At 52.4% G+C, this 97,295-nt stretch carries 98 protein-coding genes, 3 tRNA genes and 2 pseudogenes (1 of these 103 only partly in view); 40 read left to right on the top strand and 63 right to left on the bottom strand.

Annotated elements, in window-relative coordinates:
- From OGY67_RS21180 to OGY67_RS21165, 4 genes are all read right to left on the bottom strand, one after another.
- Window positions 1–208 (bottom strand): DUF2514 family protein (locus tag OGY67_RS21180; protein ID WP_286497487.1); only part of this gene is annotated, 208 nt, incomplete at its 3' end.
- Window positions 205–753, bottom strand: coding sequence for a lysozyme (locus tag OGY67_RS21175; protein ID WP_046670524.1), 549 nt, complete (start codon window positions 751–753; stop codon window positions 205–207). The genes OGY67_RS21175 and OGY67_RS21180, both read right to left, overlap by 4 nt.
- Window positions 725–1,003, bottom strand: coding sequence for a phage holin (locus OGY67_RS21170; protein ID WP_003832349.1), 279 nt, complete (start codon window positions 1,001–1,003; stop codon window positions 725–727). The genes OGY67_RS21175 and OGY67_RS21170 overlap by 29 nt, the downstream gene beginning before the upstream one ends.
- A gap of 153 nt (window positions 1,004–1,156) precedes the next feature.
- Window positions 1,157–1,345, bottom strand: coding sequence for a hypothetical protein (locus OGY67_RS21165; RefSeq protein WP_044700587.1), 189 nt, complete (start codon window positions 1,343–1,345; stop codon window positions 1,157–1,159).
- Window positions 1,346–1,489: 144 nt separating this feature from the next.
- On the opposite strand from OGY67_RS21165, the gene OGY67_RS21160 reads away from it, so the two are divergent.
- Window positions 1,490–1,864 carry a FlxA-like family protein gene (locus OGY67_RS21160; protein ID WP_044700589.1) on the top strand — a complete coding sequence of 125 codons (375 nt, stop codon included), beginning with the start codon at window positions 1,490–1,492 and terminating at the stop codon, window positions 1,862–1,864.
- 752 nt (window positions 1,865–2,616) lie between these two features.
- Here OGY67_RS21160 and OGY67_RS21155 read toward each other — a convergent pair.
- The 7 genes from OGY67_RS21155 to OGY67_RS21125 all read right to left on the bottom strand — a co-directional run bounded on the left by OGY67_RS21155 (window position 2,617) and on the right by OGY67_RS21125 (window position 6,876).
- Window positions 2,617–3,231, bottom strand: a complete 615-nt coding sequence (locus OGY67_RS21155; RefSeq protein WP_044700635.1) for a hypothetical protein — start codon at window positions 3,229–3,231, stop codon at window positions 2,617–2,619.
- A 13-nt stretch (window positions 3,232–3,244) separates the two neighbouring features.
- Window positions 3,245–4,285 carry a DUF968 domain-containing protein gene (locus OGY67_RS21150; protein WP_046670521.1) on the bottom strand — a complete coding sequence of 347 codons (1,041 nt, stop codon included), beginning with the start codon at window positions 4,283–4,285 and terminating at the stop codon, window positions 3,245–3,247.
- Entirely contained in the window at window positions 4,282–4,641 is a 360-nt protein-coding gene (locus OGY67_RS21145; protein ID WP_044700591.1) for a RusA family crossover junction endodeoxyribonuclease, read from the bottom strand. Before OGY67_RS21145 ends, OGY67_RS21150 begins: the two co-directional genes overlap by 4 nt.
- Window positions 4,642–4,643: 2 nt before the next feature.
- On the bottom strand, window positions 4,644–4,844 hold the full coding sequence (locus OGY67_RS21140; RefSeq protein ID WP_044700593.1) for a hypothetical protein: 201 nt from the start codon (window positions 4,842–4,844) through the stop codon (window positions 4,644–4,646).
- A gap of 129 nt (window positions 4,845–4,973) precedes the next feature.
- Window positions 4,974–5,219, bottom strand: coding sequence for a hypothetical protein (locus OGY67_RS21135; RefSeq protein ID WP_071681812.1), 246 nt, complete (start codon window positions 5,217–5,219; stop codon window positions 4,974–4,976).
- Between the two features lie 45 nt (window positions 5,220–5,264).
- Entirely contained in the window at window positions 5,265–5,498 is a 234-nt protein-coding gene (locus tag OGY67_RS21130) for a DinI family protein (RefSeq protein ID WP_044700595.1), read from the bottom strand.
- Between the two features lie 286 nt (window positions 5,499–5,784).
- On the bottom strand, window positions 5,785–6,876 hold the full coding sequence (locus tag OGY67_RS21125) for a permease (RefSeq protein WP_044700597.1): 1,092 nt from the start codon (window positions 6,874–6,876) through the stop codon (window positions 5,785–5,787).
- A gap of 100 nt (window positions 6,877–6,976) precedes the next feature.
- Here OGY67_RS21125 and OGY67_RS21120 point away from each other — a divergent pair, with 100 nt between their 5' ends.
- Window positions 6,977–7,273 (top strand): ArsR/SmtB family transcription factor, encoded by a 297-nt coding sequence (locus OGY67_RS21120; RefSeq protein WP_038641364.1) that lies wholly within the window; start codon window positions 6,977–6,979, stop codon window positions 7,271–7,273.
- Window positions 7,274–7,340: 67 nt separating this feature from the next.
- Here the strand turns inward: OGY67_RS21120 and arsC are convergent, their stop codons facing one another.
- The 9 genes from arsC to OGY67_RS21075 form a co-directional block, all read right to left on the bottom strand.
- Window positions 7,341–7,766, bottom strand: coding sequence for a glutaredoxin-dependent arsenate reductase (arsC, locus tag OGY67_RS21115; protein ID WP_038641366.1), 426 nt, complete (start codon window positions 7,764–7,766; stop codon window positions 7,341–7,343).
- Window positions 7,767–7,778: 12 nt separating this feature from the next.
- The gene (arsB, locus tag OGY67_RS21110; protein WP_038641369.1) at window positions 7,779–9,068 is read right to left on the bottom strand and encodes an arsenite efflux transporter membrane subunit ArsB; all 1,290 of its coding nucleotides are present in this window, start codon (window positions 9,066–9,068) and stop codon (window positions 7,779–7,781) included.
- 46 nt (window positions 9,069–9,114) lie between these two features.
- Window positions 9,115–10,866, bottom strand: coding sequence for an arsenite efflux transporter ATPase subunit ArsA (arsA, locus tag OGY67_RS21105; protein ID WP_044700601.1), 1,752 nt, complete (start codon window positions 10,864–10,866; stop codon window positions 9,115–9,117).
- Window positions 10,867–10,883: 17 nt separating this feature from the next.
- Window positions 10,884–11,246 (bottom strand): arsenite efflux transporter metallochaperone ArsD, encoded by a 363-nt coding sequence (arsD, locus tag OGY67_RS21100; protein ID WP_038641374.1) that lies wholly within the window; start codon window positions 11,244–11,246, stop codon window positions 10,884–10,886.
- Between the two features lie 47 nt (window positions 11,247–11,293).
- A complete protein-coding gene (gene arsR, locus OGY67_RS21095) occupies window positions 11,294–11,647 on the bottom strand; it encodes an As(III)-sensing metalloregulatory transcriptional repressor ArsR (protein ID WP_044700602.1) in 354 nt (117 codons plus the stop codon).
- A gap of 123 nt (window positions 11,648–11,770) precedes the next feature.
- Entirely contained in the window at window positions 11,771–12,316 is a 546-nt protein-coding gene (locus OGY67_RS21090) for a replication protein P (RefSeq protein WP_122984015.1), read from the bottom strand.
- A complete protein-coding gene (locus OGY67_RS21085) occupies window positions 12,228–13,139 on the bottom strand; it encodes a DnaT-like ssDNA-binding domain-containing protein (protein WP_044700638.1) in 912 nt (303 codons plus the stop codon). The genes OGY67_RS21090 and OGY67_RS21085 overlap by 89 nt, the downstream gene beginning before the upstream one ends.
- Window positions 13,140–13,391: 252 nt before the next feature.
- On the bottom strand, window positions 13,392–13,946 hold the full coding sequence (locus OGY67_RS21080) for a toxin YdaT family protein (protein ID WP_044700607.1): 555 nt from the start codon (window positions 13,944–13,946) through the stop codon (window positions 13,392–13,394).
- 3 nt (window positions 13,947–13,949) lie between these two features.
- Window positions 13,950–14,162, bottom strand: a complete 213-nt coding sequence (locus OGY67_RS21075) for a helix-turn-helix domain-containing protein (RefSeq protein WP_003832309.1) — start codon at window positions 14,160–14,162, stop codon at window positions 13,950–13,952.
- A gap of 105 nt (window positions 14,163–14,267) precedes the next feature.
- On the opposite strand from OGY67_RS21075, the gene OGY67_RS21070 reads away from it, so the two are divergent.
- The 10 genes and pseudogenes from OGY67_RS21070 (at window position 14,268) to roxA (ending at window position 23,552) form a co-directional block, all read left to right on the top strand.
- Window positions 14,268–14,648: a helix-turn-helix domain-containing protein gene (locus OGY67_RS21070; RefSeq protein WP_003832307.1), complete on the top strand. Its 381-nt coding sequence runs from the start codon at window positions 14,268–14,270 to the stop codon at window positions 14,646–14,648.
- A gap of 336 nt (window positions 14,649–14,984) precedes the next feature.
- Entirely contained in the window at window positions 14,985–15,251 is a 267-nt protein-coding gene (locus OGY67_RS21065; protein ID WP_044700608.1) for a hypothetical protein, read from the top strand.
- Window positions 15,252–15,422: 171 nt separating this feature from the next.
- Window positions 15,423–15,566 (top strand): annotated as a pseudogene (locus OGY67_RS21060) (hypothetical protein); the annotation flags it as partial.
- 45 nt (window positions 15,567–15,611) lie between these two features.
- Window positions 15,612–15,950, top strand: coding sequence for an RrF2 family transcriptional regulator (locus OGY67_RS21055; RefSeq protein ID WP_224776500.1), 339 nt, complete (start codon window positions 15,612–15,614; stop codon window positions 15,948–15,950).
- A gap of 141 nt (window positions 15,951–16,091) precedes the next feature.
- A complete protein-coding gene (locus OGY67_RS21050; protein WP_052946585.1) occupies window positions 16,092–18,563 on the top strand; it encodes a 3'-5' exonuclease in 2,472 nt (823 codons plus the stop codon).
- Between the two features lie 66 nt (window positions 18,564–18,629).
- Window positions 18,630–18,845, top strand: a complete 216-nt coding sequence (xisR, locus tag OGY67_RS21045) for an excisionase family protein (RefSeq protein ID WP_032943036.1) — start codon at window positions 18,630–18,632, stop codon at window positions 18,843–18,845.
- A pseudogene (locus OGY67_RS21040) lies at window positions 18,845–20,130 on the top strand (site-specific integrase). The gene xisR and the pseudogene OGY67_RS21040 overlap by 1 nt, the downstream one beginning before the upstream one ends.
- A 73-nt stretch (window positions 20,131–20,203) precedes the next feature.
- Complete coding sequence (gene phoP / locus OGY67_RS21035) at window positions 20,204–20,875, top strand: two-component system response regulator PhoP (RefSeq protein WP_003846709.1); 672 nt, start codon at window positions 20,204–20,206, stop codon at window positions 20,873–20,875.
- Entirely contained in the window at window positions 20,875–22,338 is a 1,464-nt protein-coding gene (gene phoQ / locus OGY67_RS21030) for a two-component system sensor histidine kinase PhoQ (protein ID WP_008784442.1), read from the top strand. The genes phoP and phoQ overlap by 1 nt, the downstream gene beginning before the upstream one ends.
- A 92-nt stretch (window positions 22,339–22,430) precedes the next feature.
- Window positions 22,431–23,552 carry a [50S ribosomal protein L16]-arginine 3-hydroxylase gene (gene roxA / locus OGY67_RS21025; protein ID WP_003030786.1) on the top strand — a complete coding sequence of 374 codons (1,122 nt, stop codon included), beginning with the start codon at window positions 22,431–22,433 and terminating at the stop codon, window positions 23,550–23,552.
- Window positions 23,553–23,654: 102 nt separating this feature from the next.
- Here roxA and pepT read toward each other — a convergent pair whose 3' ends face one another.
- Window positions 23,655–24,881 carry a peptidase T gene (gene pepT / locus OGY67_RS21020; protein WP_103014562.1) on the bottom strand — a complete coding sequence of 409 codons (1,227 nt, stop codon included), beginning with the start codon at window positions 24,879–24,881 and terminating at the stop codon, window positions 23,655–23,657.
- Between the two features lie 250 nt (window positions 24,882–25,131).
- Here pepT and potA point away from each other — a divergent pair, with 250 nt between their 5' ends.
- From potA to OGY67_RS20995, 5 genes are all read left to right on the top strand, one after another.
- Window positions 25,132–26,268 (top strand): spermidine/putrescine ABC transporter ATP-binding protein PotA, encoded by a 1,137-nt coding sequence (potA, locus tag OGY67_RS21015; protein ID WP_286574466.1) that lies wholly within the window; start codon window positions 25,132–25,134, stop codon window positions 26,266–26,268.
- A complete protein-coding gene (gene potB / locus OGY67_RS21010; RefSeq protein ID WP_008784439.1) occupies window positions 26,252–27,109 on the top strand; it encodes a spermidine/putrescine ABC transporter permease PotB in 858 nt (285 codons plus the stop codon). Before potA ends, potB begins: the two co-directional genes overlap by 17 nt.
- A complete protein-coding gene (gene potC / locus OGY67_RS21005) occupies window positions 27,106–27,885 on the top strand; it encodes a spermidine/putrescine ABC transporter permease PotC (protein WP_006684943.1) in 780 nt (259 codons plus the stop codon). The genes potB and potC overlap by 4 nt, the downstream gene beginning before the upstream one ends.
- Window positions 27,886–27,912: 27 nt before the next feature.
- Window positions 27,913–28,959 (top strand): spermidine/putrescine ABC transporter substrate-binding protein PotD, encoded by a 1,047-nt coding sequence (gene potD / locus OGY67_RS21000; protein ID WP_003030797.1) that lies wholly within the window; start codon window positions 27,913–27,915, stop codon window positions 28,957–28,959.
- A 137-nt stretch (window positions 28,960–29,096) separates the two neighbouring features.
- Window positions 29,097–29,603, top strand: a complete 507-nt coding sequence (locus OGY67_RS20995; RefSeq protein ID WP_008784438.1) for a methyltransferase family protein — start codon at window positions 29,097–29,099, stop codon at window positions 29,601–29,603.
- A 21-nt stretch (window positions 29,604–29,624) separates the two neighbouring features.
- Here OGY67_RS20995 and cobB read toward each other — a convergent pair whose 3' ends face one another.
- From cobB to lolC, 5 genes are all read right to left on the bottom strand, one after another.
- Window positions 29,625–30,446: a Sir2 family NAD+-dependent deacetylase gene (cobB, locus tag OGY67_RS20990; protein WP_003832281.1), complete on the bottom strand. Its 822-nt coding sequence runs from the start codon at window positions 30,444–30,446 to the stop codon at window positions 29,625–29,627.
- Window positions 30,447–30,461: 15 nt separating this feature from the next.
- Entirely contained in the window at window positions 30,462–31,373 is a 912-nt protein-coding gene (gene nagK, locus OGY67_RS20985) for an N-acetylglucosamine kinase (protein WP_020996481.1), read from the bottom strand.
- Between the two features lie 89 nt (window positions 31,374–31,462).
- The gene (lolE, locus tag OGY67_RS20980; RefSeq protein WP_003030804.1) at window positions 31,463–32,707 is read right to left on the bottom strand and encodes a lipoprotein-releasing ABC transporter permease subunit LolE; all 1,245 of its coding nucleotides are present in this window, start codon (window positions 32,705–32,707) and stop codon (window positions 31,463–31,465) included.
- Window positions 32,707–33,408 (bottom strand): lipoprotein-releasing ABC transporter ATP-binding protein LolD, encoded by a 702-nt coding sequence (gene lolD / locus OGY67_RS20975; RefSeq protein ID WP_003832278.1) that lies wholly within the window; start codon window positions 33,406–33,408, stop codon window positions 32,707–32,709. Before lolD ends, lolE begins: the two co-directional genes overlap by 1 nt.
- The gene (gene lolC / locus OGY67_RS20970) at window positions 33,401–34,600 is read right to left on the bottom strand and encodes a lipoprotein-releasing ABC transporter permease subunit LolC (protein ID WP_032934420.1); all 1,200 of its coding nucleotides are present in this window, start codon (window positions 34,598–34,600) and stop codon (window positions 33,401–33,403) included. The genes lolD and lolC overlap by 8 nt, the downstream gene beginning before the upstream one ends.
- A gap of 261 nt (window positions 34,601–34,861) precedes the next feature.
- On the opposite strand from lolC, the gene OGY67_RS20965 reads away from it, so the two are divergent.
- The 3 genes from OGY67_RS20965 (at window position 34,862) to ldtC (ending at window position 40,606) form a co-directional block, all read left to right on the top strand.
- Window positions 34,862–35,926: an acyltransferase family protein gene (locus OGY67_RS20965; protein ID WP_219987849.1), complete on the top strand. Its 1,065-nt coding sequence runs from the start codon at window positions 34,862–34,864 to the stop codon at window positions 35,924–35,926.
- A 118-nt stretch (window positions 35,927–36,044) separates the two neighbouring features.
- Complete coding sequence (mfd, locus tag OGY67_RS20960; RefSeq protein ID WP_008784434.1) at window positions 36,045–39,491, top strand: transcription-repair coupling factor; 3,447 nt, start codon at window positions 36,045–36,047, stop codon at window positions 39,489–39,491.
- 149 nt (window positions 39,492–39,640) lie between these two features.
- On the top strand, window positions 39,641–40,606 hold the full coding sequence (gene ldtC, locus OGY67_RS20955; RefSeq protein WP_032944376.1) for a L,D-transpeptidase LdtC: 966 nt from the start codon (window positions 39,641–39,643) through the stop codon (window positions 40,604–40,606).
- An 86-nt stretch (window positions 40,607–40,692) separates the two neighbouring features.
- On the opposite strand, the gene bhsA is transcribed toward ldtC, so the two are convergent.
- Window positions 40,693–40,950 carry a multiple stress resistance protein BhsA gene (bhsA, locus tag OGY67_RS20950; protein WP_286574465.1) on the bottom strand — a complete coding sequence of 86 codons (258 nt, stop codon included), beginning with the start codon at window positions 40,948–40,950 and terminating at the stop codon, window positions 40,693–40,695.
- A 243-nt stretch (window positions 40,951–41,193) separates the two neighbouring features.
- On the opposite strand from bhsA, the gene comR reads away from it, so the two are divergent.
- The gene (gene comR, locus OGY67_RS20945; protein ID WP_008784432.1) at window positions 41,194–41,829 is read left to right on the top strand and encodes a TetR family copper-responsive transcriptional repressor ComR; all 636 of its coding nucleotides are present in this window, start codon (window positions 41,194–41,196) and stop codon (window positions 41,827–41,829) included.
- A gap of 254 nt (window positions 41,830–42,083) precedes the next feature.
- A complete protein-coding gene (locus OGY67_RS20940) occupies window positions 42,084–44,264 on the top strand; it encodes a TonB-dependent siderophore receptor (RefSeq protein WP_008784431.1) in 2,181 nt (726 codons plus the stop codon).
- A 57-nt stretch (window positions 44,265–44,321) separates the two neighbouring features.
- Here the strand turns inward: OGY67_RS20940 and OGY67_RS20935 are convergent, their stop codons facing one another.
- From OGY67_RS20935 to hinT, 8 genes are all read right to left on the bottom strand, one after another.
- Window positions 44,322–44,861 carry a glycine zipper 2TM domain-containing protein gene (locus OGY67_RS20935; protein WP_003030814.1) on the bottom strand — a complete coding sequence of 180 codons (540 nt, stop codon included), beginning with the start codon at window positions 44,859–44,861 and terminating at the stop codon, window positions 44,322–44,324.
- Between the two features lie 168 nt (window positions 44,862–45,029).
- Window positions 45,030–46,334 carry an NADH-quinone dehydrogenase gene (gene ndh / locus OGY67_RS20930; protein WP_003832263.1) on the bottom strand — a complete coding sequence of 435 codons (1,305 nt, stop codon included), beginning with the start codon at window positions 46,332–46,334 and terminating at the stop codon, window positions 45,030–45,032.
- 236 nt (window positions 46,335–46,570) lie between these two features.
- On the bottom strand, window positions 46,571–47,113 hold the full coding sequence (ycfP, locus tag OGY67_RS20925) for an alpha/beta hydrolase YcfP (protein WP_003030817.1): 543 nt from the start codon (window positions 47,111–47,113) through the stop codon (window positions 46,571–46,573).
- Between the two features lie 21 nt (window positions 47,114–47,134).
- Window positions 47,135–48,160 (bottom strand): beta-N-acetylhexosaminidase, encoded by a 1,026-nt coding sequence (gene nagZ / locus OGY67_RS20920; RefSeq protein WP_032943019.1) that lies wholly within the window; start codon window positions 48,158–48,160, stop codon window positions 47,135–47,137.
- 10 nt (window positions 48,161–48,170) lie between these two features.
- Window positions 48,171–48,995 carry a thiamine kinase gene (thiK, locus tag OGY67_RS20915; protein ID WP_048235622.1) on the bottom strand — a complete coding sequence of 275 codons (825 nt, stop codon included), beginning with the start codon at window positions 48,993–48,995 and terminating at the stop codon, window positions 48,171–48,173.
- On the bottom strand, window positions 48,976–49,617 hold the full coding sequence (lpoB, locus tag OGY67_RS20910; RefSeq protein ID WP_008784426.1) for a penicillin-binding protein activator LpoB: 642 nt from the start codon (window positions 49,615–49,617) through the stop codon (window positions 48,976–48,978). Before lpoB ends, thiK begins: the two co-directional genes overlap by 20 nt.
- Before the next feature lie 13 nt (window positions 49,618–49,630).
- Window positions 49,631–50,005 (bottom strand): YcfL family putative periplasmic lipoprotein, encoded by a 375-nt coding sequence (locus OGY67_RS20905; protein ID WP_008784425.1) that lies wholly within the window; start codon window positions 50,003–50,005, stop codon window positions 49,631–49,633.
- 2 nt (window positions 50,006–50,007) lie between these two features.
- Window positions 50,008–50,367, bottom strand: a complete 360-nt coding sequence (gene hinT / locus OGY67_RS20900) for a purine nucleoside phosphoramidase (protein WP_003030826.1) — start codon at window positions 50,365–50,367, stop codon at window positions 50,008–50,010.
- A gap of 349 nt (window positions 50,368–50,716) precedes the next feature.
- Between hinT and fhuE the strand changes: the two genes are divergently transcribed.
- The gene (gene fhuE, locus OGY67_RS20895; protein WP_186413501.1) at window positions 50,717–52,903 is read left to right on the top strand and encodes a ferric-rhodotorulic acid/ferric-coprogen receptor FhuE; all 2,187 of its coding nucleotides are present in this window, start codon (window positions 50,717–50,719) and stop codon (window positions 52,901–52,903) included.
- A 22-nt stretch (window positions 52,904–52,925) separates the two neighbouring features.
- Here fhuE and paaY read toward each other — a convergent pair whose 3' ends face one another.
- From paaY to paaA, 13 genes are all read right to left on the bottom strand, one after another.
- Window positions 52,926–53,522 carry a phenylacetic acid degradation protein PaaY gene (gene paaY, locus OGY67_RS20890; protein ID WP_286574464.1) on the bottom strand — a complete coding sequence of 199 codons (597 nt, stop codon included), beginning with the start codon at window positions 53,520–53,522 and terminating at the stop codon, window positions 52,926–52,928.
- An 11-nt stretch (window positions 53,523–53,533) separates the two neighbouring features.
- The gene (paaX, locus tag OGY67_RS20885; RefSeq protein WP_020996484.1) at window positions 53,534–54,460 is read right to left on the bottom strand and encodes a phenylacetic acid degradation operon negative regulatory protein PaaX; all 927 of its coding nucleotides are present in this window, start codon (window positions 54,458–54,460) and stop codon (window positions 53,534–53,536) included.
- Window positions 54,461–54,616: 156 nt separating this feature from the next.
- Window positions 54,617–55,936, bottom strand: a complete 1,320-nt coding sequence (gene paaK, locus OGY67_RS20880) for a phenylacetate--CoA ligase PaaK (protein ID WP_286574463.1) — start codon at window positions 55,934–55,936, stop codon at window positions 54,617–54,619.
- Between the two features lie 28 nt (window positions 55,937–55,964).
- On the bottom strand, window positions 55,965–57,170 hold the full coding sequence (pcaF, locus tag OGY67_RS20875; protein ID WP_079934868.1) for a 3-oxoadipyl-CoA thiolase: 1,206 nt from the start codon (window positions 57,168–57,170) through the stop codon (window positions 55,965–55,967).
- Complete coding sequence (gene paaI, locus OGY67_RS20870) at window positions 57,170–57,592, bottom strand: hydroxyphenylacetyl-CoA thioesterase PaaI (RefSeq protein WP_174770449.1); 423 nt, start codon at window positions 57,590–57,592, stop codon at window positions 57,170–57,172. The genes pcaF and paaI overlap by 1 nt, the downstream gene beginning before the upstream one ends.
- Window positions 57,585–59,003, bottom strand: a complete 1,419-nt coding sequence (gene paaH / locus OGY67_RS20865) for a 3-hydroxyacyl-CoA dehydrogenase PaaH (RefSeq protein WP_174770450.1) — start codon at window positions 59,001–59,003, stop codon at window positions 57,585–57,587. Before paaH ends, paaI begins: the two co-directional genes overlap by 8 nt.
- Before the next feature lie 3 nt (window positions 59,004–59,006).
- Window positions 59,007–59,795: a 2-(1,2-epoxy-1,2-dihydrophenyl)acetyl-CoA isomerase PaaG gene (gene paaG, locus OGY67_RS20860; protein WP_174770451.1), complete on the bottom strand. Its 789-nt coding sequence runs from the start codon at window positions 59,793–59,795 to the stop codon at window positions 59,007–59,009.
- Window positions 59,796–59,797: 2 nt separating this feature from the next.
- Window positions 59,798–60,565: a 2,3-dehydroadipyl-CoA hydratase PaaF gene (gene paaF / locus OGY67_RS20855; protein ID WP_174770452.1), complete on the bottom strand. Its 768-nt coding sequence runs from the start codon at window positions 60,563–60,565 to the stop codon at window positions 59,798–59,800.
- On the bottom strand, window positions 60,562–61,632 hold the full coding sequence (paaE, locus tag OGY67_RS20850) for a 1,2-phenylacetyl-CoA epoxidase subunit PaaE (RefSeq protein ID WP_174770453.1): 1,071 nt from the start codon (window positions 61,630–61,632) through the stop codon (window positions 60,562–60,564). Before paaE ends, paaF begins: the two co-directional genes overlap by 4 nt.
- A gap of 7 nt (window positions 61,633–61,639) precedes the next feature.
- Window positions 61,640–62,137 carry a 1,2-phenylacetyl-CoA epoxidase subunit PaaD gene (gene paaD / locus OGY67_RS20845; RefSeq protein ID WP_079934873.1) on the bottom strand — a complete coding sequence of 166 codons (498 nt, stop codon included), beginning with the start codon at window positions 62,135–62,137 and terminating at the stop codon, window positions 61,640–61,642.
- Between the two features lie 12 nt (window positions 62,138–62,149).
- Window positions 62,150–62,905 carry a 1,2-phenylacetyl-CoA epoxidase subunit PaaC gene (gene paaC, locus OGY67_RS20840; protein WP_174770454.1) on the bottom strand — a complete coding sequence of 252 codons (756 nt, stop codon included), beginning with the start codon at window positions 62,903–62,905 and terminating at the stop codon, window positions 62,150–62,152.
- 7 nt (window positions 62,906–62,912) lie between these two features.
- Window positions 62,913–63,200, bottom strand: a complete 288-nt coding sequence (gene paaB, locus OGY67_RS20835; protein ID WP_032943000.1) for a 1,2-phenylacetyl-CoA epoxidase subunit PaaB — start codon at window positions 63,198–63,200, stop codon at window positions 62,913–62,915.
- A gap of 10 nt (window positions 63,201–63,210) precedes the next feature.
- Window positions 63,211–64,140 (bottom strand): 1,2-phenylacetyl-CoA epoxidase subunit PaaA, encoded by a 930-nt coding sequence (gene paaA, locus OGY67_RS20830; protein WP_137378207.1) that lies wholly within the window; start codon window positions 64,138–64,140, stop codon window positions 63,211–63,213.
- Window positions 64,141–64,425: 285 nt separating this feature from the next.
- Here paaA and paaZ point away from each other — a divergent pair, with 285 nt between their 5' ends.
- Window positions 64,426–66,471: a phenylacetic acid degradation bifunctional protein PaaZ gene (gene paaZ, locus OGY67_RS20825; protein WP_286574462.1), complete on the top strand. Its 2,046-nt coding sequence runs from the start codon at window positions 64,426–64,428 to the stop codon at window positions 66,469–66,471.
- An 82-nt stretch (window positions 66,472–66,553) separates the two neighbouring features.
- Here the strand turns inward: paaZ and OGY67_RS20820 are convergent.
- Window positions 66,554–66,629, bottom strand: a tRNA-Asn gene (locus tag OGY67_RS20820).
- Window positions 66,630–66,789: 160 nt separating this feature from the next.
- Here OGY67_RS20820 and OGY67_RS20815 point away from each other — a divergent pair.
- The gene (locus OGY67_RS20815; protein WP_121567563.1) at window positions 66,790–68,277 is read left to right on the top strand and encodes an EmmdR/YeeO family multidrug/toxin efflux MATE transporter; all 1,488 of its coding nucleotides are present in this window, start codon (window positions 66,790–66,792) and stop codon (window positions 68,275–68,277) included.
- A gap of 99 nt (window positions 68,278–68,376) precedes the next feature.
- A tRNA-Asn gene (locus OGY67_RS20810) sits at window positions 68,377–68,452 on the top strand.
- 16 nt (window positions 68,453–68,468) lie between these two features.
- Here the strand turns inward: OGY67_RS20810 and OGY67_RS20805 are convergent.
- From OGY67_RS20805 to nac, 3 genes are all read right to left on the bottom strand, one after another.
- The gene (locus OGY67_RS20805; protein WP_137378175.1) at window positions 68,469–68,660 is read right to left on the bottom strand and encodes a hypothetical protein; all 192 of its coding nucleotides are present in this window, start codon (window positions 68,658–68,660) and stop codon (window positions 68,469–68,471) included.
- 410 nt (window positions 68,661–69,070) lie between these two features.
- Window positions 69,071–70,021 (bottom strand): HTH-type transcriptional regulator Cbl, encoded by a 951-nt coding sequence (cbl, locus tag OGY67_RS20800; protein WP_020996493.1) that lies wholly within the window; start codon window positions 70,019–70,021, stop codon window positions 69,071–69,073.
- Window positions 70,022–70,122: 101 nt separating this feature from the next.
- Complete coding sequence (gene nac, locus OGY67_RS20795; RefSeq protein WP_103285036.1) at window positions 70,123–71,040, bottom strand: nitrogen assimilation transcriptional regulator NAC; 918 nt, start codon at window positions 71,038–71,040, stop codon at window positions 70,123–70,125.
- Between the two features lie 326 nt (window positions 71,041–71,366).
- Between nac and OGY67_RS20790 the strand changes: the two genes are divergently transcribed.
- From OGY67_RS20790 to OGY67_RS20735, 11 genes are all read left to right on the top strand, one after another.
- A tRNA-Asn gene (locus OGY67_RS20790) sits at window positions 71,367–71,442 on the top strand.
- A gap of 346 nt (window positions 71,443–71,788) precedes the next feature.
- Complete coding sequence (locus tag OGY67_RS20780) at window positions 71,789–72,772, top strand: alpha/beta hydrolase (protein ID WP_286574461.1); 984 nt, start codon at window positions 71,789–71,791, stop codon at window positions 72,770–72,772.
- Window positions 72,773–73,061: 289 nt separating this feature from the next.
- Complete coding sequence (gene fecI / locus OGY67_RS20775) at window positions 73,062–73,583, top strand: ferric citrate uptake sigma factor FecI (RefSeq protein ID WP_008784388.1); 522 nt, start codon at window positions 73,062–73,064, stop codon at window positions 73,581–73,583.
- Window positions 73,580–74,533, top strand: a complete 954-nt coding sequence (gene fecR, locus OGY67_RS20770) for a ferric citrate uptake sigma factor regulator FecR (protein ID WP_153753331.1) — start codon at window positions 73,580–73,582, stop codon at window positions 74,531–74,533. Before fecI ends, fecR begins: the two co-directional genes overlap by 4 nt.
- Window positions 74,534–74,619: 86 nt before the next feature.
- A complete protein-coding gene (gene fecA / locus OGY67_RS20765; protein ID WP_286574460.1) occupies window positions 74,620–76,944 on the top strand; it encodes a TonB-dependent Fe(3+) dicitrate receptor FecA in 2,325 nt (774 codons plus the stop codon).
- A 74-nt stretch (window positions 76,945–77,018) separates the two neighbouring features.
- Window positions 77,019–77,918: a Fe(3+) dicitrate ABC transporter substrate-binding protein FecB gene (locus tag OGY67_RS20760; RefSeq protein WP_286574459.1), complete on the top strand. Its 900-nt coding sequence runs from the start codon at window positions 77,019–77,021 to the stop codon at window positions 77,916–77,918.
- Window positions 77,915–78,913 (top strand): iron-dicitrate ABC transporter permease FecC, encoded by a 999-nt coding sequence (fecC, locus tag OGY67_RS20755; protein WP_286574458.1) that lies wholly within the window; start codon window positions 77,915–77,917, stop codon window positions 78,911–78,913. The genes OGY67_RS20760 and fecC overlap by 4 nt, the downstream gene beginning before the upstream one ends.
- Entirely contained in the window at window positions 78,910–79,866 is a 957-nt protein-coding gene (fecD, locus tag OGY67_RS20750) for a Fe(3+) dicitrate ABC transporter permease subunit FecD (protein WP_286574457.1), read from the top strand. The genes fecC and fecD overlap by 4 nt, the downstream gene beginning before the upstream one ends.
- The gene (fecE, locus tag OGY67_RS20745; RefSeq protein ID WP_286574456.1) at window positions 79,867–80,634 is read left to right on the top strand and encodes a Fe(3+) dicitrate ABC transporter ATP-binding protein FecE; all 768 of its coding nucleotides are present in this window, start codon (window positions 79,867–79,869) and stop codon (window positions 80,632–80,634) included.
- A 378-nt stretch (window positions 80,635–81,012) separates the two neighbouring features.
- Window positions 81,013–81,615: a TetR/AcrR family transcriptional regulator gene (locus OGY67_RS20740; protein ID WP_100272629.1), complete on the top strand. Its 603-nt coding sequence runs from the start codon at window positions 81,013–81,015 to the stop codon at window positions 81,613–81,615.
- A 78-nt stretch (window positions 81,616–81,693) separates the two neighbouring features.
- Window positions 81,694–82,848, top strand: a complete 1,155-nt coding sequence (locus OGY67_RS20735; protein WP_048235640.1) for an MFS transporter — start codon at window positions 81,694–81,696, stop codon at window positions 82,846–82,848.
- A 194-nt stretch (window positions 82,849–83,042) separates the two neighbouring features.
- Here OGY67_RS20735 and OGY67_RS20730 read toward each other — a convergent pair whose 3' ends face one another.
- Window positions 83,043–83,264 carry a hypothetical protein gene (locus OGY67_RS20730; RefSeq protein WP_003036289.1) on the bottom strand — a complete coding sequence of 74 codons (222 nt, stop codon included), beginning with the start codon at window positions 83,262–83,264 and terminating at the stop codon, window positions 83,043–83,045.
- A gap of 404 nt (window positions 83,265–83,668) precedes the next feature.
- On the opposite strand from OGY67_RS20730, the gene shiA reads away from it, so the two are divergent.
- The 3 genes from shiA to OGY67_RS20715 all read left to right on the top strand — a co-directional run bounded on the left by shiA (window position 83,669) and on the right by OGY67_RS20715 (window position 88,352).
- Window positions 83,669–84,985, top strand: a complete 1,317-nt coding sequence (shiA, locus tag OGY67_RS20725) for a shikimate transporter (RefSeq protein ID WP_003832199.1) — start codon at window positions 83,669–83,671, stop codon at window positions 84,983–84,985.
- Between the two features lie 118 nt (window positions 84,986–85,103).
- The gene (locus OGY67_RS20720; protein ID WP_032942969.1) at window positions 85,104–86,558 is read left to right on the top strand and encodes an AMP nucleosidase; all 1,455 of its coding nucleotides are present in this window, start codon (window positions 85,104–85,106) and stop codon (window positions 86,556–86,558) included.
- Between the two features lie 15 nt (window positions 86,559–86,573).
- Window positions 86,574–88,352, top strand: a complete 1,779-nt coding sequence (locus tag OGY67_RS20715; RefSeq protein WP_128611805.1) for an aminopeptidase P family protein — start codon at window positions 86,574–86,576, stop codon at window positions 88,350–88,352.
- A 55-nt stretch (window positions 88,353–88,407) separates the two neighbouring features.
- Here OGY67_RS20715 and ptsG read toward each other — a convergent pair whose 3' ends face one another.
- The 10 genes from ptsG to fabD all read right to left on the bottom strand — a co-directional run.
- Window positions 88,408–89,841 carry a PTS glucose transporter subunit IIBC gene (gene ptsG / locus OGY67_RS20710; protein ID WP_003836725.1) on the bottom strand — a complete coding sequence of 478 codons (1,434 nt, stop codon included), beginning with the start codon at window positions 89,839–89,841 and terminating at the stop codon, window positions 88,408–88,410.
- A gap of 416 nt (window positions 89,842–90,257) precedes the next feature.
- Window positions 90,258–91,055, bottom strand: a complete 798-nt coding sequence (locus tag OGY67_RS20705; RefSeq protein ID WP_020996495.1) for a metal-dependent hydrolase — start codon at window positions 91,053–91,055, stop codon at window positions 90,258–90,260.
- Between the two features lie 10 nt (window positions 91,056–91,065).
- Complete coding sequence (holB, locus tag OGY67_RS20700; RefSeq protein ID WP_103285018.1) at window positions 91,066–92,070, bottom strand: DNA polymerase III subunit delta'; 1,005 nt, start codon at window positions 92,068–92,070, stop codon at window positions 91,066–91,068.
- Entirely contained in the window at window positions 92,067–92,708 is a 642-nt protein-coding gene (gene tmk, locus OGY67_RS20695) for a dTMP kinase (protein ID WP_008784374.1), read from the bottom strand. Before tmk ends, holB begins: the two co-directional genes overlap by 4 nt.
- Window positions 92,698–93,720 carry a cell division protein YceG gene (gene yceG, locus OGY67_RS20690; protein ID WP_008784373.1) on the bottom strand — a complete coding sequence of 341 codons (1,023 nt, stop codon included), beginning with the start codon at window positions 93,718–93,720 and terminating at the stop codon, window positions 92,698–92,700. Before yceG ends, tmk begins: the two co-directional genes overlap by 11 nt.
- 2 nt (window positions 93,721–93,722) lie before the next feature.
- Window positions 93,723–94,532: an aminodeoxychorismate lyase gene (pabC, locus tag OGY67_RS20685; protein WP_032942963.1), complete on the bottom strand. Its 810-nt coding sequence runs from the start codon at window positions 94,530–94,532 to the stop codon at window positions 93,723–93,725.
- 135 nt (window positions 94,533–94,667) lie between these two features.
- Entirely contained in the window at window positions 94,668–95,909 is a 1,242-nt protein-coding gene (gene fabF, locus OGY67_RS20680; protein ID WP_003036260.1) for a beta-ketoacyl-ACP synthase II, read from the bottom strand.
- An 85-nt stretch (window positions 95,910–95,994) separates the two neighbouring features.
- Window positions 95,995–96,231: an acyl carrier protein gene (gene acpP / locus OGY67_RS20675; protein WP_000103754.1), complete on the bottom strand. Its 237-nt coding sequence runs from the start codon at window positions 96,229–96,231 to the stop codon at window positions 95,995–95,997.
- A 154-nt stretch (window positions 96,232–96,385) separates the two neighbouring features.
- Window positions 96,386–97,120, bottom strand: coding sequence for a 3-oxoacyl-ACP reductase FabG (gene fabG / locus OGY67_RS20670; protein WP_286574455.1), 735 nt, complete (start codon window positions 97,118–97,120; stop codon window positions 96,386–96,388).
- A gap of 12 nt (window positions 97,121–97,132) precedes the next feature.
- Window positions 97,133–97,295 carry the end of an ACP S-malonyltransferase gene (gene fabD, locus OGY67_RS20665; RefSeq protein WP_003832182.1) on the bottom strand. The gene runs 767 nt beyond the window's last position, so only the last 163 of its 930 coding nucleotides appear in the window; its start codon lies beyond the right edge, outside the window; its stop codon occupies window positions 97,133–97,135.

Below are 97,295 nucleotides of genomic sequence, written 5' to 3'. Positions count from 1 at the left end.
GTGCATCTTTTACAGCCTCATCACGGGCAATTATGCGCCCTTGCTCAATCATGCGGGCGGCGGTCTGCGCGTTCGCTGTTCGCGATGATTCCGCGCTGTCACGTTCCGCCCACTTTTTTTCCCAGCCGCGGCTGCTCCATACACTACCCGCGATGAATGCGATGGCCACCAGCAGAGAAATGGCAATAAACTGATAGCGCAGGCTCACTGGTCTATCCCCCAGCACGCCAGTGCACTTTCCTGGTCTCGTCGTTCAACCTGTCCATAGCAACCATTCTTCTGGCCTTTGGTCAGACGACAATCGCGGCCACCGTCTTTAATCCACCAGCGGATCGCCTCACATGCCCCTTTTGTATCTCCGGCGTTGATACGCTGGTAGAACGTTGACGGGAAGCATTTGCCTGGACCAATGTTGTAAGGACAGAAAGAAGCGATACCTGCCTTCTGCTGCTCACTCAACGGAACTTTTATATTTCGTTCAACCCATGCCAGCGCCTTGTCGCGTTCTATGGCGTTTACCTGGGCACATTTCTCAGCAGAAAGCCTCATGTCCTGAACTACTGGCTTACCATCAACCATCGTGGCGCCACGGCAAATCGTCCAGAGCCCTCCGCCGTCGCGATACGCCGTCAGACTATTACCCTCTTTCTCATCCAGAAACTGATCGAGAATAACTGGCGCGGAGGCTCCCGCAAGAATCAGACCAACGACCGCTGCGCTCAGTTTATTCTTCAGCTTTGGTGACATTGCCATTAAGCCGGTCCTCCCTTTCCTTTTTCCTGTAATACCAGTTCACTGCACAGGTGATAACAGTGCATGCGATACCGACAATAATTGCCCAGTCGCTCAGGCTTAACCCTGCAATTCTGTCGGCCAACATCCAGGACACCTCTTTTGCTGTTTTAGCTGTTTCGGCATATGCCTTCGCTGATACACCGCAACCGGTCAGCGTGGTTCCTGTTCCATATGAAAGTCTGCTGTAAATGGTGCTCATTCTGGTCATAGCCTCACCTCCGATTCTTCGGATGGCGCTGTGTGTGATTAAAGGGTCAGGCTTCACGGGCTGGATTTATCAACAAAGCACGTAGCGGATGATTCCCGTGAGCCTGAAATGAAAAAGGCCGCCATGCGGCAGCCTCGAAGTAAGTACAGTTGTTTACAATGGTGGAGAGAGAGGACCTTCTAACACCTCTGCTTCACCGTTATGGCAAATGTCATCGCCTCTGGTCAGATGCCAGACACCTGTGATTGTTTTACCCGTCTCCAGATCATCAACAGTGTCATTCGTGTAGTACGCCACCTGTACAATGCCAACATGCTGAATCCAGTAATAGCCCTCTTTCATAAGCTCCTCCGCGATACTCAGCAGATAGTATAGAGCGGCACAAATAATGCTGTGGTGCAGGAAACCACAACTTAACCTTTGCTAATAAAGTAATTTCGAAAGATGACGATAATGGGTAATAAATGTAAGGCCGGAGGAACCACCATGAGCATGACCGTTAGCACTTTGGGTCAGGACATACTGCAAAGCACAGTAAAACAAACATCTTCAAGTACTGGCAACTCTGTTTCACAACAAATTCAAAACCTGAAAAAACAAATTGGAGAGTTGACAAAAGAACTCAGCGCCATGGGTTCAAAAATAAATGAAGTAACCTCCGAAGATGAGGCAAAACTGCTTAAACAGCAGATGGAGATGATTCAAAGGCAAATCGAGTCTATATACGCAAAAATTGCTCAATTACAAAAACAAGAAGCAGAAAAAAACCAAATGGTATCGGAAGCATTACCTACGGTAAGTGACAAATCAAGTTCGAACGTTGCAGGGAATAATACTAAAAATATTGATGTCTACGTTTAGCAGTTGCCCCCTCTCATTTTTCCTCTGAGCTAGAAACGACAAAGCATTGAGCATTGTGAGAACTTGTTTTCAAGTTAACGATTTCAGCTCGGCGATATGACAGGGGTACTGGTGTAATACACCTCGCGAATACCCCTGTCGTATCGCCGGAAAGCAAAAACCCCGCGCTGGCGGGGTTTTCGTTATATTCAAATTGTTCGCTTTTCGTCGCTGCCATCGTGGCGCAGCTCTGCCAAGCATGAATTAATTATTCACTTTGTTGGCCCGTTTTCAAACGTTTTTACGTCATAAAGCACTTATAGCTAATTCCCGCTGCCATTTTGTACAAATATCGTTCAATCAATGAGCTACTTGTTGCAAAACGATCGTTTTGAACGATCGATAAATGAAAATTGATCTGTAATACCAATTTTAATTGTGTGGTTATCGCACGTAGACTCAGGGCAAAACCTAATAAATGGAATTATCATGAGCCTTTATCACTACTTGGCCATATATATCGCGGGTTTCATCGCAATGTTTGCTTTGTTAGTTCGTGGGGATAGAGTACACGGCCTCGAATTTGACCTGGCTGATACGGTGATAACCTCCATTCTGTGGCCCTTCTACGCCGTTGCTATTATCTGTATTAAGATTTATGAGCGGTTTAAACAGAATCGTCAGTAATAGCCAGTTCCCCCGGCTACTGACCGGGGTTTTTGTTTCGAATTACAGACTCATTAGTCTCCCGGTCAGCTCCTCTTTTGGTATGACTAACCATCCTCTAACCCAGCTCTCATCTGGTTACGAACCGCAAGGAATGTTTTTGCTCTGAATATTTCCAGGCACCATCGCACACGCTTTCTCGCCTCCCCGTCGGTTAACCATGGCGCAATCGCCTGCAGCTCCCGGGTTATGTCTGATATTTTTTTTCGGGTGGTGTAATACTGAAGACCAACAACATAAACCGGATCGTTTATATCCAGCGCCTGCAATACGCATTGTTCAACAAAATCGACATCATCATTATGCAGAGCTTCATCAATCACACTGGCAGTTGACTGTGGCCAGAGAATGCTATGTGCCCTGTTCATCGCCTGCTGTCCACGGAATCCCTCTTCACGAGCCTGGTTCAACGCTGCGGTGAAGCGTTCTAACGCCTTATCTGACCAGTTCCGTCCCTTAAGCACATTCCAGCACGCGTGTCCTCGCGGCATACGTGGTGCTGTTTTTCCTCCCACCCCTTCCCCCCAGGTAGTGAGCAAGGATTTAATCCATCCGGACTGGATCCCCGTAAGAAGGATACATTTACCCAGCCAGCTTTTACGCGGCGCTGATGCGGCTTTACCAAGTGCTTCAAAATGATTGCGGCGTTGACGTGGTGTCATCCTGTTCATCTCCTTACGCCAGAACGCCGAGCCCATAAGCCCGATCCAGCACTCTGATTATCATTACCGGCTGAGGAACATTTTTTTGCTCAAACTTCACCGGGTCGTTATGTAGTTCTGTATGGCACTGGCGGCACAGGGGGATCGCAAAAATATCATGCGCCTTTGTTGCCATTCCTCCCTGCCCCCAGCCAATTAAATGGTGTGGGTCATCTGATGGTTTACCGCAGCATTCGCAGGGTTGTGTTTTAATCCATTCCAGATACCTGGGGGCCGTCCAGCGGACCCGCTTTGGACGTTTCATATAGGTTTGCGGGGACTCAGGATCGACCAGAACACCAACTATGGGCTTAACCGCAGGTACCTGCGCTGGTGGCAAGTTCACGGGTATTGTGCTGGCTTTAGCTGTAATGATGCTGGTGGCGGTTACACCCGGTTTGATATCGCATTCACGCATGACTGACTGATGTTCTTCCGAAGGAATACGGAGCGCCCGGCTGGCTACTGATTCGGGAATTACGTCGGTAATCCCCATACGAACAGCCCACCAGCAAAGCTCCGCTAGCGACAACTCTCTGGAAGAATCCATATTCAGCGCCACCATGATGCTGTTAATAATCCAGTTAACAACATTACGTCTCGCCAGCTCTGAAAGTTGTTCGCTGTAGTGGTCACGCAAATGGTTATCACAATGTCCACACAGGAGAACCGATCCAGGTTCATGACGCAGAGTGGTTAGCTCGTGATAATGGTAATCGCTGTGTGGCCACTGGCAGCAGCTACCGCCATAACGCAGAAGCCAGTAATCAAGGCCACTCAAATCACCAGCAGCCTTAATAACTTTTTCATCCAGGAAGAACGGCTTCAGGGAGTCGTCACTGGCAAGTGGCTGGCGAACGTCAGGAACACGGCCAGCAGGCAACCTTTCCATGCTTGCCGGCTGGCTTTCCACCAGCACACGTTCACAACTGAATAATGACATCAGCTCACTGCCCGGTTTGAGCAGCACAATTCCAAGCTCACGCGCAACCACCGGCTTCAGCAGCGCCCTCATTCTGCTATCTCCCCGATAATTATTTGTCCCTTCTCTCCCCATAATTTAGTGACGCGTGAATCCCAGATGTGAGCGTCATCTTCGTAAATGGCATCCATCAGCGCTTTCATCATGTTGTCGAAATCGGGTTTAGCCTGGTGTGGTTTACCGTTTAACTCAGCCCGTTTCTTTTTGCTCCAGCTCGCTGGCATCGGAAGCATGAAGGTGACATGCGAACCGCTTTCCGGCAGCTCAACACCCTGCAGACGAACTTCATCACAGAAAGCCCGGTAACGCAGAACCTCAGGACGCTTTTTCCATTTGTCAGCGCGCGTCATTCGGGGCTTGCCCATTGGGGTGATATCGTAGACTTTCACATTCACCTCCAGATCCGCTGTTGCCAGGTTCTGTCCTGGCGAGGAGGCTTAGATGCTTCCGGCAAGAACGCGCTGATCGTCCAGTGAATAAAGTCATTATCCAGACTACGCTCGGTCTTAATCTGCTTTGCTTTATAGCTGGCTTCCAGTTCGTCAGCCTGCTCAGTGGTGAGTTGTGTATGTTGAAACCAGCTTTTCTTCATAACGCACCTCTGGATGCGGCAAAAAGAAAATCGCTGGCGTTGGTTAACGTCAGTATGAGGGATTGCTTGAATTGATCTTGCGCCATGGGGCTTTTCTCCTGTGGCGCAGCAGGTATAGGTTGTTCAGGCCTATGACGGGAGTGTAACAGATTTTTGGGTAACGCGATAACCAGCCCTTTCCAGCATCTGGGTAAACAACGTAGGTGTACCAATAATTTCATTATCCTGAAGAGGCATGAAAGACACCATGCTACCGCGACGGTACATCAGGGCGCGCTCACACTCAGGAAATGATTGCAGCCTGGCAACGATGACTCCATCGTGACATCTGATGACTGCGTAGCCTTTTTTGGGCAATCCTAATTTTTCTTTCACTTAAACTCCCCCATGCAAACGGGATAAAAGTAACACCCAAAATAATTAATAAAACCAGTCGTCAGCACTTTCCCAGGTTTCCTGGAGGATAGTCTCTATTTTCTTTTTATCTTCCTTGTCACCACCAAGAACACTTAAGCCATCAGAGCCTGTACGACGTATGCTCAGGCTGCAGTTCTCATACTGATTACCCAACCTTTTAAGTAACTCTTTCTCCAGCGCCGGCACTGCTCCCTTTGGAAGTTCTTTAGTACGATCAATGGTGAGTTCAACTTTCATATTAGCCTCCACTGCATATACTGTATATTTGTACAGTACACCGATACATTGAAATGATCAATGACTTAAGAGCACAAATTGTTAACCTTAGCCTATAAATGAGATGCAAAAAAAACCCGCCGAAGCGGGTTCAATCCAATGAGGACTTGTTGTTTTGACACCATTGTAAGTATTGAGATATCAACGTCCTTAAATTTGGATAACTGCTTTGATTGGGATTGATTGCGCAACTTTCATATGCTCGTCTCCCCCTGCAACTTTTTCAGGTTCTGTCTAACATACCCAATCAAAATAACAACTGTGTCAGGTATCCCATAATAATCGCCATGCCCAAAATAACGGTCAGAAATGCAGCAATCAAGGGTGTTTTGAACATTGATTTAAGCAGTATTACTTCCGTCAGACTAGCTCCTGCGCTACCAATAATCAGAGCCATTACTGCTCCCGTTCCCATGCCTTTATCCATCAAGACTGATGCCAACGGAATTACTGCCTCAGCACGTATATACAACGGTATTCCAATAATTGCACTTAGTGGAATCGCAAACGGATTATCATTCCCAGCATGAGCAGCAATCCACTCTGCAGGTATAAAACCGTAGATAAACGACCCTATAACAATACCTAACATCAGATAAGGTAATACATCTTTAAATTGAGTCCAGGCATCCTGAAATGCCAGTCGTATCGCACCAGGCTCTCTTACTACACTTTTCGGGAAGAATTGTTTATTTGTTTGGCCCGTCTCGCAGCTCAATTCACAATTTGTGCCCCGAAATGCTGAGAAACTCTTAAACGTTTCTTGTGGTTTAGAACAACTATTAGCCCCTATGTCCTGTTGATTTGATACAGAACAGCAAGCTGAAACACTCTGTAGTTTAGTTTCAGGAGTTTTTCCACTGCTAACACCACAACAGCTAGCCAGCGGTTTTGATGTTTCGACAATATGTCGGTCAAAACCAAGCACATCTAACAAAATACTTGCCAGTACGGAAACTGTTGCAGCTATAACAGCGTATAGCAGGGTAACTTTCCAACCAAAAGTAACCCACATCAGACCAATGATTATCGGGTTAAGCAGAGGTGAAACAAACAAGAATGTAAGTGTTGGACCGAAGCCTGCTTTTGCTGATAACAGTCCGCGTAACATGGGAATTGTAGAGCAGCTGCAAAACGGTGTTACAGCTCCTAACAGCGATGCAAGTATGTAACCTCTCCCCTTTCTCGCCCCTAACATTCTTTGAATCTTTTGGTCCGGAATTTTTTGCCTGATAAGGCTAACACCCGCACTAATCAGAAAAAAAAGCGCAGACAACTCGACAGCAAGAAACAAGAACATCTCTGCCGCGTTAGTAAACATAGAAATCCAGCTATTCATGAACCCCCCTATAAACCATATTTCTAGAATAATCGAATTATTGAGGTTAGATCAACATATTTCTGGTATTATCGAAATATCAATAGATGAGGAAGGTACCATGCAACTAGAAGAAGTAGCTAAAGCTATGAAAGAATTAGGACATCCAACACGTTTGTTTATTTTCAAACACCTTGTTAAAGCCGGTGAACAAGGTTTACCTGTAGGTGATCTACAAAAACAACTTGCGATTCCATCTTCAACACTGAGTCATCATATATCCGCTCTTGTTTCCGTAGGTCTGGTCAAACAAAATCGCGAAAGCCGCTCCTTAATCTGCGTTTCTCAATATGACAAGTTAGAGTCGATTATTGATTTTCTACGCGAAGAATGTTGCATCAACAGTCCAAAGATTTAAATCGAGGCAATCCATTGTTTTTATTTGATAAAGGAGCCGCCTAAATAACAGGCGGCTCTCCTGTCGCTTATTTCAATTTTTTGCCTGCATCATCAACGACTTTCTCGCCATCTTCCTTGGCGAAAGCCCCTTTCTGAGCATCAGGAAGGATATCCAGAACAACTTCAGAAGGACGGCACAGTTTGGTTCCCAGCGGTGTTACAACGATGGGGCGATTAATCAGGATCGGATGCTGCAACATAAAGTTAATTAACTGGTCGTCAGTAAATTTATCTTCGGCAAGACCCAGTTCCTCATATGGCTCGACGTTCTTACGTAGTAACGCCCGGACGGAAATGCCCATATCAGCAATGAGTTTGACCAGCTCATCGCGTGAAGGTGGAGTCTCAAGGTAAAGAATAACGGTCGGCTCATTACCGCTGTTGCGGATCATCTCAAGCGTGTTACGCGACGTGCCGCAGGCAGGATTGTGATAAATGGTGATGTTGCTCATATCAGTATCTCATTACAAAGTGAAAGAGAGACGTAGCGCCAGCGCTGCCAGCGTTACAAACAGCACAGGCAGAGTCATGATAATCCCGGTGCGGAAATAGTATCCCCACGTGATGGTCATATTCTTCTGTGAAAGTACATGTAGCCAGAGCAGCGTTGCCAGGCTACCAATAGGTGTGATTTTCGGCCCCAGATCGCAGCCAATCACGTTGGCATAAATCATCGCCTCTTTGATGACGCCGGTTGCGGTACTGCCATCAATAGAAAGAGCGCCAACCAGCACGGTAGGCATGTTGTTCATGATGGAAGACAGGAAAGCCGTCAGGAAGCCAGTACCCAGCGTCGCGGCCCAGAGTCCTTTATCAGCCAGCACGTTCAGAACACCTGAAAGATATTCGGTTAGCCCTGCGTTGCGCAGACCGTAAACTACCAGGTACATCCCCAATGAGAAGATGACGATCTGCCAGGGTGCACCATGTAGCACTTTACCAGTGTTAATGGCATGGCCTCGTTTCGCCACTGCAAACAGAATTATCGCCCCAACCGCTGCAATCGCACTAACGGGAATACCGAGCGGCTCGAGGACGAAGAAACCAACAAGCAGGAGAATCAGAACTATCCAGCCAGTGCGGAATGTAGCCGTATCTTTTATTGCCTCTGTTGGTTTCTTTAGGAGGGCCAGATCGTAAGTTGGCGGGATGTCCTTGCGGAAAAACAGATGCAGCATAATTAGTGTGGCAATAATGGCGGCGATATCGACCGGTACCATCACCGATGCATATTCGGTGAATCCCAGACCAAAGAAGTCCGCCGAAACAATATTCACCAGGTTCGACACGATAAGCGGCAGGCTGGCAGTATCGGCAATAAACCCGGCTGCCATGACGAATGCCAGCGTGGTACCTTTGCTGAATCCTAATGCCAGCAGCATAGCAATAACGATTGGTGTCAAAATAAGTGCCGCACCATCGTTGGCAAACAGTGCCGCCACCGCTGCGCCGAGCAGGACGATATAGGTAAAGAGCAAACGGCCACGACCGTTACCCCAGCGTGAAACATGCAATGCCGCCCATTCGAAAAAGCCTGATTCATCGAGCAGCAGGCTGATGATAATCACCGCAATAAAGGTCGCTGTCGCGTTCCAGACGATATTCCACACCACCGGAATATCGCCTATATGCACAACGCCAGAAATCAAAGCCAGGCCCGCGCCCAGCGTTGCACTCCAGCCGATCCCTAATCCTTTCGGTTGACAGATAACCAAGACAATGGTCAGGACAAAAATAGCGCCTGCCAGTAACATACACCCTCCTGACAGGGCGGATCTGCCGCCCTGTATAAACAAAAAATTAACTCGCCAACTCTCTGAGTTTTTCAATACCTGTTGGCTCAGAAGCCAGTACCGGAACGAGCGCTATATGGTCAGCGTGCTGATTCTTAACAGCCTCAATCTGAGGCTGTTCCTGCTGAGCGCGCTGGCAAAGCAACGGAGAACGCGTATCCGCGATGGAAAGGCTGTTATTGATAATCCAGCCCCATGGATGAATCCCCGCTCTTTCAAGGTCAGCCTGTAGGCTTGCCGCTTCCAGTACCGGTGTGGTTTCAGGCAGAGTGACCAGCAGAACTTTGGTTCGTTCCGGGTCCTGAAGCTGCATCATTGGGGTAGTAAAATGACCTTTCTCCCCCATTTTTTTGGCAATCTCTCGGTGGTAAGCCCCGGTAGCATCCAGCAACAACAGCGTGTGCCCAGTGGGAGCTGTATCCATGACAACAAACCGCTTACCTGCTTCACGAATCACTCGGGAAAAAGCCTGGAACACGGCAATTTCTTCAGTACAGGGAGAACGTAAATCTTCTTCCAATAGCCGTTTCCCTGCTTCGTCCAGATCTTTTCCCTTCGTCTCAAGAACATGCTGGCGATAGCGTTCGGTTTCATCGTGAGGGTTGATGCGGCTGACCTGCAGGTTTTTGAGGCTGCCGTTCAGCGTTGTACTCAGGTGCGCAGCGGGATCAGAGGTGGTGAGATGCACGTCATATCCCATGTCTGCCAGCCTTACGGCGATAGCAGCAGCCATCGTGGTTTTCCCTACACCACCTTTGCCCATCAACATAATCAGGCCATGTTCACTGCGGGCGATATCATCGACCAGGTCAGAGAGCGATAAGTTTTCAGGCGTGTACAGGACGTTCGGTACCGGGAGCGGTAATGCATCAAAACGGGTATCCAGCAGCCCCTTCAACGCAGACACACCAACCATATTTACTGGCTGGAGTAATAAGGTATCTCTCGGTAGCTCAGATAAACCAGCAGGAAGATTTGCCAGTGCTTCCTGCTCCCGTTGCCATATCGCAGCAGCCAGCGCGTCATGTTCAGCTTCGGCTTTAGGCAGCACACCATTAATAACCAGGTACTGGTTTTTCAGGCCAATTGCGGCCAGTTCTTCATGGGTGCGGGCTACTTCCTGCAGCGTAGATTTTTGCAGTCGTGCAACCAGAACCAGGCGGGTACGTTCAGGATCGGACAACGCCTCTACCGCATGAGCATACTGCTCACGCTGCTTTTCCAGCCCGGCCATTGGGCCAAGACAGGAAGCACCATCCGGATTACTTTCAATGAAACTACTCCAGGCACCGGGAAGCTGGAGAAGGCGAATCGTGTGGCCCGTCGGCGCTGTATCAAAAATGATGTGATCGAAGCGGGTCAGCAGGGAAGCGTCTGTCAATAAGCCGGTGAACTCATCAAACGCCGCAATCTCAGTCGTACAGGCTCCTGAAAGCTGCTCGCTGATACTGTTAACAACGTCTTCAGGCAGAAGACCTTTGATAGGATCAACGATTCTGGAGCGGTATTGTTGGGCGGCTTCCTGAGGGTCAATCTCCAGAGCGGAAAGTTCAGTAACTGCTGTCACAGAGCGAATGGTGTTACCGATAGCCTGGTCGAATACCTGACCGACATTGGAGGCTGGATCTGTACTGACCAGCAAAACCCGCTTACCTTGTTCGGCAAGGCGGATAGCCGTCGCGCAGGAAATGGACGTTTTTCCTACGCCACCCTTGCCAGTAAAAAACAGGTAAGGCGGGATATTCTCTAAGAATTTCATATGTCCTCCTGACATATTCAGCAACAGGAAGTATTACCACCACAGCAGCTGGTGGGAGCTAACCCTACCTTCTCCAGCGGAATACCGAACCAGCGAGCCAGCTCAGCGCGTTTTGGGTATCGCCCAGCCATCACCGTTTCACCGTCCAACAGCAGTAGCGGAAGCCCTTCTGCTCCAGATGCTTCGAGGAATACTTTCGCTTTCTCATTATGAACAAAGCTCATGGGCTGCTGCGCCAGGTTATAACGTTCAACCTGTACGCCACGTCCTTTCAGCCACTGCACATCAGCAGAGAAATCAACCAGAACCTGATCGACATCTGAGCCACATACGCCGGTACTGCAGCACATTGCCGGGTCAAACACCGTTAACGTCTTCATTCTGAATACCTCACATTCGAAAAATCATATATGTTCAGGCAAATTTTTTAGATGCAAACAGCCTTACCGCTACCAGAGCAGTTTGCCGATGCCAGCTTACGGGCGATGGCCTGTACGTCGTCCTGTTGGCTTAACCAAGCCTGCTCAATTACCTGAGCAGCCCATGACGGAATATGCGGAGATAAGCGGTAGTGAACCCACTTGCCCTGCTTGCGATCCAGTAATAATCCACTTTCCCGGAGCATTGCCAGATGACGGGAGATCTTGGGCTGCGACTGATCCAGCGCCGTACAGAGATCGCACACGCATAGCTCTCCCATTTCTCTAAGCAGCAATACGATGCCCAGCCGAGTTTCATCGGAAAGGTTTTTGAAGAGTTGTAGAGAAGTTAGTTCAGCCATTTTAGTCTCCTGAATTCTCTCCGTAGTTTCCTGTAATAGTTGAGTGTCGTCAACCATCACATTCGAAAATTCGAATATGATGGCTATGTGGTTTTAATATCAGATTTACTGATTGTTCATTATTCAATTTGTTAATCCTGCCGCTTTTCGACGCCTGTATTCATCTATCAGTAATTGTGCTGGCGTTGGTCCTGCCGGATGGCGCGGCGCTTCCAGTTGACGTCGAATTGGTGGGACACTTAGTCCATTACCAACATGCTTCGACCACTTCGTGAGTAACTTTTCTGCCAGTCGTTTCAGCTCCCCCTCTGTCATTTGTCGTTCTACGCCCGTTCTCCGCATTTCAATGCAGATGTGATACAGCACGGGCTGAGGCCATGGATATTTATCGCTTCCTGAATACCGATATGACTCATTGCGCCAGCGCCGGTATTCCGTCATAACCTGCTCCGATTTCAGTCCGAATGGATTCGCACCACTCTCTGAAACCAGAGAAACAAACTCAGCCAGGTCAGGCGGCCATGTATTTCCCATCGCGCAGCGCTCCATGCATTGCTGACAGACCAGCCGAATTTGCTGTTCAGTCATCGAACCTATCTGGGCTATCCAGATAGGCGAAGGCTCCGCCCCGTTCTTCTGGGTCCATCGGTTCGAATACACCTCCCCCATGACCTGCCACAGTCGCCAGGCTGTTTCCGTCGCCATCAAGTCCATTCCTGCGGCGCCACTCTGCGTGTGCTGACTGAATTTGCTGAACTGCCCGGGATGCTGTTGGTTCTGATCCTGCTCCCACATGACTGTTACCTCCGGTTTCTGGTTTTACCTGCGTTCTCACCCGGGCTACATGTCGGGCAAATTTTTGTTCCCACTGGATTTGAGTAAAAACTTTCCCTTCCGACTCCCAATACGCGGTGAATTCTGCGAGTTCAGTCAGAAGGTAATCTGGTTCAGGCAGGGAGATACCCCACGATGCGGCGCGCTGTCGGAAGTCTCTGGAGGGAAGCCAGCTATCTGCCATGCTGAATTTCCCGATCGGTTCATCAACACCGTCCAGGTACCGGGGCATGGACGGGGATGGCAGTTCCTCCCCATTCGGATTTTTCATCGCGCCCGCGTTAAGAGAGGGGTTTAAGATCTGTTTACTGCTAACTGCTTTCTGGATACCTGATGGCAAAGGTTTAGCCAAAGACTTAGCCTTATCCTTAGGCAAGGCGAAAGCCTTATCAAAAGCCATCCCCATAGCGTCAGAAACCCCGTAGCAGGCGACTTTGAGAGCTTCATAAGCTTTATCTTTCAGTGAACATTCGGGCAGTAATTCAAACGATCTTGCCCAGGATTTGATCACGTTTACTGATGCTGGCGGATTATGTTTCACCGCATTAGGCAACCAAAAAACTCTGGCTTTAAGATCGGCTTCCACCATACCTAACGCTATGGCTTCACCTAAGGCTAAGTCGAAGGCTTCGACATCCCAGTTTAATTCTTCGGCCATAGCCGCCCTTCCCGCCTTATAAAGCCCGGGAATAATCCCTGTGAATGGACCTGTAAGCAGGTAAATAAACAGACTCTGCCCACTTGGCGGGAGTGGTGATAAGGCTCGAAACTTAGGATCATCCCACATGGTGATCTTCACCTTACGGTAAGGCTCGTTACTAGCCTTACTCTTAGGCATGGCCTTAGCCAAAGGATTAGGCATACTTCACCCCGCGAGTTGCAGTAATAATGGTCATAGGTCAAAACTCGATTAAAACAATTGCGGCGCTACGGCGCTTATACTCGCCAGTAGTGGTCCCGCCGCGTCAGCAGGTAGCATGTTGAACAATGCGATTGCCGCCTCACGAATTTCCTTCTCGAGCTTTTGTAATGGAGCGCCAATTAATTTCGCATGGTGTGCCTCACTGCACTCTTTGATAGCGTTCGCCACCAGCTCCGCTTCTGTGCTCGCATTACTTAACCCGTGCTTCCTGGCAATCTGAACTGGCATAGCAGCAATGATTGAGTCTGACAGCTGCATAACGTAAGCCGTGTACTTTTCTGACCCCCCTTCATTTTTCAGATATCGGAATAAATTCTGTTTATTAACAGCGATTCCGCGGCCATCTGCTTTGGCCCACTCTTCAGCCACCAGCTGAGCGATCCGTTCCTGTGCCTGTCCTGGTAATGTCGATTCCCATTCACGAACGGCGGCCAATATGGCACGGTGCTGGATACTGTCACGTCGCTGGGGTTTAAATTGATTTTGCGATTTCACCGCAGCGGCTACTCGTGGTTTATTATGGGAATAAGCTACTGATTGCATCTTTCAGACCTCGCTTTGTGGCGGAAATACACTATCAAGAGAGCAGGTGCGCCCTAACTCGTTAAGCTTCTCCACAATCAATCTGCATTCCGGTAGGCCAGGCTGACGTGTTCCGTTCTCATAATTTGAGAGCCTTGACTGACGCCACCCGAATAATTTGGCTAATTGCTCTTGAGTTAAACCGAGCGCTTGCCGTTCTTTGGCGATGTTGTTCATCTTGTCCTCACATTTAGTGTTTAGCTGAATTAAACACACAATGTGTTAGATAGTCAAGACGAAACGTTCTTTGAGCGTTAACACGTAACGTGGTAAAAATCAGTAATGAATATAAACACTGCAATTGCCGCCAGACTGAAGCAGCTACGCGAACAGAAAAATATGTCGCAATCTAAACTCGCAGAGTTATGTGGGTGGGCTCAGTCACGCATCGGGAACTATGAAGCGGGTCGCCGCAATGTGGGCGTTGACGACGCTATAACGATATCTAAAGCTCTCGGAATTAGCCCGGCTGAACTAATGTTTGGTGATGATCACGCCGAATCATGGTTAACGCCAAAACATCGTAAGTTGATTACTCTTTTTGACCAGTTGCCGGAGTCTGAACAAGACAGAATGATCGATACCTTTCAATTGCGGCTGAAAGAAATTGATGAGTATGTCGAGAAGTACCTTCGGGGACGATTAAAGCCAACTGACGATTAAACTACAATTTTTAACAATCTAACCAGCCTACTTGGCTGGTTTTTTTATGCCTTTCACCTTCCCTTTTCCCATATCGTTATCATCCACGCCACCTTAAACACATGCTGTGTTGACTTTCAAACACATTTAGAGTTTAAATATAAACACAGTTTGAAAAACGTCATCTAGGCAGGACGCCCACGAAGTAGCTGCCGGCAGCATACGAATCACCGGATGAGATGGCGAACATTAATGCGCAGCAGTCAGTACCGTTCCGCTTGCCAGCGATAAGGCTAAATGAAGAACCCCCTGTATCACTGTTACTGGACACAGGGACAGAATGTTGAGGGAAACATTATGAGGATCGAAATAACTAAAGTTGGAGGCAAGGTTTGCTTAGTCATATCCCCTATCAAGCTCTCTGTCGCGGATCGCATAGCTACTGCCATGGAAAACAGCGAAATCGTTGCAGCTCTTGGTGCTTATTTCACAGCCATTGGAGAGGCACCAAACGGAGAACTCGTTGGGCTCTATCTCTATTTTAATAACTTGGATACCGCTACGTTCGTAACGCTCAATCATTTGATTGAAACGGATGAGCCAGTCCCGATAGTCATCAGGTAATACCCACGAATCGGTCAGAACTTCTTTACAGGAATCATACTGTGCGCGGTTCTTGAACCAAAAAACACTTATTGGTCGAGCGGCCAGTTTTATGTCCTTGCTGGCTAGATGGGAAATACCAGCTTATCACCGAGCCTGAAATGGAGAAATGACCGGTAAAACAAGGAAACCAAAATGATTGATTTTGCGCGTAAACCAGTGCGGTGTCAGGCCGTACATCTAAATCGCATTGAAGTAATCATTCGACTGATTTGCTACATGCTCGCCCAGAAGGGCGACCCGTCTGCCGACCAACAGACTGCAGTTCGTTCATAACGAGTTTGACCAATGGCTGTTGCCAGCATCAGTAAGGAAGTGACTATGGAATTTGGAATGAAACGTGTGGTGGCATCTGTTCAGGTGGTTGCCATCCTCAACAGGATTTACAACGGCAGCCCTGTTTCCGTCGCATCTATCAGTAAAGAATCAAAGCTGTCTGTGTCTTACCTCGAGCAGATTTTCTCGAAGCTGCGCAGAAGTGAAATCGTCACCAGCCAGCGTGGCGCTGGTGGCGGGTACCACCTTAGCAAAGCAAACCCCAGCGTGGCTGACGTCGTTCGCGCCGTTACTCACACGCCTGATTCATTTGAGCCCGTGCTGAATGCTCTGGAGTGGGTCCCCGTCGCACAGTTGGTGCAGGGAAAATCCCCTACCCCATAAAGCACAAAACCCGCGCAAGGCGGGTTAAGTACCCGGTCAGCCGACCAAAGCTTTCCGGAACGAGTTTTGACCAATAACCACTACCTTAGGCGGCGATCATCAGTTGCCGGGTATCTTACAATCCAATGGAGCCCGAACGCAATGTTAACGTATGCGTATCTTATTAAAGCCAAAGCGAAAGCAACTGAGGCAAAAAACCTGTTTTGCTGGTTCTCTGCGAAATCAGATTCCCGTGCAGAACGCGAAATCCTCAATATTCTCGAAGACAACGATATTGCCGTCGGTCGTGGCGCCGACTATCAATTACCTGTCCGCACCAACTGGTTTGTTGTTGACGATCTTCCTGAGGAAAGCACACTTGATGACACATGGTGCGATCGTTACGAACTGGCAGAAGATCAGCAAACGTGGCAACTGAAACAGAAGCCTGATCATGAGAATCAGGAGACTTCCTGCCAGCAAAAACCTGAAACTACCAGTGCCAATGTACCCACCAGCGATGCACCAACGTTGCTCCGCCCCATATCTCGCCTGCGCCTGTCTCAGCGACTGATTGCGCACCTGGTCAATGACACTGAAGAGAAGGAAATCAGTGAAGCGCAGCACATCCAGATCGGACAAATGGTACTGGACGAAAATGATCTCTATGTACAAAACCTGTTACTGGCCGTTGCGAATGTGCCGGCGGTGAAAGAGCTTTCTGCTCATGTTGAGTGGAAGCTGGCAAATGCAATAAAAGAAGTTTTTGACCGTGAGCAGGTCTATACCGTTGCTTCATTTGAGCAATTTATTACCGAATGGATTGAAGAACCAGAAAAGCGGGATCTTATCGTTCAGGAGTGGGTTAATAATAAGAAAGCACGAGTTGCGGGTGATGAACATGACACTCCACCTGTAACGCCAGAGCTTATTACCGTTGCGACTCTGCCGCTACGCCAGCGCCTCTTAGCTCAGTTTATTTCTGAAGAATATGCTTACCATATTGATACTGAGCAGAAGAAAACTATTCAGGAACTCGAACTGGATGTGGATAACAGCTATGTGCAGAACCTGCTGCTTGCCGCCGAGAATGTAGAACCATTCAGGAAAGCGCCAGAGATCGATATCTGGAAGATTGTCAGCGCGCTGAAAACCGTTTTTCCGGTTGATGGAAAACGAGTTGAACTGGTCACCGTCATTCAGTTCTTTAAGGCCTGGTTCAACACTGAACACATTGACCGTGGGCTGCTGGTTAAAGAGTGGTGTAAGGGCAATCGTGTGTCGCAGATTCAGCGCACTGACTCCGGAACCAACGCTGGTGGAGGCAATAAGACCGATCGCAACCCGCAACTTGTCCACACGCTGGATACTCTGGACATTGATATTGCGCTGGCCACACTTCCAATGGATTTCAACATCTACGATATTCCTGGTGGCGTTTTCCGTCGTGCAAAAGAGATCATTTCTAAAAACGAAAGTCCGTTCAAAGAGTGGTCCGCCGCCCTGCGCAAACGCGCTGGCATCCTGGATTATTCCCGCGCAGCTATTTTCGCGCTTATTCGTAGTGCAGAAGAAAACACTCACCATTTCCCGGAACTGCTGAGCCGTTACATCAACAAAAACCTGACTGAAACCGACCACCAGCACCCAACTGAAGAAACCCTGGCGGCAGCCGGTCACGTACCAGAAAAAAGCTGGGAAAACGAGATTAAAGAGAAGTCCACAGCTGAACAGAAGGCAATAGCCGAGCAACCAGAAATCGCCAACATGGGCAACGGTGTTTTCTCCATTGATGGCCTGATGGGTAACCAGCCGGCGCCAGCGCTTTCTGTCGTAGACCAGGTACGCCAGCGCGCCGTCGAAGAAAAATTACATCAAGCCAATACCGAGGAAACCACCAACGATGTGCAGATGGAAAAAACTGACAACAGCGAAATCAAAGCCAATCCTGATGTGCCTCAGGGCGAAGCAGCAGCTTTGCCAGTTGAAAGCACTGATGCAACTGGTGAGCCTCAAGCGTCCCTGAATAATGAACCCGTTCACCATATAGATACGGATCACCTGAACGCTTTTTATACTCACCTGATGGTTGATTTGGAAACTATGGGCAGCGGTCCTGATGCACCAATAGTCTCTATCGGCGCCGTATATTTTGATCCTTCAACTGGTAACACTGGTGCCGAATTTTACCAGGTTGTCAGTCTTGAATCATCGATGTCGTTTGGCATGAAACCGGATGCGTCAACAATTCAGTGGTGGTTGAAACAATCATCTGAAGCCCGCTCTGCAATTCTGGTTGATGAGGCCATGGGGCTGCGTGAAACCCTTGAACTACTGGCTGACTTCATTGCTGAAAATGCTGCTAACGGTAGTCACACTGTTCAGCTGTGGGGTAATGGATGCTCGTTTGATAACGTCATTCTCCGCCGCGCATATGCATTAACAGAGACTCCCTTCGCTGTTCCGTTCTGGAATGACAGGGACGTAAGGACCATGGTTGAACTGGGTAAATCTGTCGGTATCAACCCGCGCTTCGACATCCCATTTGAAGGCGGCATGCACAATGCGCTTTCTGACGCCCGGCATCAGGTCAAATACGTATCTGCAATCTGGCAGCGCCTGACAAAAAACTGATTTTAGGTTTTCACTTACAGCCAGCTACAGCATGTACTGTTGTAGCTGGCGGCATCGGAGTTATGTATGTCGCAACTCATTTTCAGCGAAGAGTGGATGGTTGAAGCGCGACTAACAGAAAAGACCGGCTTGTCGGAAAGACAAATTAAAAGTTATCGGTTGAATTTGTGGATCGAAGGCGTGCATTTCAAACATCTGACAGCTCTCGGGGAAACTGACAATTCTAAAGGTCTGCTTTGGTACAACTATCCAAAGATTAACCAATTAGTACAGGATGCATGATGGACTTTCCAACCGGCGTTGAGCTGCATAATGGAAAAATACGGATCACATTTACCTATCGCGGCAAACGTTGCCGCGAAGTCCTTCGCGGCTGGACGGTGAACAGCAGCAACATCAAAAAAGCTGGAAATCTTCGTGCGCTCATAACAAGTGAAATACAGCTCGGTAAGTTCGACTATGCGGAACGTTTCCCGGAATCCAAAGCGCTTAAGAAGTTCATCACAACCAAAAAAATTACCACGTTTAAAGAACTAAGTGATTTTTTTACAGACACCAAAGCCTTAGAGGTATCTGGTGCAACACTGCTATCGCTTACTTCGGTCGTAAATACGTTACTGCGTGTAGTCGGAGAAAATACCCGTCTGGTAGATATTGAGCATGCCGATATTTTGCATTACCGAAAGGAGTTATTGACCGGGACAATTATTAACCCGGCAATGCCGAATCTGACCAGGCAGGGCCGCGCGCCCTCAACAGTCAATAAACAGATGGCAGTTTTATCAGAAATGCTTAAGCTCGCAAACCGAAGCCAGTTTATATTGCATGCTCCTTATGAAGGAGTGTCGCGACTCAAGTTATCTAAAAATGATCCCGACCCACTTTTACTTCATGAGTACCAGGCACTGATAGCCGCCCTTCCCCGTAGCCAGGCATTAATCATTATTGTTGCCGTACATACGGGGATGAGGCCGGGCGAGATATGCGCCCTGGCATGGGAAGACATTGATTTGGTAAAAGGTGAAATCCACGTATCCAGAAGTTTGACGAATAAGCGAGTATTTGTACCCCTATGACAGATGCCGGAATAAGGACGATAACGTTGCTTAAACCTGCTCTGGATGCACTGAAGGAACAATACGAAGTCACCGGCGCTAATCCGAAGCAAGAAATTCGATTTCACCATCGGGAGATCGGAAAAACTGAGCAGCAATCTCTTCGCTTCGTTTTTTCACCAACAGCATATTCGTCAAAAAAAGGCAGTTACTTCTCCAAGAACTCGATTGCCTATGGCTGGAAGCGAGGCACTAAACTTGCAAATATCCGCGAAAGGAATCCTTATCAGTCACGGCATACCTACGCATGCTGGACGTTGATGGCCGGAGCGAACCCGTCATTCATAGCGAGTCAGATGGGACATGAAGATGCGCGCATGGTGTACGAGGTTTACTCCAAGTGGATTGGCGACATGAACCAGGATCAGGTCAACATGCTGAACAATCAGATGCCAACGGCACTGCCCCCAGGGCGCCCCCACGGGCAGGGGAGCATGAGAAAAGTTATTTAATTTCATAGCGCTGCTTTCAATCCACATAATCAGCGTTAAACTATTCATACCATTATTTTAGGGAGAAACGATGATGCGCGTACTGGTTGTCGAGGATAATGCTTTATTACGCCACCACCTCAAGGTTCAGTTGCAGGATTTAGGGCATCAGGTGGATGATGCAGAAGATGCGAAGGAAGCGGACTATTATCTGAATGAACATCTGCCGGATATCGCGATCGTTGATTTAGGACTCCCCGATGAAGATGGTTTGTCGCTGATCCGCCGCTGGCGCAGTAATGAGGTTTCGCTGCCGATTCTGGTATTAACCGCACGCGAAGGCTGGCAGGATAAAGTGGAAGTCCTCAGCGCCGGTGCTGACGATTACGTCACCAAACCGTTTCACATCGAAGAAGTGGCTGCGCGCATGCAGGCACTGATGCGCCGCAACAGCGGTCTGGCATCGCAAATTATCTCCCTTCCGCCTTTTCAGGTGGACCTCTCTCGACGCGAGTTATCCGTCAATGATGAAGTTATCAAGCTCACTGCGTTTGAATACACCATTATGGAAACGCTCATCCGTAATAATGGCAAAGTGGTCAGTAAAGATTCGCTCATGCTGCAGCTTTACCCGGATGCCGAGCTGCGCGAAAGTCACACCATTGATGTTCTAATGGGACGTCTGCGTAAGAAAATTCAGGCGCAATATCCGGACGACGTCATCACCACCGTGCGTGGTCAGGGATATCTTTTTGAACTGCGCTAATGAATAAACTATTGCGTCATTTTTTCCCGCTATCGCTGCGGTTGCGCTTTTTACTGGCAACTGCGGGCGTGGTGTTGGTGCTCTCGCTGGCCTACGGCATGGTTGCTCTGGTGGGCTACAGCGTCAGCTTTGATAAGACAACGTTTCGCCTGCTGCGGGGTGAAAGTAATCTGTTCTATACCCTGGCAAAGTGGGAAAACGGCAAGATAAACGTCGAGTTGCCTGAAAATCTCGATATGCAAAGCCCAACAATGTCGCTGATCTATAACGAAAGCGGTGAGTTGTTGTGGGCTCAGCGCAATGTTCCCTGGCTGACGAAAAGTATCCAACCGGACTGGCTAAAAACGAACGGTTTTCATGAAATTGAAGCCAATGTAGACGCCACCAGCACTTTACTGGGCGAAGATCACTCCGCTCAGCAGCAGTTAAAAGAAGTCAGAGAAGATGATGACGACGCCGAAATGACCCACTCCGTGGCGGTGAACGTCTACCCCGCCACAGCCAGAATGCCGCAACTGACCATTGTGGTTGTCGACACTATTCCTATAGAACTAAAGCGCTCGTATATGGTCTGGAGCTGGTTTATTTATGTGCTGGTCGCCAATCTGTTGCTGGTCATTCCGTTGTTATGGGTAGCAGCCTGGTGGAGCCTGCGGCCAATTGAGTCGCTAGCGCGTGAAGTCCGTGAGCTTGAGGAACATCATCGTGAGATGCTAAACCCCGCCACCACACGCGAATTGACCAGCCTGGTTCGTAATCTCAATCGACTTTTAAAAAGTGAACGTGAGCGCTACGATAAATACCGCACCACGTTAACCGATCTCACTCATAGCCTGAAAACGCCACTGGCGGTACTGCAAAGTACGTTGCGCTCAATGCGTAATGAAAAGATGAACGTCAGTGACGCAGAGCCTATCATGCTGGAACAAATCAGCCGTATTTCCCAACAGATAGGCTATTACCTGCATCGCGCCAGTATGCGTGGCAGCAGTGCCCTACTCAGCCGCGAGCTGCACCCGGTCGCGCCGTTGCTGGATAAGCTCACCTCGGCGCTGAATAAAGTGTATCAGCGTAAAGGGGTCAACATTAATCTCGATATCTCACCTGAGATAAGCTTTGTGGGCGAACAGAATGACTTTGTCGAGGTGTTGGGCAACGTCTTGGATAACGCCTGTAAATATTGTCTGGAGTTTGTCGAGATTTCGGCGCAACTGTCTGAGGATCAGCTGCATATTCTGGTCGAAGACGATGGTCCTGGTATTCCGCAAAGCAAACGGGAAGTGGTGTTTGACCGCGGACAGCGCGTAGATACGCTACGTCCCGGACAAGGCGTCGGTCTGGCGGTGGCTCGAGAAATCACCGAACAGTATGACGGGCAGATTATTGCTGGTGATAGCCTGCTGGGTGGTGCGCGCATGGAAGTTATTTTTGGTCGCCAGCAGCCGGGCCAGAAAGACGAGTAATCGTCGCATGTAATAAATATGTACTGACTTCACGCTTGAGGTTAAGTATCCGTTATAATCGGTTGCAGATACCAGCCTGCGGGATGCTCACTATGGAATACCAACTCACACTTAATTGGCCCGATTTTCTTGAACGCCACTGGCAGAAACGCCCGGTGGTCTTAAAACGCGGGTTTAATAACTTTATTGATCCTCTTTCTCCTGACGAACTGGCTGGACTGGCAATGGAAAGCGAAGTCGACAGCCGACTCGTCAGCCATCAGGATGGTAAATGGCAGGTTAGCCACGGTCCCTTCGAAAGCTACGACCATCTTGGCGAGAACAACTGGTCTCTGCTGGTGCAGGCGGTCAACCACTGGCACGAACCTACCGCCGCGCTGATGCGCCCGTTCCGTGAATTACCGGACTGGCGTATCGACGATCTAATGATTTCTTTCTCTGTACCCGGCGGCGGCGTTGGCCCGCACCTGGATCAGTACGATGTATTTATCATTCAGGGAACCGGTCGTCGTCGCTGGCGCGTAGGCGAAAAGCTGCAGTTGAAGCAGCACTGCCCTCACCCGGATCTTCTTCAGGTCGACCCGTTCGAAGCCATCATTGATGAAGAGCTGGAACCCGGCGATATCCTGTACATTCCACCGGGATTCCCGCACGAAGGCTATGCGTTAGAAAACGCGATGAACTATTCGGTTGGTTTCCGCGCGCCAAACACTCGCGAGCTGATCAGCGGGTTCGCCGATTACGTTTTACAACGCGAACTGGGCAGCACCTATTACAGCGATCCGGACCTGCCACCGCGCGATCATCCGGCAGATGTTCTGCCGCAGGAGATGGATAAGCTGCGCGAAATGATGCTGGGCCTGATTAATCAGCCAGAACATTTCCAGCAGTGGTTTGGCGAATTTATCTCTCAGTCTCGTCATGAGCTGGATATTGCCCCGCCGGAGCCACCGTATCAGCCAGACGAAATTTATGATGCCCTGAAACAAGGTGATGTGTTAGTGCGTCTGGGCGGGTTGCGCGTATTGCGCATTGGCGATGACGTCTACGCTAACGGTGAGAAAATTGACTCGCCGCATCGTCCTGCGCTGGAAGCGCTGGCCAGTCATATTGTGCTGACGGCTGAGAACTTTGAGGATGCGCTGGAAGATCCTTCTTTCCTTGCCATGCTTGCCGCGCTGGTCAACAGCGGGTACTGGTTCTTCGAAGGGTAATGCGGACTGTGCCTGATACGACGCTATGCGTCTTATCAGGCCTACTGGAGTGAAATATTGTAGGCCGGATAAGCAAAGCGCCATCCGGCAACTACACATGCTTTATTTTTGTTTCGTGGCCAATTCAGCAATACGCACAATCACCTGCACCGCTTTTTCCATTCCTTCCAGGGTTACAAACTCATGCTTGCCATGATAGTTGTAGCCGCCGGTGAACAGATTCGGACACGGTAATCCCATAAATGACAGCTGTGCGCCGTCAGTGCCGCCACGGATCGGTTTCAGCACCGGCTCAATATCACAATCGCGCATCGCCTGCTGGGCGATATCCAGCACGTGCGGATGCTCAATCACTTTTTCGCGCATATTGTAGTAACTGTCTTCAATCACCAATTCGATATAACAGTCCGGGTGTAACCCTTTGCCGACCTTCTTGGCGATATCCATGATCTTACGTTTACGCGCTTCAAACTGCTTACGGTCAAAATCACGAATAATGTAGTGCATATCCGCCCGATCGACCGTCCCTTTCATGCTCGCCAGATGATAAAAGCCTTCGTAGCCTTCCGTCTTTTCCGGGCTTTCATCTGCCGGAACCTCTGCATGAATACGCGCTGCCAGCGACAGCGCATTCACCATCACCCCTTTTGCGGTGCCGGGATGCACATTGTTGCCAACAATTTTGATATTAACCGACGCGGCGTTGAAGTTCTCAAACTCCAACTCACCTACGCCACCACCGTCAACGGTATAGGCCCACTGCGCATCGAATGCCGCAACATCAAAATGCTTCGCCCCTTTACCCACTTCTTCGTCCGGCGTAAAGGCCACGCGGATATCACCGTGCGGAATATTTTTTTGGATAAGCACAGCCAGTGCGGTCATGATTTCCGCCACGCCTGCTTTATCATCCGCGCCCAGCAACGTTTTACCGTCTGTGGTGATCAGCGTCTGACCCAGAAGTTGATGCAGCACCGGGAACATCACCGGCGATAAAACTTCATCACCAATGCCTAACGCAATATCGCCACCGCGATAGTTTTCAACGATTTGCGGATTGACATTTTTACCGCTGAAATCCGGTGAGGTATCCACATGGGAAATAAAGCCGATCGCAGGAATATTGCCAGCAACGTTCGCGGGTAACGTTGCCATCAGCGTGCCTTTTTCGCTCAGTGAAATATTAACCAGCCCCATCTCTTCGAGCTGTTGTTTGAGCAGTTGTAATAATTTCCACTGTCCTTCGGTGCTGGGAACCTGCCGCACGCCCGATTTTGATTGGGTGTCCAGCGACACGTAATGTAAAAAACGCTCAAGTAGTTTATCCATGCAGTCACCCTCACTTTTTGTGACAACATTATCAATAAGCAACAAAAGACAAATATTGCGTCAGGTCACTTTTATCCCCGCAAGTGAGAATATTTCGCCCTGACATTCCCTCTGACTATAGGGCTAAGTCAGTAATTCGCAACAAGGATTGGCGATTACAATGGTTTGCCGTAGAATAACGGCCCTCATTAAGAGTCATCAAGGTGGTTAACCACAAACCCCGCATCGGTCAGCCATCCGTTGCGTTTACATGGGACAGAGTAAAAAATTGAATAAACAACCGCGTTCGCTTTCTCCACTGGTGCAATTAGCGGGAATTCGCAAAAGTTTCGATGGCAAAGAGGTGATTTCCAACCTGGATTTGACCATCAATAATGGCGAGTTTCTTACGCTGCTTGGCCCCTCTGGCTGCGGTAAAACAACCGTTCTTCGCCTGATTGCCGGTCTGGAAACGGTTGATTCCGGTCATATTTTGTTGGACAACGAGGACATTACTCACGTTCCAGCGGAAAACCGCTACGTGAATACCGTCTTCCAAAGCTATGCGCTATTCCCCCACATGACTGTGTTTGAGAATGTGGCCTTTGGTTTGCGCATGCAAAAAACGCCCGCAGCCGACATTTCTCCCCGCGTTACCGAAGCCCTGCGCATGGTGCAACTGGAAGAGTTCGCCCAGCGAAAACCGCATCAACTTTCCGGCGGACAGCAGCAGCGCGTAGCGATTGCCCGAGCAGTGGTCAACAAACCCCGCTTACTCTTGTTAGATGAATCCCTCTCTGCGCTGGACTACAAACTGCGTAAGCAGATGCAGAATGAACTGAAAGCGCTGCAGCGTAAGCTTGGTATCACTTTTGTCTTTGTCACACACGATCAGGAAGAAGCGCTAACCATGTCCGACCGCATCGTGGTGATGCGCGATGGTAAGATTGAGCAGGACGGTACGCCGCGCGAAATCTACGAAGAGCCAAAGAATCTGTTTGTCGCCGGGTTTATCGGCGAGATCAATATGTTTAACGCCACGGTGATTGAACGTCTGGATGAACAGCGTGTTCGTGCTAACGTTGAAGGCCGCGAGTGCAATATATATGTCAACTTCGCGGTAGTTCCCGGACAAAAGCTGCACGTCCTGTTACGCCCTGAAGATTTGCGCGTTGATGAAATCAATGATGATAATCATATCGAAGGCCTGATCGGCTACGTGCGCGAACGCAACTACAAAGGCATGACGCTGGAGTCGGTTGTAGAACTGGAAAATGGCAAGATGGTGATGGTCAGTGAATTCTTCAACGAAGACGATCCTGACTTTGACCACTCGCTCGACCAGAAAATGGCAATTAACTGGGTAGAAAGCTGGGAGGTCGTACTGGCTGATGAAGAGCACAAGTAAATTCCAGAGTGTGGTGATCTTCACCATTGTCGGTTGGCTTGTGTTATTTGTCTTTCTGCCCAACCTGATGATCATCGGCACCAGCTTTTTGACCCGTGACGACGCCAATTTCGTCAAAATGGTCTTTACGCTGGAGAACTATACGCGCCTGCTCGATCCGCTCTATTTTGAGGTACTAGTTCACTCCCTCAATATGGCGCTGATTGCCACGCTCGCCTGTCTGGTACTCGGCTACCCGTTTGCCTGGTTTTTGGTGAAACTGCCGGAAAAAGTACGCCCGCTGCTGCTGTTCCTGCTGATTGTTCCCTTCTGGACCAATTCTCTGATTCGCATCTACGGACTCAAAATTTTCCTCAGTACCAAAGGCTATCTCAACGAGTTTCTGTTATGGCTCGGCGTTATCGATACACCCATTCGCATTATGTTTACCCCCAGCGCGGTGATTATCGGGCTGGTATACATCCTGCTGCCGTTTATGGTGATGCCGCTCTATTCCAGCATTGAAAAGCTCGATAAACCGCTGCTGGAAGCCGCACGCGATTTAGGCGCCAGTAAGCTTCAGACCTTCACCCGCATCATTATTCCGTTGACGATGCCGGGAATTATCGCCGGATGCCTGCTGGTCATGCTGCCCGCAATGGGGCTGTTTTACGTTTCCGACTTAATGGGCGGCGCGAAAAACCTGCTGATTGGTAACGTAATTAAAGTTCAGTTCCTGAACATTCGCGACTGGCCGTTTGGCGCCGCCACCAGCATAACGCTGACTATCGTGATGGGGCTGATGCTACTGGTCTACTGGCGCGCCTCCCGCCTGCTGAATAAGAGGGTAGAACTCGAATGATCGGTCGACTGCTTCGCGGCGGTTTTATGACCGCTATCTACGCGTATCTGTACATTCCAATCATTATTTTGATTGTGAACTCCTTTAACAGCTCGCGCTTTGGCATCAACTGGCAAGGTTTTACGACCAAGTGGTACGGTCTGCTGGTGAACAACGACAGCCTGCTGCAAGCGGCGCAGCACTCGCTGACCATGGCGGTGCTCTCCGCCACGTTTGCCACCTTGATCGGCTCACTTACTGCGGTCGCGCTTTATCGTTACCGTTTTCGCGGTAAGCCGTTCGTCAGTGGCATGCTGTTCGTGGTGATGATGTCGCCGGATATTGTGATGGCAATATCTCTGCTGGTGCTGTTTATGCTGATCGGCATTCAACTGGGCTTCTGGTCGCTGCTGTTCTCGCATATCACTTTTTGTCTGCCTTTTGTGGTGGTGACGGTTTACTCTCGCCTGAAAGGTTTTGATGTCCGCATGCTTGAGGCGGCTAAAGATTTGGGTGCCAGCGAAGTAACTATTCTGCGCAAGATAATACTGCCACTGGCTATGCCTGCGGTGGCTGCGGGTTGGTTGCTGAGCTTTACGCTGTCGATGGATGATGTTGTTGTTTCATCTTTCGTCACCGGACCGGGTTATGAAATTTTGCCATTAAAAATCTACTCAATGGTTAAAGTCGGCGTATCACCAGAGGTGAACGCGCTGGCGACCATTTTGTTGGTTCTGTCGCTGGTTATGGTGATTGCCAGCCAGCTTATTGCACGTGATAAAACCAAGGGCCGCTAAGGCCCTTAATTCAGGGGACGTTAAATGATGAAAAAATGGTCACGCCACCTGCTCGCGGCGGGTGCTCTGGCACTGGGCATGAGCGCCGCTCACGCGAATGACAACAACACGCTCTATTTCTATAACTGGACTGAATACGTCCCACCGGGTCTGCTGGAACAGTTCACCAAAGAAACCGGCATTAAGGTTATCTATTCGACCTACGAGTCGAATGAAACCATGTACGCCAAGCTCAAAACCTATAAAGACGGCGCATACGATTTGGTGGTTCCGTCCACCTATTACGTCGATAAAATGCGTAAAGAAGGCATGATCCAGAAGATCGACAAGTCGACGTTGACCAACTTCCACAACCTCGATCCGGAAATGCTCAACAAGCCGTTTGACCCAAACAATGACTACTCCATCCCGTATATCTGGGGTGCAACGGCCATTGGCGTCAACAGCGATGCTATCGATCCGAAAACCGTCACCAGTTGGGCCGATCTGTGGAAGCCGGAGTACAAAGGCAGTCTGCTGCTAACGGATGATGCGCGAGAAGTGTTCCAGATGGCGCTGCGCAAGCTGGGATATTCCGGCAATACCACCGATCCTAAAGAGATTGAAGCCGCCTATAACGAGTTGAAGAAGCTGATGCCTAACGTTGCGGCATTTAACTCTGACAACCCGGCCAATCCGTATATGGAAGGCGAAGTCAATCTGGGAATGGTGTGGAACGGCTCCGCGTATGTTGCGCGTCAGGCGGGCACACCGTTGGAAGTGGTATGGCCGAAAGAAGGTGGCATTTTCTGGATGGACAGCCTGTCTATTCCGGCTAACGCGAAAAACAAAGAAGGTGCGCTGAAGCTGATTAACTTCCTGCTGCGCCCGGACGTCGCGAAAGAAGTCGCAGAAACTATCGGTTACCCGACGCCAAACCTGGCAGCACGCAAGCTGTTAAGTCCTGAGGTCGCGAACGACAAAACGCTCTACCCTGACGCGGAAACCATCAACAAAGGGGAATGGCAAAACGATGTCGGTTCCGCCAGCGCTATCTATGAAGAGTATTATCAGAAGCTAAAAGCAGGACGCTAATACTCGTGCAACCCGGCAGGCGTCGATGCGCCGGGTTGCTACCTGCCAATCCCTACTTTTTACGTCTTTCGACTGATTCCCGCTCCCCAGTTTCTGGCTATGCTTACAGTATTCCAGGCCGGCTTCTGAGGCTTCCAATGACAACGCTCTGGCTGCTACTTGAGTTGGCTAATCTGATCGTATTTACGCTGGTGATTCTCCCTCGTAAGCAGCCGGTAAACGCTCGTCCTTTGCTGCCTGTCACCGCAACCCGCCTGCTACGGCTCACCTTTTTAATACCGATCCTGGTTTTTGGTTATAGCCTGTTTTTCAGTCATCAGATTGGTCCGGTGGAGTGGGGATGTCTGATTTTGGCGATCGTAGGTAACGCGCTGGTCATCAAAGGAAAATGGGATTTGGGGGAGAGCCACACATGGACAGGCTACTATTTACCTCGTGCAAAAAGGGTTACGCGCGGCATTTTTGCCTGGATTGCGCACCCCATGTATACCGGAATTATTCTGGTGATTATCTCGTGCAGCCTGGTTTACATTACCCGACTACCCATATGGCTGAGCGCACTGGGGCTGATCTGTTGTTTTTACATCGTTGGATTTTTGATTATGGCGGCCCTGCGTGAGGACCGCCAGCTTGTACAGGCTTAAACAGTATTATCCGGATAGCCGTTACAGCCCTTTTAATAACTTCTCAACGAACTCAGGCACCACCTGGCTTGCCGGACCGTAATACTTCTCTTCAAACTCGCTGCCTACCTGGCTCGGTTCGAGATTGAGTTCTACCGTATGTGCCCCATGCAGCCGCGCCTCATGCACAAAACCCGCTGCCGGATAAACATGTCCCGATGTGCCAATCGCAATGAACACATCTGCCATTGCCAGTGCCATATAAATTTCATCCATTCCCAGCGGCATTTCACCAAACCACACGACGTGTGGTCGCAGCGGTGCCGGAAACTGGCAGCAATGACATTTATCTTCCGGGGTCACATCGCCCGTCCATTCCAGAATCTGCCCGCTTTGCGAACAGCGAACTTTGAGCAACTCGCCGTGCATATGGATAACGTTCTGGCTGCCCGCACGCTCATGCAGATTATCAATGTTCTGCGTCACCAGTAAAAAACGATCGCCCAGCTCGGCTTCGAGTTTTGCCAGTGCGATATGCGCCGCGTTGGGTTGGATTTCAGGCTGCTGCAACTGATGGCGACGGGCGTTATAAAACGACTGAACCAGTTCCGGGTTTCGACTAAATCCTTCCGGAGTCGCAACGTCCTCTACCCGATGTTCTTCCCAGAGACCATCCGCCGCGCGGAATGTTCGAATTCCTGACTCAGCGGAGATTCCCGCTCCAGTCAGTACCAGCACTCTTGGTTTTTCCATCAATTCAGGCACCACTCTGTCTCTGAAAAAGATTCGTTGACGCAGGCGATCGCGCAAATGGCGTTTATTTTTACGAAAGCGGCTTAACCGATGACCCCGACGCGACAGCATAACAACCTCTTTGTATTAATCGGTAAGATGTAGGAAAGCAGCCCCGCGCATCCCGCCGGCATCACCGTGCCGTGCCTGCTCAATACGCGGTACCCGGGCAACCGGCAGCAGATGACGTGGCAGTCGATCCGCCAGTTGCGTCGTAATAGCGGTAAAATTCGACAAGCCTCCGCCAATCACCACCAAATCAGGATCGACGATAGTCAGGATATTCCCAAGACACACCGCCAGCAAATCCAGATAGCGTTCAACGTGGGCACGCGCGTGTTCATCACCCTGCTCCCACAGCGCGATAATTTCGCGGGCATCCAGCGGTTGATGGTAGTAATGCTGATACAACCACGCAAATCCACCGCCGGAAAGATAGCTTTCGATGCATCCCAGTTGACCGCATCCGCAGCGGCGCAGCGGGAAATCAAAGCCCATCAGCGTCAGCGCATCGACCGGCAAACGAATATGACCAAACTCACCGGTGATATAGCTGCGCCCGGTGATGGATTTCCCGTTAAGCACCAGGCCGCCGCCGACGCCCGTACCGAGGATCAACCCCATCACCAGCGGATATTGGGTGAACTCGTCATCCCAGGCTTCGGAGAGAGCAAAACAGTTCGCATCGTTATCCAGACGCACATCGCGGTCAAGGCGAGCGCTGAGATCGGCGCGGAGCGGTTTGCCACTGGCGGCAGGAACATTGGCCGCGTACAGCGTGCCGTCTTCGGTTTCCGGCATGCCCGGAATGCCGATGCCTACCGAACCTTTGATGCCGAACCGCTGATCCGCTTCCGTCACCAGATTGCAGACCGCATCAAGGAAAGCGTCGTAGCTGTCGCGAGGCGTAGGAACGCGAGTTTCCCATTGCAGACGACGTTGCTTATCAAACACGCCCAGCGCAATTTTGGTCCCGCCGATGTCAAATCCGTAATACATCACCGCTCCTTGATACACGTCATCCTTCAAGATGCCTCTGCGTTGGCTACGCCTTGATGCAGCATGAATGCTGTCGTGTACTATTGTTGTTATTGGCCGCTAAGTACTCTCGCAGGATCAATATTGCTGGCGCGACGCGCCGGATACCAACTTGCCAAAAGACTCAGCACGAGTGCTGTCACCAGCACGTAAATCACATCCAGCCAGTGTAATTCCGATGGCAGGAAGTCAATGAAATAGATATCGCCGGACAGGAACTGATGGCCGATAAGCGCCTCAATCCCGTTTATGATCGGCGTCAGTTGCAACGACACAACCACCCCGATGACGACGCCTATCAGGCTACCGAACAGACCCGCCAGCAGGCCGTACCAGACAAAAATGGCACGGATCAACCCATCTTTCGCCCCGAGGGTTCTTAATACCGCAATATCGCCGCTTTTGTCTTTTACCGCCATCACTAACGTGGAAACGATATTAAAACAGGCCACGCCAATAACCAGCACCATAGCCAGATACATAATGGCGCGGATCATCTGAATATCGCGGTACATATAGCCGTAGGTGCCGATCCAGCTCTTGATGTAAACATAGTTATTGGTGACTTCACCCGCGTCTCGCACCAGCTTATTGGCGTTAAACACGTCGTTAACCTTCAGCGCGATCCCGGAAACGCTGGTTCCCATATCAAGATATTGCTGCGCATCTTCCATTGGGATCATGGCAAAGCTGTGATCGAGCTGACCGCTCAGTTGCAGGATCCCCGTCACGTGCAAACGCACGCGTTTAGGCTGCTGTAGCTTATGATCCGCACTGGCGTTAGGGATCATAATCGACACCCAGTCACCCTGCTTCACCTTCAGCGCATCGGCAATACCCTTACCAATGATGATTTGTTGTTCACCGGCTTTAAAATTATCCCAGGCGTGGTTTTGCACAAAGGATGGCAACGCGCTTAAACGCTGTTCCTGTTTCGGGTCTACGCCCTTCACCTGCACCGCGCGTAAGTTCGCCCCGCTCTCCACCAGTCCGGTAAAGTTGATATAAGGCGCCGCGGCGACAATACCCGGCACTTTTTGTACCTTGTCGAGCGCTTCCTGCCAGTTATTCCACGGCTGATTTACGGCTTCAATCTCTCCGTGTGGGACTACGGCCAGAATACGGTTGTTCAGCTCACGCTCAAATCCGTTCATGGCACTTAAACCGACGATCAACACCGCCACACCCAACGCGATGCCAACGGTAGATATCACCGAAATTAACGAAACCATACCGCCGCGCCGCCGACCACGGCTAAAGCGCAGACCAATCAATAACGATAAAGGCGAAGCCATTACTCAGCTCCCATCAGGCTCAGTTCAGCCGTCAGGCGACCATCGCGCATTTCAAGCTGGCGACTCATTCGCTTCGCCAGTTGCAGATCGTGCGTCACCACCAGAAATGCCGTGCCCTGAGAGCGGTTCAGCTCACCCAGAAGCTCGAAAATGCTGTCCGCGTTACGCGCATCCAGGTTACCCGTTGGCTCATCTGCCAGGACCAGGCGCGGGTTATTCACCAGCGCACGCGCGATGGCCACCCGCTGACGTTCGCCGCCAGACAGTTCAGACGGGCGATGACTGGCACGATGATCCAACCCTACCGCTTTCAGCATATCCCGTGCGCGCTCGGTGATTTCAGCCGGTTTTTTCTTGCCGATCAGCAGCGGCATCGCTACGTTTTCCAGCGCCGTAAAATCCGGCAGCAAATGGTGGAACTGGTAAATAAAGCCCAGCTTCTGATTACGCAGTTCCGCTTTCGCCGCCGACGAGAGCTTACTCATTGGCTGACCGCTAAAAATGACGTCTCCGGAAGTCGGGGTATCCAACCCACCTAACAGATGCAGCAACGTACTCTTGCCGGAGCCTGAGCTGCCGACAATCGCCATCATCTCACCTTCGCCGACGCAAAAACTGACATCGTGCAGTACATCGGTCTGCACAGTGCCTTCCTGATAGCGTTTGCACAGGTTGTCGCATTGCAACAGGATCTTATTCATAACGTAAAGCCTCAGCGGGTTGAGTGGCGGCAGCGCGCCAGGAAGGATAAAGCGTAGACAGCAGCGCGATGGCCATCGCCACCAGCGCAATGACGATAACCTGCAGCGGCTCAATGGCGACCGGCAGCGCAGCGCCATCCAGCAGCACACCAATAATTGGCATCAGATTGTTCAGTTGGCTGGCGAGCAAGGCACCCAGTACAGCGCCCAGCAGCGCGCCAATCACCCCGGCACTGGCCCCCTGAACCATAAACACCATCATTATCTGCCGCGGCGTTAGCCCCTGCGTTTGTAAAATCGCCACTTCCCCTTGCTTCTCCATTACCATCAGACCCAGCGAGGTAATAATATTAAAAGCCGCCACCGCCACGATCAGGCTAAGCAGCAGCCCCATCATGTTCTTTTCCATGCGCACGGCCTGGAACAGTTCCCCTTTGCGCTCGCGCCAGTCCTGCCATTTGGTGCCTTGCGGCAGCGTTTGCTGGCTCAGCGTGTCAACTTTTAACGGTTCGTTCAGCCACAGACGCCAGCCAGTGATATTACCCACCGGATAGCGCATCAGACGCGAGGCATCCTGAATGTTGGTCAGCATCTGGTAGCCATCGACTTCGCTGTTGGCGGCGAAAGTGCCAATCACCGTAAACAAACGCTGGCTCGGCAAACGCCCCATCGGCGTAAACTGGCTGGCCGAGGGCACCATCACACGGATTTGATCGCCACGGTTCACGCCCAACTGCCCGGCAAGCTGCTCGCCGAGGATGACATTATACTTACCCGGTTGCAGATCTGTTTGCTTCACATTGACCAGATACGGCGTTAACGGATCTTTTTGCGCCGGATCGATACCGAGCATCACGCCGACCGCCACGCTACGCGCACTTTGCAGCACCACATCTCCCGTAGTTATGGGTGCAACGCGGTTGACGCCGTTCAACACCACCGCTTTTTCCGGCAGTTGTTGCGGGTTGAGGGAACCCTGTTCAGACGAGAGTACGGCCTGAGGCATCAGGCCAAGAATATTGTTTTGCAGCTCGCGCTCGAAACCGTTCATCACCGACAACACCGTGACCAGCGCCATTACCCCGAGAGTAATGCCTATGGTGGAGAGCCAGGAAACGAAGCGACCGAAGCGATCTGCTGCACGCCCACGCATATAACGCAGGCCGATGAATAGAGCGACAGGTTGGTACATGAAATCCGTCTGGTTGCTGTTAGCAAAGTCACGAGTATATAAGCGAAAGCGGAATGGGTAAATGACTGAACCGTAAGTGTTCGTCAGCACTATTCCTAAAAGTATAAATAAATCAATTCGCTAAAGTTGTCCCTCTTTCCTTCAGCCCGGGTCCCTGATCTTTATCTTAAAAAAACAAAATGCAGACAGTTACGCATTACAGCGCACAGCGGGTTGCGCAGGATGGCAGGCTATAGCCAACAATATGGATACGCCGTCTCGATGAAGAAAAAAGAACTATGGATTAATCAAATCAAAGGGTTATGTATTTGTCTGGTGGTAATTTACCACTCGGTAATCACGTTTTACCCGCACCTCACTACTTTTCAGCATCCGCTTTCAGAGCTGCTGAGCAAATGCTGGATTTACCTCAATTTGTACCTGGCGCCGTTTCGCATGCCGGTCTTTTTCTTTATTTCGGGGTATCTGATCCGTCGCTACATTGATAGCGTCCCGTGGACAACCTGCGTGGATAAGCGGATCTGGAGCATTGCCTGGGTGCTGGTGCTTTGGGGAGTGGTGCAATGGCTGGCGTTAGTCGCGCTCAATAACTGGCTGGCCCCACAGCGCGATCTGAGCCATGCCGCCAACGCTGCGTATGCCGATTCGATCACAGGTTTTACCCACGGAATGCTGACCGCCAGCACCAGCTTGTGGTATCTGTACGCGCTGATTGTCTATTTTGTTCTGTGTAAGATTTTCAGCCGCTGGGCGGTGCCGCTGTTGGCGCTATTTGTGGTGCTGAGCGTGGCGATCAATTTTGTCCCGACGCCGTGGTGGGGAATGAACAGCGTGATTCGCAATCTGCCCTGGTACAGCCTCGGCGCATGGTTTGGTGCAACGCTGATGGTATGGATCAAGGAGGTGCCCCTGCGCCGCCATGCGGTCATTGTTCTGGTTAGCGCAATCGCCGCCGCCGTCGCGTGGCTGGCAAATGTCTCACTATTACTTTCTCTGCTTTCCATTGTGCTGATCATGAAGCTGTTTTATCAATTTGAGTTGCGCTTTGGTATGCGTGAGTCCGGCCCGTTAAGCGTGATTGGTGCCAATACCATCGCCATCTACACCACCCACCGTATTCTGGTTGAGCTGTTCAGCTTAACGCTAATCCCCAAAATCAATCATACCGCCTGGCCTGCATATGCGGAGCTGGCCCTGCTGCTGGTGTATCCGTTCGCCTGCCTGCTACTGTGCACCTTGTTTGGCCTGTTGGTACGTAAAATTTCACAAAAAACAGTGGCCGACCTGCTCTTTTCCCCGCCTTCTTTATCAGCTGTCTCGCGCTAACCCCTACGCGCTTTTTGCCCCCATCAGGGGGCGAATCAATTTGCTTATGAGAAACGATCACGGATAATAAAGAACATTGCTTATCAGATGTATATCTAAACGAGATCCTGACAACCGAATGCCTGAACAACATCGTTACACGCTCCCGGCGAAAGCTGGCGATCAGCGCCAGTTAGGTGAGCTTACCGGTGCCGCCTGCGCAACGCTGGTCGCCGAAATCGCCGAACATCACGCGGGTCCAGTGGTCCTGATCGCGCCGGACATGCAAAATGCGCTGCGTTTGCATGATGAAATTCGTCAGTTTACTGACCAGATGGTGATGAACCTGGCCGACTGGGAAACGCTACCCTACGACAGCTTTTCTCCCCATCAGGAGATTATCTCCTCGCGGCTCTCCACGCTGTATCAACTGCCTGCCATGCAGCGCGGCGTGCTGATCGTTCCGGTAAATACACTGATGCAGCGCGTTTGTCCGCACAGCTATCTGCACGGTCATGCGCTGGTCATGAAAAAGGGCCAGCGACTTTCACGTGACGCTCTGCGTGAACAGCTGGACAGTGCGGGCTATCGCCATGTTGATCAGGTCATGGAACACGGCGAATACGCCACACGCGGCGCGTTGTTGGATTTGTTCCCGATGGGCAGCGAGTTGCCTTATCGTCTGGATTTCTTTGATGACGAAATCGACAGCCTGCGTCTGTTTGATACCGACACCCAGCGCACGCTGGAAGAAGTCGATGCCATTAATTTGCTTCCCGCACACGAATTCCCGACTGACAAAACGGCCATCGAGCTATTCCGCAGCCAGTGGCGTGATACCTTTGAGGTGAAACGCGACGCCGAACATATTTACCAGCAGGTCAGCAAAGGCACGTTACCTGCGGGTATTGAATACTGGCAACCGCTGTTTTTCAGCGAGCCGCTGCCGCCGCTGTTCAGCTACTTCCCCGCCAATACGTTATTGGTGAATACCGGTGATATCGAGACCAGCGCAGAACGCTTCCAGGCCGATACCCTGTCACGCTTTGAAAATCGCGGTGTTGATCCGATGCGCCCGCTTCTGCCGCCGGAATCGCTGTGGCTGCGGGTTGATGAGCTGTTTTCTGAACTTAAACGCTGGCCGCGCGTTCAACTGAAAACCGAGAGTCTGGCGAACAAAGCAGCGAATACTAACCTCGGGTTCCAGAAGCTGCCGGATATCGCCGTTCAGGCACAGCAAAAAGCGCCGTTAGATGCGTTACGTAAATTCCTTGAAGGCTTCACCGGTCCGGTGATTTTCTCGGTGGAAAGTGAAGGCCGCCGTGAAGCACTTGGCGAACTGCTCGCCCGTATCAAAGTGGCGCCGAAGCGGATATTGCGACTCGATGAAGCCGTAGATAACGGTCGTTATCTGATGATTGGCGCAGCTGAGCACGGCTTCATCGATAGCAAACGCAATCTGGCGCTGATTTGTGAAAGCGATCTGCTTGGGGAACGCGTGGCGCGCCGCCGCCAGGATTCTCGTCGCACCATCAACCCGGATACGTTAATTCGTAACCTCGCAGAGCTGCATCCCGGTCAGCCGGTGGTGCATCTGGAGCATGGCGTGGGTCGTTATGCCGGTATGACCACGCTGGAAGCGGGCGGCATCACCGGTGAATATCTGATGCTCACCTATGCCAACGATGCCAAACTGTACGTGCCGGTGTCGTCACTGCATCTGATCAGCCGCTATGCAGGTGGCGCAGAAGAGAATGCGCCGCTGCATAAACTTGGCGGCGATGCCTGGTCACGTGCCCGACAGAAAGCCGCTGAGAAGGTGCGCGATGTTGCGGCAGAGCTGCTGGATATTTATGCCCAGCGCGCGGCGAAAGAAGGCTTTGCCTTTAAGCATGACCGTGAACAGTATCAGCTGTTTTGCGACAGCTTCCCGTTTGAAACCACGCCTGACCAGGCGCAGGCGATTAACGCGGTACTCAGCGATATGTGTCAACCGCTGGCCATGGACCGCCTGGTGTGCGGCGACGTCGGCTTTGGTAAAACCGAAGTCGCGATGCGCGCGGCCTTTCTCGCCGTAGAGAACCACAAGCAGGTTGCCGTGCTGGTGCCGACCACCCTGCTCGCACAGCAGCACTTCGACAACTTCCGCGACCGCTTTGCCAACTGGCCGGTACGCATTGAGATGTTGTCCCGTTTCCGTAGCGCCAAAGAGCAAGCGCAGATTCTGGAGCAAGTTGCCGAGGGAAAAATTGATATTCTCATCGGCACGCACAAACTGCTGCAAGCGGATGTGAAGTTAAAAGATCTGGGTCTGCTGATTGTCGATGAAGAGCACCGTTTCGGCGTGCGCCACAAAGAACGCATCAAGGCGATGCGCGCAGATGTCGATATTCTGACCCTGACGGCAACGCCTATTCCACGTACGCTCAATATGGCAATGAGCGGCATGCGCGATCTGTCGATTATCGCCACGCCGCCCGCTCGTCGTCTGGCGGTCAAAACCTTCGTGCGCGAATACGACAACCTGGTGGTACGCGAGGCGATCCTGCGTGAAGTTCTGCGCGGGGGACAAGTTTATTATCTGTTTAACGACGTCGAAAACATTCAGAAAACCGCTGACAGATTAGCAGAACTGGTGCCGGAAGCGCGTATTGGTATCGGTCACGGACAAATGCGCGAGCGCGAACTGGAACGCGTGATGAATGATTTCCACCATCAGCGTTTTAACGTGCTGGTGTGTACCACCATTATCGAAACCGGGATCGACATCCCCACCGCTAACACCATCATCATCGAACGAGCGGATCACTTCGGTTTAGCGCAATTACACCAGTTGCGCGGTCGTGTGGGACGTTCTCACCACCAGGCTTACGCCTGGCTGCTGACGCCGCATCCGAAAGCAATGACCACCGACGCGCAAAAACGTCTGGAAGCCATCGCCTCGCTGGAAGATTTGGGTGCAGGTTTTGCGCTGGCGACCCACGACCTCGAAATTCGCGGCGCCGGGGAATTACTGGGTGAAGATCAGAGTGGTTCCATGGAAAGCATCGGCTTCTCACTGTATATGGAACTGCTGGAAAACGCGGTCGATGCGCTCAAAGAAGGGCGTGAGCCGTCACTGGAAGATCTCACCAGCCAGCAAACCGAAGTTGAACTGCGCATGCCGTCTCTGCTGCCGGATGACTATATCCCGGATGTAAACACCCGACTGTCGTTCTACAAGCGTATTGCCAGTGCGAAAGGCGAAAACGAGCTGGAAGAAATTAAGGTTGAGCTGATAGACCGTTTTGGCTTGCTGCCCGACCCGGCTCGTACGCTGCTGGATATCGCCCGTTTACGCCAGCAGGCGCAGAAACTGGGGATCAGAAAGCTCGAAGGCAATGAAAAAGGCGGTACCATTGAATTTGCCGAGAAAAACCACGTCAACCCGGTCTGGCTGATTGGTTTACTGCAAAAGCAGCCGCAGCACTTCCGTCTGGACGGTCCAACCCGGCTGAAATTCATGCAGGAGTTGAGCGAGCGTAAAACGCGGATCGACTGGGTCCGCCAGTTTATGCGTCAGCTTGAAGAAAACGCCGTAGCATAGTGAACAGGCCGGGTGAGCACACCACTCACCCGGCCTGATGAATTTACAAACTCTTTGCACTTCCCTGCACTTCCCGACACAGCAAACAGCCATAATTCTCGTTTACTTTTACATAATAAAAACCACGTAAAAACAATGGATTTATGGTGATGTTAAACAATAAACGACTCTCTCGCTGGCTCGCGTTTTTTACGCTTGCAGCGACATTCGCATTAGCACTTCCGGCTCAGGCAAACACCTGGCCGCTGCCGCCACCGGGAAGCCGTCTGGTGGGTCAGAATGCTGTTCACGTTGTTGAAGACAATGGCGGTTCTCTGGAAGCGATTGCGAAAAAGTACAATGTCGGCTTTCTCGCGCTGCTGCAGGCCAACCCTGGCGTTGACCCTTACGTACCACGTCCGGGCAGCGTTTTGACGATCCCGTTACAAACTCTGCTACCTGATGCCCCGCGCGAAGGTATTGTTATCAACCTCGCCGAACTGCGTCTTTATTATTACCAGCCGGGGACCAATTCGGTGACCGTGTATCCTATTGGTATTGGCCAGCTAGGTGGTGACACGCTGACGCCTACGATGGTAACCACCATCTCTGATAAACGCGCCAACCCTACCTGGACGCCGACGGCAAATATCCGCGCGCGATACAAAGCAAACGGGATTGACCTGCCTGCCGTTGTGCCTGCCGGTCCGGATAACCCGATGGGCCATCATGCGATTCGCTTAGCGGCATACGGCGGCGTGTACCTGTTGCACGGTACAAATGCTGATTTTGGCATCGGAATGCGCGTCAGTTCCGGCTGTATTCGTCTGCGCGACGGTGATATCGAAACCCTGTTCCGTCAGGTAACGCCCGGAACTAAGGTCAATATTATCAATACGCCGATCAAAGCATCCGTTGAGCCTAACGGCGTGCGCCTGGTGGAAGTACACCAACCGCTGTCCGAAAAAATCAATGACGACCCGCAACTGCTGCCGATCGTGCTGAACGCGTCCATGCAGACATTTAAAAATGCGGCGCAAACAGATACCGCCGTCATGGATCATGCGATGGAGATTCGCTCAGGCATGCCGGTCGATGTGACCCGTCATCATGATGTTGCTCAACAACCGCTGTAAACGTAGTGTATAAAAAAACCCCCGCTGGATTTTATTCCGCGGGGGTTTTTTATTTAACTCGCAGTGGCATTGCGATGGGTTAAATCTTATTTGTAGATAACAGCAGTTCCGTGAAGAGTGTTAGGACCGGTAACGGAAGTAATACGGAAAGACTTCGCACCCATCTCATCGGCTTTCTGCGCCAGTTGATCTTCCAGAGAACCTAAGTTAGTCCCCGCATTCGCAGAAATAGTACCGACTTTCTCTTGGCCCGCAGGAGTGGATTGAACTTCAACAGCGGCAAAGCTTGCAGATGACAGTGAGCTAAGAACAGCAGCAACAAACAGTGTTTTTACGTTTTTCATGATAGTGACCTTTAGCAGATGAATGGGTGTCGAAAAGATTAACTTAACGATCGATAGGTAAATCATAGATGTGATCCAGGTCACACGTCAACATTTTTTTATAATGATCGTTATATAAAATATAAAGGTCTTATTTTTCATACTAATAGCTATAAATTATTTTTATCGTGAATCCGCTGGAGTGTGCAGTCGAATATTTTTATAATGGTTATTCAATAAACCCAACAAAGGTACATCGGCGCCATGACAACTGAAACGACAGGTTGTGCAAAAAAAAGCCGTGGCCGACCAAAAGTGTTCGACAGGGAAGCCGCGCTTGATAAGGCCATGACACTCTTCTGGCAGCACGGATATGAAGCGACCTCGCTCGCCGATCTCGTGGAAGCCACCGGCGCAAAAGCGCCCACGCTGTATGCGGAGTTCACCAATAAAGAAGGGTTGTTCCGTGCCGTACTGGACCGCTACATCACCCGCTTTGCGGCGAAACACGAAGCCCAGCTGTTTTGTGAAGAAAAAAGCCTTGAGTCCGCACTGGAAGACTATTTCACCGCTATAGCGACCTGCTTTACCAGCAAGGACACCCCGGCGGGATGTTTCATGATTAATACTTCTGCGACGCTGGCAGCCTCTTCCCGCGATATTGCACACACGGTGAAATCCCGCCATGCAATGCAGGAACAGACGCTTACCCAGTTCCTTCACCAGCGCCAGCAACGAGGCGAAATTCCGGCCCATTGCGACGTGCAAAAACTGGCCGAATACCTGAACTGTATTTTACAAGGTATGTCGATCAGCGCCCGTGAAGGCGCAACGTTTGAAAAACTGATGCAGATCGCACACACAACCCTGCGACTGTGGCCCGAACTCGTCAAAGCTTAAGCCTTTGCCGCAATTCCCCCGCTGTACTCACACCACCGGGAGCTGATAAAGCCCCCGGTTAGATTCCCGTTCTATTGTCCCTACATTTCTCATTGTTTTCATCGTGTTACCCGATCATTTTTTGTAAAAAGTATTGATAACGACAATTATTATCAGCAATATTCGCATTTGTTTTAATGCCTGTTTCACAATGTAACCATCGGTTTCTCTACCGCTATAACAAAAACAGACCGACTTTTTTAAAAGGAATACAAATGCATAAGCGTCTCTGGGTGCTCAATCCTCTTCTGTTATCTTTAACTTTACCCGCTGTTGCGGCTGAGGAAGAGAACCTCATCGTCAGCGCCAACCGTAGCCAGCGCACCGTGGCAGAAATGGCGCAAACGACCTGGGTTATTGAAGGAAGCGAGATTGAACAACAGGTTCAGGGAGGAAAAGAGTTCAAGGATGTTCTTGCTCAGCTAATCCCAGGAATCGATGTTAGTAGCCAGGGACGCACAAACTATGGCATGAACATGCGCGGTCGCGCCATTGTCGTGCTAATTGACGGCGTCCGTCTGAACTCCTCGCGAACCGACAGCCGTCAGCTTGACTCCATTGACCCATTTAACATTGCGCACATTGAAGTCATTTCAGGCGCAACCTCTCTTTATGGCGGTGGCAGTACCGGCGGATTAATCAACATTGTCACCAAAAAAGGTCAGCCGGAGCGTGAAGTAGAACTCGAACTGGGGAGCAAAAGCGGCTTCAACAATAGCAACGATCATGATGAACGCGTTGCCGCGGCGGTGAGTGGCGGAACCGATCGCGCTTCCGGGCGTATGTCCGTCGCGTATCAACGATTTGGCGGCTGGTATGACGGTAATCACGATGCCCTGCTGCTCGATAACACCCAAACCGGGCTACAGCACTCCGATCGTCTGGACGTCATGGGCACCGGGACAATTGAACTTGACGACAACCGTCAGTTGCAACTGGTTACGCAGTACTATAAAAGTCAGGGGGATGACGATTACGGGCTGGATCTCGGCGAGAACATGTCCGCCGTGACCGGAAACGGCAAAGCATATACCAGCAGCGGACTGAATTCCGATCGTATTCCCGGCACCGAACGTCATCTTATTAGCCTGCAATATTCAGATGCGGATTTTTTTGGCCAAAACCTGGTCAGCCAAATCTATTACCGTGACGAATCGCTGAAATTCTACCCCTTCCCTACGCTCAGCAAAGGCAAAGTCACCAGTTTCTCCGCATCACAGCAGGACACAGACCAGTTTGGTGCCAAAATTACCCTCAACAGCCAGTTGATGGATAACTGGGAGCTGACGTGGGGTGTCGATGCCGATCACGAAACCTTCGACTCCAATCAGAAATTCTTCGATCTGGCCTGGTCCCTGCCCTCCGGCGGCATGGACAACCGTACCGCTTATACCACCGGACGTTACCCCGGTTACAGCATCACCAACTTCGCGCCTTTCCTGCAAAACAGCTATGACATTAACGATATCTTTACCCTCAGCGCCGGCGTGCGCTATCAGTGGACCGAAAACAGGGTTGATGATTTCGTTGGCTATGCTCAACAGCAGGGAATCGCGACCGGGCTTGCGAACTCTGCCGATACTATTCCGGGCGGCAAAACCGATTACGATAATTTCCTGTTCAACGCCGGTATCCTTGCCCACCTGACCGACCGTCAGCAAACGTGGTTTAACTTTTCTCAGGGCGTGGAGCTTCCGGACCCAGGGAAATATTACGGTAACGGTACCTATTCGCTGGTTGGCGATCATTACCAGCTCCAGCGCAGCGTCAACGTGGCGGATTCACGTCTGGAAGGGATTAAAGTTAACTCGTACGAACTGGGGTGGCGCTACACCGGCGATAGTCTGCGCACGCAACTGGCCGCTTACTACTCGACTTCAGATAAATCGATCGTTATCAACCGTAGCGATATGACCATTAACGTTCAGCCCGACGATCGCCGCATTTATGGCGTTGAAGGTGCGGTGGATTATTTCATTGCGGACACGGACTGGAGCCTGGGTGGCAACTTCAACGTCATTAAATCGGAAGTGAAACAGAACGGTAAATGGCAAAAATGGGATGTCACGCTGGCCTCACCGTCCAAAGCAACCGCGTGGGTCGGCTGGGCACCAGAACCGTGGACCTTGCGCGTACAGAGCCAGCAAACATTTGATCTGACCGACGCCAGCGGTAACAAGTTGGATGGCTATAACACGATGGACTTTATCGGCAGCTATCAGCTCCCGTTGGGTAAGCTGACCTTCAGCGTGGAAAACCTGCTGAATGAAGAGTACACCACACTGTGGGGACAACGTGCGCCACTACTGTATAGCCCAACCTACGGCAGCCCGTCACTGTATGAATACAAGGGCCGGGGTCGTACTTTTGGTCTGAACTACGCCTTAACCTTCTGATAAAAAAAGCCCCCCAGCCTGAGCGAATGGGGGGCTAATGTTCAGGATAATGCTATTTTACGCTTTGTTATTCAGTACCAACTGTCCGTTGTTATCCAACGGAATTTGCGCGCCGGGGTCCTTATCCATACGGATTTTCCCCTGCTGATCGCCAATTTTGTACGTCACGTCGTAGCCCAGCATCTTTTCAGATTTGTCATACACCGTTTTACAACGCTGCTGCGTGGTGGTGTAAGTATCGTTTTCCTGCATCGAACCCTGAATCTGGTTACCTGCATAGCCGCCGCCTAAAGCACCGGCCACGGTAGCAATATCTTTACCACGTCCACCGCCAAACTGATGCCCAATAACACCACCCGCAACCGCGCCCAGTACGGAACCCGCGATACGGTTTTCATCTTGTACCGGCTTGCGGTGGGTGACCGTTACGTTCCGGCACTCCTGACGCGGTGTTTTTACCGACTCTTTAATCGGTGTTGCAGAGACAACTTGCGCATACTGTGGGCCACGCTCGAAAACGTTCAGACTGGCCACCGCTGCAACACCCAGCGCAGCAGCTACGCCAATCCCTATACCCGCCAACATTGATTTATTCACGGGACTACCTCCTTTTTTGCTATTAGCAACAACTTTGCAACAGAAGGTAAGGAATGCCAATCAGATTACGGATGAAAATAGCGGGAGGTGAAGCGAAAGCGGAATGATTCAGACAACTCTGAAGGAAGGCGTCGGATGCGTAAAATCATCCGACGCCACAGGTCGATATTAATGCAGTTTCAGACGCGGGCGAATCACCCGGTTGATACTGCCGACCAGCATCATCAGCCCGGTTTTGAAGTAGCCGTGCAAAGCAATCTGGTGCATGCGGTACAGTGAGATGTACACAAAGCGCGCAATACGTCCTTCCACCATCATCGAACCACGGGTCAGGTTGCCCATCAGGCTACCCACGGTAGAGAAGTTAGAGAGCGAGACCAGAGAGCCGTGATCTTTGTACTGATACGCTTTCAGCGGCTTACCGTTCATCTGTGCCAGAATATTGTTCATCGCGCAGGTCGCCATCTGGTGTGCTGCCTGAGCGCGCGGAGGCACAAAACCGCCTTCCGGGCGAGCGCAGGAAGCGCAGTCGCCAATCGCGTACACGTCAGGATCGCGCGTGCTCTGCAGAGTTGGCTCAACCACCAGTTGGTTAATACGGTTCGTTTCCAGACCGCCAATGTCTTTCATAAAGTCTGGCGCTTTGATACCCGCCGCCCACACCATCAGATCGGCTTTAATGTATTCGCCATCTTTGGTGTGCAGTCCCCCTTCGTCAGCGCTGGTTACCATCGTCTGGGTCAGTACGCGTACGCCCAGTTTGGTTAACTCATTATGCGCAGCACCGGAAATACGCGGCGGCAACGCAGGCAGAATACGCTCACCGGCTTCGACCAGCGTAACGTTCAGCGCGTCATTGGTCAGCCCTTTGTAACCATAGCTGTGCAGTTGTTTTACCGCATTGTGCAGCTCAGCGGAGAGTTCAACACCCGTCGCACCGCCGCCCACAATGGCGATATTCACTTTTCCGTTAGCGCCCAGATTCGCGGAATACTTCAGGAACAGATTCAGCATCTCCTGGTGGAATCGACGCGCCTGATGCGGGTTATCGAGGAAAATGCAGTTTTCTTTCACGCCAGGGGTGTTGAAATCGTTAGACGTACTGCCCAACGCCATCACCAGCGTGTCATACGGCACTTTACGCTCAGGAACCAGTAGCTCACCCTTCTCATCGCGCAGCTCAGCGAGAGTAATGGTCTTCGCTTCACGATCGATATCCACCACCGAGCCTAACTGGAACTGGAAGCCATGGTTACGGGCATGAGCCAAATAACTCAGCGCATCCACACCTTCGTCCAGTGAACCCGTCGCCACTTCATGCAGTAACGGTTTCCACAAGTGACTGTGGTTTCTGTCTACCAGTGTGATTTTGGCCTTTTTCTTACGCCCGAGTTTTTTACCCAGCTGCGTCGCCATTTCCAGTCCGCCAGCACCGCCGCCGACAATCACGATCCTTTTCAATGGTGTAGTCAACGTGACCCCCTCAAATTTATTAACCAATTGTTAATTAAAAGTTATGAGCATAGCCTTTAATTAACAACAAGTTACGGCAATGAAAATGTTCTTCGAGAGTGAGAATAACACGAACGGTGCATTGGTCATACCAAAATTGATATGTATCAAGTTTTGATGCTGAAAAGATAGACAACCGGAACTTTAAGAACAAAAAAACCAGCCCGATGGCTGGTTTTTTACACACTCAATAAGAATTAACCTAACGTCTTGAACGCTTTGATGCGCTGCAAATGCGGAGAGATATTCTTAAACTTATGCGTCTGCTCTTCGTCCCAGACTATCTCGTAAAAATGATGCAGCTCTTCCGACGAACGCTGACTGTTAAGCGCTTCATCATGACGTGACAGGATCACCAGGCAGCGATCGCGATTCTTCTCACGGAAATTGGTCACGCATTTTGTTGCGATGTCTGCATACTCCTCAGGTCTGTCGATTTTGCCTTCCATGTTCTCATACGGGAACAGGTTGGGATTAAACACTACCTGACGAATATCACACAGGAAACCAATCCGTTCAGCCCAATATCCCCCGAGCCCCACACCACAAATCAGCGGACGGTCATCCACATTCAGCTGCAGCATTTTGTCCACTTCTTTCAGCAGATGCTGCATATCATGTTTAGGATGCCGCGTACTGTAGCTAATCAGCCTGACATCCGGGTCGATGAATTGCAGCTGCAACACCTTCTCATGGTTGCCCGGGCTGTTAGAGTCAAAACCGTGTAAATAGATAATCATCGCATCCTCGCCAAACTTGCGTTAATGACCTGCTTTCTCTTCCTGCCAGCGCTCATGAAGTTGGTTAAGCTGAGCGCTTACCGTCTTCCAGCGTGCCGAGTCCATCAGTTCCTGACGTGAAAATGAACCTTTATGATACAAACGTGTAACACGTTCTGCATTGATCGGCGACAGATTATCTAACACACTGACCGCTCCCTTACGATTATTGCAGACCAGGATCATATCGCAACCTGCATCCAGCGACGCCTGTCCACGCTCCGCATAGCTTCCCATAATCGCCGCCCCTTCCATCGACAAATCGTCGGAGAAAATGACACCATCGAAGCCAAGTTCCTGACGTAGCACCGTTTTCAACCAGTGAGGTGAGCCACTCGCCGGACGCGGATCGACATCACTGTAGATGACATGCGCAGGCATAATGGCATCCAGTTTGTTTTCCGTAATCAACGTCTGGAACACGGACATATCTTTCGCACGAATCTCGGCTTCTGGGCGTGGATCGGTTGGGGTTTCTTTGTGTGAATCCGCCGTCACCGCCCCATGTCCTGGGAAATGTTTACCGGTCGTTTTCATGCCAGCAGCATGCATCCCGTCAATGAAGCGGGTCGCCATCGCCAGCGCTTTTAGCGGATCGGCATGGTAAGAACGCTCGCCGATTGCCGCGCTGATATGGCCCACATCCAGCACGGGTGCAAAGCTGATATCAATGTCCATCGCGATCATTTCGCTGGCCATCAACCACCCGGCGTCCTGAGCCAGTTTGCCGCCCTCTTCCAGACCATGCAACGCAGCAAAGGATTGAGCCGCAGGCAGGCGGGTAAAGCCCTCACGAAAACGCTGTACGCGTCCGCCTTCCTGATCTACCGCCACCACCAGATGGTTACGTGACGCAGCCCGGATCTGACGCACTAATTCACGCAGCTGTTCCGGATCATGATAATTTCGGGTAAAGAGGATCAACCCACCTACCAGCGGATGTGCCAGAATCTCACGCTCTTCAGCGTCCAGCTCATACCCTTCGACATCCAACATTACTGGGCCCACACTGCTCTCCTTATCCTTTCATTGTTAGCTGCCGCCAGGTTTCATCGGCCAGCCTGATAAATTGTCGATCGCCGGTTTGCCGCCAGCGATACTCAAACCACCCCGCCTTCAGCATCATTATCCAGGGTTGCCATTGTCTGACCTGTCGCCACAAAACGTCTGGCTCAATGTGCGCTCGTTGGGCGTAGGTGCTAACCAACTGTTGGTGCTGGGATTCATCGCTAACCCATACTGCCGCCAGCTCCAGGGCAATATCACCGTCTCCGGCGTATTCCCAGTCAATCAGCCGCAGCCCTGATGCCGTACGTACGATGTTGTCACCGTGAACATCCATATGCAGCGGCCCCAGGCGCAAAGGTCGAGGCTCACCTCGTTTCCTTAGCCGCTTCAGCGCGCGCAGCCAGCATGGTGTACGACGCGCCGGATCGCCACACTGCCAGTACTGTTCAAGTAGCGGAAGCAGGTTGATTCGCCAGCCCAATCGGGGTTGCTGGTGCAGATGATACAGTAAGCCTGCGAGTTCGTCGGCGTCCGGTAATCTGGATTCTACCTTACCGTGAAAAAACTCGACTGCCATCCACCCACGCGTATAAAAGTGAGGACGTGGCGCAAGGCTTTCTGGCAGGTGTTTTAGCGCATGATATTGGCGTAAGAAATGAGATTCCGGCGCGTCAGGGTCGTGATGGCAGCGCAGTACCAGCCGGTGGGAACGGTGTTCAATGATGCAACTCCCGCCGCTCAGGCCGGTTTGGCTGGTTGCGACGGGATGATACTGCGGGAAATAGCGCGACAACACTTCGCCGCGCGTGAGTCTGTTATTGTTGCTGAACGGCACCTTTACCTGACCAGATTATCTCGCCAGTTTGTACCAGCATTAATTGCATTTGCAGCGCAGGCGAATTGACGTTGCCGGATGCGCTGGAATAAAGCACATACTGCGCGCCAACGTTACGGGCGATACCAATCGCTTTACTGCGCGTTCCCAGACTGTCATTCGGCGACAGACCTAACTGCTGTTTGGCGACAGCCAGCTGTTGGGCAGAAATCAGCGTAAACTTACCGTTATTCGCCAGCGCGTTACGTAAGGTTTCGGTGGCTTCACCCGCGTTCAACGAGCCGTTGGTGCGGTTATTCACGCTATCAACCAGCAGAACGCCGCCCGCTTTGACGCCGTCTGCCTGCAGCATTTTGCCGACCATCGGCTGCATAGCCCCGTTCCAGTCATAGTGACGTTGACGTGGCGTAGGCTGCGCCGTTTGGTCTTCATGCTCAATTGGGCCCGGCTGCTGCGGTATACTTGGCACCGTTGGCACAACCGGCACCGGCTGTTGCGGCTGCGCAGGCTGTTCCGGTACCGGCTTCACTTCCTCTACCGGCGCGGGCTCACGTTGCGCCACACAGCCAGAGAGAAACATCGCCAGCGCGGCAATCAGTGCGTAGCGATTCATTTTGTTCATCAAGATTCACCCCTTACAAATAAAGATAAAGTCTAACCTTGTGCGCCCCCAGAAAATTGGCGCTGCCGTACAGCGTCACCGACGAATGAGCCGGAATAGTCACACTGCGTGGCGCTTCCAGAGGGTGCATTTCCAGCCCTCTGGCGTCATACCAGTAAAACCGATAATGAACGGTAACGGGTTCTTGTCTTTCGTTATAGAGTCGAGAGGATGCCGAAGCCTGAATATCAGACGTTGTTAACGTGGGCTGCTCTGCTGTAATACCCGCCGCCAGAATTGTTGATTCCATCACCAGCGACTGTTCATCACTTACCGGGATTTCAGGATGTGTTCGACAACCCGCCAGCAACAACAAGCCCAGTGAAAGCGCAATGCATCCTCTGGTCATGCTTACAGACCTTTATGCGCAAGCATTGGGCCAAGCGCACGTCCACCCAGCAGGTGCATATGAATGTGATACACCTCCTGCCCCCCGTGGCGGTTGGTGTTCATGATTAAGCGGTACCCATCTGCAGCAATGCCTTCCTGCTCAGCAATTTTCGCCGCAACGGTGATCATGCGGCCCAATGCCTGTTCATGTTCCGCCGTCACATCGTTGACAGTTGGGATCAGAATGTTAGGAATGATCAGGATATGCGTTGGTGCCTGAGGGGAAATATCACGAAACGCAGTGACCAGTTCATCCTGGTATACGATATCCGACGGAATCTCACGACGAATAATTTTGCTGAATATAGTTTCTTCTGCCACGACGTTTTCCTTTTTCATTAACAGCCCAAGCGTTTTGCCATGCTACGCCGGGTAACTCTGCGAGTATAGAGTATGAGCGAGTTACTCACGCTCTTTCAACTTTAACCCTCGATTTTTTAAGCGAAAACCCCAGTCAGTGCTGCTCTTATAACCATTTCCCTGCGCTATTGCTCAAGCATAGTACTGAAACAATATTTCATTTATGCCGTAGCATCTGTTTACACATTGAGTGCTAATGCGTATATTTCGCATTTGTATTTACATGCGCATTTAATAATTTACAACCAAAGGGTTCATCACAACTACCGGTGATTTGAACTTAATATTAATAATTATCAAGGACTTTTCGATGTCTTTCACAACACTCAACGGGAATGTTCAACGCCAACCGGGCCTTGCCCCTTCTTTGCTGGCAGCATGCATCACGCTAGCGCTTTTACCTTCCACCAGCCTCGCAGCCCCTGCTGAAGAGACAGTAATCGTGGAAGGTTCTGCTCCAGCCGCATCCAGTGAGGAGCAGGATTACAGCGTTAAATCGACGACCGCTGGCACAAAAATGCAGATGACACAGCGCGATATCCCGCAATCAGTCAGCATTGTCAGCCAGCAGCGCATGGAAGATCAGCAGTTGCAAACGCTGGGCGATGTGATGGATAACACGTTGGGGATAAGCAAAAGCCAGGCGGATTCAGATCGCAGCAGCTATTACTCGCGCGGATTTCAGATTGATAACTATATGGTCGATGGGATCCCGACCTATTTTGAATCCCGCTGGAATCTCGGTGACGCCCTTTCTGACACCGCCCTTTTTGAGCGTGTCGAAGTGGTCCGTGGCGCAAACGGGCTAATGACCGGGACGGGTAACCCTTCAGCCTCCATTAACATGATCCGTAAGCATGCCACCAGCCGCGAGTTCACCGGTAATGTTTCAGCGGAATATGGCAGTTGGAACAAACAACGCTATGTGACCGATCTGCAAAGCCCGCTTACAGCAGACGGCAACGTGCGCGGCCGCATCGTGGCGGGTTACCAGAATAACGACTCCTGGCTTGATCACTACAATAGCGAAAAAATGTTCTTCTCCGGGATTGTCGATGCCGATTTGGGTGACACCACCAGCCTGTCTGCGGGCTATGAATATCAGCGCATTGATATCAACAGCCCAACCTGGGGTGGATTGCCGCGCTGGAATACCGATGGCAGTAAAAACAGCTACGACCGCTCGCGTAGCACTGCGCCGGACTGGGCTTACAACGATAAAGACTTCAACAAAGTGTTTGTCACCATCAAACAACGTTTTGCCGATACCTGGCAGGCGACCATGAACGCCACCCACTCCGAGGTCAAGTTCGACAGTAAAATGATGTACGTCGATGCCTATGTTAATAAGGCCGACGGCACGCTGATTGGCCCATATGGTAACTATGGTCCAGGATATGACTACGTCGGAGGAACCGGCTGGAACAGCGGCAAACGTAAAGTGGATGCTGTCGATCTATTCGCCGACGGCGGTTATGATCTGTTTGGTCGCCAGCATAATCTGATGTTGGGCGGCAGCTACAGTAAACAGAATAACCGTTATGAAAGCTCGTGGGCGAACGTTTTCCCCAACGAAATCGGCAGCTTCTATACCTACGATGGTAACTTCCCGGAAACCAACTGGAACCCGCAGTCATTAGCTCAGGACGATACCACGCACATGAAATCGCTGTACGCCGCAACGCGTATTTCGCTGGCCGACCCACTGCATTTGATTGTTGGCGCACGTTACACCAACTGGCGTATCGACACCCTGACCTACAGCATGGAGCAAAACCACACCACGCCGTATGCGGGTCTGGTCTATGACATTGACGATAACTGGTCTACCTACGCCAGCTATACCTCAATCTTCCAGCCGCAGAACAAGCGCGACAGTTCCGGTAAATATCTCTCTCCGATCACCGGCAACAACTATGAGCTTGGCCTGAAGTCCGACTGGATGAACAGCCGTTTAACCACCACGCTCGCGGTGTTCCGCATTGAACAGGATAACGTAGCGCAATCAACCGGCGTGCCAATCGCCGGTAGCAATGGCGACACGGCCTTTAAAGCGATGGATGGTACGGTCAGCAAAGGGGTCGAATTCGAGATTAACGGTGCGATCACCGATAACTGGCAGATGACGTTTGGTGCGACACGCTATGTTGCAGAAGACAACGAAGGCAATGCAGTAAACCCAAACCTGCCGCGGACCACGGTAAAACTGTTTACCCGTTATCGCCTGCCAGCCATGCCGGAACTGACCGTCGGCGGTGGAGTTAACTGGCAGAATCGTGTTTACAGCGATACGGTCACGCCTTATGGCACATTCCGCGCGGAACAAGGAAGCTACGCCCTGGTAGATTTGTTCACCCGCTACCAGGTAACAAAAAACTTCTCAGTGCAGGGTAACCTTAATAACCTGTTCGATAAAACCTACGACACGAATATCGACGGTTCTATCGTTTATGGTGAGCCGCGTAACGTCAGCGTTACCGCCAGCTATCAGTTCTGACACCGGGTATTGCGTAGAATCGCTAACTCGCTGACTTAGGTTCCAAATTCTCATCAAACTCCAGCCGCTTTCTGTCGGGTTCTACCGCAGTCAGCGGCTCCACTTCTGCAAGCGTCTGCTGACAGCGCCCCACCAGCACCTGATACTCGCGAGTGCCCTGTTTTTTCCACACCAGTTCCTGCTCAGTTAACATGCGAATCGCTTTCGCCGGGCTGCCGACAATCAGATGGTTGGCAGGCATCTCAGCGCGCGCTTTCACAAACGCCGAAGCACCAACGATACTGTTTTCACCGATGGTCGCGCCATCGATAATCACCGCGCTCATGCCGACCAGCGCGTTACGCCCAATCACACAGCCATGCAGAATCGCGCCGTGGCCGATATGTCCGTCCTCTTCTACCACCGTATCCAGGCCGGGAAATCCGTGCATTACGCAGTTATCCTGGATATTCGCCCCATCTTTAACCACGATACGCCCAAAATCTCCGCGCAGGCTGGCGTTGGGACCAACATAAACACCTTTGCCGAGAATGACATCGCCAATCAGCACTGCGGTTGGGTGAACATAGCTTTCTGCAGGAACTACCGGGATCATCCCGTCAATCTGGTAAATCGGCATGGCTTCTCCTGTTACACCTCGGCTAATCCGCCGAAGCGTTGATAATAGAGCGGACCCGGCGCGGGCAGTTCCCCCACCGAGCTCTCGCCTTTTTCGCTGACGAAAACCTGGGCGCCGGGCGCAACACGTTGATAAATATTAATGCACAGCTGACGCGCCGTCTGACCCAGCCAGTGAGCAGGCAACAATTCTTCCGGCAGCAGCGGATCTTTGAGCACAACCCGACGATAGAAGTGAATGAGCAACAGGCGGATCTGGAAGCAGCGCTCTGGCGTAAGTTCGTCCGGCCCGGCGTCACGCAGTAGCGGTAACAACGGACGGAACAGCGTGATAAACGCCTCGTACATGGCATTTTGTTCGGTTAAGTGCCAGCACCCTTCTACCCGCTCACGCAGCGCAGCGCGGGAGAGTGCCAACGGCGAATGCGCCTCAAAAACGATGACGTTTTCCGCCACCCCAGCTTCATGGAGCAGCGACTGTACGTCAGCCAGCTTTTGCGATGGCGACGCCAGCAGACTCGGCGCCAGTACGCCAAAACCTTGCCATAACAGCTGCTTTTTAACTTCGGCCAGGGTATTTTTCTCCAGCCCCTCCGACAGCAGCAGCAGCCAGGTACCGTCCCACTCAGGGGCGCTGGCACGGTAGATTTTGCTCTCGGCGCGGCGCGTCAAGCGTAGCCCTTTATCACTCAGGCGGTAGAAACTGCGACGGCCGATACGTACTACGTCCAGCCATTCTTCTTTATTAAGGCGAAACAGCGCGGTACGTACAAAACGTTCACCGAAGCCAAGCCCTTCCAGCAGCGCGGCAACGCTACCGAGCCAGACTTCTCCACCGCGTTGCGATAAACAGTCCCCGTAAAGCGAGGCGATAAGCGAGGTGCCGCTGACCGGCATTGCGGTTACCGCCTGCTGAATAAAACTATCGAGTTTTTCCATATGATTCATACTGTTGTCTTTTTTGTCCTTTTTGAATCATAGCACAGGAAAATTTCCGCGATATGGCAGGAATTTGTAGGCCGGATAAGGCAACGCGCCATCCGGCAACTTGTGCGCTCTCGCCTGATGGCGCTGCGCTTATCAGGCCTACGAGGCTTAGCCGTTGGCGGCAACTTTGCGCAGGTCGAACACCCGACACGCCTTTCCTTCTGAGCGCGGGATGCTGCCGCAGTTAACAATGCTTACGTCCGTTGAAATACCGACCATCGACTTAATACGATGACGCAAATGATGGCAAATCTGGCAGCGCTGCTCATGGCTTAGCACCAGGCTACTCTCTTTAAGCTCCACGCGTACCGAAAGCGAATCAAGATGTCCTCGGCGATCCACTTCCAACTGGTAATGCGGAGCCAGATGTTCAATCTTGAGGATCTCTTCTTCCACCTGCGATGGGAAGACGTTGACGCCGCGAATAATCAGCATATCGTCGCTGCGCCCGCTAATGCGATCCATACGACGCATCGTGCGTGCGGTACCCGGCAGCAGGCGCGTCAGGTCGCGGGTACGATAACGAATGACCGGTAGCGCTTCTTTCGTCAGCGTGGTGAACAGCAGTTCGCCGTGCTCTCCGTCGGCCAGTGGCGTACCGTCATCCGGATTGACCACTTCCGGGAAGAAATGATCCTCCCATATTGTCGGACCATCACCCGTTTCGATGCACTCCATCGCCACGCCCGGCCCCATCACTTCCGAGAGGCCATAAATATCCAGCGCCGTAATACCCAGGCGACGTTCGATCTCCGCGCGCATCCCCGTTGTCCACGGCTCTGCGCCAAAGACACCGGTACGCAGCGAACAACCCCGCGCGTCACCGCCCATCTGGCGCTCCAGCTCTTCAATCAGGTTCAGACAGTAGGATGGCGTGACCATAATCATGTCAGGTTTGAAATCGCGAATCAGCTGCGCCTGTTTCTCGGTTTGACCGCCGGACATCGGGATAACCGTTGCCCCCAGGCGTTCCGCGCCGTAGTGCGCGCCCAGTCCGCCGGTGAAAAGGCCATAGCCATAAGCGACGTGGATTTTATCTTTCGCGGTACCGCCTGCGGCACGCAGCGAGCGGGCGACGATGTTAGCCCAGGTATCGATATCATTTTGCGTATAGCCCACCACTGTCGGTTTACCCGTGGTGCCGGATGATGCATGGATACGCACCACCTGCTCCATCGGTACCGCGAAGGTGTCGAAGGGATAGTTGTCACGCAGATCCTGCTTGGTGGTGTAGGGAAACTTGCTCAGATCGCTCAGCTCACGGAAATCATCCGGGTGAACCCCCGCCGCGTCGAACTTACGGCGGTACATCGGGACATTTTCATAGGCGTGTTTTAACGTCCATTTCAAACGCTCGGTTTGCAAAGCCTGTAATTCGTCACGCGATGCGGTTTCAATCGGATCTAATTTTGTTGTTGTCGTTGTCATTTTGTAGGGCACTCGCAGGTCAATTAGCTCACACTCGCTCAAGGATCATGGCAATGCCCTGACCCACGCCAATACACATCGTACACAGCGCATAACGTCCATTGCGTCGTTCCAGCTCCAGCGTTGCGGCCAGCGCTAACCGCACACCGCTCATCCCCAGCGGGTGACCTAAAGCGATAGCCCCCCCATTGGGATTCACGTGTTCTGCGTCATCTGCCAGTCCAAGCTGTCTCATCACACCCAACGCCTGGGCGGCAAAGGCTTCATTCAGCTCAATCACATCCATATCGTTGATATTCAGCCCGGCGCGCTCCAGCACTTTTCGTACCGCAGGAACTGGCCCAAGCCCCATAAACTTCGGCTCCACGCCCGCCGTCGCCATCGCGACAATGCGTGCACGCGGCGTTAGTCCCTGGGCCTTTATGTGTTGCTCGCTGGCTACGATCATTGCTGCCGCGCCGTCGTTCACCCCAGAGGCATTGCCTGCGGTGACCACGCCGTTCTTACGAAACGGTGTTTTCAGTTGTGCGAGTTGCTCCAGCGTGGTTTCTGCACGCGGATGTTCATCTTCACGTACTGCGCTAACTGCCCCTTTCTTGCCAATGATTTGTACCGGCACAATTTCCTGCGCCAGAATGCCGTCACGCTGGGCTTTCGCCGTGCGCTGCTGGCTGCGATACGCAAAGGCGTCCTGGTCTTCTCGGCTTACATTTAACAATTCAGCTACATTCTCCGCCGTTTCCGGCATGCTGTCAGTTCCGAATTGTTGCTGCATGAGCGGGTTCACAAAACGCCAGCCAATGGTGGTATCAAACATTTCTGCCTGACGCTGGTATGGCGTCGTTGCCTTACCCATCACGAACGGCGCGCGGGACATTGACTCAACACCACCAGCGATCAGCAGGTCGGCATCACCGGCTTTGATCGTGCGAGCAGCGAAGCCGATCGCATCAAGCCCGGAGCCGCACAGACGGTTGATGGTCGTGCCGGCAACGCTGTGCGGATAACCCGCCAGCAGGGTCGCCATATGCGCCACGTTGCGGTTATCCTCGCCCGCCTGGTTGGCGCAACCGAAGATCACATCGTCAATAGCGCTGGGATCCAGGCGTGGGTTGCGGTTGAGTAATTCACGCAACGGGATGGCCGCCAGATCGTCGGCACGCACGCCTGCCAGCGCCCCGCCGTAGCGACCAATCGGGGTACGAATACCGTCACAAATAAATGCGTCACGCATTAGACTTCTCCTGTAATCGTGCCACCGATGCGGTGGGATTTGCCGCGAAACAGAGCCACGGTTTTGTGTTGCTGATTGACAATTTCAATGTCGTAAACGCCAGTGAGTTTGCCTTGCTGCTTGACCCGCGCGGTGGCGGTCAGTTTGTCACCTGCAAAGGCCGGGCGCAGAAAGTCGATACTGCCCGCTGAGGCTACTGCTGCCAGTCCCTGACTGTTGCAGGCGTAAGCAAAGGCAGTATCCGCCAGTGAAAACAGTTGCCCGCCGTGACAGGTCTGATGGCCATTCAGCTGCGACGGCGACACGGTCATGGTCATCTGCGAATAACCGTCGTCCATCTCAATAATTTCAATCCCCAGCGCCTGCGCGCAGGTGTCTTTCACATACATGGCGCGGGCGTTGCGCCAGGCTTCATTACTCATGACGCATCTCCATCAGCGCTTTCTGGCGCAGCAGCGCACTCGGGCGATAGCGTTCCTCGCCATAGTGCTGTTGTAGATTTTCCAGCAGACGCAGCACACGTCCCCAGCCGAGCGATTCACCCCAGGCCAGCGGCCCGTGCGGGTAGTTGACCCCCAAACACATGGCGGTATCGATATCCTCGGCGCTGGCGACTCCTTTTTGCAGCGCATCCAGCGCTTCGTTCGCCAGCATCGCTACCGTGCGCCATACCAGCAGCCCTGGGTAGTCGGCAATACGCAGCACCTTTTTGCCCTGCTGCTGGAAGTAGTACACTGCTTTGTCGGTGGCTGAATCCGGGTTGGTTGGTGCGCTTGCCAGCACGACGGTGTCGCCCGCAGCATGGTCATACACCACCACCGGGCGCTGGTGCTGCACGCTTAAGGCCAGCGCGGTTTCACCGGTAGTTTCAAGGAGCAGCACATCATCCAGTTCAGTGACAACGTCACGCTTGATATTTTTTGCTGCATTTTCAGGCGCTACCGCTGCAACAGCCAGTTCAGGCGATACTTCAGCAGGCCAGCGATAGACGCCGTGGCCGCTCTTTTTGCCCAGACGCCCCGCCAGAGCGAGCTCCTGTTGCAGCAAAGACGGTAGAAAACGGCGGTCCTGCCAGAAAGCGTTAAACACCGAACAGGTCACGGCAAAGTTGACGTCCTGACCAATCAAGTCGGTCAGCGCCAGCGGCCCCATCGGGAAGCCGCCGCCGTCGCGCAGTGCCGCATCAATCACTTCCGCTGACGCAACCTGTTCTTCCAGCGCGCGCCAGGCTTCAGCGTAATACGGACGCGCCACGCGGTTGACGATAAAACCCGGCGTTGAGCGGCAGCGCACCGGCTGCTTGCCCCAGGCGATTACGCACTGGCAAAGCTGCTCGACTACCTCGGTTGAGGTGGCAAGGCCGCTCACCACTTCCACCAGTTTCATCACCGGTGCAGGGTTAAAGAAGTGCAGCCCCGCCACACGTTCCGGATGCTTCACTCCCGCCGCAATTGTGGTAATTGAGATCGACGAGGTATTACTGGTCAGCAGCGTTGACGGCGAGCAGATATCCGCCAACTGACTGAACAGCGCTTTTTTAATTTCCAGCCGCTCAGAAGCGGCTTCAATCACCATTTGTGCGTCGGCAAGCTGATTCAGTTCAGTCGCGGGTGCGATCCGTCCCAGCAGCTCACTGGCCTGTTCCGCACTGATTTTTCCACGACCAACTCGAACGTCGAGTCGCTGGCGAATACCCTCAATGGCGCGAGTAATCGCCTCAGCGGAAATGTCATACAGCAGAACCGAATGTCCGGCGCAGGCAGCCACCTCGGCAATGCCTGCACCCATTGTTCCGCCGCCGATCACGGCAATGCGATGAAGAGTTTGCGTCATGGCTTATTTCCCGCTGAACTGTGGTGGACGTTTGGCGAGGAAGGAGCTGACCCCTTCGCGATAGTCGTCGCTGCGACCGGCCATGCGCTGGTAGTCGCGTTCAAGCTCAAGCTGCTGATCCAGCGTGTTGGTTTCGGAAAGCTGCAAGGCTTTCTTAATCAGCCCCAGGCCATAGGTCGGCTGCGTCGCGAAATGGCGCGCCATGGTCAACGCGGCATCGTTCAACTCGGCATCGTCGACCACTTGCCAGATCATGCCCCACAGCGCGGCCTGTTCGGCGCTGAGGTTATCGCCAAGCATCAGCAAGCCGACGGCGCGAGCGCGACCGGCTACGCGCGGCAGCACCCAGCTTCCGCCGCAGTCCGGCACCAGACCGAGCTTGCTGAAGGCCATGACAAACTTCGCCGAGCGCGCGGCGAGGACGATGTCGCAGCCCAAGGCCAGTGTGGCACCAGCACCAGCGGCAACGCCGTTGACGGCGCAGATAACCGGCTTCGGCAACGCGGCTAAGCGGCGCACCAGCGGGTTGTAGAAGCGTTCCACCGACATGCCCAGATCTGGCGCGGGGCCGCTCGGGTCAACGTTACGGTCGTTCAGATCCTGTCCGGCGCAAAATCCGCGTCCGGCGCCGGTGATCAGCAGGCAACGAATGGTGTCGTCGCGCTCGGCCTGTTTCAGGCAATCGGCAAGCTGCTGGTGCATCACGTCGTTAAAGCTGTTGAGTCGGTCCGGGCGGTTCAGGATGATAGTCATCACGCCCTGCTCCACTTCGCTGAGAATAAATGCATCCACGATTAGCGTCCTTTAAATTCCGGTGTGCGTTTTTCTAAAAAGGCGCTGACGCCTTCACGACGATCTTCGGTGCCGCTCAGCAGCGTAAACAGCTGACGTTCCTGCACCAGACCGGCCTGGAGCCCCACTTCTTGCGCAGCGCGTAGAGACTGTTTTGCCGCCCGCAGCGCCAGCGGTGAGTGACGGGCGATGGTCGCCCCCAGCTTGAGCGCGTATTCATCGGAGAGATTCACCGGGTGAATGTCACTCACCAGCCCAGCCTGTTGCGCTCGTTCTGCATCAATGCTTTCACCGCTCAGCACCATTCGGCTGGCCAGCGCTTTGCCAACACAACGGATAAGCCGCTGCGTACCGCCCGCCCCTGGCATGGTGCCGAGAGTAATTTCCGGCAGGCCGAAGCGCGCGTTATCCCCGGCAATCACCAGGTCGCACAGAAGAGCCAGCTCGCACCCGGCTCCCAGCGCGTAACCGTTAACCACCGCGATCAGCGGCTTGTTGAAGGCATCAATACGTGCCCACAGGCGAGGACGAACATCGTCGAAAGTGGCGGGCAGATCTTTTTCCGCCATTTCGTTGAGATCGGCCCCGGCGGCGAAAAAGCGCGGGTTGCCGCTAATCACGCAAACGCTGATGCTGGCGTCCGCCGCCGCGCTTTCCAGCGCGTCAGCAATCTGCGTTAGCAGCGCATTGTTCAGGGCGTTACGCGCCTGCGGACGGTTCAGGGTCAGTTGCAGTACACGGTCGTGACGGGAAATCAGCAGTTCGCTCATGCCATCCCCCGCGCATCGAAGTCGACCACTACGTCACCGCTGGTTGGCAGCGCCTGGCAGCTCAGCACATAGCCCGCCGCCAGTTCATCGGCTTCAAGGCTATAGTTGGCGGCCATCGCCACCTCGCCGCTGACCACCTTGCATTTGCAGGTGGCGCACACGCCGCCTTTACAGGCGAACGGCAGGTCAGCGCCCTGGCGCAGCGCGGCGTCGAGAATGCTGTCATCTTCCGCATTCAGTGAAATCAGGCGATCGCGCCCATCCTGACGAAGGGTGACCGTGCGGCCTTCCGCCTGCACGCCGGTGGCGCGTTTCACGCTGGTCCCCGGCGTATTGAAACGCTCAAGGTGAATGGATTTTTCCGCTATGCCCAGTTCGCGCAGTGCCACTTCGGCTTCATCCATCATTGCCGATGGGCCACAGATAAAGGCGTCGTCAAAGCGGCTGAAATCGAGCAGGTTTTTGCCCAGCGCACGCAGTTTGTCGCCGTCAATACGACCCTGTAGCAGATCGCTGTCCATCGACTCCTGACTGAACAGGTGCACCACCTGTAAACGCTGCGGATAGCGGTCTTTCAGATCGGCCAGCGCCTGACGGAACATCATGCTGTGGCTGCTGCGGTTGCCGTAGATCAGCGTGAACTGGCTGGCCGGTTCGGTCGTCAGCGTCGCTTCAATAATCGCCATCATCGGCGTAATGCCGGACCCGGCGGCAATCGCCAGATATTCGGCTTCGCGCTCGGCCTGCGGCTGGTAGCCGAAGTGCCCCTGCGGCACCATCACTTCCAGCGCCATACCCTGCTGGATATCCTGCTGGGCATAGCGGGAGAAACGCCCACCGTCGATAGCTTTAACCGTGACGCTAATTTCCGACGGCGAGCGGCTGCGACAAATGGAGTAACAACGACGCAGCTCTTCTCCACCGAGGTGAGCTTTCAGCGTCAAATGCTGGCCCGGTCGAAAGGCGTAGTCATTACGCAGCGCGTCAGGGATGGTGAAAGTGATGGTCACCGCATCGCGCGTTTCCGCTTCGACGTTGGCCACGGTAAGCGAATGAAATGTTGTCATCGCAACCTCAGATGCATTTAAAGTAATCAAAGGGTTCACGGCAGCTGTCGCAGCGATACAACGCTTTACAGGCCGTGGATCCGAATTCGCTAATCAGCGAGGTATGGGTGCTGGCGCAGCGCGGGCACTGTACGTCAGTTGGCATTTCGGCATGGCAGGCGTGGGCCTGCGGCGGGCTGATACCATACTGGCGCAGGCGTTCGCGGGCGTCCGGGCTCATCCAGTCAGTGGTCCACGGTGGGTCAAGCTGCAGGACGATATGTACTGGCGTATAGCCGTGCTCCGCCATCACCATGCGAATTTCACCCAGTAGATGCTCGGTGGCCGGGCAGCCGGAGTACGTCGGCGTAAAGCCGATAACCCAGCCGTCGCCGCAGCGCTCAACGCTGCGTACCATGCCGAGATCGGTGATGGTCAGCACCGGCACTTCCGGATCGGGAATCGCACTTAACAGCCCCCAAACGGTGTGCACCTCTGGCGGCGCGATCGCGGTAAGACGTTGCATAGCCACCTCCTGCTACCACTGCTGACCAGGATACGCACGCTGCAAGTACTGCATCTCGGCCAACATCGGCCCGAGATGTTCGCTGTGTAGCCCCTGCTTACCGCCGTTGCGAAACGCCGCCTCTTGCGGAACGTGTAAACCAGAATCAATCAGCGCAGTGTGTACCGTCATTTGCCATTCGGTTTGCAGTTCGCACGGATCGACGGCAATGCCCTGCCTGGCCAGACCGATCTCCAGTTCGTCGGCAAGGAACAATTCGCCGGTGTAACGCCACAGATTGTCCACCGCCTTCTGCATCAGTTGCGCGGAGTAGTCAGTACCATTCCCCAGTCGTTCCAGCCAGCCACGGCTGAAGCGCAGGTGATAACGCACTTCTTTCAGTCCTTTGGCAGCGATAGCCGCAATCTGCTTATCGCGGCTGTTAACCAAACGAGTGAACAGCGCCACATGCCAGACATCGAAAAAGAACTGGCGAGCGATCGTGTCGGCAAAGTTGCCGTTAGGCTGTTCCACCAGCAACAGATTGCGGAACTGACGCTCGTCACGACCAAAAGCCAGTGTGTCTTCGTCGCCGCTACCCGCCAGTTCGGCGGCGTAGCTGAGGAAGTTGCGCGCCTGCCCCAGCAGGTCGAGGCCGATATTAGCCAGCGCCAGATCAATCTCCAGCTCCGGCGCATGACCGCACCAGGCACCCAGACGCTGAGCCAGCACCAGGCCGTTATCGCCCAGACGCAGGGCATAGGTTGCAACGGGATTCAGGTTATTCATCGTTGCCTCACATATGTTCCATGCCGTCCGGCACGGTGTAGAACGTGGGATGGCGATAGACTTTGCTCTCCGCCGGGTCAAAAAACTCACCGCGTTCTTCCGGCTGTGACGCAACAATTTCGCTGGCTTTCACCACCCAGATGGAGCAGCCTTCGCTGCGGCGTGTATAGGCATCGCGTGCATTTTCCAGCGCCATCTGGTCATCGGCGGCATGCAGACTGCCAACGTGACGGTGTGATAACCCCTGTTTGCTGCGGACAAAAACTTCGTATAACGGCCAGTATGTTTTGCTCATGACTATCTCCTTACGCCGCGTCGCGGGCCTGTTGCTTTTCGGCGTGCGCCAGTGCGGCCTCGCGCACCCATGCCCCTTCTTCCCAGGCCTTACGCTTTGCGCCCAGACGTTCGTGGTTGCAGACACCACGACCGTTGATGACCTCATTAAATTCCTGCCAGTCGATCTCACCGAATCGATATTTCCCCGTCGTTTCATCAAGCTGTAGGTCGGCGTCCGGCACTGTCATACCGAGGATTTCTACCTGCGGGACCGTGTTATCAACAAAGCGCTGACGCAGTTCGTCGTTGGAGTGCAGTTTGATTTTCCACGCCATGCTGCGGGCGCTGTTCGGTGAGTTGTCGTCGTTCGGGCCAAACATCATCAGCGCGGGCCACCAGAAACGGTTGATGGCGTCCTGCAGCATCTGACGCTGATCCTCGCTACCGGTAGCCAGCGCCATACACGCTTCGAAGCCCTGACGCTGATGGAAGCTCTCTTCTTTGCAGATTTTGACCATCGCCCTGGCATACGGGCCGTAGGAGGTACGACACAGCGCCACCTGGTTAACAATCGCCGCGCCATCGACCAGCCAGCCGATCACACCGATATCCGCCCAGCTCAGGGTTGGGTAGTTGAAGATGGAGGAGTATTTCATCTGGCCGTCGAGCATCTTCTGGTACAGATCTTCACGCGCGCAGCCCAGTGTTTCCGCCGCGCTGTAGAGGTACAGACCGTGTCCGGCCTCGTCCTGTACTTTTGCGAGCAGAATGGCCTTACGCCGCAGCGTGGGTGCGCGGGTTATCCAGTTGCCTTCCGGTAACATGCCGACAATTTCCGAGTGCGCATGCTGGCCAATCTGGCGGATCAGCGTCTTACGGTATGCGTCCGGCATCCAGTCCTGCGGCTCGATGGCCGTTTCCTGCGCGATGCGCTGGTCAAAGCGTTGTTCTTCTGTCACTTCATCACCTTATGATTCCGATAATTTCAACAAATCAATATTTGTGAATCACTTTGTTTTATAAAAGTTACATCTTGGTTAAATAAAACCACAAATTTTGTTTGCTTGTTTTGCGATACTTGTCGCAAATGGTTTTTGTTTATCCATTAATAACAGATAGATAACCAATAAAGGTAAAGTGTTCGCGATCCCATTGTTAATAAATTATTAAAATCTCGCTTGCATTTTGTGATTCATAAAAGAACTATTTAAAGAGATATTACGGAACACATCTGGAGATTAACGATGCAGCAGTTAGCCAGTTATTTATCCGGTGCCTGGCAGACAGGCCGGGGCCGCACCCGCACCATCCACCACGCCCTTACCGGTGAAGCGCTTTGGGAAGTGACAAGCGTTGGACTGGATATGGCGCAGGCGCGCCGCTTTGCTATTGAGCACGGCGGCAAAGCGTTACAGGCAATGAGTTTTATTGAGCGCAGCGCGATGCTAAAAGCGGTGGCGAAGCATTTAATGGAACTGAAAGCCGATTTCTATGCCATATCCGCGCAAACCGGAGCAACGCGCGGTGACAGCTGGGTCGATATCGAAGGCGGCATTGGCACGCTTTTCACTTATGCCAGTCTCGGTGCCCGCGAGCTGCCGGACGATACGCTGTGGCCGGAAGACGAACTGATCCCGCTGTCCAAACAGGGCGGTTTTGCCGCACGCCACGTGCTGACCTCCAAATCCGGTGTTGCCGTGCATATCAACGCCTTTAACTTCCCCTGCTGGGGTATGTTAGAGAAGCTGGCGCCAACCTGGCTTGCCGGGATGCCAGCCATTATCAAACCTGCAACCGCCACCGCGCAGCTCACTCAGGCAATGGTGAAAGCGATTATCGACAGTGGCCTGGTACCGAACGGCGCAATTAGCCTTATCTGTGGTGGCGCGGGCGACCTGCTCGATCACCTCGACAGCCAGGATGTGGTGACCTTTACCGGTTCTGCTCATACCGGGCAACAGTTGCGCGTGCACCCCAATCTGGTGGCTAAATCGGTTCCATTCACCATGGAAGCGGATTCACTCAACTGCTGTGTGCTTGGTGATGACGTCACCCCAGAACAGCCTGAGTTTGCACTGTTTGTACGTGAAGTCGTGCGCGAGATGACGACCAAAGCCGGGCAAAAATGTACCGCTATCCGCCGCATTATCGTGCCACAGACGCAGGTGAAAGCGGTCAGCGAGGCGCTGATTACCCGTCTGCAAAAAGTGATAGTGGGCGATCCGGCGCAGGAAGGCGTGAAGATGGGGTCGCTGGTGAATAACGATCAGCGTCAGGACGTGCAGGATAATGTGAATCGTCTGGTTGAAGCCGGGTGTGAGGTGCTGCTGGGCGGAAAAGCAGCTCTGAGCACGGCTGGGGCTTTCTTCCCGCCAACGCTGCTGTTTTGTCCGCAGCCGGATGAAATTGGCGCGGTACATGCAATTGAAGCCTTTGGTCCGGTCGCCACGCTGATGCCGTATCAAAATACCGAGCATGCCATGACGCTGGCGCGCGCCGGTGAAGGCAGTCTGGCAGGAACACTGGTGACGGCGAGCGGCGAACTGGCGCGAGAGTTTGTCCTCGGTGCGGCCCGTGCCCACGGGCGTATTCAGGTGCTGAACGAAGAGTCCTCGGCGGAATCGACCGGTCACGGCTCTCCGCTGCCACAGCTGGTCCACGGCGGGCCTGGACGTGCAGGCGGCGGTGAAGAGCTGGGCGGTCTGCGTGCGGTGAAACACTACATGCAACGCACCGCCATTCAGGGCAGCCCAACCATGCTCGCGGCGGTAAGCCAACAGTGGGTGCGTGGCGCTCGGGTAGAGGAAGATCGTATTCACCCGTTCCGTAAATACTTCGAAGAGATCCAGCCGGGCGACAGCCTGCTGACGCCACGTCGTACACTGACCGAAGCGGATATCGTTAACTTTGCCTGCCTCAGCGGTGACCACTTCTACGCCCATATGGACAAGATTGCAGCAGCCGATTCCATTTTCGGCGAGCGCGTGGTGCACGGTTACTTCCTGATTTCCGCCGCAGCCGGTCTGTTTGTTGACGCGGGCGTCGGTCCGGTGATTGCCAACTATGGCATGGAAAACCTGCGCTTTATCGAGCCGGTTAAGCCGGGCGACACTATCCAGGTGCGTTTAACCTGCAAACGCAAAACGGTGAAACGTCAGCGCAATGCCGAAGAAAAAGCGGCCGGCGTGGTGGAGTGGTCGGTGGAGATCTTTAATCAGCACCAGCAGGCGGTGGCGCTGTATTCCATTCTGACGTTGGTTGCGCGTCAGCATGGGGATTTCCCGGCGTAAGATTCCGGTGTAGCTTCGCTCGATCAGGCTTGAAACAAAAAGCAAAAAACCTGCTTAGTTTCCTAAGCAGGCTTCTTAAATATGGCTCCTCTGACTGGACTCGAACCAGTGACATACGGATTAACAGTCCGCCGTTCTACCGACTGAACTACAGAGGAATCGTTGTGGAGGCTTATCTTAGCGGCGAAAAAAATTTTGTCAAACCCCATTTCCTCGAATGCGAATCAATTGATGCTTCTCTCGACAGTTTGTTGCATTTACAGACATTTTAAATAGAAAAAACTTTGCAGCTTTTTTGATTCTCCCTCATCATTTGAAATGAGGTTTCAACTTTCTTCGTTAAGGTCCACTTTGAACGTCTCCGCTGCCTTACACCAGGTCGCTTCCCGCACGCCCTGGTATGCCAAACGCAAGAGTTATAAGGTTCTCTTTTGGCGCGAAATCACTCCGCTGGCTGTCCCCATTTTTCTGGAAAACACCTGTGTGCTATTGATGGGTGTTCTGAGTACTTTCCTGGTCAGCTGGTTGGGAAAAGAAGCGATGGCCGGGGTTGGACTCGCCGACAGCTTTAATATGGTCATCATGGCATTTTTCGCCGCCATCGATCTGGGCACCACTGTGGTTGTAGCATTTAGCCTCGGGAAACGAGATCGTCGACGGGCCAGAGCCGCGGCCAGACAATCACTGGTGATCATGACAATTTTTGCTACCGTTCTGGCAGCGGTCATTCACTATTTTGGTCAACAGATTATTGACGTTGTCGCAGGTGAAGCAACGCCAGACGTTAAAGCTTTGGCACTCACCTATCTGGAGCTGACGGTGCTCAGCTACCCGGCAGCAGCCATTGCGCTGATTGGCAGTGGCGCACTACGTGGAGCCGGAAATACAAAAATACCGTTGTTGATTAACGGCGGCATGAACATCCTGAATATCATCATCAGTAGCATCCTGATTTACGGGATCTTTTCCTGGCAAGGTCTGGGATTTGTGGGAGCAGGTCTGGGACTGACCATTTCGCGCTACATCGGGGCGATTGCCATCATCTGGGTACTGATGATTGGTTTTAACCCCGCGCTGCGAATTCCCTTCAAAAGCTATTTTAAGCCACTCAATCTCGCCATTATCTGGGAGGTGATGGGGATCGGCATTCCGGCAAGTATCGAGTCAGTGCTGTTCAATGGCGGTAAACTTTTGACGCAGATGTTTGTTTCAGGCATGGGAACCAGCGTTATCGCCGGGAACTTTATTGCATTTTCTATCGCCGCGCTTATCAACTTACCGGGTAATGCTTTAGGTTCCGCGTCGACAATCATTACCGGCAGGCGTTTGGGAAATGGCCAGATTGCTCAGGCTGAAATCCAGCTACGGCATGTATTCTGGCTGTCGACGATCGGCCTGACGGCAATTGCCTGGTTAACCGCTCCTTTCGCCGGGGTGATGGCCTCATTTTATACCCACGATCAGGATGTAAAAGAGGTCATAGTCATCCTGATTTGGCTCAACGCAGCATTTATGCCGATATGGGCAGCCTCCTGGGTATTACCAGCAGGCTTTAAAGGTGCGCGAGATGCACGTTTTGCTATGTGGGTATCGATGCTGGGCATGTGGGGCTGCCGCGTAGTCGCGGGTTACACCCTCGGTATCGTATTAGGATGGGGAGTTGTCGGCGTTTGGTTAGGTATGTTCTTCGACTGGGCCGTACGCGCCGCGTTATTTTACTGGCGTATGGTCACTGGCCGCTGGTTGTGGAAATACCCGCGCCCCGAACGCGAAAAGTGCATAAAACAACCGGTTGCGTCTGAATAAGCGGCGAAATGGGGAATATTTCAGCAAACGATCGCATTTATCCATTCAGGCTTTGACAACGCTGAGCGGCATCGCTAATATTCGCCTCGTTCAAACGATTCCTCTGTAGTTCAGTCGGTAGAACGGCGGACTGTTAATCCGTATGTCACTGGTTCGAGTCCAGTCAGAGGAGCCATATTTAAGAAGCCTGCTTAGGAAACTAAGCAGGCTTTTTGCTTTTCTGCGATCCCATTCGCCAGGTAGACCGCTTCACTCCACACCAGGTTTTTCCATACTGCCGACGGGAGAATGTCCGTCTGCTTATGCAAAATGTCTCTATGATCCAATTCGTTAACGTCAGGGTTAAGTATCTTATCGTGCAACGACATCAGAATGAGACCCATACTTGCCCATGCCGATACTGCTGAAAGCAGCGCTAACCGCTTTATTAGTAATTCCACTGAGTACAATAGCCGGTGAGAAAGTCACGCTACGTTGCCCGGACAGAGGCTGGGCGGAGGTGACATTTCATTTGTTCCAGCACGTTAGCGTGCTGTGGGAAAACAATAGTTTTTATATTTCCGATGCCCGCCGTAGTCAGAGTAATAAATTCTATACGTTTACCAATCGAGATGTTCTTTCGGTGAAGAATGGATTTCAGTTTATTTATGCGGATTCGGGACGGGCGGTGTCTTGTTCGATATTGTCGCGGGTGCCGACGCAGGATCTGAGGCTGGAGACCTTGAAGTAACGCAGCTTTCTACCCGCCATTCAGCGACGTCAGAGAAGCCCGTTCGCTCACGGGCTTTGGTAGTTAAATCTGATAATCAATCACCGCTTCATCTGGCTCCATCGCCTGGCGCTTAATTTCATCGACGGATAGCCCTGCATTGCATAGCTCGATGAATCGCCAGACGTAGTTGCGCTGCAGCTGTCCGCGTTTAAGCCCCAGCCAAACGGTATTTGCATCAAACAAATGCCGGGTATCCAGACGGGTTAAGGTCCCCTCTTCCTGCTCGCCGCTGGATTGCTCTGCCACCAGCCCAATCCCCAACCCCAGCGACACGTAAGTTTTAATCACATCCGAGTCCTGGGCGCTGAGAATAATATCCGGTATCAGCCCTTTGCGAGCAAATGCTTCATCGATGCGGGAACGCCCTGTAATCCCCTGACGATAGGTAATTAACGGCCAGTGAGCAATAGACTCCAGCGTGAGCGGAGAGGCTTTCACTAATGGATGGTCATTAGGAACAAGCAGGCTGTGGTGCCAACGAAACCAGGGAAAAGCCACCAACAATGGATCGCTGCTCAGCCGCTCACTGGCAATTCCGATATCTGCCCCGCCATTTTGTAGCAGGACATCAATCTCCTGTGGCGTACCCTGAATAAGTTCCAGACGCACCTCAGGGAACAGCTCACGAAAAGCTTTTATCACCGCAGGCAAGCTATAGCGTGCCTGGGTATGCGTGGTGGCAATCGTCAGAACGCCGGACGTGTCATTGGTAAACAGATCCGCCAGTCGACGAACATTACTGGCCTCATTCAGAATACGCTCGGCAATAACCAGCAAGGCTTTACCCGGTTCGGTCATGCCCAACAGGCGTTTACCGCGACGGATAAAAATCTCGATACCAAGTTCATCTTCAAGTTCACGAATGTGTCGGCTGACGCCCGACTGCGAGGTGTACAGTATATTCGCGACCTCTGTCAGGTTGTAATCCTGACGGGCCGCCTCGCGGATTATTTTAAGTTGCTGGAAATTCACGTTTCGCTCCGGGCACATCAGACATTACGCTATTGTTAAAGTCTGATGCCCGGCATAACAAATAATAAAAACCTGCATCTTATTCCTTGCGGGAATAAGGTTTAGCTGACCAGCTGCAGCTCGCGATTTTCCAGCGCCGGACGGCTGACCAGCGACAACAGGATCTCCTTCACGGCCTGCGCCTGGGGCGATAAGCTCCCTCTGGCGGATACGTTCAACGATAATGGCAGATTCATCGACGGTGTTGTGATGCGCGCCATCCAGCCGTTAGCCGCATTGCATAATGAACGGGCGGCCGACTCAGGCAACACTGTGACACCCATACCACTGGCAATGGCGGCCGTTAGGGTGGAGATAGACTCAATTTCGCCAATCACTTTAGCCGTTAAGCGACGTAGCGAAAAAGCTTCATCCACGCGCAGGCGAACCGCGCTGTAATCCCGTGGCAAGAACAAATTCATCTGCGCCACTGCGGCTAAATCGACGCTTTGGCCAGGACAGTCACGCGTGCCGACCAGGTACAGATCCTCTTTAAGCAACGGTTGACTGCTGATGCCCGCCACAGGAGAACGCTCATAGAGCACTGCCATATCTAATTGCCCGCTGAGCAGCTTGTCATTCAGCACTGCCCCACTGTTTTCATGCAAATAGACCAGCACATCAGGCAGTTCGGCACGTAGCGTCTGTAATAACGGCATGGTAATGGATGACGCGACTGTCCCCGGCGCAAGGCCGATAGAGACCTGTCCACTCAAGGTCTGGCCCACGTTATTAACCGCAAGTTGCGCCTGTTCGCACTGACGTAAAATCGTCCGGGCGTGGGTATATAGCACTTTTCCTGCTTCCGTCGGCGTGACGCCACGCTTGGTACGAATCAGCAATTGCTGATCCAGCTCACCTTCCAGCGTAGCGACCTGCTGGCTCAGCGCGGGTTGCGCAATGTGCAACACTTCCGCTGCCTGGGTCAGGCTACCAATATCGACGATTTTCACGAAATATTTCAGTCGTCTGAAGTTCATTTTGCCTCCTGTCGGAATACCAGAACCCGTGCTGGCAGTCATTAAATTCAGGATTGCAAGATGCTTGCCACTTTCGTCTAAAACGGTGTTTTACGGTTAAAGCCGCGTAAAGTCAGGAGTAAAAGCGAAGGAAGATCATTCTGCACACCTAAGTATCTCATTCAGGCTGCCCTGGAAGAGGTAGACACGCACCAGAATGGGGCAAAAGCATAAAAAGACGGAAAGATCGCCGCTTTGCTGATTTTGTCAGCAAACGAACACACAAATGTATTTACCCCTTTGACAAGCCTCACCACCCTCGCTAATATGCGCCTCGTTCAAACAATTCCTCTGTAGTTCAGTCGGTAGAACGGCGGACTGTTAATCCGTATGTCACTGGTTCGAGTCCAGTCAGAGGAGCCATATTTAAGAAGCCTGCTTAGGAAACTAAGCAGGCTTTTTGCTTTTATGCCATTGCTCATTGCGCATATCAAAACCTCAACTTAGTCTGGCCAACACTTCATTCATAATAGCCGCAGGTATTTGTTCCAGACGCTTGCCGTTCCAGGCTTCCATATCAATAGACCGGAACAACAATGAGTTGAGATGTCCACTCTTCGCTCACAGTAGACTTTAAACTCACCCAGTACGTCCGCTCTGTGCCCAGAAGCGGCGTTTTCTATCACCGCTGATATATTAATCAATGTAGAGCAGGCCATATTTATAATATAAATTGACGGGTACGCTGAATTTTACAGGAACATCTCCAATGAATATTGCCGCCTCAATTGCCCTTTTGGGCGCTTGCCCATTTGTGAGTCTGGCGGCAGTACCGGTGACCTTTTCCGAAACTGCCCTGGATGCCGCAGAGCCAAAAGGCCCTTTGAAAGGCACGTTACTCACCCCGAATTCAAAACCAACAGCCGTTGTTCTTATCGTTCCTGGCTCCGGGCCAACCGATCGGGATGGAAACAACCCGCTTGGTGTGAATGCATCGCCTTACCGACTTCTTGCTGAAGGCCTGGCTGCCAAAGGTTTTGCGACGCTTCGTATCGACAAACGTGGAATGTTCGCTAGCGCAATGGCCGTAGACGATGCCAATGCGGTGACGATTGCTGACTATGTTGACGACATTCGATCCTGGGTAGACGTGCTTAGACGTCACATGCACACTCCCTGTGTTTGGGTTTTAGGACACAGCGAAGGGGGTGTAGTCGCACTTGCCTCGGCTCAAGAAGAGAATGTGTGCGGTGTGGTTCTTATCGCAACGCCTGGGAGGCCGATGGGCGAGGTGTTGAGGGGGCAACTTAACGCTAATCCGGAAAATGAAATTCTATTAAAGCAGGCGCTGCCGATAATTGATGCTCTGGAGCATCGGCGGCGAGTCGATATTACGAATATTCACCCAGCACTGCAAAGTATCTTTAATCCTGCTGTTCAGGGGTTTTTGATCAATGCATTTTCATATAATCCGGGTCATCTCATTTCGAGTATTTCCAAACCCGTGTTAGTGCTACAAGGGCAACGCGATCTCCAGGTGGAAGAAACGGATGCAAGACTGCTTAAGGCCGCGAATCCTCAAGCGTCCCTGGTTATACTGCCCAATATGAACCATGTTATGAAAGAGGTGACTTCGGACGATCGCAAAGCGAATATCGCGACATACGCTGAACCCGCGCTCCCCTTAGCTCCCGGTTTAATCGACTCGATTGAGCATTTCCTGATCCGCAACTCACCTTTTCCCGAAAAGTAACAGCTGCTCTGCTCTCGGTGTCCTCCCAAGACGGTTTACTTTTAAAGAGTTCAGCATGCTTTAAAGCATTCGTCTGCTCCATGCTCACAGCAGACATGGTCAGATGTCATTCCAACCGTCACATGCCAGAAGCAGACTCCCCTTCCCCATCCGATATCCACCTCATAACATTTTTATAAATAACAACGCATTAAGAAGTTCAACGTAATACAATTATATTTATAATTGTAATGATAACCATTCTCATATTACTATAATCGCGTGATAATTAACTTTTGATACATTCCACATGTCTGACCACGCCACTACCACTGCTTCCTTTACGCTCGAGTCGCTTTATGGCGCACATCACGGCTGGTTGAAAAGCTGGCTGACGCGCAAACTCCAGTCCGCCTTTGATGCAGATGACATTGCCCAGGACACTTTTCTACGGGTAATGGGCAGCGACTCGCTCTCGACGATCCGCGATCCGCGCTCCTTTCTGTGCACTCTCGCCAAACGGGTGATGGTCGACCTGTTTCGCCGAAACGCGCTGGAAAAAGCCTATCTGGAGATGTTGGCGCTTATGCCGGAGGCGCTCGCGCCTTCCCCCGAGGAACGCGAGAGCCAGCTCGAAACCCTGCAACTCATCGACAGCATGCTTGACGGGCTGAACGGAAAAACACGAGAAGCGTTTCTGCTTTCGCAACTGGATGGTCTGACATACAGCGAGATCGCGCTGAAGCTCGGTATCTCCGTCAGTTCGGTGAAAAAGTATATGGCAAAGGCTATCGAACATTGTCTGCTGTTTCGTCTGGAGCACGGTCTGTGAACGCTTCTATCACCGATTCTCGCCGCCAGGCATTGCGCTCGGCATCGCACTGGTATGCTGTATTGAGCGGCGAGCGTGTCAGCCCACAGCAAGAAGCGCGCTGGCAACAATGGTACGAAGAGGACAAAGATCATCAGTGGGCCTGGCAACAGGTTGAAAACCTGCGCAGCCAGCTCAGCCGCGTACCGGGCGATGTTGCCAGCCGGGCGCTGCACGATACGCGCCTTACCCGTCGTCATGTCATGAAAGGGCTACTGCTGCTGCTCGGCGTGGGCGGCGGCTGGCAGCTCTGGCAGTCTGAAGCCGGTGAAGGTCTGCGCGCGGATTACCGCACCGCCAAAGGCGCGGTCAGCCATCAGCGGCTGGAAGATGGCTCGCTGCTGACGCTCAACACACAAAGCGCCGCGGACGTTCATTTTGATACGCGTCAACGCGCTGTCCATCTCTGGTACGGAGAAATTGCTATTACTACCGCAAAAGACGCGCAGCAGAGACCTTTCCGCGTTGTGACCCGTCAGGGCCAGCTCACCGCATTAGGCACAGAATTTACCGTCTACCAGCATGACAACGTCACACGCGTTGTCGTTCAACAACACGCTGTTGAAGTCTTACTGGCAAATCGTCCGCAGGAAAAACGCATCGTCAGCGCTGGCGAGAGCCTGCAGTTTAGCGCGTCTGAATTTGGTGCAGTAGCCTCAGCGGATGATGAAAGCGCCACCTGGACGCAGGGCATTCTGAGCTTCAGCGATAAACCTTTGAGTGAAGTGATTGCCACGCTGAGCCGTTATCGCAACGGCGTGCTGCGCTGCGATCCGGCTGTAGCCGGGTTACGCCTGAGTGGCACTTTCCCGCTGAAAAATACTGATGCAATCCTGGATGTTATTGCCAAGACTCTTCCAGTGAAAATTCAGTCAGTTACGCGATACTGGGTAAATATTTCCGCACTGTAAGAAAAATAATTCTCATTTCGATTGTCCTTTTTCCCCTTCTCATTCGACTCATAGATGAACACAACAAAAATGATGATGGAGAAGGTATGACGCCTTTACGCGTTTTTCGCAAAACAACACCTTTGGTTAACGCCGTTCGCCTGAGCCTGCTGCCGCTGGCCGGGCTGTCGTTATCCGCCTTCGCAGCGCAGGTTGATATTGCACCGGGTTCGCTCGACAAAGCCCTTAATCAGTATGCCGCGCTTAGCGGAATTACCCTGTCGGTTGACGCCAGCCTGACTCGCGGCAAACAGAGTAACGGTCTTCACGGTGACTACGACGTCGAAACCGGCCTGCAACACCTGCTGAACAGTAGTGGCCTGCAGGTGAAATCGCTGGGTAATAATAGCTGGACGCTGGAGCCCGCACCAACACCGCAAGAAGATGCCCTGACCGTGGTGGGCGACTGGCTGGGGGATGCGCGCGAAAACGACGTTTTCGAACATGCTGGCGCACGTGACGTTATCCGCCGCGAGGATTTCGCCAAAACCGGCGCAACATCCATGCGCGAGGTACTGAACCGCATTCCTGGCGTTACCGCCCCAGAAAACAACGGCACCGGTAGCCACGATCTGGCAATGAACTTTGGTATTCGCGGCCTGAATCCGCGCCTGGCCAGCCGTTCAACAGTGCTGATGGACGGTATTCCCGTGCCGTTTGCCCCTTACGGCCAGCCGCAGCTTTCACTGGCGCCCGTCTCACTCGGAAATATGGACGCCATCGACGTGGTTCGCGGCGGTGGCGCGGTGCGTTACGGGCCACAGAGCGTGGGCGGGGTGGTGAACTTTGTTACCCGCGCTATTCCGCAAGACTTCGGCATGGAAGCCGGCGTGGAAGGCCAGCTCAGCCCAGCATCTTCACAAAATAACCCAAAAGAAACGCACAACCTGATGGTGGGCGGCACGGCGGATAACGGTTTTGGTACCGCCCTGCTTTACTCCGGTACACGTGGAAGCGACTGGCGCGAACACAGCGCGACCCGCATCGACGACCTGATGCTGAAAAGCAAATATGCGCCAAACGAAGTGCATACCTTCAACAGTCTGTTGCAATACTACGACGGTGAAGCTGACATGCCCGGTGGCCTGTCTCGCGCGGATTACGACGCTGACCGCTGGCAATCCACGCGCCCTTACGATCGCTTCTGGGGGCGCCGCAAGCTGGCAAGCCTCGGCTATCAGTTCCAGCCGGACAGCCAGCATAAATTCAATATTCAGGGCTTCTACACTGAAACCCTGCGCAGCGGCTACCTGGAACAGGGAAAACGCCTCACCCTTTCACCGCGTAACTACTGGGTACGCGGCATTGAACCACGCTACAGTCAGAGCTTTATGGTGGGTCCTTCCGCGCACGAAGTGGGCGTGGGATACCGCTATGTGAGCGAGTCGACGCATGAAATGCGTTACTACACGGCCACCAGCAGTGGACAACTGCCGTCCAGCGCCAGCCCTTACGATCGCGACACTCGTTCGGGCACCGAAGCGCACGCCTGGTATCTGGATGACAAAATCGACATTGGCAACTGGACTATCACACCGGGTATGCGCTTTGAACATATCGAGTCATACCAGAACAACGCCATCAAAGGCACACATGAGGAAGTAAGCTACAACGCCCCACTTCCGGCGCTAAATGTGCTTTATCACCTGACTGATAGCTGGAATCTTTATGCAAACACTGAAGGCTCATTCGGCACCGTACAGTACAGCCAAATTGGCAAGGCTGTGCAAAGCGGCAATGTGGAACCGGAAAAAGCGCGAACCTGGGAGCTCGGAACCCGATACGACGATGGCGCGCTGACGGCGGAAATGGGGCTGTTCCTGATTAACTTTAATAATCAGTACGATTCCAACCAAACCAACGACACCGTTACTGCACGCGGTAAAACGCGTCATACCGGACTGGAAACTCAGACTCGCTATGGTCTCGGCACATTGACGCCAACGCTCGACAACGTTTCAGTCTACGCAAGCTATGCGTATGTGAACGCTGAGATTCGCGAGAAAGGCGATACCTATGGCAATCAGGTGCCCTTCTCACCAAAACACAAAGGCACGTTGGGCGTGGACTATAAGCCGGGCAACTGGACCTTCAATCTGAATAGCGATTTCCAGTCCAGCCAGTTTGCGGATAACGCCAACACCGTTAAAGAGAGCGCTGACGGCAGTACCGGTCGCATCCCTGGCTTTATGCTCTGGGGCGCACGCGTAGCCTATGACTTCGGCCCGCAGTTGGCAGACCTGAACCTGGCGTTCGGTGTGAAAAATATCTTCGACCAAGAGTATTTCACCCGCTCTTACGACGACAACAACAAAGGCATCTACGCAGGCCAGCCGCGCACGCTGTATATGCAGGGTTCGTTGAAGTTCTAAACCCCGTTTACCCGGCCTGCATGCTGTTTTTGTAGGTCGGGCAAACGAAACGCCACCCGACGCAGGCAATTTACATGTTCACACCATTACGCACGCTATTCGCCGCTCTGCTGCTCACCGGCCATGCTTTTGCCGCCACGGTTCATGACGAACATGGCGCCTTTACGCTTGATAAAACGCCACAACGGATAGTGGTGCTGGAACTGTCGTTCGCGGACGCACTGGCTGCTGTCGATGTCAGTCCGGTCGGCATTGCCGACGATAACGATGCCACACGCATTCTTCCAGAGGTTCGTGCCCATCTGAAACCCTGGCAGTCTGTCGGCGCGCGTGCGCAGCCGAGTTTAGAAGCCATCAGCGCGCTGAAACCGGATCTGATCATTGCCGACAACAGCCGCCATGCAGGTATTTACAGCGCCTTACAGCAAATCGCACCTGTGCTGCTGCTCAAGTCCCGCAATGAAACTTACGCTGAAAATCTTCAGTCTGCGGCCATCATCGGTGAAATTGTGGGTAAAAAAGCACAGATGCAGTCACGCCTGGCGCAACACCAACAACAGATGTCAGCGTGGGCCAGCCAACTGCCAAAAGACACGATGGTGGTGTTTGGTACGTCCCGGGAGCAACAGTTCAACCTGCACACGCAGGAGACCTGGACCGGGGGCGTCCTGACCTCTCTGGGGCTGACGGTGCCTGCGGCTATGGCGGGTTCGTCTATGCCGTCCATCGGTCTGGAACAGCTGCTGGCGCTCAATCCGGCATGGCTGCTGGTCGCGCACTATCGTGAAGAGAGCATCGTGAAACGCTGGCAACAAGACCCGCTGTGGCAGATGTTAACTGCGGCGCAAAAACAGCAGACGGCGTCGGTCGACAGTAACGCCTGGGCGCGGATGCGCGGCATTTTCGCAGCCGAACACATTGCCAGCGACACGGTAAAAATCTTTCACCACCAGCCTTTATCCGATGTGAAATGACAATTTTCAAACATCCAGCGCTACAGTGGGGGCTTCCCCTTGTCGCGCTTATCACTATCTTCTGGCTGAGTCTGTTTTGCTACTCGGCCATTCCTGTTTCCGGCGTTGACGCCATTCACGCCCTGCTACCAGGCCATACGCCGACGCTTCCACAAGCGCTGGTGCAAAACCTTCGTTTGCCGAGAAGCCTGGTCGCCATTTTGATCGGCGCAAGCCTGGCTCTGGCGGGAACGCTGCTGCAGACCCTGACGCATAATGCAATGGCCTCCCCTTCACTACTCGGTATTAACAGTGGCGCAGCGCTGGCGATGGCGCTTACCAGCGCTATCAGCCCTGCGCCCGTTACGGGTTACTCCATCGCCTTTATCGCCGCCTGCGGTGGCGGCGTAAGCTGGCTGATGGTGATGACCGCAGGTGGTGGATTTCGCCACACCCAGGACAGAAACAAATTGATCCTCGCGGGCATCGCGTTCTCGGCTTTCTGCATGGCCCTTACCCGCATCACTCTGCTGCTGACGGAAGATCACGCCTACGGCATTTTTTACTGGCTTGCGGGAGGCGTATCCCACGCATGTTGGCAGGAGTTCTGGCAGCTTTTCCCAATGGTAGTGGTTGCTGTACCGGTGGTATTGCTGCTGGCTAATCAACTGAACCTGCTTAACGTCAGTGACAGCACCGCCCGCACGCTGGGGGTGAATCTGCCGAAGCTCCGTTTGATCATCAATGTTCTGGTGCTGCTTCTGGTCGGTACCTGCGTCAGCGTGGCAGGTCCGGTGGCGTTTATCGGTCTGCTGATGCCGCATCTGGCTCGCTTCTGGGTAGGATTCGATCAGCGCAAGGTCCTGCCGATGAGCATGCTTATGGGCGCCACACTGCTGCTGCTGGCTGATGTTCTGGCCCGAGCGTTGGCCTTCCCTGGCGAATTGCCCGCGGGGGCAGTAGTGGCGCTGATTGGTGCACCCTGTTTTGTCTGGCTGGTCAGGAGGCGTGGATGAAAATTGCGTTCGTCATTTTCATCGCCCTCGCGCTGGCAGGACTTTCGGCTTTGTCACTACAAATGGGGGTGATCGCCGTTCCCTGGCGTGCTCTGCTGAGCGACTGGCAGACCGGGCGCGAATATCATTTCGTATTAACGTCGTACCGCCTGCCGCGACTGCTGCTGGCGCTGCTTGTTGGTGCAGCCCTCGCAGTGGCAGGCGTGCTGGTGCAAGGGATCGTGCGTAACCCTCTGGCATCACCGGATATCCTCGGCGTAAACCATGCCGCCAGTCTTGCCTCTGTGGGCGCGCTGCTTCTCTTACCGTCACTACCGGTGATTACTCTGCCGCTACTGGCCTTTGCCGGTGGCATGGCGGGCCTGATCCTGCTGAGAATACTGGCGAACACCAGCCAGCCGATGAAGCTGGCGCTCACGGGTGTTGCGCTCTCTGCCTGCTGGGCCAGCCTGACGGATTATCTGATGCTTTCGCGTCCGCAGGATGTGAACAGCGCCCTGCTGTGGCTGACCGGCAGCTTATGGGGCCGTGACTGGAGCTTTGTGAAAATAGCCGCCCCACTGCTGATTTTGTTTCTGCCGCTGAGTCTGCGTTTTTGCCGCGATCTCGACCTCCTGGCATTGGGCGATGCGCGCGCCACCACGCTCGGTGTGTCGGTGCCGCGTATTCGGCTCCAGGCTTTGCTACTGGCCGTCGCCATGACATCGACCGGCGTGGCCGTCTGCGGCCCAATTAGCTTTATTGGTCTTGTGGTGCCGCATATGGTGCGCAGCATTACCGGTGGACGTCACCGCTGGCTGCTGCCCGTATCAGCCATGACAGGTGCGTTACTGCTGGTGGTTGCCGACCTGCTGGCGCGAATTGTTCATCCTCCTCTGGAACTTCCGGCTGGCGTGCTGACCGCCATTATCGGTGCACCATGGTTTGTCTGGCTGCTTGTGAGAATGCGATAAATGACATTACGAACTGAAAATCTGACGGTCTGTTACGGTACAAACAAGGTGCTTGATGGCGTTTCACTCACCCTACCAGCGGGGAAGGCAATCGCCCTGCTCGGCCCTAACGGCTGCGGGAAGTCAACGTTGTTAAACTGTTTTTCACGACTGTTAACGCCGCAGTCCGGAGGCGTATTTCTCGGCGATAGTGCCATCAATACGCTCTCATCACGCCAGATAGCCCGCAGGCTGGCGCTGCTGCCCCAGCACCATTTAACTCCCGAGGGGATCACCGTCCAGGAGCTTGTTTCGTACGGTCGCAACCCGTGGTTGTCACTCTGGGGGCGTCTCTCCGTTGAAGACAATACGCGGGTCCATGATGCTATGAACCAGACCCGGATCCAACATCTTGCCGACCGACGGTTAACCGATCTTTCTGGCGGTCAGCGACAGCGCGCATTTCTGGCGATGGTCCTGGCGCAGGATACGCCCGTTGTACTACTCGATGAGCCAACCACCTATCTCGATATCAATCACCAGGTGGAACTGATGCGGCTGATGGGCGAACTCAGGGCTCAGGGGAAAACGGTGGTCGCCGTGCTGCACGACCTTAATCAAGCCAGCCGGTACTGCGACCATCTGGTGGTCATGGCGAACGGACATGTTATGGCGCAAGGCACACCAGAAGAGGTGATGAACCCTGGATTGCTGAGAACCGTATTCAGCGTGGATACGGAGATACACCCCGAACCAGTATCTGGCAGGCCGATGTGTGTAGTGAGGTAGATGATACAGTCTGTAATGGTACCAGGGTCTCAACAGGTCGCTTGTCATATCACTCACGCTACGATGACTTCACTCTGCCCTGTGAGTTCAATCGGTCGATGCAACGCTATCCTTAATCGAAGGGGGACGTTGGACGCTGTATGTTCACTAGAATACGGCAGTTTCCGGTGTGATAATTAACCATTACGCGTGGTTGTCGTTGTATCAACGTACTATCCTGGAAAGGATAAAATCCACACATCCCTCTACAGAAACGCATAACAATTCATAAGAAAATCTGTCGGCGCATCATCACTGATTTTTTTATGAAAATTATTTGACTGATCGTTCCATAATCAATACTATGCCGCCTCAACTCATTTCAAGTCCCACATCCCTATGAGTGCTGAAAAACCAACCTTTCCAGGTCGTCCACGAAAGTTCGAAGATCAGGATGTCATTGATGCTGCCGTCGCTGTTTTCAGCGCCAATGGTTATGCAGGCACCTCTGCGCAAGATTTATGCAATGGTACGGGATTAGGGCGGGGAAGCCTATACAATGCCTTTGGAAGCAAGCAAGCCCTGTACGAGCAAGCTTTGTTGCGCAGCCACGAACAAACTATGTCAGCACAGTTAACAATACTCACACAGCCAGGTCTGGTAAAAGAGCGATTGCACACCCTTCTGCTCTGGGGTATTGCCGAAGATCTTTCTCAGCCAGAGCAGCATGATGCGATGGTCTTATTTTCAGCCCTGGAGATGGGCAGTAAAGATGAAGCCGTTGCGAGCCTGAATAATGAATATCGTCAGCATTTAGAAAAAACGCTGGTGTCGGTATTCATCGAAGGCCAACGAAGCGGCGAACTGAACAATAAAGCATCAGCCGTCGAAATGGCGAGAGGCTTTATGGCAGGCTATTACGGTTTACGTGTGCTGAATAAAAACATTTCAGATAGAAAAATCCTCGAAGATGTCGTCGCTGGTCTGTTAATCAATTTATAAATTTAAGCGGAAAAATTCATTATTTACTTGCACTCATTTTTGTAACGATCATTCCAATACAAGGAAAAATAAAAAAACATGCCATTAGTCGTTTATATTTTAGGGTTAGCCATTTTTTCATTAGGTACAGCAGAGTTAATGGTGGCGGGTATGATGACCACGCTATCTGAAGCATTTGGTGTTACAGTCGGCGAAGTCGGGCATTTGATTTCATATTATGCATTCGGTGTAATGCTAGGTGGCCCGGTATTAACCTACACCTTTCTTAAGTTTAAAGCGCCCTATCGCTCAACGTTATTATGGCTGTTAGGGTTATATGTTATCGTACAAGGATTAAGCGTCTTTGCCTCTGATTACAATGTGTTAGTTGCCATTCGAATCGTGACAGGTATTTTATGTGCAGGGTGTTTAAGTCTTTCACTCGCGACAAGTATGGCTCTTGTATCTGTAGAAAATCGCCCTCGTGCCGCATCAATAGTGATAGCAGGTTTTATGGTATCCAATGTCTTTGGTGTACCTATCGCGACAATCATTGACCAGCACTGGGGCTGGAAAATGAGTTTTGGGCTGGTTGCGGTCCTGGTTTTCATATGCCTGCTAGCATTAGTACGTTTATTGCCACATATGAGCGGCGGCGGTGCTATCAAGATGGCTGAAGAGATTAAGGCATTTAAAAATAAAGCCTATTGGAAAGCCTGTGCAACCAGCTGTTTGATTTTGGGAGCAAGTTTTGCGGCATTCAGTTATTTTGTTCCCGTGCTGACGGATGTCAGTGAATTTACAATGCAGACAGTTCCCTTCATTCTGATGCTTTATGGACTAGCCAATATCATCGGGAATATGGTAACGGGACGTCTTGCATATCGCCATAGTTTAACTGTTATGGTTGTCGGCTTAACAATATTGAGTATTTCTTTGCTCGGCATGGCGCTATTTGTTCAATATCAGGTCATTGCTATTCTGGCTGTTATACTTATCGGTTTATCTGGCGTACCAATGAATCCGGCAATGATGGCAAGAATTGTCAGCGTGGCACATCCAGGGCCAATGGTCAATGCCGTTCATACTTCCGTGATCAATATTGGATTAGGTGGCGGTTCTTATTTAGGTGGAATGGCAATTTCATCTGGATTCGGTTTACGTTCAGCTCTATGGATTGGAATGGTATTAGCGGTTCTGGCTTTATTATCCGTATTACCTTATATCCGTCGTAGTAAACAAGGCTGGAGTTAATATGTTCTGAAGATAAAAATGCCCCACTTATAAAAATTACGGGGCGTCGATTTAGCCGTTAAATTTTATTCAAAACTCACTGGCTGCATGTCGCTCAAAGTTGCCCCTCAGCTCCACGACAGGTGCGTAGTAAACCCATCCGTGTAAGTGCACAATTTTCATGTGTCACTAAAGCAGTGTGTTCCCATCAACATTCAGTCAGCTTTATACGCCTGCCACTCGCGCCAGACATTCTCAGGATCAATATCGCGGTAGCCACGCTCTCTGATTATATCCTCGGCTGCTTCGGCTGGCAGGCGGATGGCTGTAGCGCCATCGCGAATGGACTCAACCTCATCGCGGGTCAATTCCCGTCCTATGTCCTGTTCTTTATCAATCAGAACTACGATCAACGCAGGGATAAAAACAATCTTCATACTGATAAGCCTCTGAAATGTTCGCATGCCACTGTATCACTGACAGTTTTGATATAGTTCAGTAATCGTCGATTTATTTCCAGGACGGGAATCATTCATGACATTACAAATCCGTGAAGCTACACCGGCGACGCGATGTTGCTTAATACGCTGGGCTACCGCATCTACCGCGCACACTTTGAACAAAAGGCAACAATTTTTGAACACCCTGCTTTCGAGCGGTTTTTTTGCTTTTCTGTTTTCTCATTCATCTTATTTTTCATGTTGCCATCAGATGAGGGAGATAATCGTTTTCACTTCCCGTCTGTCGCGGTAATCTCATAACGGTCGTTAATATTGCGACTGCAATGTGTGTAACCCAACTCAAATACTAATAACTAAAAAACAGTACAGACAGGATAACTATGGATTCCTCCCTCACCTCCACGGGTCCCCAACAGGACGCCTCTTCACTTAACCGCGCCCGACGCGCTGCGCTTGGTAGCTTCGCGGGTGCCGTGGTCGACTGGTATGATTTTCTGCTTTACGGCATCACTGCCGCACTGGTCTTTAACCGCGAGTTCTTCCCGCAAGTCAGCCCGGCGATGGGGACACTTGCCGCATTTGCCACCTTTGGCGTCGGATTTTTGTTCCGTCCGCTAGGCGGGGTGATCTTCGGCCACTTCGGCGATCGCCTGGGGCGTAAACGTATGCTGATGCTCACCGTCTGGATGATGGGGATCGCCACTGCACTGATAGGGATTATTCCTTCCTTTGACACCATTGGCTGGTGGGCACCTGTGCTGCTGGTGACGCTGCGCGCTATCCAGGGGTTTGCCGTTGGCGGTGAATGGGGCGGGGCGGCGTTGCTCTCGGTCGAAAGCGCGCCGAAAAATAAAAAAGCCTTCTACAGCAGCGGTGTTCAGGTCGGTTATGGCGTCGGGCTACTGCTTTCTACCGGTCTGGTCTCGCTGATTAGCTCGCAAACCACCGATGAGCAGTTCCTGAGTTGGGGCTGGCGTATTCCATTCCTGTTCAGCATCGTGCTGGTATTGGGCGCGTTGTGGATGCGTAACCGAATGGATGAATCAGCCGAATTCGAACAGCAGCAACAGGCGCCGCAACCAGAGAAAAAGAGACTACCGGTAGTCGAGGCGTTAATCCGTCATCCAGGTGCCTTTTTGAAAATTATCGCTCTGCGCCTGTGTGAACTGCTGACGATGTATATCGTCACTGCGTTTGCCCTAAATTACTCCACGCAGAATCTGGGCTTACCCCGTGAACTGTTTCTGAATATCGGCTTGTTGGTGGGTGGGCTGAGCTGTCTGACCATCCCCTGCTTCGCCTGGCTCGCCGACCGTTTTGGTCGCCGGCGCGTTTACATTACCGGCGCACTGGTCGGGACGCTCAGCGCATTCCCGTTCTTTATGGCGTTAGAAGCGCAATCCATTTTCTGGATCGTTTTCTTCGCGATTATGTTGGCCAACATTGCACACGATATGGTGGTCTGCGTGCAGCAACCTATGTTTACCGGTTTGTTTGGCGCAAGCTATCGCTACAGCGGCGCAGGCGTTGGTTATCAGGTAGCAAGCGTGGTTGGCGGCGGTTTTACCCCCTTCATTGCTGCTGCGCTGGTAACATTCTCCGGCGGAGACTGGCACAGTGTGGCCATTTATCTGATGGCGGGTTGTCTTATTTCCGCCACTACAGCATTGCTGATGCGGGATAAGCAGCACGGTTAAGCCAGGGTGCGGAGGCCGTCCGGTCTTCGCACAATCTTCCTCAACGTCTGACTTTTGTTTCACATTCCTGTGACATACTATCGGGAGAGCAGTACATCTGTGGAACAAGGAGACAGACATGAACAATAAGGGCTCCAGCCTGACCCCGGCTCAGGCGCTGGATAAACTGGACGCGCTGTACGAGCAGTCGGTTAAAGCACTGCGTAGCGCCATTGGTAAGTATATTGAAACAGGGACGCTCCCTGACGTAATCGCCCGCCATAACGGTCTTTTTGTTTACCCATCACTGTGTGTCACCTGGGATGGCAGCGCCACCAATCCCCCGAAAACCCGCGCCTATGGTCGTTTTACCCATGCGGGCTGCTACACCACTACGATTACCCGTCCGTCGCTTTTTCGTCCGTATCTTGAAGAACAACTCACGCTGCTGTATCAGGATTATGATGCGCATATCTCCGTTGAGCCGTCGCAGCATGAAATCCCCTATCCGTATGTCATTGACGGTTCTGAACTGACGCTCGACCGCTCGATGAGTGCCGGCCTAACGCGCCACTTCCCCACAACCGAGCTGTCACAGATTGGCGATGAAACAGCCGACGGTACCTATCATCCGGCGGAATTCTCCCCGTTGTCGCACTTCGACGCCCGACGAGTAGATTTTTCGCTGGCGCGACTGCGCCACTACACGGGAACACCGGTTGAACATTTTCAGCCGTTTGTGCTGTTCACCAACTACACTCGCTACGTCGATGAGTTTGTGCGTTGGGGTTGCAGCCAGATCCTCGACCCGGACAGCCCGTATATCGCGCTTTCTTGTGCGGGCGGGATCTGGATCACCGCTGAAACTGAAGCGCCTGAAGAAGCGATCTCCGATCTCGCCTGGAAGAAACACCAGATGCCCGCCTGGCATTTAATCACCGCCGACGGTCAGGGGATCACACTGGTCAATATCGGCGTTGGCCCGTCTAACGCCAAAACCATTTGCGATCATTTGGCCGTACTGCGTCCTGATGTCTGGCTGATGATTGGTCACTGTGGCGGGCTGCGTGAAAGCCAGGCGATTGGCGACTATGTTCTGGCCCATGCTTATCTGCGTGACGACCACGTGCTGGATGCCGTACTGCCGCCAGATATTCCAATTCCGAGCATCGCGGAAGTGCAGCGCGCACTGTATGACGCTACCAAAGAAGTCAGCGGTATGCCCGGCGAAGAGGTTAAACAGCGCCTGCGTACCGGTACCGTCGTCACCACTGACGATCGCAACTGGGAGCTACGCTATTCCGCTTCTGCGCTACGCTTTAACCTCAGCCGCGCGGTGGCTATCGATATGGAAAGTGCCACCATCGCCGCCCAGGGATACCGTTTCCGCGTTCCGTACGGCACGCTACTGTGCGTTTCCGACAAGCCGCTGCACGGTGAGATCAAACTGCCTGGTCAGGCCAACCGTTTTTATGAAGGTGCCATTTCTGAGCATCTGCAAATAGGTATCCGGGCTATCGATCGTTTGCGTGCTGAAGGCGACCGACTGCACTCCCGTAAATTACGTACATTCAACGAACCGCCGTTCCGTTAAGGCCTGAAGGTAACTATGCACAACTCAACTCCTCTTTCCGCCCTGCGTAACCTGCTGATAGCGCAGGGGCTGGATGGCATGATTGTCCCGCGCGCCGACGCTCATCAAAGCGAAGATTGTACGCCGCATGACAATAAACTAGCCTGGCTGACCGGTTTTAGCGGCTCAGCGGGACTCGCGCTGGTCCTGCAAGACCGCGCATTAATGTTTGTCGATGGACGTTATCAGGTCCAGGTACGCAATGAAGTCTCGCTGGATGATTTTGAAATTCATCATTTACACGATGAACCGCTGGCCGACTATTTGCAGTCTCATGTTGCAGCAGGCAAACGTATCGGCTTTGAACCGATGCTGATGGTCAATAGCCAGTTTGAAGCACTGTCGGCAACCCACTGCGAGCTGGTGCCTCTTGAGCAAGATCCTTTTGACCAGGTATGGCTAGACCGCCCGGCAGCACCCTGCGGCATCATTCGTGAAATGCCCATTGAAATCAGCGGTGAAAGCAGCACGCAAAAGCGTGCCCGCGTCGTGGAACAACTCGCTCAACACCAGGCTGACGTGCTGGCAATTACCCTGCCGGATAACATTGCCTGGTTATTGAATGTGCGCGGTTCGGATCTGGCCATGGTGCCAGTGCCGTTTTCGTTTGCCCTGCTCCATCGCAGCGGTGAGCTGGAATGGTTTGTGGATAGCAATAAAACGCAACAGCTCCCCGCATCACTGCTGGATACGCTTACTCTGGCCCCGCAAGAGAATTTTCTGACTCGCTGCCAGCAATTAGCTAATGGGAAGCGTTTCCTGGTCGATAAAGACTACGCCCCGGTCGCATTGCGTTTTGCCATTGAAGAACACGGTGGCAACGTCTTATGGGCGCCCGATCCCATCACTCTGATGAAATCCCACAAAAATGACGTTGAACTGGCAGGCTATCGGGAATGCCATGAACAAGATGGCGCAGCCTGGGTAAACTTCCTTGCCTGGCTGGCCCATGAAGTTCCTTTGCGCGAAGCGGCAGGCAATCCGGTCACCGAGCTGGAAGCGCAGGCCAAGCAACTGGAATTTCGCCAGCAGCAGCCGGGATTTATCGAGCAAAGTTTCAGCACGATTTCGGCCTCTGCCAGCAATGCCGCAATGTGCCATTACCACTCCAGTGAAAAAACCAATACGCCAATTACCTCGCAGGCCATGTATCTGAATGATTCCGGTGGCCAGTACCACAATGGTACGACGGATACGACGCGTACCCTCGCATTTGGCCCACAGGACCCGCAACGTCGCCTGCATTACACCGCCGTGTTGAAAGGCTTTTTGTCGCTAATTTCGCTGCAGTTTCCCAGCGGGACTCAGGGCCATCAACTGGATGCTTTTAGTCGCCGGGCGTTGTGGGAGCTGGGTCTGGATTTTGATCATGGCACGGGACACGGCGTGGGTCACCAGTTGCTTATTCATGAGCAGCCACATCGCATTGCCAAAAAAGTAAACCCGTGGCCACTGGTCGCAGGCAACATCATCACCATCGAGCCGGGTTATTATCTGGCCGGACAATATGGGATCCGTATTGAGAATCAGGTGGAGATTATCAACAGTCGTCCTGGTTTCTGTCGTTTCTCAACGCTGACGCTGGTACCGATTGATTTGAATCTGGTCGAACTGCATCTGCTGAGTGATGCTGAGAAACAGTGGATTGATGATTACCACCAGCAGGTCAGAGAGACGCTATCCCCGCGCGTGAACGCAGAGGCACGTCCCTGGCTGTTCGCTGCCACCGCACCGATTCGCGTTCAGGCTAATTAATGCAATAAAAAAGGCAGCCCGCAGGCTGCCTTAGTTCTCCCCAACTTCTTACTGCTTAGCTGTTACGGATGTACTCATCCATTTCAGTTTTCAGGTTATCGGACTTAGTCCCGAAGATAGCCTGAACACCGGAACCAGCTACCACAACGCCTGCCGCACCCAGTTTCTTCAGGCCAGCCTGATCCACTTTAGCAACGTCAGCCACGCTGACACGCAGACGAGTGATGCACGCATCGAGGTTAGTGATGTTTTCTTTACCGCCGAATGCAGCAACCAGAGCCGGAGCCATTTCACCGGTCGCACCTGCTTTGCTGTCTTCGGTAGCATCTTCACGACCTGGCGTTTTCAGGTCCAGCGCTTTGATCAGCACACGGAAGATGGTGTAGTAAACAATCGCATAACCGATACCGACAATCGGGAACAGCCACAGTTTGCTGCTGTTACCGGACAGAACGATAAAGTCGATCAGACCGTGGGAGAACGACGTACCGTCGCGCATACCCAGCAGGATACAGATCGGGAATGCCAGACCAGCCAGAATCGCGTGGATGATGTACAGGATCGGCGCCACGAACATGAAGGAGAACTCGATCGGCTCGGTAATACCGGTCAGGAACGAGGTCAGCGCCGCGGAGATCATGATACCGCCCACTTTCGCGCGGTTTTCTGGTTTAGCAGAGTGCCAGATAGCGATAGCAGCAGCCGGCAGACCGTACATTTTGAACAGGAAGCCACCGGACAGTTTGCCCGCAGTCGGGTCACCCGCCATATAGCGAGGAATATCACCGTGGAACACCTGACCCGCAGCGTTGGTGTATTCACCGATCTGCATCTGGAATGGAACGTTCCAGATATGGTGCAGACCAAACGGTACCAGGCAGCGCTCAATGAAGCCATAGATACCGAACGCCACGACCGGGTTCTGGTATGCAGCCCACTGAGAGAACGTCTGAATAGCAGTACCAATCGGCGGCCAAATGAAGGACAGAACCACACCTGTGAAGATGGCAGCCAGACCAGAAATGATAGGAACGAAGCGCTTACCCGCAAAGAAGCCAAGATACTCAGGCAATTTGATACGGTAGAAACGGTTGAACATATACGCTGCAATCGCACCGGAGATAATCCCCCCGAGAACCCCCGTATCAGCAAGGTGTTTAGCGGCGATCTCTTCAGCAGGTAAATGCAGAACCAGCGGCGCAACAACAGCCATGGTCTTAACCATGATGCCGTAAGCAACAACGGATGCCAGTGCAGATACACCGTCATTATTAGTGAAGCCTAACGCAACACCGATAGCAAAAATCAGCGGCATGTTCGCAAAAACAGAACCGCCTGCTTCTGCCATTACGTGCGATACAACGGCTGGCAGCCAGCTGAAGTTAGCGGAACCGACGCCCAGCAGGATACCTGCAATCGGGAGTACGGATACCGGCAGCATCAGCGATTTACCGACCTTTTGCAGGTTAGCAAATGCATTCTTAAACATAATTAGGAGTGCTCCTGAGTATTTGTGCTTATACACTTCATCCTTCAAACCGCCTCAGCGCGGGCTGCGCTCGTTCATCCCAGACACTTACTCTAGTAAGCTCCTGCAATTCACTCACTTGCCGCCTTGATGCAGCTTGATTGACTTTGTGTATTCTACGTTCTCACGCATTGGCGAGGGGGGAGAACCTCGCCGTGTACAGGGCATCTAAGTACCCTTTATTTATTACACAGAGTAAAATAATTCAGTTTGTTTTTGTTTGACGGCTATCACAGTTCAGTCGTGAATGGCCGCAAAATCCGCACATTCCGATAAAATGCGTTTCTGAATGTGTCAAACTGATTATTCACCGCCCATTTTGTGGCGGTGAACTTTACTCGCATTAGTGATTAATTACGAGCTTTAAAAAAAGTCAGTTAACGAACAGATTGCAGGCGAGAAGCGTCGATGTGAAACAGGCGGGCAAAGTTATCAGTGGTTGCCTGCGCCAGTTCTTCAACGGCAACACCTTTCACTACGGCCATGTACTCTGCAACGTCACGAGTCATGGCGGGCTGGTTCTCTTTTCCACGATGCGGTACAGGCGCAAGGTAGGGAGAATCCGTCTCGACCAATAACCGGTCCAGAGGAACATAGCGGGCGGCATCACGGAGTTGCTCTGCATTTCGGAACGTGACGATGCCGGAAAACGAGATATAGAATCCAAGGTCCAGTAATTTGCCCGCCGTTTCTCTGTCCTCTGTAAAACAGTGTAGTACGCCGCCACAATCCGTCACTTTTTCTTCGCGCAGAATAGACAGCGTATCGGCTCGCGCATCGCGGGTATGCACGATAACCGGCTTCTGTAACTCACGGCCGATCTGAATATGGTGGATAAAAGATTCCTGCTGGCGCACCTTTGTTTCCGGCGTGTAAAAATAGTCCAGCCCGGTTTCTCCCATCGCCACAACCCCCTCTTCGGCGGCAAAACGACGCAGGTCCTCAACATCATAGGTTTCATCCTGATTTAACGGATGCACGCCGCAGGAGAAAACCACATTGTCACGCTCACCGACCAGTTCGCGCATACTGCGATATCCTGGCAGGGTGGTCGCGACGGCAAGACAGAATTTCACATCACGTGCGGCCGCTTTTGCCAGCACGTCATCCACGTCCTTATGCAGAGATTGATAATCCAGGCCATCAAGATGGCAGTGTGAGTCGACTAAAAACATAATGTCTCTCTCAAAGATGGGGAACAGGCAGTACGGTGCCTGGTTGCAGGTAATGCTCAATACGAAGAATAAGATCGGTTAACACCAGCTCACGGTTTACGCCTGTTACGTTCAGCAGTTGCTGACGACAATGACAAACGTCACCGAGTATCGCCTGTATCTGGGCAACGGATAACCGTTCTGCGATAGAAGATATCAGGTCCAACGCATCAGGATTCGTTAAATGGGAAACCCCATATGGACGTTTCAACGCATCCGTCAACAACGTTGCCAGCCAGTGTAAACGGGCGGCAGCCTGATCGTGGTTTAACGCCGCGAGCAAGATATACCAGTCGCCTGCGTTTAATGTGTTCACCAGTGCCGCACAAAAATCTGTGCGGTGCGCCCAGCTTTCAGCCTGTAACAACGTGAGTGCCGCGCCTGGCGAACCTGCACTCAGGCGTAACGCGCTCAGCAGCGCTTCTGACGATGCAGTCACCTCACGAGCAAGCCAGGAGATCGCATACGACTCCGGAGGTGGCGCAAGATGATGTAACCGGCAACGACTGCGTAATGTCGCCAGCAAGCGAGCTGGCTCTGTGCTGGCGAGGAAAAACCAGGTTTGTGCCGGGGGTTCTTCCAGCGTTTTCAGCAAGGCGTTGGCGGCGGCATCGGTTAACTGGGCAGCATCCGGGATCCACACGACCTTCGCACCGCCGAGACGCGAATGCTCGTACAGCTTTTCACTGACTTCGCGTACCGCATCAACCCCGAGCGTGCTTTTGCCTTTTTCCGGCAGCAGCGAATAGTAGTCAGGGTGCGTCCCCGCCTGCATTAGCTGACAGCCGCGGCACTGTCCACAGCTTTTATGCCCTTCCGGCTGCTGGCACATTAAATAGCGGCTGAGGGCGTAAATCAGCGCGTCGTCGCCCATTCCGGGTAACGCCTGAATCAGTAACGCATGGTGACCACGACCCGTCTGGTAGCTGGCTACCAGTTTTTCAAAATCCGGTCGTAACCATGGGTACCATTTCATGCGCCCTGCTCCTTCACCCATTGGGTGATGGTATGACGGATATCAGCCATCACAGCCTCCAACGGCTGCGTAGCGTCTATAGTACGAATGCTGGTGTCTTTGGCAGCCAGCTCAAGATAGCGCGCGCGAGTACGATTAAAGAAGTCGAAAGATTCCTGCTCAATACGATCCAGCTCGCCGCGGGCACGGGCACGCTTCAACCCGACTTCTGGTGTCACATCCAGATAAATCGTCAGGTCCGGGCGAAAATCACCAAGCACCGCATCACGCAGGGTTGCCAGCATGTTTTGATCGATACCGCGTCCACCACCCTGATACGCCTGGGTCGACAGATCGTGACGATCGCCAATTACCCACGCGCCTTTCGCCAGTGCAGGTTTAATAACGGTTTCGACCAACTGTACACGCGCCGCGTAAAACATCAGAACTTCGGCTTTATCGGTAATGACCTCGTCACCGACCGATTTAATATCCAGCACCAGACTTCTTAGTTTCTCAGCCAGCTGCGTTCCACCAGGTTCACGGGTGAAAACCATGTCACGAATACCGAGTTGCTCAAGTGTCTCCACCACCACGTTACGCGCGGTGGTTTTTCCGGCGCCTTCCAGGCCTTCAATGACGATATAGTTACTGCCCATTTTTTTCCTTAAGCACTTTCAGGTAATCCTGCACGGACCGGTTATGGCTGGCAAGATTGGTGTTAAACGTGTGGCCGCCTTTACCGTCAGCCACAAAATAGAGATACGGCGTTTTTGCCGGATGCGCCGCGGCCTGCAATGAAGCCTCTCCCGGCATGGCAATCGGGCCTGGCGGCAGTCCCGTAATGGTATAGGTGTTATAGGCGGTCGGGGTGTCTAAATCCACACGCGACAATTTGCCATTATACCGTGTACCCATCCCGTAAATCACGGTCGGATCGGTTTGTAAACGCATACCGATACGTAAGCGGTTAATAAAGACCGAAGCCACCTGGTCGCGCTCGCTGGCAACCGCAGTTTCTTTTTCAATAATAGAAGCCATGGTTACCAGCTGATTTTTGTCCTGATAAGGCAGGCCATCAGCGCGTCCCTCCCAGACAGTATCCACCGCTTTAACCATTTTCTGATGCGCACGTTTTAGCAACGCTACGTCAGTAGTATTGGCGGTATACATCCAGGTATCTGGCCAGAACCAGCCCTCCACCCATTGCGGGTTTTCCAGCTTCAGCGCCTCGGCCACGGTCTCATAGCTATCGTCGCTTAACGTATGTTTGATATACGGGGCATCACGCAGCTGTTTGAGGTAATCGCTCAGGCGCATCCCTTCAACCAGACGTAACGGGAACTGCGCCTCTTTGCCGCTTTCCAGCAGTTGCAGCATGTCCCGCACCGTCATGTCAGGCGTGAAGCGATATGTTCCGGCCTTAAAATGCGACAGCTCGGGCTCCACACGCAGCAGCCACTGGAACACGCGCGGACGATTGATAACTTTGTCTGCATACAGCTGTTCGCCGAGAGCCAGACGGCCCGTTCCCGCTTTCAGCGTAAAAATCGTTTCTTCTTTAATCAATAATTTGCTGTCCGCCAGATGGCGAACTTTCCACATTCCCACTCCAGCGGCAATGCCCAGCACAACCAGCAATAACAGGACAACAAGTAACAGTTTTTTCATGACTAATTCGGGTGCTCACAAAGTGGGGCTAAATAATCAAATAACAAACGTGAAGACAACAACGTGTCGCCACAGGCACGCACGGGAATAATGGGCATTAACGCGTTACAGACGACGATTTCATCAGCCTGCATTACCTCCTCCAACCCGGCATACACTTCGACAATACTGAATGGCGATTGTGCCAGCATCCGGATACAGAATTGTCGCATAATACCGTTCACTCCGGCCTGGTCCAGCCGGGGCGTGTAAACCACATCGCCTTTACGCCAGAACAAATTAGCCGCACAGCATTCCGTAACCCATCCCTCGCTGTCAAGAACCAGCGCTTCATCGGCGTCCGTCTGTTCAAGATGAGAGCGAATCAACACCTGCTCCAGTCGATTCAAGTGTTTAAGCCCGGCAAGCAGTGGATTACGTCCCAGCCGCACTGGGCTTAGCGCCAGCGTAATACCTTCTTGCCGCCAACGATCGTAATGATCGGGCCAGGCTGAAACGGAGAGGATGCGTGTGGCACTATGACAATTTTTGCCACTGTAACCCCGGCCTCCACTGCCACGGCTGATAATCACTTTCAACACACCGCGTACGTGCCCTTTCGCCAGCATTTTCATTTCATTTTGCAGCTCGGACCAATCTTCAAAAGAGATCAGCAGTTTTTGGCAAGCGTCTTGTAAACGCTCAAGATGCGCTGCAAAGAGAGGAATTTCACCGTCGATAATACAGGCAGTGGTAAAACAGCCATCACCAAATTGGGTCGCTCGATCGCTTGCGGCCAGCATATCTTGCTCGCAGCCATTAATTAAGAACATGGTGGCTCCTTATTTCTGGTCCGCTAGTTTGGCAGGATGAGTAACACAGGACAAGGGCGGAAAACCGAATAAAAAAAGGCCCGACAAGCGGACCTTTTCAATTTGCTATCGATGCTAGCGCATCACCTGACGGACTTAAATCTTTTTAAAGATCAAAGAGCCGTTGGTACCACCGAAGCCAAAGGAGTTACACAGCGCATACTCCAGACCACTAACCTGACGCGCTTCGTGAGGTACGAAGTCCAGGTCACAACCTTCATCCGGGTTATCCAGGTTGATGGTTGGCGGAATAGCCTGATCGCGCAGCGCCAGGATAGAGAAAATAGACTCTACCGCGCCCGCCGCACCCAACAGGTGTCCGGTCATGGATTTGGTGGAGCTTACCATCACACGGCTTGCCGCATCGCCAAAGACAGATTTCACTGCCTGGGTTTCAGCTTTATCGCCTGCAGGCGTAGACGTACCATGTGCGTTGACATAGCCGATCTGACCCGCTTCAATAGCCGCATCGCGCAGTGCGTTGACCATTGCCAGCGCAGCGCCTGCACCGTTTTCCGGTGGCGACGTCATGTGGTAAGCATCGCTGCTCATACCGAAGCCAACGACTTCAGCATAGATTTTTGCACCGCGCGCTTTCGCATGCTCGTACTCTTCCAGTACCACCATGCCAGCACCGTCGCCCAGCACAAAGCCGTCACGCTCTTTGTCCCATGGGCGGCTTGCCGCTTGCGGGTTATCATTACGCGTAGACAGTGCACGTGCCGCGCCAAAGCCACCCACACCCAACGGCGTACTGGCTTTTTCAGCACCACCCGCAACCATCGCGTCTGCATCGCCGTATGCAATGATACGTGCGGCATGACCGATGTTATGCACGCCTGAAGTACAGGCGGTCGCGATGGAGATGCTTGGCCCTTGCAGGCCGTACATGATGGTCAGGTGACCAGCCACCATGTTAACAATCGTCGACGGAACGAAGAACGGGCTGATCTTACGCGGTCCACCGTTTACCAGTGAGGTATGGTTTTCTTCGATAAGACCGAGACCGCCAATACCGGAGCCGATAGCGGCGCCAATACGATGAGCGTTCTCTTCCGTAATTTCGAGGCCAGAATCCTGCATGGCCTGAACGCCAGCGACAATTCCATATTGAATGAAGGCATCCATCTTGCGCTGTTCTTTGCGCGAGATAATGTCTTCACAGTTAAAATCCTTTACTAAGCCAGCAAATTTCGTTGCATAGGCGCTAGTATCGAAATGGTCGATCAGGCTGATGCCACTCTGACCGGCAAGGAGAGCTTTCCAGGTAGACTCTACGGTATTGCCGACAGGAGACAACATGCCCAGTCCGGTCACAACTACACGACGCTTAGACACGGTTGTCCTCCAGGGAGGGAAAATAATTCAAGTGGGATAAAAAGATAAAACTCAGGCGGTCGAATGACCGCCTGGAGATGTTCACTTACGCCTGGTGGCCGTTGATGTAATCAATGGCAGCCTGAACGGTAGTGATTTTCTCAGCTTCTTCGTCCGGAATCTCAGTATCAAACTCTTCTTCCAGAGCCATTACCAGCTCAACGGTGTCAAGAGAATCTGCGCCCAGGTCTTCAACGAAGGAAGCATTGTTGGTTACTTCTTCCTGCTTAACGCCCAGCTGTTCGCCGATAATTTTCTTAACGCGTTCTTCGATAGTGCTCATACTCTTAAATTTCCTATCAAAACTCGCTTTCGCGATGGTTTTCGTAGTGTATAAAATGTTGAAAAATTTGCAACTAAATCCCGGCAGGTCTTACCACGATTTTACGTTATTTTGAGGCCAAGACCTACAATAACGCAAATATTTTTCATCGTGGTTAAACCATGTACATCCCGCCGTTGACGTGCAAAGTCTCACCTGTGATGTAACTTGCTTCGTCAGAAGCTAAAAATGCAACCGCACTGGCGATTTCCTGAGCGCCACCGAGGCGACCCGCAGGAACCTGCGCCAGAATACCCGCACGCTGATCATCAGACAGCGCACGCGTCATGTCCGTTTCAATAAAGCCCGGAGCAACAACGTTTACAGTAATGCCACGAGACGCAACTTCGCGCGCCAGTGATTTACTGAAGCCGATCAGACCCGCTTTCGCCGCAGCGTAGTTAGCCTGACCCGCATTTCCCATGGTACCAACCACAGAACCGATAGTGATAATACGCCCATGACGCTTTTTCATCATAGCTCGCATTACCGCTTTTGACAGACGGAAAACAGATGACAGGTTGGTTTCGATGATATCGTTCCACTCGTCATCTTTCATGCGCATTAACAGGTTATCACGAGTAATCCCGGCATTATTGACCAGGATATCGACTTCACCAAATTCTGCGCGAATATTTTCCAGAACAGATTCGATAGATGCCGGATCGGTCACATTCAACATCAGACCTTTACCATTTGCACCTAAGTAATCGCTAATGGCCTGCGCGCCGCTTTCGCTGGTAGCAGTACCGATAACTTTCGCGCCACGGGCAACAAATGTCTCAGCAATTGCGCGGCCAATGCCACGGCTTGCACCGGTAACCAGCGCGATTTTTCCTTCAAAACTCATGGTCTTCCTCTTTTATTGCTCTAGCGCCGCAGACAGTGCCGCCGGCTCATTCAGTGCCGAAGCAGTCAGGGTGTCAACAATACGTTTCGTCAGACCGGTCAGAACTTTACCCGGACCGACTTCATACAGGTGCTCTACGCCCTGGGATGCCATAAATTCAACGGTTTTAGTCCAC

This window comes from Citrobacter sp. Cpo015, assembly GCF_030333035.1.
Taxonomy (GTDB): domain Bacteria; phylum Pseudomonadota; class Gammaproteobacteria; order Enterobacterales; family Enterobacteriaceae; genus Citrobacter; species Citrobacter portucalensis.
This window is presented reverse-complemented; position numbering and strand designations above follow the sequence as displayed.

Coding starts and splice junctions, on each gene's coding strand:
- arsR (WP_044700602.1), bottom strand. CDS start 11,647: ATGGCTGAACTAACTTCTCTACAACTCTTCAAAAACCTTTCCGATGAA.
- nac (WP_103285036.1), bottom strand. CDS start 71,040: ATGAACTTCAGACGACTGAAATATTTCGTGAAAATCGTCGATATTGGT.
- lolD (WP_003832278.1), bottom strand. CDS start 33,408: ATGAATAAGATCCTGTTGCAATGCGACAACCTGTGCAAACGCTATCAG.
- acpP (WP_000103754.1), bottom strand. CDS start 96,231: ATGAGCACTATCGAAGAACGCGTTAAGAAAATTATCGGCGAACAGCTG.
- tmk (WP_008784374.1), bottom strand. CDS start 92,708: ATGGGCAGTAACTATATCGTCATTGAAGGCCTGGAAGGCGCCGGAAAA.
- OGY67_RS21070 (WP_003832307.1), top strand. CDS start 14,268: ATGAATATAAACACTGCAATTGCCGCCAGACTGAAGCAGCTACGCGAA.
- OGY67_RS21140 (WP_044700593.1), bottom strand. CDS start 4,844: ATGAAGAAAAGCTGGTTTCAACATACACAACTCACCACTGAGCAGGCT.
- paaD (WP_079934873.1), bottom strand. CDS start 62,137: ATGCAACGTCTTACCGCGATCGCGCCGCCAGAGGTGCACACCGTTTGG.
- holB (WP_103285018.1), bottom strand. CDS start 92,070: ATGAAATGGTACCCATGGTTACGACCGGATTTTGAAAAACTGGTAGCC.
- OGY67_RS20730 (WP_003036289.1), bottom strand. CDS start 83,264: ATGAAGATTGTTTTTATCCCTGCGTTGATCGTAGTTCTGATTGATAAA.
- OGY67_RS21075 (WP_003832309.1), bottom strand. CDS start 14,162: ATGAACAACATCGCCAAAGAACGGCAAGCGCTCGGTTTAACTCAAGAG.
- yceG (WP_008784373.1), bottom strand. CDS start 93,720: ATGAAAAAACTGTTACTTGTTGTCCTGTTATTGCTGGTTGTGCTGGGC.
- cobB (WP_003832281.1), bottom strand. CDS start 30,446: ATGCTGTCGCGTCGGGGTCATCGGTTAAGCCGCTTTCGTAAAAATAAA.
- OGY67_RS20715 (WP_128611805.1), top strand. CDS start 86,574: ATGCACAACTCAACTCCTCTTTCCGCCCTGCGTAACCTGCTGATAGCG.
- fecD (WP_286574457.1), top strand. CDS start 78,910: ATGAAAATTGCGTTCGTCATTTTCATCGCCCTCGCGCTGGCAGGACTT.
- OGY67_RS20735 (WP_048235640.1), top strand. CDS start 81,694: ATGCCATTAGTCGTTTATATTTTAGGGTTAGCCATTTTTTCATTAGGT.
- paaX (WP_020996484.1), bottom strand. CDS start 54,460: ATGGAAAAACTCGATAGTTTTATTCAGCAGGCGGTAACCGCAATGCCG.
- pepT (WP_103014562.1), bottom strand. CDS start 24,881: ATGGATAAACTACTTGAGCGTTTTTTACATTACGTGTCGCTGGACACC.
- potD (WP_003030797.1), top strand. CDS start 27,913: ATGAAAAAATGGTCACGCCACCTGCTCGCGGCGGGTGCTCTGGCACTG.
- OGY67_RS20740 (WP_100272629.1), top strand. CDS start 81,013: ATGAGTGCTGAAAAACCAACCTTTCCAGGTCGTCCACGAAAGTTCGAA.
- OGY67_RS21085 (WP_044700638.1), bottom strand. CDS start 13,139: ATGGCCGAAGAATTAAACTGGGATGTCGAAGCCTTCGACTTAGCCTTA.
- OGY67_RS21155 (WP_044700635.1), bottom strand. CDS start 3,231: ATGACACCACGTCAACGCCGCAATCATTTTGAAGCACTTGGTAAAGCC.
- arsD (WP_038641374.1), bottom strand. CDS start 11,246: ATGAAGACGTTAACGGTGTTTGACCCGGCAATGTGCTGCAGTACCGGC.
- potA (WP_286574466.1), top strand. CDS start 25,132: ATGGGACAGAGTAAAAAATTGAATAAACAACCGCGTTCGCTTTCTCCA.
- paaZ (WP_286574462.1), top strand. CDS start 64,426: ATGCAGCAGTTAGCCAGTTATTTATCCGGTGCCTGGCAGACAGGCCGG.
- paaI (WP_174770449.1), bottom strand. CDS start 57,592: ATGAGTAATGAAGCCTGGCGCAACGCCCGCGCCATGTATGTGAAAGAC.
- paaY (WP_286574464.1), bottom strand. CDS start 53,522: ATGCCGATTTACCAGATTGACGGGATGATCCCGGTAGTTCCTGCAGAA.
- fecC (WP_286574458.1), top strand. CDS start 77,915: ATGACAATTTTCAAACATCCAGCGCTACAGTGGGGGCTTCCCCTTGTC.
- paaK (WP_286574463.1), bottom strand. CDS start 55,936: ATGACAACGACAACAACAAAATTAGATCCGATTGAAACCGCATCGCGT.
- OGY67_RS21120 (WP_038641364.1), top strand. CDS start 6,977: ATGCAACTAGAAGAAGTAGCTAAAGCTATGAAAGAATTAGGACATCCA.
- OGY67_RS21165 (WP_044700587.1), bottom strand. CDS start 1,345: ATGAAAGAGGGCTATTACTGGATTCAGCATGTTGGCATTGTACAGGTG.
- fabG (WP_286574455.1), bottom strand. CDS start 97,120: ATGAGTTTTGAAGGAAAAATCGCGCTGGTTACCGGTGCAAGCCGTGGC.
- OGY67_RS21055 (WP_224776500.1), top strand. CDS start 15,612: ATGGAATTTGGAATGAAACGTGTGGTGGCATCTGTTCAGGTGGTTGCC.
- paaB (WP_032943000.1), bottom strand. CDS start 63,200: ATGAGCAAAACATACTGGCCGTTATACGAAGTTTTTGTCCGCAGCAAA.
- fecI (WP_008784388.1), top strand. CDS start 73,062: ATGTCTGACCACGCCACTACCACTGCTTCCTTTACGCTCGAGTCGCTT.
- paaF (WP_174770452.1), bottom strand. CDS start 60,565: ATGAGCGAACTGCTGATTTCCCGTCACGACCGTGTACTGCAACTGACC.
- lpoB (WP_008784426.1), bottom strand. CDS start 49,617: ATGAACAAAATGAATCGCTACGCACTGATTGCCGCGCTGGCGATGTTT.
- OGY67_RS20720 (WP_032942969.1), top strand. CDS start 85,104: ATGAACAATAAGGGCTCCAGCCTGACCCCGGCTCAGGCGCTGGATAAA.
- paaH (WP_174770450.1), bottom strand. CDS start 59,003: ATGACGCAAACTCTTCATCGCATTGCCGTGATCGGCGGCGGAACAATG.
- fhuE (WP_186413501.1), top strand. CDS start 50,717: ATGTCTTTCACAACACTCAACGGGAATGTTCAACGCCAACCGGGCCTT.
- OGY67_RS20705 (WP_020996495.1), bottom strand. CDS start 91,055: ATGTTTTTAGTCGACTCACACTGCCATCTTGATGGCCTGGATTATCAA.
- nagK (WP_020996481.1), bottom strand. CDS start 31,373: ATGTATTACGGATTTGACATCGGCGGGACCAAAATTGCGCTGGGCGTG.
- arsC (WP_038641366.1), bottom strand. CDS start 7,766: ATGAGCAACATCACCATTTATCACAATCCTGCCTGCGGCACGTCGCGT.
- arsA (WP_044700601.1), bottom strand. CDS start 10,866: ATGAAATTCTTAGAGAATATCCCGCCTTACCTGTTTTTTACTGGCAAG.
- bhsA (WP_286574465.1), bottom strand. CDS start 40,950: ATGAAAAACGTAAAAACACTGTTTGTTGCTGCTGTTCTTAGCTCACTG.
- OGY67_RS20995 (WP_008784438.1), top strand. CDS start 29,097: ATGACAACGCTCTGGCTGCTACTTGAGTTGGCTAATCTGATCGTATTT.
- pabC (WP_032942963.1), bottom strand. CDS start 94,532: ATGTTCTTAATTAATGGCTGCGAGCAAGATATGCTGGCCGCAAGCGAT.
- ycfP (WP_003030817.1), bottom strand. CDS start 47,113: ATGATTATCTATTTACACGGTTTTGACTCTAACAGCCCGGGCAACCAT.
- OGY67_RS20940 (WP_008784431.1), top strand. CDS start 42,084: ATGCATAAGCGTCTCTGGGTGCTCAATCCTCTTCTGTTATCTTTAACT.
- phoP (WP_003846709.1), top strand. CDS start 20,204: ATGCGCGTACTGGTTGTCGAGGATAATGCTTTATTACGCCACCACCTC.
- OGY67_RS21080 (WP_044700607.1), bottom strand. CDS start 13,946: ATGCAATCAGTAGCTTATTCCCATAATAAACCACGAGTAGCCGCTGCG.
- OGY67_RS20905 (WP_008784425.1), bottom strand. CDS start 50,005: ATGACCAGAGGATGCATTGCGCTTTCACTGGGCTTGTTGTTGCTGGCG.
- OGY67_RS20965 (WP_219987849.1), top strand. CDS start 34,862: ATGAAGAAAAAAGAACTATGGATTAATCAAATCAAAGGGTTATGTATT.
- OGY67_RS21065 (WP_044700608.1), top strand. CDS start 14,985: ATGAGGATCGAAATAACTAAAGTTGGAGGCAAGGTTTGCTTAGTCATA.
- OGY67_RS20780 (WP_286574461.1), top strand. CDS start 71,789: ATGAATATTGCCGCCTCAATTGCCCTTTTGGGCGCTTGCCCATTTGTG.
- OGY67_RS20760 (WP_286574459.1), top strand. CDS start 77,019: ATGTTCACACCATTACGCACGCTATTCGCCGCTCTGCTGCTCACCGGC.
- OGY67_RS21175 (WP_046670524.1), bottom strand. CDS start 753: ATGGCAATGTCACCAAAGCTGAAGAATAAACTGAGCGCAGCGGTCGTT.
- OGY67_RS21125 (WP_044700597.1), bottom strand. CDS start 6,876: ATGAATAGCTGGATTTCTATGTTTACTAACGCGGCAGAGATGTTCTTG.
- OGY67_RS21160 (WP_044700589.1), top strand. CDS start 1,490: ATGAGCATGACCGTTAGCACTTTGGGTCAGGACATACTGCAAAGCACA.
- ldtC (WP_032944376.1), top strand. CDS start 39,641: ATGTTAAACAATAAACGACTCTCTCGCTGGCTCGCGTTTTTTACGCTT.
- OGY67_RS21170 (WP_003832349.1), bottom strand. CDS start 1,003: ATGACCAGAATGAGCACCATTTACAGCAGACTTTCATATGGAACAGGA.
- OGY67_RS21150 (WP_046670521.1), bottom strand. CDS start 4,285: ATGAGGGCGCTGCTGAAGCCGGTGGTTGCGCGTGAGCTTGGAATTGTG.
- potC (WP_006684943.1), top strand. CDS start 27,106: ATGATCGGTCGACTGCTTCGCGGCGGTTTTATGACCGCTATCTACGCG.
- paaE (WP_174770453.1), bottom strand. CDS start 61,632: ATGACAACATTTCATTCGCTTACCGTGGCCAACGTCGAAGCGGAAACG.
- paaC (WP_174770454.1), bottom strand. CDS start 62,905: ATGAATAACCTGAATCCCGTTGCAACCTATGCCCTGCGTCTGGGCGAT.
- OGY67_RS20815 (WP_121567563.1), top strand. CDS start 66,790: ATGAGGTTTCAACTTTCTTCGTTAAGGTCCACTTTGAACGTCTCCGCT.
- OGY67_RS20805 (WP_137378175.1), bottom strand. CDS start 68,660: ATGGGTCTCATTCTGATGTCGTTGCACGATAAGATACTTAACCCTGAC.
- OGY67_RS21090 (WP_122984015.1), bottom strand. CDS start 12,316: ATGGGGGAGGTGTATTCGAACCGATGGACCCAGAAGAACGGGGCGGAG.
- fecA (WP_286574460.1), top strand. CDS start 74,620: ATGACGCCTTTACGCGTTTTTCGCAAAACAACACCTTTGGTTAACGCC.
- ptsG (WP_003836725.1), bottom strand. CDS start 89,841: ATGTTTAAGAATGCATTTGCTAACCTGCAAAAGGTCGGTAAATCGCTG.
- OGY67_RS21050 (WP_052946585.1), top strand. CDS start 16,092: ATGTTAACGTATGCGTATCTTATTAAAGCCAAAGCGAAAGCAACTGAG.
- comR (WP_008784432.1), top strand. CDS start 41,194: ATGACAACTGAAACGACAGGTTGTGCAAAAAAAAGCCGTGGCCGACCA.
- roxA (WP_003030786.1), top strand. CDS start 22,431: ATGGAATACCAACTCACACTTAATTGGCCCGATTTTCTTGAACGCCAC.
- xisR (WP_032943036.1), top strand. CDS start 18,630: ATGTCGCAACTCATTTTCAGCGAAGAGTGGATGGTTGAAGCGCGACTA.
- fecE (WP_286574456.1), top strand. CDS start 79,867: ATGACATTACGAACTGAAAATCTGACGGTCTGTTACGGTACAAACAAG.
- shiA (WP_003832199.1), top strand. CDS start 83,669: ATGGATTCCTCCCTCACCTCCACGGGTCCCCAACAGGACGCCTCTTCA.
- OGY67_RS21130 (WP_044700595.1), bottom strand. CDS start 5,498: ATGAAAGTTGAACTCACCATTGATCGTACTAAAGAACTTCCAAAGGGA.
- lolE (WP_003030804.1), bottom strand. CDS start 32,707: ATGGCTTCGCCTTTATCGTTATTGATTGGTCTGCGCTTTAGCCGTGGT.
- lolC (WP_032934420.1), bottom strand. CDS start 34,600: ATGTACCAACCTGTCGCTCTATTCATCGGCCTGCGTTATATGCGTGGG.
- arsB (WP_038641369.1), bottom strand. CDS start 9,068: ATGTTACTGGCAGGCGCTATTTTTGTCCTGACCATTGTCTTGGTTATC.
- phoQ (WP_008784442.1), top strand. CDS start 20,875: ATGAATAAACTATTGCGTCATTTTTTCCCGCTATCGCTGCGGTTGCGC.
- potB (WP_008784439.1), top strand. CDS start 26,252: ATGAAGAGCACAAGTAAATTCCAGAGTGTGGTGATCTTCACCATTGTC.
- mfd (WP_008784434.1), top strand. CDS start 36,045: ATGCCTGAACAACATCGTTACACGCTCCCGGCGAAAGCTGGCGATCAG.
- pcaF (WP_079934868.1), bottom strand. CDS start 57,170: ATGCGTGACGCATTTATTTGTGACGGTATTCGTACCCCGATTGGTCGC.